General features: G+C 45.6%; 114 protein-coding genes, 6 pseudogenes and 2 riboswitches (2 of these 122 cut by a window edge). Of the genes and pseudogenes, 49 read left to right on the top strand and 71 right to left on the bottom strand.

Going from position 1 to position 115343, the window contains the following annotated elements; translation table 11 throughout:
* From LCF57_RS20665 to LCF57_RS20650, 4 genes are all read right to left on the bottom strand, one after another.
* Positions 1–310: the 5' end (the start) of a DUF2339 domain-containing protein gene (locus tag LCF57_RS20665; protein WP_226002371.1), read on the bottom strand. It extends 2243 nt beyond the left edge of the window; 310 of the gene's 2553 nt are visible here — the first part of the coding sequence; the start codon lies at positions 308–310; its stop codon lies beyond the left edge, outside the window.
* Positions 311–555: 245 nt separating this feature from the next.
* Positions 556–915, bottom strand: coding sequence for a hypothetical protein (locus LCF57_RS20660; protein WP_226002370.1), 360 nt, complete (start codon positions 913–915; stop codon positions 556–558).
* Between the two features lie 784 nt (positions 916–1699).
* Positions 1700–1879, bottom strand: coding sequence for an aspartyl-phosphate phosphatase Spo0E family protein (locus LCF57_RS20655; protein ID WP_226002369.1), 180 nt, complete (start codon positions 1877–1879; stop codon positions 1700–1702).
* 229 nt (positions 1880–2108) lie between these two features.
* Positions 2109–3491, bottom strand: a complete 1383-nt coding sequence (locus tag LCF57_RS20650) for a helix-turn-helix domain-containing protein (RefSeq protein WP_226002368.1) — start codon at positions 3489–3491, stop codon at positions 2109–2111.
* A gap of 214 nt (positions 3492–3705) precedes the next feature.
* On the opposite strand from LCF57_RS20650, the gene LCF57_RS20645 reads away from it, so the two are divergent.
* Positions 3706–4152: an AbrB/MazE/SpoVT family DNA-binding domain-containing protein gene (locus LCF57_RS20645; protein WP_226002367.1), complete on the top strand. Its 447-nt coding sequence runs from the start codon at positions 3706–3708 to the stop codon at positions 4150–4152.
* Between the two features lie 296 nt (positions 4153–4448).
* On the top strand, positions 4449–5726 hold the full coding sequence (gene serS / locus LCF57_RS20640) for a serine--tRNA ligase (protein WP_226002366.1): 1278 nt from the start codon (positions 4449–4451) through the stop codon (positions 5724–5726).
* Between the two features lie 66 nt (positions 5727–5792).
* Here serS and hmpA read toward each other — a convergent pair whose 3' ends face one another.
* A complete protein-coding gene (gene hmpA / locus LCF57_RS20635) occupies positions 5793–7022 on the bottom strand; it encodes an NO-inducible flavohemoprotein (protein ID WP_226002365.1) in 1230 nt (409 codons plus the stop codon).
* Positions 7023–7383: 361 nt separating this feature from the next.
* Between hmpA and LCF57_RS20630 the strand changes: the two genes are divergently transcribed.
* A complete protein-coding gene (locus LCF57_RS20630; RefSeq protein WP_226002364.1) occupies positions 7384–8925 on the top strand; it encodes a family 43 glycosylhydrolase in 1542 nt (513 codons plus the stop codon).
* Positions 8926–9022: 97 nt separating this feature from the next.
* Here LCF57_RS20630 and LCF57_RS20625 read toward each other — a convergent pair whose 3' ends face one another.
* The 7 genes from LCF57_RS20625 to LCF57_RS20595 all read right to left on the bottom strand — a co-directional run bounded on the left by LCF57_RS20625 (position 9023) and on the right by LCF57_RS20595 (position 16491).
* A complete protein-coding gene (locus tag LCF57_RS20625) occupies positions 9023–9733 on the bottom strand; it encodes a GntR family transcriptional regulator (protein ID WP_226002363.1) in 711 nt (236 codons plus the stop codon).
* A 209-nt stretch (positions 9734–9942) separates the two neighbouring features.
* Positions 9943–11367, bottom strand: coding sequence for a glycoside hydrolase family 1 protein (locus tag LCF57_RS20620; RefSeq protein ID WP_318840739.1), 1425 nt, complete (start codon positions 11365–11367; stop codon positions 9943–9945).
* A gap of 60 nt (positions 11368–11427) precedes the next feature.
* On the bottom strand, positions 11428–12756 hold the full coding sequence (celB, locus tag LCF57_RS20615; RefSeq protein ID WP_226002362.1) for a PTS cellobiose transporter subunit IIC: 1329 nt from the start codon (positions 12754–12756) through the stop codon (positions 11428–11430).
* An 82-nt stretch (positions 12757–12838) separates the two neighbouring features.
* Complete coding sequence (locus tag LCF57_RS20610) at positions 12839–13171, bottom strand: PTS lactose/cellobiose transporter subunit IIA (RefSeq protein ID WP_226002361.1); 333 nt, start codon at positions 13169–13171, stop codon at positions 12839–12841.
* Positions 13164–13481, bottom strand: coding sequence for a PTS sugar transporter subunit IIB (locus tag LCF57_RS20605; RefSeq protein ID WP_013312603.1), 318 nt, complete (start codon positions 13479–13481; stop codon positions 13164–13166). Before LCF57_RS20605 ends, LCF57_RS20610 begins: the two co-directional genes overlap by 8 nt.
* 364 nt (positions 13482–13845) lie before the next feature.
* Positions 13846–15300, bottom strand: a complete 1455-nt coding sequence (gtfA, locus tag LCF57_RS20600; RefSeq protein WP_226002360.1) for a sucrose phosphorylase — start codon at positions 15298–15300, stop codon at positions 13846–13848.
* A gap of 207 nt (positions 15301–15507) precedes the next feature.
* Positions 15508–16491 carry a LacI family DNA-binding transcriptional regulator gene (locus LCF57_RS20595; RefSeq protein WP_226002359.1) on the bottom strand — a complete coding sequence of 328 codons (984 nt, stop codon included), beginning with the start codon at positions 16489–16491 and terminating at the stop codon, positions 15508–15510.
* A 147-nt stretch (positions 16492–16638) separates the two neighbouring features.
* On the opposite strand from LCF57_RS20595, the pseudogene LCF57_RS20590 reads away from it, so the two are divergent.
* Positions 16639–17082, top strand: a pseudogene (locus LCF57_RS20590) (IS1595 family transposase); the annotation flags it as partial.
* 15 nt (positions 17083–17097) lie between these two features.
* Positions 17098–17184: pseudogene (locus LCF57_RS20585) on the top strand (IS6 family transposase); the annotation flags it as partial.
* Positions 17185–17298: 114 nt separating this feature from the next.
* Here the strand turns inward: LCF57_RS20585 and LCF57_RS20580 are convergent.
* The 5 genes and pseudogenes from LCF57_RS20580 to LCF57_RS20560 all read right to left on the bottom strand — a co-directional run bounded on the left by LCF57_RS20580 (position 17299) and on the right by LCF57_RS20560 (position 21742).
* Positions 17299–18618, bottom strand: coding sequence for an amino acid permease (locus LCF57_RS20580; protein ID WP_226002358.1), 1320 nt, complete (start codon positions 18616–18618; stop codon positions 17299–17301).
* A gap of 292 nt (positions 18619–18910) precedes the next feature.
* Positions 18911–19800: pseudogene (gene sdaAA / locus LCF57_RS20575) on the bottom strand (L-serine ammonia-lyase, iron-sulfur-dependent, subunit alpha).
* A 22-nt stretch (positions 19801–19822) separates the two neighbouring features.
* Entirely contained in the window at positions 19823–20521 is a 699-nt protein-coding gene (locus tag LCF57_RS20570; protein ID WP_226002357.1) for a serine dehydratase beta chain, read from the bottom strand.
* Positions 20522–20624: 103 nt separating this feature from the next.
* Positions 20625–21004: pseudogene (locus LCF57_RS20565) on the bottom strand (PTS sugar transporter subunit IIC); the annotation flags it as partial.
* Positions 21005–21067: 63 nt separating this feature from the next.
* A complete protein-coding gene (locus LCF57_RS20560) occupies positions 21068–21742 on the bottom strand; it encodes a transcriptional regulator (protein ID WP_226002356.1) in 675 nt (224 codons plus the stop codon).
* A gap of 246 nt (positions 21743–21988) precedes the next feature.
* Between LCF57_RS20560 and LCF57_RS20555 the strand changes: the two genes are divergently transcribed.
* Both LCF57_RS20555 and LCF57_RS20550 read left to right on the top strand, forming a co-directional pair.
* The gene (locus tag LCF57_RS20555; RefSeq protein ID WP_226002608.1) at positions 21989–22219 is read left to right on the top strand and encodes a hypothetical protein; all 231 of its coding nucleotides are present in this window, start codon (positions 21989–21991) and stop codon (positions 22217–22219) included.
* 46 nt (positions 22220–22265) lie between these two features.
* A pseudogene (locus LCF57_RS20550) lies at positions 22266–22451 on the top strand (transposase); the annotation flags it as partial.
* A 135-nt stretch (positions 22452–22586) separates the two neighbouring features.
* On the opposite strand, the gene LCF57_RS20545 reads toward LCF57_RS20550, so the two are convergent.
* A complete protein-coding gene (locus LCF57_RS20545; protein ID WP_226002355.1) occupies positions 22587–22904 on the bottom strand; it encodes a hypothetical protein in 318 nt (105 codons plus the stop codon).
* 355 nt (positions 22905–23259) lie between these two features.
* Here LCF57_RS20545 and LCF57_RS20540 point away from each other — a divergent pair, with 355 nt between their 5' ends.
* Positions 23260–24378: a WG repeat-containing protein gene (locus tag LCF57_RS20540; RefSeq protein ID WP_226002354.1), complete on the top strand. Its 1119-nt coding sequence runs from the start codon at positions 23260–23262 to the stop codon at positions 24376–24378.
* A 67-nt stretch (positions 24379–24445) separates the two neighbouring features.
* Here the strand turns inward: LCF57_RS20540 and LCF57_RS20535 are convergent, their stop codons facing one another.
* Entirely contained in the window at positions 24446–24883 is a 438-nt protein-coding gene (locus LCF57_RS20535) for a hypothetical protein (RefSeq protein ID WP_226002353.1), read from the bottom strand.
* A 322-nt stretch (positions 24884–25205) separates the two neighbouring features.
* On the opposite strand from LCF57_RS20535, the gene LCF57_RS20530 reads away from it, so the two are divergent.
* Complete coding sequence (locus tag LCF57_RS20530) at positions 25206–25358, top strand: hypothetical protein (RefSeq protein ID WP_318840738.1); 153 nt, start codon at positions 25206–25208, stop codon at positions 25356–25358.
* Positions 25359–25480: 122 nt separating this feature from the next.
* Positions 25481–25657: pseudogene (locus LCF57_RS20525) on the top strand (Spo0E family sporulation regulatory protein-aspartic acid phosphatase); the annotation flags it as partial.
* A 683-nt stretch (positions 25658–26340) separates the two neighbouring features.
* On the opposite strand, the gene LCF57_RS20520 reads toward LCF57_RS20525, so the two are convergent.
* From LCF57_RS20520 to LCF57_RS20510, 3 genes are read right to left on the bottom strand one after another with little or no spacing between them, the layout of a single operon-like run.
* Positions 26341–26493, bottom strand: a complete 153-nt coding sequence (locus tag LCF57_RS20520; protein ID WP_226002352.1) for a hypothetical protein — start codon at positions 26491–26493, stop codon at positions 26341–26343.
* A gap of 12 nt (positions 26494–26505) precedes the next feature.
* Positions 26506–27072: a hypothetical protein gene (locus tag LCF57_RS20515; RefSeq protein WP_226002351.1), complete on the bottom strand. Its 567-nt coding sequence runs from the start codon at positions 27070–27072 to the stop codon at positions 26506–26508.
* A gap of 13 nt (positions 27073–27085) precedes the next feature.
* Entirely contained in the window at positions 27086–28597 is a 1512-nt protein-coding gene (locus LCF57_RS20510; RefSeq protein ID WP_226002350.1) for a DUF4153 domain-containing protein, read from the bottom strand.
* 146 nt (positions 28598–28743) lie between these two features.
* Between LCF57_RS20510 and LCF57_RS20505 the strand changes: the two genes are divergently transcribed.
* The gene (locus LCF57_RS20505) at positions 28744–30483 is read left to right on the top strand and encodes an ABC transporter substrate-binding protein (RefSeq protein ID WP_226002349.1); all 1740 of its coding nucleotides are present in this window, start codon (positions 28744–28746) and stop codon (positions 30481–30483) included.
* Between the two features lie 210 nt (positions 30484–30693).
* Here the strand turns inward: LCF57_RS20505 and LCF57_RS20500 are convergent, their stop codons facing one another.
* Entirely contained in the window at positions 30694–32094 is a 1401-nt protein-coding gene (locus tag LCF57_RS20500) for a transcriptional regulator (protein ID WP_264083724.1), read from the bottom strand.
* Between the two features lie 213 nt (positions 32095–32307).
* Between LCF57_RS20500 and LCF57_RS20495 the strand changes: the two genes are divergently transcribed.
* Entirely contained in the window at positions 32308–32553 is a 246-nt protein-coding gene (locus LCF57_RS20495) for a DUF6953 family protein (protein WP_025717036.1), read from the top strand.
* A 35-nt stretch (positions 32554–32588) separates the two neighbouring features.
* On the opposite strand, the gene LCF57_RS20490 is transcribed toward LCF57_RS20495, so the two are convergent.
* Entirely contained in the window at positions 32589–33554 is a 966-nt protein-coding gene (locus LCF57_RS20490) for a helix-turn-helix transcriptional regulator (RefSeq protein ID WP_226002347.1), read from the bottom strand.
* A gap of 111 nt (positions 33555–33665) precedes the next feature.
* Between LCF57_RS20490 and LCF57_RS20485 the strand changes: the two genes are divergently transcribed.
* Positions 33666–34607, top strand: a complete 942-nt coding sequence (locus LCF57_RS20485) for a Gfo/Idh/MocA family protein (protein ID WP_226002346.1) — start codon at positions 33666–33668, stop codon at positions 34605–34607.
* Positions 34608–34649: 42 nt separating this feature from the next.
* On the opposite strand, the gene LCF57_RS20480 is transcribed toward LCF57_RS20485, so the two are convergent.
* From LCF57_RS20480 to LCF57_RS20415, 14 genes are all read right to left on the bottom strand, one after another.
* Positions 34650–35666, bottom strand: a complete 1017-nt coding sequence (locus tag LCF57_RS20480; protein ID WP_226002345.1) for an asparaginase — start codon at positions 35664–35666, stop codon at positions 34650–34652.
* Between the two features lie 343 nt (positions 35667–36009).
* On the bottom strand, positions 36010–36777 hold the full coding sequence (locus LCF57_RS20475) for an amino acid ABC transporter ATP-binding protein (RefSeq protein WP_226002344.1): 768 nt from the start codon (positions 36775–36777) through the stop codon (positions 36010–36012).
* A gap of 4 nt (positions 36778–36781) precedes the next feature.
* Complete coding sequence (locus LCF57_RS20470) at positions 36782–37498, bottom strand: amino acid ABC transporter permease (RefSeq protein ID WP_044646437.1); 717 nt, start codon at positions 37496–37498, stop codon at positions 36782–36784.
* Positions 37499–37528: 30 nt separating this feature from the next.
* A complete protein-coding gene (locus tag LCF57_RS20465) occupies positions 37529–38338 on the bottom strand; it encodes a transporter substrate-binding domain-containing protein (RefSeq protein ID WP_226002343.1) in 810 nt (269 codons plus the stop codon).
* A 140-nt stretch (positions 38339–38478) separates the two neighbouring features.
* Positions 38479–39288, bottom strand: coding sequence for a nickel import ATP-binding protein NikE (gene nikE, locus LCF57_RS20460; protein ID WP_226002342.1), 810 nt, complete (start codon positions 39286–39288; stop codon positions 38479–38481).
* Positions 39289–39324: 36 nt separating this feature from the next.
* Entirely contained in the window at positions 39325–40155 is an 831-nt protein-coding gene (nikD, locus tag LCF57_RS20455) for a nickel import ATP-binding protein NikD (RefSeq protein WP_226002341.1), read from the bottom strand.
* A gap of 19 nt (positions 40156–40174) precedes the next feature.
* Positions 40175–41005 (bottom strand): nickel ABC transporter permease subunit NikC, encoded by an 831-nt coding sequence (gene nikC / locus LCF57_RS20450; protein ID WP_226002598.1) that lies wholly within the window; start codon positions 41003–41005, stop codon positions 40175–40177.
* A complete protein-coding gene (nikB, locus tag LCF57_RS20445) occupies positions 41005–41949 on the bottom strand; it encodes a nickel ABC transporter permease subunit NikB (RefSeq protein WP_226002340.1) in 945 nt (314 codons plus the stop codon). The genes nikC and nikB (LCF57_RS20445) overlap by 1 nt, the downstream gene beginning before the upstream one ends.
* Before the next feature lie 45 nt (positions 41950–41994).
* Positions 41995–43620 carry a nickel ABC transporter substrate-binding protein gene (nikA, locus tag LCF57_RS20440; RefSeq protein ID WP_226002339.1) on the bottom strand — a complete coding sequence of 542 codons (1626 nt, stop codon included), beginning with the start codon at positions 43618–43620 and terminating at the stop codon, positions 41995–41997.
* 142 nt (positions 43621–43762) lie between these two features.
* Positions 43763–44542, bottom strand: coding sequence for an ABC transporter ATP-binding protein (locus LCF57_RS20435; RefSeq protein WP_226002338.1), 780 nt, complete (start codon positions 44540–44542; stop codon positions 43763–43765).
* Entirely contained in the window at positions 44539–45495 is a 957-nt protein-coding gene (locus tag LCF57_RS20430; protein WP_226002597.1) for an ABC transporter ATP-binding protein, read from the bottom strand. The genes LCF57_RS20435 and LCF57_RS20430 overlap by 4 nt, the downstream gene beginning before the upstream one ends.
* 17 nt (positions 45496–45512) lie before the next feature.
* Positions 45513–46328 carry an ABC transporter permease gene (locus LCF57_RS20425; RefSeq protein ID WP_226002337.1) on the bottom strand — a complete coding sequence of 272 codons (816 nt, stop codon included), beginning with the start codon at positions 46326–46328 and terminating at the stop codon, positions 45513–45515.
* 15 nt (positions 46329–46343) lie between these two features.
* Positions 46344–47273 (bottom strand): nickel ABC transporter permease, encoded by a 930-nt coding sequence (gene nikB, locus LCF57_RS20420; protein ID WP_226002336.1) that lies wholly within the window; start codon positions 47271–47273, stop codon positions 46344–46346.
* A 15-nt stretch (positions 47274–47288) separates the two neighbouring features.
* Positions 47289–48869 (bottom strand): ABC transporter substrate-binding protein, encoded by a 1581-nt coding sequence (locus tag LCF57_RS20415; RefSeq protein WP_226002335.1) that lies wholly within the window; start codon positions 48867–48869, stop codon positions 47289–47291.
* Between the two features lie 201 nt (positions 48870–49070).
* A riboswitch (cobalamin riboswitch) is annotated at positions 49071–49272 on the bottom strand.
* Positions 49273–49811: 539 nt separating this feature from the next.
* Here LCF57_RS20415 and LCF57_RS20410 point away from each other — a divergent pair.
* From LCF57_RS20410 to LCF57_RS20395, 4 genes are all read left to right on the top strand, one after another.
* Positions 49812–50246, top strand: a complete 435-nt coding sequence (locus LCF57_RS20410; RefSeq protein ID WP_226002334.1) for a hypothetical protein — start codon at positions 49812–49814, stop codon at positions 50244–50246.
* A gap of 2 nt (positions 50247–50248) precedes the next feature.
* On the top strand, positions 50249–50413 hold the full coding sequence (locus LCF57_RS20405) for a hypothetical protein (protein ID WP_226002333.1): 165 nt from the start codon (positions 50249–50251) through the stop codon (positions 50411–50413).
* Positions 50414–50674: 261 nt separating this feature from the next.
* Positions 50675–51415, top strand: coding sequence for a hypothetical protein (locus tag LCF57_RS20400; RefSeq protein ID WP_226002332.1), 741 nt, complete (start codon positions 50675–50677; stop codon positions 51413–51415).
* A gap of 20 nt (positions 51416–51435) precedes the next feature.
* The gene (locus LCF57_RS20395; RefSeq protein ID WP_226002331.1) at positions 51436–51741 is read left to right on the top strand and encodes a hypothetical protein; all 306 of its coding nucleotides are present in this window, start codon (positions 51436–51438) and stop codon (positions 51739–51741) included.
* Between the two features lie 78 nt (positions 51742–51819).
* Here the strand turns inward: LCF57_RS20395 and LCF57_RS20390 are convergent, their stop codons facing one another.
* Positions 51820–53127, bottom strand: coding sequence for a nucleobase:cation symporter-2 family protein (locus LCF57_RS20390; RefSeq protein WP_226002330.1), 1308 nt, complete (start codon positions 53125–53127; stop codon positions 51820–51822).
* Positions 53121–53738 carry a xanthine phosphoribosyltransferase gene (locus LCF57_RS20385; protein ID WP_226002329.1) on the bottom strand — a complete coding sequence of 206 codons (618 nt, stop codon included), beginning with the start codon at positions 53736–53738 and terminating at the stop codon, positions 53121–53123. The genes LCF57_RS20390 and LCF57_RS20385 overlap by 7 nt, the downstream gene beginning before the upstream one ends.
* Positions 53739–53897: 159 nt before the next feature.
* A riboswitch (purine riboswitch) is annotated at positions 53898–54001 on the bottom strand.
* 327 nt (positions 54002–54328) lie between these two features.
* Between LCF57_RS20385 and rhaB the strand changes: the two genes are divergently transcribed.
* The 5 genes from rhaB to LCF57_RS20360 all read left to right on the top strand — a co-directional run bounded on the left by rhaB (position 54329) and on the right by LCF57_RS20360 (position 61507).
* Entirely contained in the window at positions 54329–55807 is a 1479-nt protein-coding gene (gene rhaB / locus LCF57_RS20380; RefSeq protein ID WP_226002328.1) for a rhamnulokinase, read from the top strand.
* Between the two features lie 15 nt (positions 55808–55822).
* The gene (gene rhaA, locus LCF57_RS20375; protein ID WP_226002327.1) at positions 55823–57079 is read left to right on the top strand and encodes an L-rhamnose isomerase; all 1257 of its coding nucleotides are present in this window, start codon (positions 55823–55825) and stop codon (positions 57077–57079) included.
* Between the two features lie 53 nt (positions 57080–57132).
* A complete protein-coding gene (gene rhaD, locus LCF57_RS20370; RefSeq protein WP_226002326.1) occupies positions 57133–57978 on the top strand; it encodes a rhamnulose-1-phosphate aldolase in 846 nt (281 codons plus the stop codon).
* A gap of 230 nt (positions 57979–58208) precedes the next feature.
* Positions 58209–59102 carry an AraC family transcriptional regulator gene (locus LCF57_RS20365; RefSeq protein WP_226002325.1) on the top strand — a complete coding sequence of 298 codons (894 nt, stop codon included), beginning with the start codon at positions 58209–58211 and terminating at the stop codon, positions 59100–59102.
* A gap of 158 nt (positions 59103–59260) precedes the next feature.
* A complete protein-coding gene (locus LCF57_RS20360) occupies positions 59261–61507 on the top strand; it encodes a GDYXXLXY domain-containing protein (RefSeq protein WP_226002596.1) in 2247 nt (748 codons plus the stop codon).
* Positions 61508–61794: 287 nt separating this feature from the next.
* Here LCF57_RS20360 and LCF57_RS20355 read toward each other — a convergent pair whose 3' ends face one another.
* Positions 61795–62196: a VOC family protein gene (locus tag LCF57_RS20355; protein ID WP_226002324.1), complete on the bottom strand. Its 402-nt coding sequence runs from the start codon at positions 62194–62196 to the stop codon at positions 61795–61797.
* A 164-nt stretch (positions 62197–62360) separates the two neighbouring features.
* Positions 62361–63308, bottom strand: coding sequence for a homocysteine S-methyltransferase (gene mmuM / locus LCF57_RS20350; protein WP_226002323.1), 948 nt, complete (start codon positions 63306–63308; stop codon positions 62361–62363).
* 275 nt (positions 63309–63583) lie between these two features.
* Here mmuM and LCF57_RS20345 point away from each other — a divergent pair, with 275 nt between their 5' ends.
* Together LCF57_RS20345 and LCF57_RS20340 are read left to right on the top strand one after the other, a co-directional pair.
* Entirely contained in the window at positions 63584–64639 is a 1056-nt protein-coding gene (locus LCF57_RS20345; RefSeq protein ID WP_226002322.1) for an AEC family transporter, read from the top strand.
* 17 nt (positions 64640–64656) lie between these two features.
* A complete protein-coding gene (locus LCF57_RS20340; protein WP_226002321.1) occupies positions 64657–65676 on the top strand; it encodes a 2-hydroxyacid dehydrogenase in 1020 nt (339 codons plus the stop codon).
* 52 nt (positions 65677–65728) lie between these two features.
* Here the strand turns inward: LCF57_RS20340 and LCF57_RS20335 are convergent, their stop codons facing one another.
* Together LCF57_RS20335 and LCF57_RS20330 are read right to left on the bottom strand one after the other, a co-directional pair.
* Positions 65729–66454: a response regulator gene (locus tag LCF57_RS20335; RefSeq protein ID WP_226002320.1), complete on the bottom strand. Its 726-nt coding sequence runs from the start codon at positions 66452–66454 to the stop codon at positions 65729–65731.
* Positions 66451–68037, bottom strand: coding sequence for an ATP-binding protein (locus LCF57_RS20330; RefSeq protein WP_226002319.1), 1587 nt, complete (start codon positions 68035–68037; stop codon positions 66451–66453). Before LCF57_RS20330 ends, LCF57_RS20335 begins: the two co-directional genes overlap by 4 nt.
* Before the next feature lie 290 nt (positions 68038–68327).
* Between LCF57_RS20330 and LCF57_RS20325 the strand changes: the two genes are divergently transcribed.
* Positions 68328–68510, top strand: coding sequence for a DUF2524 domain-containing protein (locus tag LCF57_RS20325; RefSeq protein WP_226002318.1), 183 nt, complete (start codon positions 68328–68330; stop codon positions 68508–68510).
* A gap of 97 nt (positions 68511–68607) precedes the next feature.
* Here LCF57_RS20325 and LCF57_RS20320 read toward each other — a convergent pair whose 3' ends face one another.
* The 3 genes from LCF57_RS20320 to rlmN all read right to left on the bottom strand — a co-directional run bounded on the left by LCF57_RS20320 (position 68608) and on the right by rlmN (position 71460).
* Positions 68608–69540 (bottom strand): dihydroorotate dehydrogenase, encoded by a 933-nt coding sequence (locus tag LCF57_RS20320; protein WP_152379891.1) that lies wholly within the window; start codon positions 69538–69540, stop codon positions 68608–68610.
* Entirely contained in the window at positions 69521–70222 is a 702-nt protein-coding gene (locus LCF57_RS20315) for a dihydroorotate dehydrogenase electron transfer subunit (protein WP_226002317.1), read from the bottom strand. Before LCF57_RS20315 ends, LCF57_RS20320 begins: the two co-directional genes overlap by 20 nt.
* A gap of 140 nt (positions 70223–70362) precedes the next feature.
* Positions 70363–71460, bottom strand: coding sequence for a 23S rRNA (adenine(2503)-C(2))-methyltransferase RlmN (gene rlmN, locus LCF57_RS20310; protein ID WP_226002316.1), 1098 nt, complete (start codon positions 71458–71460; stop codon positions 70363–70365).
* A gap of 253 nt (positions 71461–71713) precedes the next feature.
* Here rlmN and LCF57_RS20305 point away from each other — a divergent pair, with 253 nt between their 5' ends.
* A complete protein-coding gene (locus tag LCF57_RS20305; protein WP_226002315.1) occupies positions 71714–72577 on the top strand; it encodes an AraC family transcriptional regulator in 864 nt (287 codons plus the stop codon).
* Between the two features lie 56 nt (positions 72578–72633).
* Here the strand turns inward: LCF57_RS20305 and LCF57_RS20300 are convergent, their stop codons facing one another.
* Complete coding sequence (locus LCF57_RS20300; protein WP_226002314.1) at positions 72634–73530, bottom strand: LysR family transcriptional regulator; 897 nt, start codon at positions 73528–73530, stop codon at positions 72634–72636.
* A 107-nt stretch (positions 73531–73637) separates the two neighbouring features.
* Between LCF57_RS20300 and LCF57_RS20295 the strand changes: the two genes are divergently transcribed.
* Positions 73638–74378 (top strand): SDR family NAD(P)-dependent oxidoreductase, encoded by a 741-nt coding sequence (locus LCF57_RS20295; protein ID WP_226002313.1) that lies wholly within the window; start codon positions 73638–73640, stop codon positions 74376–74378.
* A gap of 365 nt (positions 74379–74743) precedes the next feature.
* On the opposite strand, the gene LCF57_RS20290 is transcribed toward LCF57_RS20295, so the two are convergent.
* The gene (locus LCF57_RS20290) at positions 74744–75094 is read right to left on the bottom strand and encodes a winged helix-turn-helix transcriptional regulator (RefSeq protein ID WP_025716524.1); all 351 of its coding nucleotides are present in this window, start codon (positions 75092–75094) and stop codon (positions 74744–74746) included.
* Positions 75095–75305: 211 nt separating this feature from the next.
* On the opposite strand from LCF57_RS20290, the gene LCF57_RS20285 reads away from it, so the two are divergent.
* The gene (locus LCF57_RS20285; protein WP_025716523.1) at positions 75306–75857 is read left to right on the top strand and encodes an NAD(P)H-dependent oxidoreductase; all 552 of its coding nucleotides are present in this window, start codon (positions 75306–75308) and stop codon (positions 75855–75857) included.
* A gap of 30 nt (positions 75858–75887) precedes the next feature.
* Complete coding sequence (locus tag LCF57_RS20280; protein ID WP_226002312.1) at positions 75888–76598, top strand: SDR family oxidoreductase; 711 nt, start codon at positions 75888–75890, stop codon at positions 76596–76598.
* A 96-nt stretch (positions 76599–76694) separates the two neighbouring features.
* On the opposite strand, the gene LCF57_RS20275 is transcribed toward LCF57_RS20280, so the two are convergent.
* The gene (locus LCF57_RS20275; RefSeq protein ID WP_226002311.1) at positions 76695–77441 is read right to left on the bottom strand and encodes a YheC/YheD family protein; all 747 of its coding nucleotides are present in this window, start codon (positions 77439–77441) and stop codon (positions 76695–76697) included.
* Positions 77442–77707: 266 nt separating this feature from the next.
* Here LCF57_RS20275 and LCF57_RS20270 point away from each other — a divergent pair, with 266 nt between their 5' ends.
* From LCF57_RS20270 to LCF57_RS20255, 4 genes are all read left to right on the top strand, one after another.
* Positions 77708–78253 carry a glutathione peroxidase gene (locus LCF57_RS20270; RefSeq protein WP_226002310.1) on the top strand — a complete coding sequence of 182 codons (546 nt, stop codon included), beginning with the start codon at positions 77708–77710 and terminating at the stop codon, positions 78251–78253.
* 133 nt (positions 78254–78386) lie between these two features.
* Positions 78387–78965 (top strand): TetR/AcrR family transcriptional regulator, encoded by a 579-nt coding sequence (locus tag LCF57_RS20265; protein WP_226002309.1) that lies wholly within the window; start codon positions 78387–78389, stop codon positions 78963–78965.
* 29 nt (positions 78966–78994) lie between these two features.
* On the top strand, positions 78995–79735 hold the full coding sequence (locus LCF57_RS20260) for an SDR family oxidoreductase (protein WP_226002308.1): 741 nt from the start codon (positions 78995–78997) through the stop codon (positions 79733–79735).
* A gap of 58 nt (positions 79736–79793) precedes the next feature.
* Entirely contained in the window at positions 79794–80330 is a 537-nt protein-coding gene (locus LCF57_RS20255) for a Crp/Fnr family transcriptional regulator (RefSeq protein ID WP_226002307.1), read from the top strand.
* Here LCF57_RS20255 and LCF57_RS20250 read toward each other — a convergent pair.
* From LCF57_RS20250 to LCF57_RS20210, 9 genes are all read right to left on the bottom strand, one after another.
* The gene (locus LCF57_RS20250) at positions 80263–80784 is read right to left on the bottom strand and encodes a DinB family protein (RefSeq protein ID WP_226002306.1); all 522 of its coding nucleotides are present in this window, start codon (positions 80782–80784) and stop codon (positions 80263–80265) included. The two genes, LCF57_RS20255 and LCF57_RS20250, sit on opposite strands and share 68 nt — an antisense overlap.
* Before the next feature lie 66 nt (positions 80785–80850).
* Positions 80851–81795, bottom strand: coding sequence for a helix-turn-helix transcriptional regulator (locus LCF57_RS20245; protein ID WP_226002305.1), 945 nt, complete (start codon positions 81793–81795; stop codon positions 80851–80853).
* A gap of 112 nt (positions 81796–81907) precedes the next feature.
* Positions 81908–82264, bottom strand: coding sequence for a nucleotide excision repair endonuclease (locus LCF57_RS20240; protein WP_226002304.1), 357 nt, complete (start codon positions 82262–82264; stop codon positions 81908–81910).
* A gap of 220 nt (positions 82265–82484) precedes the next feature.
* The gene (locus LCF57_RS20235; protein ID WP_226002303.1) at positions 82485–83225 is read right to left on the bottom strand and encodes a YheC/YheD family protein; all 741 of its coding nucleotides are present in this window, start codon (positions 83223–83225) and stop codon (positions 82485–82487) included.
* A 15-nt stretch (positions 83226–83240) separates the two neighbouring features.
* The gene (locus LCF57_RS20230) at positions 83241–84353 is read right to left on the bottom strand and encodes a 2-aminoethylphosphonate aminotransferase (protein ID WP_226002302.1); all 1113 of its coding nucleotides are present in this window, start codon (positions 84351–84353) and stop codon (positions 83241–83243) included.
* A complete protein-coding gene (aepY, locus tag LCF57_RS20225) occupies positions 84350–85510 on the bottom strand; it encodes a phosphonopyruvate decarboxylase (protein WP_226002301.1) in 1161 nt (386 codons plus the stop codon). Before aepY ends, LCF57_RS20230 begins: the two co-directional genes overlap by 4 nt.
* Positions 85510–86409 carry a phosphoenolpyruvate mutase gene (aepX, locus tag LCF57_RS20220; protein ID WP_226002300.1) on the bottom strand — a complete coding sequence of 300 codons (900 nt, stop codon included), beginning with the start codon at positions 86407–86409 and terminating at the stop codon, positions 85510–85512. The genes aepY and aepX overlap by 1 nt, the downstream gene beginning before the upstream one ends.
* A 41-nt stretch (positions 86410–86450) precedes the next feature.
* Positions 86451–87179 carry a YheC/YheD family protein gene (locus LCF57_RS20215; RefSeq protein WP_226002299.1) on the bottom strand — a complete coding sequence of 243 codons (729 nt, stop codon included), beginning with the start codon at positions 87177–87179 and terminating at the stop codon, positions 86451–86453.
* 327 nt (positions 87180–87506) lie between these two features.
* Positions 87507–88100, bottom strand: a complete 594-nt coding sequence (locus LCF57_RS20210) for a hypothetical protein (protein ID WP_226002298.1) — start codon at positions 88098–88100, stop codon at positions 87507–87509.
* Between the two features lie 188 nt (positions 88101–88288).
* Between LCF57_RS20210 and LCF57_RS20205 the strand changes: the two genes are divergently transcribed.
* Both LCF57_RS20205 and LCF57_RS20200 read left to right on the top strand, forming a co-directional pair.
* Positions 88289–89488 (top strand): glycosyl hydrolase family 28-related protein, encoded by a 1200-nt coding sequence (locus tag LCF57_RS20205; protein WP_226002297.1) that lies wholly within the window; start codon positions 88289–88291, stop codon positions 89486–89488.
* 109 nt (positions 89489–89597) lie between these two features.
* On the top strand, positions 89598–90221 hold the full coding sequence (locus tag LCF57_RS20200) for an acetate uptake transporter (protein WP_226002296.1): 624 nt from the start codon (positions 89598–89600) through the stop codon (positions 90219–90221).
* A 78-nt stretch (positions 90222–90299) separates the two neighbouring features.
* Here LCF57_RS20200 and LCF57_RS20195 read toward each other — a convergent pair whose 3' ends face one another.
* Positions 90300–91286, bottom strand: coding sequence for an aldo/keto reductase (locus LCF57_RS20195; RefSeq protein WP_226002295.1), 987 nt, complete (start codon positions 91284–91286; stop codon positions 90300–90302).
* A gap of 459 nt (positions 91287–91745) precedes the next feature.
* Positions 91746–92375, bottom strand: coding sequence for a YfbR-like 5'-deoxynucleotidase (locus LCF57_RS20190; protein ID WP_226002294.1), 630 nt, complete (start codon positions 92373–92375; stop codon positions 91746–91748).
* A gap of 162 nt (positions 92376–92537) precedes the next feature.
* Here LCF57_RS20190 and LCF57_RS20185 point away from each other — a divergent pair, with 162 nt between their 5' ends.
* The 4 genes from LCF57_RS20185 to LCF57_RS20170 all read left to right on the top strand — a co-directional run bounded on the left by LCF57_RS20185 (position 92538) and on the right by LCF57_RS20170 (position 97024).
* Positions 92538–93233, top strand: coding sequence for a response regulator transcription factor (locus LCF57_RS20185; protein WP_226002293.1), 696 nt, complete (start codon positions 92538–92540; stop codon positions 93231–93233).
* The gene (locus tag LCF57_RS20180; protein WP_226002292.1) at positions 93226–94230 is read left to right on the top strand and encodes a sensor histidine kinase; all 1005 of its coding nucleotides are present in this window, start codon (positions 93226–93228) and stop codon (positions 94228–94230) included. The genes LCF57_RS20185 and LCF57_RS20180 overlap by 8 nt, the downstream gene beginning before the upstream one ends.
* A 102-nt stretch (positions 94231–94332) precedes the next feature.
* Entirely contained in the window at positions 94333–95094 is a 762-nt protein-coding gene (locus LCF57_RS20175; protein ID WP_226002291.1) for an ABC transporter ATP-binding protein, read from the top strand.
* Positions 95084–97024, top strand: a complete 1941-nt coding sequence (locus LCF57_RS20170; RefSeq protein ID WP_226002290.1) for an ABC transporter permease — start codon at positions 95084–95086, stop codon at positions 97022–97024. The genes LCF57_RS20175 and LCF57_RS20170 overlap by 11 nt, the downstream gene beginning before the upstream one ends.
* 10 nt (positions 97025–97034) lie before the next feature.
* On the opposite strand, the gene LCF57_RS20165 is transcribed toward LCF57_RS20170, so the two are convergent.
* Positions 97035–97280, bottom strand: coding sequence for a hypothetical protein (locus LCF57_RS20165; protein ID WP_226002289.1), 246 nt, complete (start codon positions 97278–97280; stop codon positions 97035–97037).
* Positions 97281–97320: 40 nt separating this feature from the next.
* Here LCF57_RS20165 and LCF57_RS20160 point away from each other — a divergent pair, with 40 nt between their 5' ends.
* A complete protein-coding gene (locus tag LCF57_RS20160) occupies positions 97321–97605 on the top strand; it encodes a hypothetical protein (RefSeq protein ID WP_226002288.1) in 285 nt (94 codons plus the stop codon).
* 62 nt (positions 97606–97667) lie between these two features.
* Here LCF57_RS20160 and LCF57_RS20155 read toward each other — a convergent pair whose 3' ends face one another.
* Complete coding sequence (locus tag LCF57_RS20155) at positions 97668–98642, bottom strand: aldo/keto reductase family protein (RefSeq protein WP_226002287.1); 975 nt, start codon at positions 98640–98642, stop codon at positions 97668–97670.
* A 296-nt stretch (positions 98643–98938) separates the two neighbouring features.
* Positions 98939–99898, bottom strand: coding sequence for a radical SAM protein (locus LCF57_RS20150; protein ID WP_226002286.1), 960 nt, complete (start codon positions 99896–99898; stop codon positions 98939–98941).
* Positions 99899–100140: 242 nt separating this feature from the next.
* Between LCF57_RS20150 and LCF57_RS20145 the strand changes: the two genes are divergently transcribed.
* The 5 genes from LCF57_RS20145 (at position 100141) to LCF57_RS28305 (ending at position 104086) form a co-directional block, all read left to right on the top strand.
* Positions 100141–100587, top strand: coding sequence for a MarR family winged helix-turn-helix transcriptional regulator (locus LCF57_RS20145; RefSeq protein WP_226002595.1), 447 nt, complete (start codon positions 100141–100143; stop codon positions 100585–100587).
* 68 nt (positions 100588–100655) lie between these two features.
* Positions 100656–101468, top strand: a complete 813-nt coding sequence (locus LCF57_RS20140) for an NAD(P)H-binding protein (RefSeq protein ID WP_226002285.1) — start codon at positions 100656–100658, stop codon at positions 101466–101468.
* A gap of 99 nt (positions 101469–101567) precedes the next feature.
* Positions 101568–102044, top strand: coding sequence for a DsrE/DsrF/DrsH-like family protein (locus LCF57_RS20135; protein WP_025716490.1), 477 nt, complete (start codon positions 101568–101570; stop codon positions 102042–102044).
* Between the two features lie 133 nt (positions 102045–102177).
* Entirely contained in the window at positions 102178–103686 is a 1509-nt protein-coding gene (locus tag LCF57_RS20130; RefSeq protein WP_226002284.1) for an aminotransferase class V-fold PLP-dependent enzyme, read from the top strand.
* A 109-nt stretch (positions 103687–103795) separates the two neighbouring features.
* Positions 103796–104086, top strand: coding sequence for a hypothetical protein (locus LCF57_RS28305; protein WP_413232212.1), 291 nt, complete (start codon positions 103796–103798; stop codon positions 104084–104086).
* A 339-nt stretch (positions 104087–104425) separates the two neighbouring features.
* Here LCF57_RS28305 and LCF57_RS20120 read toward each other — a convergent pair whose 3' ends face one another.
* The gene (locus LCF57_RS20120) at positions 104426–105478 is read right to left on the bottom strand and encodes an LLM class flavin-dependent oxidoreductase (protein ID WP_226002283.1); all 1053 of its coding nucleotides are present in this window, start codon (positions 105476–105478) and stop codon (positions 104426–104428) included.
* 240 nt (positions 105479–105718) lie between these two features.
* On the opposite strand from LCF57_RS20120, the gene LCF57_RS20115 reads away from it, so the two are divergent.
* The gene (locus LCF57_RS20115; RefSeq protein WP_226002282.1) at positions 105719–106474 is read left to right on the top strand and encodes an AIM24 family protein; all 756 of its coding nucleotides are present in this window, start codon (positions 105719–105721) and stop codon (positions 106472–106474) included.
* A 44-nt stretch (positions 106475–106518) separates the two neighbouring features.
* On the opposite strand, the gene LCF57_RS20110 is transcribed toward LCF57_RS20115, so the two are convergent.
* From LCF57_RS20110 to LCF57_RS20100, 3 genes are all read right to left on the bottom strand, one after another.
* Complete coding sequence (locus LCF57_RS20110; protein WP_025716484.1) at positions 106519–106860, bottom strand: zinc ribbon domain-containing protein YjdM; 342 nt, start codon at positions 106858–106860, stop codon at positions 106519–106521.
* A 252-nt stretch (positions 106861–107112) separates the two neighbouring features.
* Complete coding sequence (locus LCF57_RS20105) at positions 107113–107979, bottom strand: SDR family oxidoreductase (protein ID WP_226002281.1); 867 nt, start codon at positions 107977–107979, stop codon at positions 107113–107115.
* A 114-nt stretch (positions 107980–108093) separates the two neighbouring features.
* Positions 108094–108636, bottom strand: a complete 543-nt coding sequence (locus tag LCF57_RS20100; RefSeq protein ID WP_226002280.1) for a hypothetical protein — start codon at positions 108634–108636, stop codon at positions 108094–108096.
* A 97-nt stretch (positions 108637–108733) separates the two neighbouring features.
* On the opposite strand from LCF57_RS20100, the gene LCF57_RS20095 reads away from it, so the two are divergent.
* Positions 108734–109648 (top strand): phosphatidate cytidylyltransferase, encoded by a 915-nt coding sequence (locus LCF57_RS20095; RefSeq protein ID WP_226002279.1) that lies wholly within the window; start codon positions 108734–108736, stop codon positions 109646–109648.
* A gap of 161 nt (positions 109649–109809) precedes the next feature.
* Here LCF57_RS20095 and LCF57_RS20090 read toward each other — a convergent pair whose 3' ends face one another.
* Positions 109810–111189 carry a PLP-dependent aminotransferase family protein gene (locus LCF57_RS20090; protein WP_226002278.1) on the bottom strand — a complete coding sequence of 460 codons (1380 nt, stop codon included), beginning with the start codon at positions 111187–111189 and terminating at the stop codon, positions 109810–109812.
* A gap of 110 nt (positions 111190–111299) precedes the next feature.
* Here LCF57_RS20090 and LCF57_RS20085 point away from each other — a divergent pair, with 110 nt between their 5' ends.
* A complete protein-coding gene (locus LCF57_RS20085; RefSeq protein WP_226002277.1) occupies positions 111300–112202 on the top strand; it encodes a DMT family transporter in 903 nt (300 codons plus the stop codon).
* A 41-nt stretch (positions 112203–112243) separates the two neighbouring features.
* The gene (locus LCF57_RS20080) at positions 112244–112747 is read left to right on the top strand and encodes a GNAT family N-acetyltransferase (RefSeq protein WP_226002276.1); all 504 of its coding nucleotides are present in this window, start codon (positions 112244–112246) and stop codon (positions 112745–112747) included.
* 88 nt (positions 112748–112835) lie between these two features.
* Here the strand turns inward: LCF57_RS20080 and LCF57_RS20075 are convergent, their stop codons facing one another.
* The gene (locus LCF57_RS20075) at positions 112836–114800 is read right to left on the bottom strand and encodes a PTS fructose transporter subunit IIABC (RefSeq protein ID WP_226002275.1); all 1965 of its coding nucleotides are present in this window, start codon (positions 114798–114800) and stop codon (positions 112836–112838) included.
* Positions 114801–114971: 171 nt separating this feature from the next.
* On the bottom strand, positions 114972–115343 hold the end of the coding sequence (locus LCF57_RS20070) for a BglG family transcription antiterminator (RefSeq protein ID WP_226002274.1). 1581 nt of this gene lie beyond the right edge of the window; only the last 372 of its 1953 coding nucleotides appear in the window; its start codon lies beyond the right edge, outside the window; the stop codon is at positions 114972–114974.

Raw genomic sequence — 115343 nt, 5'->3', positions numbered from 1 at the left:
GCCCCTCTGTTGTTTTGGATGCAAAATAGGTCTCCAGCTTTTCACGGGAAATGCGGATCATATTCGCCTTTTCACTCAGCATTTGCTCCGTTAGCGAAGTGCGCAGCTTCCCATTCTCCTGCTCAATATGTCGTACTCGCTCTTCCAATTGAATACAGCGAGCCTGATATTCCTCAAATTTTTGTCGCAGTACCTCATTCTCCAGAATGACATCCGAGGCTTCATAGTCCGCAATTAAGGTTTGATACTCCTTGAGCAGCTTGTTCTGTTCCTGGCGAATCGTATGTAAACGATCTTTAAAATCCTCCATGTTCTCCTCCATCGCTGTTCATTTTGGTAATCATTACATTTTACATGAAATTAAAAAGGCATTATAGAGACCATAGCCCACTTTGAACAGCGAAATGAGGATTTTAATTCAATATTATTCCAATATAGCCTACCTTTTTTCCTTCACAAACATGAAATATGGATTTAGAAAAATTGACTAGAACGTTTCACTCGTAAACAGAATAAAAAAGGAACGCCAATCTAATGAACGTTCCATACAAACCTTTAGTTTTTTATATCCTTTTTTTCGTAGATGAAATTTCTTAAAATGACCTGCTTTGTCTTAGCTGTTAATTCTTCTCCATCATTGTCCAAATTTGCAACCTGATCGCTTGGGTACTTGTTTGGAACCTTAACTGGATAAAAATCTCCGTGCTCAGTTAACAGGATGTGGGGTTGTTTAGATTGAGCTAGATGTTCTAGTTCTTTCTTTCTCTCTGGTGAGAGGCAGTCAGAGTCGTCTGTAGTCTTAACCCGGGTTTTGGTTTCATTGGCAAAAGTTTGATTTTGTATGACGGATATTACCCCTCCGACAACAACAGCTAGACCTAAAACAACAACAATTGTTCTGAGTCGCTTGTTCACATCGAATCCTCCCTTCTAAAATAAGTATTACATAGTTTTTCAATTTTCCTTTTGACACATTTTTGTTAGGAGCTGATCGAATTAAACGCTGTCTATTGATTTTAAAAACTTTCTTTTCAAATAATCGGCCCTCCACCACGCTGAAATTTTAACGATTAGATTTTTGTAGGTGAAACATGGCTTTATCAAAAGATTGCAACACGGCTTCTGTTTTATTGGGTTCGGTCACCCATGGTGCTGGTTGGAGTTCTTGAGACTTATCAGTGAACCAATCACATCAACCTAATATCAAAAAATGCCCCCAATGGGGACCACCTACTGGAGCAATTCACTTGTTATCTTCTTCCTTGATATAAGTAGCGTCATATTGAATGATCGCTTTAGTTTTATCAGTAGTCTTTGAACCATCATACACTACTTCATCTTGACTGAATTTCTCTTCACTTTGAAGTGTTTTTACAAACAATCCATCCTTTGTTGATATCTTATCTGGATGATACAGTCTCTCTAGTACATCAGCTGGAGGAACTGGCTCTTAAGTTATGAATAGTCAATAGACGTGACCAATCCCGCAGCATTTTATACATAAATTTTTAATTAATGATAACTATTTTAATGATGATTCTATCACATGTTTATATTTTTCCATGATTGGAAATTACATTTTATGACATGTTAATGTATTTTTCTCTTAAAAAAGCCATTATATAGAATGATGATATTAGTTAGATGAGAGGAGGAATAGTTTTGCATAAAATGGCTCTGAAAGTATGATGTTGTCAGGTTACACCAGTTGGGTCTGCTTCTTGGTATGAAACATACGGTTGTACTGATTAATCAGTTCATCCAAGAACATAGACTGCTCCAGCACACAGGCATGTCCGAAACCATACTCTTCGTACAGATCATGCAATCGTTGCCGGGCATCTTCCAACTGTTGGTTTAACGTTTCATCTGTATTCATAGCATATCCCCTCCTAATGAATCTCATTTTAGGTTGGAATGTGGAAATATGGATCGCTATTTTAGCAATCAAAAATCAGCATAATATAACAAAAAAAGACCAGCGTCTAGGCTGGTCAATGTTAATAAATTAGTTCTCAGATTAAGTTGTATCAACGTGGTATTGTGGTTTGGGTGTGTCAAAGGTTGGATCTTTAGCCTGAACTGGTAGTAAAAGTTCTCGTAAAAAACTAGTTGTTATCAAGAGCAAAGCCATCTTTTTGATCAATTTCTTTCCACATTTCCTGAAGTTTTTTTCCTGTTTCAAGGACAGCATTCACACCAAAACGCTCAAATAATCGTGCACAGTTTGAAATAATCAGTTGATTATTAATTGAAAGAGATTTTTCCCAAGCGACTAAAAGGCACTCGAAGCCATAAGAGTACCTGCCCTTATTCAGACTATAGTTAGCCATCTTGTACCAAAACCGTGCATACTGCTGTGGCAAATATTGTTGCCTAATGTCAGCAGGGGACGGCTCCTGATACGCCGTAATTTGAGATTCAAAGCGCCGAAGGATATGATCCACATCAATATGATAGCGATTGGCTGCTTCAATGACGTTTAAGAGTTCGTTGAAAATATATTTTTCGCCTGCCATATACTCTACATAATTCGGCAGGACACTCACATCTCCCGACATCAGCTTGTTCACATAAGTATTAATTTTCGCCCAATGCTGAAATAGACCCAGCCAATGGAGCGTGTCCGGGTCACTTTCCTTGACCCAGCTTAGATCAGCATAGCCTTGAAGGTGTACTAATGCCCGCTCATGATCTCCCTTCGCATCACAGGCATTAGCACACATCATTTCGGCGTAAGCTATGTATACAAAAAGCGGCCTGCTTAGCTTCTTTTGTGGTTCTTTTTCCTTACGCTCAGAGTTATGAACCATGTCATAGTATATTCTCCCTAGTCGTCCCATTTGCTTTGCATACTTATATACCATGTCCCACTGGCTCAATGCTCTGTACACATTCGCCAAATCTTTCAGCGCATCCAGTTGATCGACTTCATGCAAACGATGGACAAACGATTCGAATTTGGCCGCTGCGTCGGAATTGAGATTCTGATCCCTTCCTATCGCAATAGTGAACAAGCGATAGTGGCAGAGTGCAAGTCGTTCCGAATGCTGCTGTTTTTCGCCCTCGGCGACGTTTTCATAAAGATAAGCCGCCGCTTCCCGATAACCTTGTTCAAAGCAATTCTCGGCTAACTCAAAGAGGTGAGGAAGATAACCCGGATTATCCAGCAGCACACTTACTACTTTTTTCAAACAGTCTACACGCTGAAACTGCACGCATCGATACAAGAATGGACTAATTCTTCGCCAGTTTAGCGGCGCATCTATAGTGCATTCTTCAACATATCTTTCATAGAAATGGTCTGTTGGTAAATTCATTCCTAACGTAATACGATCCAATTGGTGCACCGAAATGGAGCGATTGCCTGTTACAATGCCGCTTACTGTACCCGGATTCATGCCAGCAATGTGTCCAAACTCGGTCATGCTCAAGCCTTCTTGCTTTAGGTATCTTTCTAATTCTGCTCTAATCGTAGGTGTGATTTCCATGAATAAACCACCCTTTCAGCGTGAACTATAATACGATACAAATTTTTTAAAAAAATATATTTTGGAAACTTATAATATGATTATAATTTTGACTACTCCTGATAATACCATCTTTTGGAACAACAATAAATACTTCTATTTAATTGCTTTTTATCTTGGTAATAGGAGGTATTTGCAATGCTCGATGCAGGAGATGCAGAAGGAGGATATCATCATGAAGAATACAGGGATGACTCGTTCTTTAGATTCGTTAGGCCGAATCGTTATTCCTATAGAAATGCGGATGTCTATGGGTATTGATGCCTGTGATCCTTTAGAATTTTATATGGATATTGAAACCGGTTTTTTGAGTATGCGAAAGTATATCGGAGTCGCCTGTAAATTATGCAATGCTGTCGAAGATCTGACCTATTTTAGAAATTCACTTATATGTAAAGACTGTATGCAAGAGCTAAAAGGAAATATAGGCGTCAGTCACGCTCCTCCTCCAGTGGTTAAGAAACCTGCATACAAAAGAAAGAGAGTAAACCAATCCTCACGAGAATTAGTCGAACGCCTAAGAAAAATGGTGCATGAACATCCCCATGCCAAGCAGGGCGAATATGCAAAATGGCTTGGCGTGTCACAAGGCCGTATATCCCAGCTTAAAAAGTTGTTATAGCTTGATTGCCCTGCCGAAAATCTGTATACTTAAAAAAAAGCAAACGATACTATGCCTGTGAAGAGCATCCAACTCGGAGGCGTTTACGCCAAGGATCATACGTTAGCGTACGATATGGCAATATGTTCCTAAGTAAGCCGGACCCGCCCGTTACAGCGGAGCAAAGTGGATTGGAGAGCGATGACATCTGTCATGCTGTCCGGTCAATTTGGGTGGCACCGCGAGATCAAAGCGCTCCTCGTCCCATGTGGATGAGGGCGCTTTTTGTATTTTTATCCGAAAGGGAGTGCGGTGTCATGTTGGACATCAAATGGATCAGAGAGCATCAGGAAGAGGTTCAGACAGCAGCAGACAACAAAGGAATGCAAGTATCGGTGGCAGAGCTGCTGACCTTGGATGATCGGAGAAAGCAGCTGCTTCAAGAAGTAGAACAGCTGCGTCAGACACGTAATCAGTGCAGTCAAGATATTGGGGCGCTGATTCATGCCGGAAAGAGTGAGCAGGCAGAGGAAGCGAAGCAGCAGGTCAAAGAAATTAACGGTCAGCTAGAACGTCTGGAAACCCCGCAACAGGAAGTCGAGGAGCAGTTTCAGCAGCTCTTGCTTCTGATGCCTAATATCGTATCGCCCGATACGCCACGGGGCAGATCGGATGAAAACAATGTAGAACTGGAACGGATCGGAACAGTACCTGACTTCGGATTTGAACCGAAGGATCATATGGCACTCGGCCAGCTTCACAGCCTGATCGACGTTCCCCGAGGCGTCAAAACAGCCGGAACCCGGAATTACTACCTGACGGGAGCAGGGGTTGCATTGCACCGGGCTGTGCAGCAGCTTGCAGTAGATCTGCTGACTGAACGGGGATTCCAGCTGCTGGACGTTCCGCTAATGGTACGCTCGGAGGCAATGCGTAGCACCGGCTTTTTCCCACTTGGGCTGGATCAGACCTACCGCATCGCAGGGGAGGATCAATGGCTTGTGGGTACTTCGGAGGTCCCGCTCGTCGCGTATTACAGCGGTGAAATCGTAGATGTCACGGACCCGATCCGGCTGGCGGCTGTATCGGTATGCTTCCGCAATGAGGTCGGCTCAGCCGGAAGAGATGTGCACGGACTGTATCGTGTACACCAGTTTGCCAAGGTGGAGCAGGTAGTGCTCTGCGAAGCTAGTCTGGACGCTTCGGAGCAGATGTTTCAGGAGATTACACGCAATGCGGAAGACCTGCTGCAACTACTGGAGCTGCCCTACCGCAAAATGGCGGTGTGTACAGGTGATATGGCGCAAAAAACCTACAAACAGGTAGATATTGAGACATGGATGCCGAGTCGACAGGCTTACGGCGAGACACATTCGTCTTCCCAACTGCTTGATTTTCAGGCGCGCCGTTCCAACATCCGTTACCGCAATACGGACGGCAAGCTGCAATATTGTTACACGCTCAACAATACAGCGGTCGCTTCGCCCCGGATTTTGATCCCGCTGCTGGAGAATCATCAGCAGGAGGACGGCTCGATCCGTATTCCAGAGGCTTTACGTCGGTATATGCCGCAGCATATGGAATTTTTGCAATAAACAACTAGACACAATTGTGATCATCAAAAAAGACGAAGGAAAGTTTCCTTCGTCTTTTTTGATGTCTTACTGTGCTTCTGCTTCCCACGCACTGGCAGGGCCAAAAAATTCATAGTGGATATCCGCAGCAGGGATATTCCACTCCTTCAACAGGCCATACACCGATTGCATAAATGCTTCAGGACCGCAAAAGTAATATTGGGCGTTCTTGTCCGGCACAACCGATTGCAGCCAGGCCAGATCCAGGCGACCTTCCTTGTGAAAGGCCTGTGCCAGCCGATCCTGCTCCGTTGGTCTGCTGTAACACCATCGAACTGCGGCCTGTGCATGTGTGGCGACCAGCTTTTCCACCTCATTACGCAGAGCATGGTTATCCCCACTGACTGCTGCGTGGACAAAGGTGACGGGCCGATCCGGAGCAGATTCCACCAAGAAAGCCAGCATGCTGACCATCGGGGTTAGCCCGACTCCACCACTAATTAACACGACAGGTCTGCGATCTGTCCGATCCAGCGTAAAATCGCCAGCTGGTGCAGATAACTGCAACACATCACCCTCCTGCACCTGCTCATGCAGATACATAGACACTTTACCCGCCGGACGGGACCCTACGGCATCCTCGCGTTTTACGGATATCCGGTAGTGAGGCCGGCCCGGTGCATCCGAAAGGCTGTATTGACGGATGTGGGTATTATGTTCACCTGGAATCTGCATCTTTAGGCTGATATATTGCCCAGGCTCGAATGCAGGCAGCGCCTGTCCATCCTGCGGCACCAGATAGAAGGAAGTAATTTGGTCACTTTCCTTAACCTTTTTCTGCACAACAAAGCTCTTAAAGTCTGACCATCCTCCCTGCTGCTGCTCCGCATTCTTATACATGTCTGCTTCCACGTCTATAAATACATTAGCGATCACACCATAGGCTTCGGCCCATGCGGCGATGATTTCGTCTGTAGCCGCATCTCCCAGCACGTCCTTGATCGCAGCGAGCAGATATTTTCCGACGATAGGATAATGCTCAGGCTTAATTCCCAAACTGCGATGCTTATGTGCAATCTGCCGCACCACCGGAAGGATTTCCTCCAGACGATCAATGTGCTGTGCAGCCGCATATACAGCATTGGCCAGCGCCCCCTGCTGACGTCCTTGCTTCTGGTTCGCGTGATTGAATATATTCAACAGCTCGGGATGAGCCTCGAACATCATTTGGTAAAAGCGCTTGGTGATCGTAGTTCCATGAACCTCCAAAACAGGTACAGTTGACTTTATCGTTGCAATGGTTTGCTCACTCAGCATTTTTGTATCCCTCTTCTCTCCAAAATAAGATGAACAAAAGAGTGTTTCAACATATGCACCCCATTGTTAACCCTCCATTTACAACCCAGTATACCCACATAAAGTAACCGTTAATGTGATTGCAGTCACTTTAAATTTGAATAATTCAAACATGTCAATGACAAAACGCACAATTGCAAAGACTGAACAGTACCTATTTAGACGTGGATGTGAATTTTGTATAGTCAGAACTTGGTTCACCATTATAAGACTTCAATTTATTCCACTTGTAAACGCTTCCAATTAGGATAGAATCGAAGTTGAGGCACGGGACAAGCCGTTCCAGCCCATCCTATCCGTATTAAGGGAGGCAGATGATGTCGTGAAGTGGATTAGCAGCAGCAAATGGTTAGGTGCATGGTTTTGTATCATACTCGCAGTGGCAGGTACAGGTCTTCAACCCGATGCAGCACATGCCAATACGACAGACGTGACTCATGCAACCTACGGGAATGAAGCGATTCAAGCACTGAATGGTTTGGACGCTACCCATGCAGAACGTTCCCTGAACGCAACCGCCAGCACAGCCATTACTAACGGAACGGATTGGAAAGACACCGCGGGTAATCCGATTCAGGCCAACAGCGGCAATATTTTAAAAGTAGGCTCCACTTATTATTGGTACGGCGAGCATGCCGAGAACTGGAAATTTGAAAAAGTGAACGTATATACCTCAACCGATCTGAAAAATTGGTCCTTCCGCAGCACTATTCTCAGCAAGGATTCCGCCCCTGAGCTAAATTCCAGCAAAATCGAGCGTCCCAAAGTCATTTACAACCAAACAACTGGAAAGTACGTGCTATGGGCGCATTATGAGAATGGCACAGACTATTCACTTGGTCGCGTAGCTGTGGCTACCAGCGATACACCCGACGGCAATTTTGTCTATCAAGGCAGCTTCCGCCCGCTGAATTACGAGTCCCGTGATATGACGGTGTTCACAGATACCGACGGCAGCGGCTACCTCATTACAGCTTCCCGTAAAAATGGCGGGGCCAACGATACAATGGCGATCTTCAAGCTGACAGCCGACTATACGGGCGTACAATCGTTTGTAGGCTGGGTTTTCGAGAATGGCTACCGTGAAGCCCCTGCTGTTGTGAAAAAGAACAACACCTACTACCTGTTCACCTCGCAAGCATCCGGCTGGTATCCGAATCAGGGAGCCTATGCAACCGCCAGCTCCATGACTGGAAGCTGGTCTGCTCTGTCGCCCTTCGGTGACCCGGCAGCTTACGGTTCGCAAATTCACTCCATCGCTACCATTACAGGCAGCGCAGGAACCAGCTATATCTATATGGGCGACCGCTGGAATCCGCTCAATCTGAGCGACCACAAATTCATTTGGTTGCCGCTGACTTTGAATGACTCCAATAAAACAGCAACCCTGAACTGGTACAGTAGTTGGGATCTGAATGCAGCAACAGGCACGGTCATCCTGCCGTCCCTTGTGAATCACGCGCAAGGCAAAGCAGCGACTGCCAGCTCAGTCGCATCCGCTTCTCCAGCTTCACTGGCGAACGACGGCAACGCCCAAACCTCGTGGAAAGCTGCATCTGCATCCTGGCCCGCTTGGTGGCAGGTCGATTTGGGCAGTAGCAAAACCATTAACGAAGTGGATATTTCATGGTTTATGTACAAAGGATCGGAAGCGTATTACAAATATAAAATTGAATACAGCACGGATGGAGTTAACTACTCCACCATTGACCGCACCACAAATACCGCGTATGGCTTCACCAGTGACAAAGTCAATTATCAAGCCCGTTACGTGCGAATCCATCTCGTCAATGCGGTGTTATTTAATAATCCGAACAACTGGTATACCCCAACGGTGCATGAGGTCAGGTTACTTGGTCATTAATTCGTTCCATGAAAAAGAACATGGCAGGAAAGCACCTACATAAAGGAGGCTTCTTCTGCCATGTTTTCTTTTTACCATCCGCTTCGTACACACTCGCTCAACGCATCCGGTTCACTGTGGTAAACACAAATTTGTCGTACCGATGCCGCGAGAATGAGTATTCAAATGGTATACCCGTATCCAGATAACCCACCTGCTCAATTTCCAAGATTGGATCATCCGCTGCACAGTCCAAATGCTCCCGATCCAGTTCTGTCGACTTGGACGCGCGAATTGTACGATGTGAACCGACAATATTAAGGCCCAGCTCCTCCTTGATATGTTTGTACACCGAGCCGTACAGCACCTCCTCGGTAATACCGCTAATCAGCTTCGTGGGCATGTACGTGCGCTCGATAACATATGGCTCGCCTTCCACAATACGTAGGCGGATCACATGATATACAGGAGAATTGGCATCAATAAACAGATGAGTCGCTACTTCCTCGGATGGAAATTGAACGTCAAAGGCGACGATTTTATTTTTGATCTCTTTCCCGCGCAGTACGTTGGTTAACCCCAGCATTTCATTTACGACGACGTTAACAGGACCATTATGAACCGATTTGACGATAAAGGTTCCGTGTCCTCTTTTACGATTCAGCAACCCGTCCATCACCAATGTATCCAATGCCCTCTTAATCGTCATCCGACTTACACGAAACTCTCTTGCCAGTGAGATCTCATCGGGAATCGGGTCATCACTGCTATAGGTCTTATTCATAATACGCTCTTTGACCTCTTGTGCAATCCGCTCGTATTTGTTCATCTGTCTACCACCTGTACTAAAAATTGTTTTATGTCAGCATTTTACCAAAACATCGGTAGTGCTGGTTCTTTTTATTCTGCAGGCGGGACGTTAAGGTATTACGGTATAAGTAAGTATACCGAACATTATACTTTCTCACCAGCGGTATACAGCATCGCTTTATTTCAGTGATGAAGAAAAAAAGGCGGCCCAGAGGACCACCTACCACCTTAGAATCCGTTATTTTCGATCACCTGTTTGAACCAGTGTCCACTCTGTTTAACGGATCTTTTCCCTTCGTTCTGAAGATCGACAGACACGAAGCCATAGCGATTTTTATAAGCGTTCGTCCAGGACCAGTTGTCCATAAACGTCCATAAGTGATAGCCTTTCACGTTGGAGCCTTCCGAGATGGCCCGTTGAACCCATTTTAAATGCTCACGGATAAAGTCAATGCGATATTCATCATGGATCATGCCCTGTGCATCCCTGAATTTTTCCTCACCTTGAACGCCCATTCCGTTTTCTGAGATGAAGCATTCAATGTTGCCATAATTTTGTCTGACATTGGTCAGAATATCGTAAATTCCCTTCTCGTAGATCTCCCAGCCCCGCATTTCATTCATCTTGCGACCAGGCATGACATAATAGTCGAAGAAACGTTCTGGCACAAAAGGCGCATCCGGGTTCGGCAGACTTTCGCGGGCCTTGACTCTGCGTGGCTGATAATAGTTAATGCCCAGCAGGTCAACCGTGCCCTTGCATATAATCTCCCGATCTCCGTCTTCCATGCTTGGTACAAATCCCTCTTGGCGTAACAGCTCCACGAGCAAAGGATTAAATTCTCCCGTCACAGATGGGTCTAAAAAGGAACGGTTAAAGAACGCATCGCATATTTCAGCAGCCTGCACGTCTGCCGGGTGCTGACTACGCGGATAGGTTGGCGTCAGGTTCAAAATAATACCTATTTTGCCCTTATAGCCTCCTTCTCTGTAAGCCTTAATGGCACTGGCGCTCGATAACAGGGTATGATATCCCACCTGTACAGCTTTACCGAAATCCACTTCATTCGGATAGTGGAAATCGTACAGATAGCCGCCTTCCACCGGGACAATGGGCTCATTATGTGTAAACCATTTGGCTACACGATCCGCGAATAGCTCAAAGCAAGTGTTAGCGTAATCCACATAAGCTTCGACTGTCTCCCGGTTTACCCAGCCTCCTTTTTCTTGTAAAGCCATCGGCAAATCAAAATGATACAGATTGACGAATGGCTCAATATCCGCCTGCCGCAATTCTTCAATGACGGCGTTATAGAATTGAACCGCCTGCTGGTTTATAGCACCTCTTCCCGCCGGAAACAGACGCGACCAGGAGATGGAAAACCGGAAAGAGTTGTGACCAAGCTCTTTCATGAGTGCAATATCTTCTTTGTAACGGGTATAGAAACGGGATGTGTCGGCAGGACCAACCCCGTCATAGAAACGGTTCGGCTCCTGCTCAAACCAATAATCCCAAATGTTTGGTCCTTTGCCGTCTCCCTCCACGGTTCCTTCTGTCTGGGTAGCCGAAGCTGACGAACCCCACCAGAAGTCGGATGGAAAACGGTATTGAATGGCTTGCTGCTCTATATCTTTCAGTTCGGTATGATTCACAGCTCTCTACTCCTCTCTCTTTTGCAATGAACAAGCCGCTAATCCAGCAGCTTATTCACCTTACATTCCAACAGTTTGATCCTTACCTGCAATGGCTGCTTGGCTAAGCTCCTCTTCCTGCTCTTTACGAACGTTCATCCGGTCAATAATTTTCAGGAATGGGAACCAGATGACAAAGACGACAGCCATATTAAACAGCTGCAGCACGCCACCCATCAGAGAACCCGTAGCCATCATTCCGCTAAAGAACAACGGCATCGTCCAAGGAACCTGTATCCCGTTGGGCGGCGGCACAATCCCGGTGGACATGGCAAAGTAAGTAATCAGCGTAACGATCATTGGAGCAATGACCCATGGGACAAAAATAAGCGGATTCATCACAATCGGCAAACCGAATATGACGGGTTCGTTGACATTAAACAGCCCCGGTCCAAGGGCCAGCTTACTGACCTGCTTCAATTGCTTGCTCTTCAGGAAGATCAGAATCGAAAGCACAACAGCCAGTGTCATACCTGTACCACCGATACCTACGGTATAAATATCCACAAACTGCTTGGTGATAATATGCGGCAGTTCCGCTCCTTTGGAGTACGCTTCATAGTTTTCAAGTGCCAGCGTATTCCAGATTGGGTCCATGACCGAGTTGATAATAATTTGACCATGCAGCCCAAAGAACCATAAAAGTTGAACAAAGAATATAGCAATCAATGTAGGTATAATGCCACTGCCCAAATGCACCAGTGGTGCCTGTACGGCATGATAAATCAGATCATGCAGGTTATTATGAAGGGTCAGTGTAACCACAACGTTAATGATCAAAAATATGCCCAATGTGATACATGCCGGAAGCAAAGCGGCAAACGATTTGGCGACTGCCGGCGGAACGCCTGGAGGCATTTTAATGACGAAATTCCGCTGTGTCACCTTTCGATATATCTCAGCCGCGATAAAAGCGACGATCATACCGAGGAACATGCCTTTGGCCCCGATCCGGTCAACCGGAATGACACCGGCAATCGTGGCACCGCTTTCTTGTGTCAATAGAAACGGGGTTAGCATCAAGAAGCTGGCCAACGCGATCATGCCGCCGAATATGGGCTCGACCTTATAACTTCGAGACAGATAATAGCCAATCCCGACGACCACGAATAAGGTCATGATGTTCAGTGTGGCATTAGGCGCAATACTCAGCAAATTGTTAAAAGTCGTATAATTGCCGTCGCCCATCCACCCTTTTAGAAACGGCAGATTGATAATAACAACGATAATGGAGCCAAAAACCGTTAATGGAAATGACAGCATAAATGCATCACGCAGTACTGTAAGATAGCGGTTGTTGTTCAGTTTACCGGCAATAGGTATCAGTATCCGGCTTAATTTTTCAAACAAAGCCTATTCCTCCCCGCGAAGTAACTTGCATCAAATGGTTGCAAGCATTTCATGTCCCAAATTCACACACTTACAGGTCCAGCTATAAACTTCTGGATTTGAACAGCTCCAGCAGCTCTTGGACCAAATCCTTCATGGTAGCCGTGGACATCAGATGATCCTCGGCATGCATCAGAAGGAGCGAGAAAGGAGTTTGGGTTCCTCCGGCTTCCTTCTTGACCATTTGAAAATGGATATCATGTGCAGCACGCAAATCCTGCTTTGCCTGCTTGAGTAGTTCGTCCGCACCTTCTACATTCTCATTCCGGTATTCGGTCAGCGCCTGAATCACTTTACTGCGAGCGCTTCCACTATGAAGAATAAGTTGGAAACTAATTTGCTCTTCCGTCAGTTCAGCTATATTGACTTTATCCATTTTTACGTTCCACCAGCTTCACAGCCTGCTCATAGGCTTTCTTACCGTCAACCATTCCGTATGCCATCATGTCAATCACTTCGACATGAATACCATATTGGGCTGCTTCCTTTTCCAGTTGTCCTTTAAGAAAACTCATTTGTGGGCCAATCAATACCGCGTCAGCCTTCGCCATGTCTTCTGCCGCCTGATCTTGACCTACTGCCCAAATTTCAGCCTCGTCTCCAATAGACTTGGCATAATCCTGCATCTTGGTAACCAGCAAACTTGTAGACATACCTGAGCTACACGCCAGTAAAATTTTCTTCATGATTGTTCCTTCCCTTCAAGGTCTGATTGGATGCTAACTACTAGAAAACGTTTACAGCGTAATTATAAATCCGCTTTTCGTATTTGTCTATACATTTAATTTATATGTATAGACTTTTTTAAAAAATGACACATTTTATTTTTTTCCTCAAAATTAACGCTTTCATTTCTTCTCTTTAATCTCTCAATAAACATTCGCATGTTCAAAAAGCTGGAGGGCATCACGCCCGGGGATTATCGTAAAAAGAAAAGCCGCCCGCCACAGGGAATAGACTGTGGGCGGGCGGCTGAATAACCGTGCATGATATTATATTCTGTTACGCTCTTGGAATCTTGTGCTCTTCGAATCCGATGGGTCCTGTCAGTTAAACGTCTGTCAGACGCACAAGAGATCCATTTTCCAGATCTACATAATCAACTGTAAATGCATGAGTCCGCACGTTGGCTTTCAGAAGGGCGCGATAGCTCCCTTTTTCCCATTGTATTTCCAACTGATCGGGATTTCCAGCTTCTACGATTTTAATTTCACCATCAAAAGCTGGATAGGAATTGCGGAATTCCATTAACTTAAATAACCGCTTCAAAACCGGTCTTTCCAGGTTTTCAATGACTTCCTCTTGGGAATAGTAATGCCGGTTAATGTTACGGCCTACCTTCGTTTCTTCCAATAGGTCGATGTCATTTTCACCTGCCAGCAGCCCTACATAATAGACTTGAGGGATACCCGGTGCAAAAAACTGAATGGCTCTTGCCAGTATATAGGCATCATCGTTGTTGCCGAGTGCTGAATAGTACGTACAGTTGAGCTGATAGATATCCAGGTTATTATAGGCAGCCGTATTGTATACCCTTTTAATATTAGCTCCCTTGGAGAACAAATGATCTTTAGTCTCTTCGATCTCTTCATCTGTCATTAAACCCTTGGCATCCACCACTCCAATTCCATCATGAGTATCCAGCGTAGTAAATTGCTTTCTCGGACAGATGTTCAGCCAGTGCGTGAGACGCTCACTATTACCGCTATACAGTGTGTGCAGCACCAGCATAGGTAGGGCAAAATCGTAAACCCAATGATCCTTTTCGGCAAGCTTCAACTGAATGGAATAATGCTCATGAATCTCCGGCAGGACATCGACGCCGTAAGGCTTCAATATCTCCTGTGCTCCACCAAGCATGTCCCAAATTTCAGGCTCCACGAAGAAACAATTGGTTCCTCTTTTTTTGGTAGCATATGCAAAAGCATCGAGTCGGATGATGGAAGCACCCTTTTCAGCCAGACGAACCAGGTTTTCTCTGACAAATTGCTGGGTCACATCCGAGTCCAGATTAAGATCCACCTGTTCCTCATCAAAGGTACACCATACCTTTTCCGTCGTACCATCCTTAAACTCGATATCAATATAAGGCGCACGTGGCTTTCTTTTATAAATCAAATCCACTTCTTCCTGAGTGGGCGCTCCATTAGGCCAGAAATTTTTGTACCGGATAAACAAGTCGGCGTACGGCGAAGCGTCTTTATGTTGGATAAAATCCTGAAAATACTCCGAGCTGCGAGAGATATGATTAATCATAAAATCAAACATAAGGTAGAAATCTTGAGACAGCCGTTCAATATCTTCCCAGTCACCAAAGGGTGCGTCAACCGTCTCATAGGTCATCGGAGCAAAGCCGCGGTCTGCCGAAGACGGATAGAAAGGAAGCAAATGAACGCCGCCGATGACATGTTTAAAATGACTGCTTAGCAGTTCCCCCAGCTCTTTCAGATTCTTTCCCATACTGTCCGCATAAGTGATAAGCATAATTTCATTTTTAATTGGCATGATGGTTCATCCCCTGTTCTCCCTCTGTGGGATATAATATTGAATATGTTACTGTCCCCTGATGTGAAATTCACAACACGAGTAAAGCGTTTTCAAAAACGTTCTTTAATGATTTATATTATATACCAAAGGTTTGACATGTCAAACGATTGACACACAATATATAAAAGACCGTTACTCCATACAAAGTAAGGAAACGGTCTTTATTTATGTTGTATGCCCAAGGATCAAATGGACCGGGAGCAGCGGATTTAGATCCCCCGAATAGTCCTGGTTATTTATTTGTTTGTTCAAAATCCCCACAGCTTGCCGAGCCATGAGCTCAATAGGCTGTCGAATAGTGGTTAACTGTGGCATAAAAGCTTGGGCCGTCTCTGTCCCGTCATACCCAACGACTTTCAAGGTTTCCGGTACACGTCTGCCTGTCTTTAAAGCTTCAAAATAAACGTTTGCCGCCAAGATATCATCACTCGCAAAAATACCATCCACATCCGGATGCTCACTAAAAATCTGGTGAATGATTTGTTTATATAATTCTTGGTCAAAAGACCTTGGAACTTCGTAAACAATGGATTCAAGCCCGTGGTTCTCCATCGTTTTTTGGTAGGCTTCCAAGCGCAAACGTGTATCGGTTTGCAGCATGTACGGCCCATTGATATGAACTATTTTTTGACAGCCTTTATGAATTAAATGTTCCGTTGCCAACTTCCCACCCAAATAATTATCCGAAGAGACGACAACCGCATTTTCAGAAATATACTGGTCAATGGAGACAATGGGGAATGAAGAGTTTACTCGCTCAAATACGCCCCTGTTATGACTACCGACAATAATTCCATCTACTTGGTTCCGTAGCAGCATCCTCAAATAATTCGCTTCCTTCTCTGCACTTTTCAAACTGTTGCACAGAAAAACCTTATACCCCAGCTCCTCACAAGCAAGCTCAATATGAAATATTAACTCCGCATAAAAAGGGTTACTCACCGTTGGAAAAATCAGTCCTACAATGTTGCTTTGTTTGGATAACAGCGATCTGGCCATTTCGTTCGGTACATAATTCAGCTCTTCCATAGCGTTATATACTAAAGAGCGTGTCTTTTCACTGATATATCCCCTGTTATTCATGACTCTGGAAACCGTCGTTGGGGAAACACCCGCACGCTTTGCTACATCTTCTAGTTTTGGTTTCAATGGATTGGCCTCCGTAAACATCAGAAAATTCTAGATTATTTTATAATTCTCAAATATTCATATATCATAATTCTAACGAAAGTTTGAAAATGTCTCCACTTAATTATTTTATATAGACATCTTCAATGACTTTTTGGACAGCCCCCGGGAACGATCATGCATAAATCGCATACACCGCGGCTGACTTGGTTTTGGGCCACCTTTTTGGTCGCCCACGACAAGCGTGGTCGCGGAACCGATCAAACTCCTGTGCTTGTGGGCGTTTCGCTGAACAAACAGGGCGCAACGATTCAGCAGCGACGCTTACCGTTCCTATAACGCGCTCGCGAAAGAATACGATCAGCAGCCACTTAAGTTCAGCGTCAAAGAAAATCCCGATCATCTCAAGTGGCTTCATACGATGATCTCTAACGCCAAAGCGTTTATCGGCGGTACGTTTCACGGTTTGGCTCCTAAGCATTTGCAGGCCTATCTGGACGAGTTTTGCTTTCGTACCAACCACAGGCTAGTTTGAAGGACAACTGTTCAATCGTCTTTTACTCGCTTGCGTAAGCTACAGAAACCATTACGTACCATAAATTTACAAATTGACCACTTGCGGATTAAGCTAAAAAAGAGATTGCTGGAATAGAAGTTATGCATATGATCAAAAAAGGACAAACTCTCCAAGGTGAGAAGTCTGTCCAAAAGTAGATATATCTTATCCATGATCTCTTTGGTTTAACAACATAAAATTCAATTCCGCTAGGAATCTTCCGTTCTTTTTTCATATCCCACTATTTTTGAACTAGAACCAACAATAGTGAATTAGAATAATGACTTAATACTTGCTAGGACAGTAAGTATACCTATAACAATGACAAATACATTGCTCACTTTCCCTTTGTATTTAGCTAGTACTGGTACTTTACGGATCGCATACATTGGCAATAGACATAAGATAGCAGCAACTAACGGACCGCTAAGGGCATCAATGAGTCCAAGAATACTTGGATTTGCATAAGCAACATACCAGCATGTTAATACGACAAAAGCAAGGATCATTGTCTTAACTGTTTTTTCTTCTATATTTTTTCCGCGTGTTTTACTGAACTTGATAACCATGTCACGCATTACCTCATATGCTCCTATATAATGGCCAAGGAAGGACTTTGTTATGGCCATAAAAGCAATGATAGGAGCTGCAATAGTGATTAGAGGCGAATTAAGCTCATTAGCAAGATATGATAGGATTGACAAGTTCTCTTTTTTTGCCATTATAAGATCATTTGGGGTCAAACTCAAGCTACTGCTCCAAACAAAGAACATAACAACAGCGAATGTCATGATATAACAAACTTTTTGTATTTGAGCACATTTGGCATCAGTAGCTTCTATTCCATAGGTAGCTCTCTGTTTCATAACAAATGACGAAATAAGAGGAGAATGATTAAACGAGAATACTATAATTGGTAGTATCATCCATATCGTTCCGAAATATCCCGTTCCTGTTGAAGCCGTAGAAACACTTGAAAAACTAAGCATTGACGTATTCCACTGTGGAATCAAAGATATTGCGATAAAAAGTAGAGAAGCTATGAAAGGATATACTAGCATGCTCATTATCTTTACAGTGATATCTTGACCAAAATTTAGTATAGCTATAAGACCGAGTACTAATACAAGCGATAAAATGGCCCTTGGAGGCTCCTTCATGTGCAATTGATTCACGATAAAACTACTTGCAGTATTTGTAAGTGCAACCGAATACATCAGCACGATAGTATAAATTGAGACGAAATATACTATGTTAAAAATTATACCTGCCTTATTTCCGAAATACTCTCTTATTGTACCTGTAATCCCCTCATCAGCAGAATTAGAAGCGTATATCATTTTAGCAAGCGCCCTATGTGAGTAATACATAACAGGATATGCAAGTATGGTAATTAGCAGTAATGATAATAAACCACCTGAACCTGCATTAATAGGTAAAAAGAGTACTCCTGCTCCAATTGCTGTTCCAAAAAGGCTCAATGCCCAGGTAGTATCTTGTTTATGCCACTTTTTAGGGTCTGGATATTTCTCATTTTTTACTTCAGTATTTTCAGCTTGAAATTCTATTTTTTTTGCAGTATTCCCATTCATATAATAATTCCTCCTTGTACCCTATCTTACGCTCTTTTAAGGCTTAGGAAAATAGACCATTCTTGAAAAATGAATTGCTTACAAGGTGCGCCACATTGCGTGTCCTTCTTCTAAGTTGATCATAATCGAAAAATTCGCTAGGCATCAACCCGATGGAATTGTTAGCGTTTACAAATCATTTTGATTGTATAATGGTATATTTTAGTGATGATGGCTCACAATATACAGACATCCTTAGGAGAACAATAGAGAATAGAATTGTTAACTATTTCTGAATATTTCTAATAACTGTTTATTCCTTTAATTGTTTCTCTCCAAAAATTTACTTTTAATGGCAATTCCTGTAGGTGTGGCCGCAATTCCGCCTAAACCTGTCTCTCTTAATTCGCGAGGCATCTGTCTTCCAACTCTATACATCGCTTCAATAACTTCGTCAGCATTGATGATATTGTTTACGCCGGCTAATGCGATGTCCGCTGCTACTAAAGCATTTGCCGTTCCAACGGCGTTTCTCTTTACACAAGGAATTTCTACCAAACCAGCGACTGGATCACAAACTAAACCGAGTAAATTTTGTAATGCGGTTGAGAAAGCTTCAGAAGATTGCTGTGGCGTTCCTCCGGCAGCTTCTACCGCTGACGCAGCCGCCATTGCTGAGGCACTGCCTACTTCAGCTTGACATCCTCCGTACGCTCCGGAGATACAAGCATTATTTGCGACTATCATTCCAAATAAAGATGAAGTGAATAGAAAATGGACCATATCTTCATGACTTAACTGCAACGTATCTTTAATACTAAATAGGACTCCCGGGATCGTCCCACTCGCACCTGCTGTTGGAGTTGCACAAATAGCCCCTAATGAAGCATTTACCTCATTAACACCGATAGCACTTTGAACCCCTGACACCATCAAATCTCCAGAAAGAGTTTTTCCATTTTCTCGATATTTTTTTATTTTAACAGCATCACCTCCGGTTAAACCGGTCGGAGAAAATACCCCGTCGCCCTCGATACTATTATTTATGGAATTTTCCATAGCCGCTAAATTTTTTTCCATTTTACTCCAAACTTCTTCATAAGAGGCTTTAGTTTGTTCGATTTCCTGTTCGATTGCTAATTCATAAATTGGCTTTTGCCTTTTATTAGCTGCATCTACAATTTCTTTTATGGTCATATACATATTTAATCACCTCTTAATGTAACTAAAGGATAATGATATTAGCTATGCTGCTTAAACTTCCCAATTCCTTCTGAACATCACCAGGCAATAGCGAATCCAAAGCGAATGCATATAAATATTTTCCGTTTTCTTCTAAACTATGAAAGTTGTTAATTTCCACATCATATTGTTTAAAGATCCTGCGTAAGACAAATTTAAAGTCAGCTCTTTCGGAAATCGCAATAATAACTGGCAATGGCCCCTGCAGATCTATGCTAAATCCGTCAATTTCAACATGTTTGACTTCAATTAATCCGCCGCCGACCGAAATGCCCATCGTTCTAATACTTCGACTTTCATCCTCTAAATATACGTCTGCCGTATTTGGATGACCAGTAGGACTATCACCTGCTTTTTCAATAAAGGTAATGTCAATTTCTTTAGATTCTGCTATTTTAATAGCGTCTGGTACTTTGCTGTCATCGGCAGCAAATCCTAATATCCCAGCAATAATTGCAAAATCAGTTCCGTGTCCTTTATGGGTTTCAGCAAATGACTCATAATAGCTTACCACTACTTTTCTTGGAATACCTTGAAATAATTTACTGGCAACTGTTCCAATAGCTAAAGCACCTGCAGTATGTGAACTTGAAGGACCTATCATTACCGGCCCAATCACATCAAAACAACTTTTGTATTTAACAACCTCTTTTTCTTTAATAGGTATTACATTCATGTTCATATAAGCACCCCCATAATTTATTATTCCTCAACTTTCAAAGCTTCTTACGGTTTATTTGACAGTTGGTTTAGCTTTCCAGTAACCATCTTGAAGGTTCTGGGAATCCTGCCGGCATTTTCTTCTCGATATACTTTACCAGGAACGCCACTAGATACCCGGCGACAAAACCGGGCAGCATGCCCATTCCGGCACAAGCGGCTCCCATCATCAGGGAATATACGGGTGAAACGCCCACGGCCAACGTAACGAGGGCGCGGCAGCAACTCCACCCATACTGCCTGCGGCGTCACCGATTTCGCCTAAGAACGGGATTTCGACCAGATCTCCGCCGACATACTTCTGGAAGGCTTCTACCAGGAAGGCGGCGCATGCGGCACCAGCAAGGGCGCCCATAGCCTTCATGCCTTTTGGAGCTTTGTAGCTGAATAATGTAAAGAAGAAGAGAACTAAAAGCAGCAACGCCATTCCTTGAATAGTTTGCATGAGCAATTTCCTCCCTAAACTATCGATTCATGTATGCGCTTTCTTTTTTTGTTGATTAGAAAATTAGTCTTCCCCTTGATTGTTGTTATAATTTCTTAAATGCAAGTAAACCGTGTGCTTTGATATCTTAAGCGCATTGGAAACGATAGCCACGGAATCGCGCATTTGAAAGACGCCGCGTTCTAAGAGCAGCCTGATAATTTCTTTATTCCGATTATGATGCGGGATCTCTTGGGAATCGTCGACCTCGTGAATCGTCGTTTCTATGGTGTTCTTCAGCAGATCCTCCACTGAGTTAGCGAAATTCTCTTTCACATTGTTTTCAGGGGATAGGAGTTGATTCGGCGAAAAGATGTTAAGAAAGTTTGACAGGGAACCGTCAAGATTCATGTTGATGCACAACAAAGCGATAATTTTATTATCCTTACCCCGAATAGCGATGGTGCTGGACTTCATTAGCTGGCCGTTCTTGCCGCGGGTGAAGTAGCTTTTGGATTGTTTAGCGCCTGAATTCTCAAGCTCCTTAAGCATACGTAAGGCCAAGTCGGTAATAGGAGCGCCTATCTTTCTTCCGGAGTGGTGACCGTTGGCGATTACGACTGCGGACTGATTATAATCGTGCAAGCTGTGCAGAACGACTTCGCATTCCGGTCCTAAGTAGTCCGCAATGCCATAGACCAGAGCTTCATAAGACTTTATAATCAGGTGATCCTCGTCTGTAAAAGATAAGTATGACATCGTATAAGGATTACCTCCCTCCTTGGATAATAACCTGAAAGTTGAGTTAATCAAATTTAGTTAACTCAATCAACTCGTCGTAATTGTATACAAAAAAGTTGATTCCTGCAAGAGGCTTCACAACACTGTCAATATCTTTTTATCTTTCCTGCAAAAAGCCTTGGGAACCCCTAAACTTATATATTCTTTAATGTCAAAAAAACAAGACATACAGCTCATGCCATATGCCCTGTTCTCAGCCGCTTGATGCGGCTGCGGGTTTACCGCGTTGTAGTATGGCTGATTCACCGGCTGATTGTAGGCTCCGTATCCGCCGCTGAACTGCATGGATTGCATGGGCTGCTCAAGCTGTCTCCAAATTTGCAAAAAGTTGGCGATTCATCTGTCATTCGGGATATCACCTGCCAGTTGGGGACACCGCAGTGTCGTTCCAAGCAACGTCATCGTGTGGTGATGTTTCGGGTACTACCAGAGTGAGGACTGCGAGGGATGCCCGCTCAAACCTTCTTGTACCAAGACGGCCGGCAACCGCAAAATCCAGATCAGTCTACCGTACTTCCAGTATAAACAGAAGATGAGGGCAACACTGTCCAGTGAAGAAGGATACCGCTTGGCGGTTCAGCCTATGCACGAGCCGGAAAGTGTATTTGGACAGCTGAACAACAACCGGGGATTCCGGCGATTCCTGCTCGCGGCCTTGCGAAAGTAAGCCAGGAGGTCGGGTGGCTTTCCTTGCCCACAATCTGCTGAAAAAGCATAAAGTGGACGAAAAAAACAACCGAACCCGACAAGGATGACCTCCTTGCCCGGTTCGGTTCTCGATTTTTCATTTAGGAGACTGTCCTTATGTAATGAAAAAGCTGCTTTTGAGACAGCCCCTCTCTGTTTTGGTTAGTTCATTAACGATGTTTTCTTCACTAAGCGCTTGGATATTGTTTTTCGATAATAAATCAGTCTTTACTTCTATATTAGAATTTGGCCCTGATACTAGCAACGAACCATGGGGCTGGACCGCAGCCGTAAACACGTATGCCTTTCCCTTTTGTGGCAGGAAGTCATCATTATATAAAAGATATGTGCTCTTATCTTCACTCAGGCCCCCGGATTTTTGAATAAGAATGGAAACATCTTTCTGTAGGTCACCTTTTACATTATCAAGCACTTTAATCGAATAATTTGTATATGGACTTGTCACTTCTCTAGTTCCATCTTTCGTTTCTATGGTGGGGCTATCTACATTATATCAAATGAAGCATGTAAATAACTGGTCGGTTTCTCGCCAGACTTCGTTATATTCTTGTCTACCGTATGACTTGAACAACCAGAAGCCAGCATTGTAATCATAGTGAAAAGTGACAAGAAAATAAAATTTTTCTTCATGTTAATTATCATTGGCTGAACCTCCGTTTTCCTCTTCCTTCATCCAAAAAAAATTAGAAAAATATAGAATTTCAAGAAACATTCTTACATATTTTTCGTCTATATTATGGTAAATCAACTTGCAAAGGAGCTTATACATGTTAAAAAAATTCGGTTTAGCTATATTGATTCTATGTACCAGCGTTACCGTTTCGGGAACGGGGTTGGCTGCTCCCAGCAGTGCAACAGCCATTGAAGTTTCTAAAACACCGCTGGATTACAACGTTGCTCGGCCCCTAAGCGATGGTGCTTTTCATGATGGCTTATTAGCCGCTGAAACATCCGCTGGAAATCTTGTGTTTTACAATACCAAAGGGGAAAAGGCTTTCTCTCTCCCCGCCGAGCTGAAACCTATTGGTGATTTTCATGAGCAGCGGGCCGTTGTGAAAAATACAAAAACCAATCTCTATGGGTATATTAATACCAAAGGGACACTGGTCATTCCTTGCCAATATACCGAAGCTAATTCGTTTAGCGAAGGAAAGGCCAAGATCACCATAGCCTCAACCAAAGAAAATGTCCTCATTGATCGTACAGGAACAATCCTTATTCCATTGAAAGAAAACTATGGATCAGAATATCTATTTACGGACGGCCTGGCGCTTGCCTACGCCCCTAATACAGGCAAGATCGGTTTTGTTAATGCTTCCGGTCAATTAGCGATCCCCTATAAATACAAATATAGTCGGAGTTTTTCGGATGGCTTGGCTATTGTTCAGAATAGCAAAGGACTGTACGGATATATAAATACCACAGGAAAGGAAGTTATTCCTCTTCAATATAAATCTGGAGGAGACTTTTCGGAGGGGCTGGCTCCTGTACAAAATGCCCAAGGAAAATGGGGCTTCATCAATAAACAGGGAAAAGTCGTTATTCCCTTTAAATTTACCGATGCGCAGGATTTCAGTGAAGGCTTGGCGAGTGTGAAAAATGCGAAAAATGAGGTCGGCTTTATTGATAAAAGCGGAACTTTGGTCATTAAATATCAACAAAAATATGACATCACGTTCCCATTCAAGGAAGGCTTGGCTTTAGTGGGTAAACAGGCACATTCATCGGTCTCAGACGGAAAATTCGGTTACATCAATCGTCAAGGCCAATTGCTGACCAAGCTTGAGTATAAGGCGGAATCCTCCTCCTTCTCCAATGGCTATGCTGTTGCTTTTATCAAGCCAGGTAAAGCGTTCATTGTATCCAAACATTCCGTTTCAAACTAAAAAGACGACCCCGGAAGCAGACGAATGGATCTCCCTCCGGGGTCAATACGTTATTTCCTTGGAATCATTAGTCGTGTGTGTAGAATTTTACTCCAGGCAGATCTGCCGCCACCCACGAGTAGTTAATCGTATTGCTATTGTAATTTTTGGTTCCCGCCTGAGCAATTTGTACCTCTTTTAAAATCGTGATCGATGACCCCTTCGGTCTGACAACGACGACGTGGCCATGCCCTTCCTCTTTTCTGATCCCGATGGTAGGATATCCGAGATTCGCTCTTTTTTGGGCATTCTGAAAGGTTACGGAGTACCATCCCTGCGTATTGTTATTGGATAAAGCATCCGCCATTTGATTGGCTAAGCCACTCGGTAAGTCAGCCGACATAGCTGACATCACATCCTGAGCAAAAATATTACACTTTGTTCCACCTACAGGTGAATACTTTTTGTTCGTTTCTACCCTAAAACCGTCAATTACGGATGCGTAAGTGCTTGCACTTCTAGCCATTGAAATTCCCCCTGAATATAAGTTGTAGAGAAAATGATGGAGTCGCTTGAACATCTGAATGGCTCCACATTCAATGATGTTGTCCTCAATTCCTCTCAACTATTAGAGTGATTTCGGGCTTCATTTAACAACGTAATATATGAAAAGCAATCCAATATACAAAAAAGTAATTAGTTGAAAAGTATATATCATTTATCCATAATATGGTATAATATCTTTCGGAATGGCCTTATATTTTAGCATCGGATTGTCCCAAGAAATATCCTTATAGATAGCTATCTAACGGAATACATAAAATGTTATGTTAAAGGGGTTGTTACACTTGGAACCTACAACCACGATACGCGCAGAACTGGAAAACTTCATGAAACAGAACGAGTTAAACATTACCCAGTTTGGTCTGGTGGCAGACATAAACCCAGGCACAGTAAGCGGGATCGTAACGGGCAACGTACACTTTCCGTTCAGCAGTTAGATCAAATTACAGCTCCTAAAGCTGGTTTTTTAATTTTTAGAATAGATATCCTCATGCACTTTCACTTTTCCCATAAATACACATGGCATCCTAAAATAAGTATCACCTAAGGAGGGTGTATGATGGGAAGTGAAGAAACTTTGCAACAACGATTGGAGAAAAATCGACAGCGGCTCTATGATTTGCAAGCGAAATATGGACTAGAGCATATCTATGTACTCCGTCAATCTATGGTCTTGGACGAGCTGATCAATCAATATAATCGGATATACTATGCAAAATTAAAAAAGCCGATTGCTGCGAAGGCAATCGACCGGGCGAGAAACTTGTGGTGGGTCACTCGCCCTTTTATTGTAACATACATGCCAAATAATCCGACTGCCAGCTTTATCGTTTATTTTTGAGTTCATTCATACAGCGAATACAGATCCAAGCATTCTTAAAGTATGTAAGGTCCTGAAGTTCGCCACATAAAGTGCAGACTTCCCCCGTGCATTGTCGCATGATCAAACCACTCTCCGTCACCCAAAATTCCATGGCTGTATGCTTGCCAATCCCCAGACGCTTCCTTATATCTACAGGGATGACAATCCGACCTAGGCTATCTAAGTCCCTGACCAATCCTACTCGATCCAAAAGAAAACCTCCTTATTTCAAAAATATCAGTATATCAAAAATAGGCATAAATGCTTTGAATAAGGAAATATTTATCAACACATGGCGTGAACTGGAAAAAGAGCTGCGTTCGACATGGAGAAAATAAAACGCCTTGCCAGGAAAGAAGTTCCCCAGCAAAGCGCATTCGTTACTCGAATCTGATCTGACTCGGTTGTTGATCATTTTCTAAAATGATAGTGGCTTCCTTCTTATGGATTTCAAAAACATCCAGCGTCTTACTGATAGCAGATAGAATTTCATCATCCCCCGGAACGAAGCCTTACCAAAAATGGTTCCTTACCTCATCTATCGAATACTTCTCTCGTTAATCATCACTTAACTGAAGGCTTTCTTTACTGATTACGGTTGGAACGATCAGCTCAGGAGTAGCCTGCTTAGCCTGTGTACAATAGTCCGCAGCTCCCACCATCAGAGCGATGCCGATAAATAGCACGATCCAATTACGATTCCTTTTCATCATCTGTACCCCTCATTCTTCACTCCGCCCGTTCAGCCACTTGAACCAGTGGAGCAAATGACTGAACCGATACTCATGCTGGGAAGCATACGTCCATACTTCCGGCTCTTCACCGGACTCCTTCCAGACGAGCATGGAAAAGTGACCCTCCTCCTCATTGGCAACCGACAGCAGCGAAAGACGATCATCGCCGAATCGGTAAGGAGCCGATTCCACCCAGTAATTCCGCATATCGCTGATCCAGCTGCGAAATTGCTCTGTACCTGCGATCCGCAGAATTTCATCAGGCAGGAGCAGATGCTCGTCGATGTCCTTCCAGTCGCCCGCATAGCGATACCGCGCTGCCAGCAGCGGACTGAGCGGCCGGGTTTTACCAGGAGATAACATAGGCATGCTGGCGACGGGAACGACCGGACCGATGCTCTGGATCGCATAGGAGTCAGCCTCCGCCTCACTCATTCCGTAGGACAAAGCCTCCATGATAAATTGGTTCCGTCGTGTACCAAACTGATACCGATACTGTGTCATTTCATCCTGTAACTCCAATACCATCCCTTGTAATGCATCTGTTCCGATCATTCTCAAGCACCTCTCATTCCAAAATATATTCCTGCAGCTCCTGCTGCGCTCGATACTTAGCCCAATTGAACGCAGGCCAGGCCGTTTCCTCCCTTGTCATGCTCATCAAACGCCCTTGTAGGAACTCATCCATCGCTCCGTGCTCCTTACGGCTAAATTCGATCAATAACGGAATGGCATCCGCCGATAATCCACTCAAATATTCCTTATCGATCACCGATGTCGTGCGATACCGTTCGAGATTATTTTCGGCAATACGTACATCAATCCCCACATAGTTCACGACGACATAAGCCACCAGCGCAAGTACAATATAATATTTCGCCAACGTTAGCTGGCGGATATGAATGCGAACGGCTGCAATGAGCAGCAGCAAGCCCAGAAAAATCATAAACGCGTGTACCAGATAACGGGTGTACGTATAGCCGTATGCTTCTTCGTACATCACCAACCGGGTATATCCCGAATAGAGCATCACACCCGAGCAGCCAACGAGTATATACAGCAGACCGCTGTTGATTTTTTGCAATAAGCTTGAGCTGAATTCAGTCCACTTCAACACACTGATCATCAGCACAAAATTGATACCTGTTACCATAACCAGCTCCCCGAATCCCCTTCTTGCATATTCTGCATACGAGGTTCCTTCGGGTAAAGCGCCTTCCCATGCACCAAACAAATACCCAAACTGCAGCACCACAAACACAACATACACCAGATTCATGACGATCAGCACGGTAGCCGTGATCACCGGATCAAACTTGATTGCTACCGACTCGTGATAAGGTACTGTTGATGGCTGAACTTCCCTCTCTGTTTGACGTGGGGCAGACTGTACGAATCCCCACAAATAACAGAAGAAACAGAAGGTAAAAAAGCAGGTCCAGATCAGCCGCAGCATCCCACTTCCCAAGGACCACATGCCAATCCATGCAGGTATGCCGGATAATAGCTCCTCAAATATCCCATCTGCCGAAGCCAGCAGGGATACAATGATGAACAACAACGGCAAGGCGATGAGCAAACCGATGATCACTTTGCCCAATACACGCTTACGCTCATCCTTAACATTCCGAAGGGCTGCTCTCTTGAACATACGAAACGGAGTCACGATATGGCGCAGATTTTGATAAAACCAATGGCTTAACGCCTGACCGATAATGCCGGGCTCCGACCAGCCATGCTTCTTCTCTCCCAGCAGCAGCACCATATGTACACTAATCAGAGCTGGTATAGCCAGTGCATTTAGCACATATAGAACCGGGTTATCGAACAGTGCGTACGTCAATGCCAGCATGATAATGGTGACAGACAGCAAACGCCCTATCCATGAGCCCAGCTGGATGCGATCTCGATTGAAGACATACATATAGGCGTAAAACATAATGACAAAAATAGGCATAGACACGCCCAGCCCATGTCCGTAAAACAGATATTGATGAACCAACGCCAACACAATTGCGGCCGCAAAGGCGGACAAAAACGACGGTTCCGGCAAAGACGTTCCACTCATCTTGTCATGCATGGTAAATACCTCCACAAATATGCTTTATAACCCTTATTGTAGATGATAAAATAAGAAGATAAAGAGAAATTAATCGGAACAAAATTTCCTATTTTATAAAAACAGGTGCGCTTTAAACATTTATAGAGGAAACGGAGCAACTATGAATGAAACTTCACGCCCAATTTTTGCAGCTTCACTCACACACCGCTGACGATAAAGATGAGAATCATACCGTGGAGATTACGTTGGATGAGCTGGCGGCTATTTTTGACTGCACCCATCGCAACGCCTTGATGATCGTCCAGAAAATGGAGCAGCATGACTGGATTCAATGGACTCCCCGCCGAGGCCGGGGCCGCCGCTCCAGCCTGCGCTTTCTGATTCAGCCGGAAGACATTGCCGTGCAGTCCATGATGCAAGCCATTGACCGCCATGACATTAAGCGTGCGCTGGATGAAATCCGGGCCCATTCACGCTCCTCCACGATGCAGGAGCATTTGCAGGGCTGGCTGCTGAATTACTTCGGACATCACGCGGAGGTTCGCAGCGATCAGCAGCAGATCGACACGCTGCGTCTGCCTATTCGCCAGCAGCTCTATACGCTGGACCCGCTGTATTTGAACTGGCTGGCCGAGTCCTTCGTATCCAGCCACGTCTTTGATGGGCTGGCCCGCCGGGCGAATGAAAGCGGCGAGATTTTGCCCGGGCTGGCGCATGCTTGGGAGGTCGATGCCACCCGTACACAGTGGACCTTTTTCCTGCGCAAAGAAGTGCTGTTTCATAACGGCAAAATATTAACCGCTGATGACGTCGTCTATACCTTTGAGCGACTGCGTCGCGCACCGGGAAGGAGACTGTACCATTTTATCGTCCGGCAAATTCAGCACGTACAGGCACTAAGTCCGACCATGGTACGCTTCGAGCTGAAGGAGCCGAACGAGCTGTTTCTATCCTTCCTGTGTACCAGCCGGGCTGCGATTGTGCCGCGTGAGCTGAATCAGGCGGGTGAGGCCGCCTTTGGCATCCGCCCTGTCGGTACAGGGGCGTTCAAGGTCACGGAGATGAATGAAAGCCTCTGCACCCTGGAGGCTTTTGCACCTTATTTTCAAGGCCGGGCTCATCTCGATCGAGTGGAAATCGTACAGCTCCCGTGGGCAGCCAAGCTGGAATCGTCGGATATGGAGGACACCGCTTCTTCTTTTCATATCATCCACAATCCCATATCGGCGGGAGGTACAGATGCCGCATGGAGCCAAATTCACTCAGCGGCCTCGGTATGCAAATTTATTACATGCAACACTCATAAGGATGGGCCGCTACGCAATCCGGACGTGCGCGCCCGAATCGTAGCATGCCTGGAGCAGCGCAGCCTTCCTCCCGAAGAGGTGGGGGCGCCTGACGATGCATATGAACCGCTGGCGGCGTTGCAAATTGCCACCATTCCCGAGTATAGAGCGGATGCAGACCGGGTCGCGGCCCAGCTCGAAGCCTGGGGGTATACCTGTAACATCGTAGCTGCATCCATGAATGAGTTTAAAAGCTCATCGATTCGCATGGAGTCGGATCTAATCATCTTCTCTCTATTTCGCGATCGTGATGAGCAATTGCGCTTGTTTGATCTGTATCTCAATGTGTCCGGCCATGTGGAGCCGCATAGCCGCGTCGATATCGAAAGACTACTGCGTGAAATTGCACGCGAGGCCGATCATACCATCAGGGCACGTCAATTTGAGCATATTGAAACACGGCTTATCCAGGAGCACCAGTTGCATATTTTATATGAAAAACCCGTTCAGACGGCCTATCTCCCCTCTGTGCGTGGCGTATCTTTTAATAGCCAGGGCTGGGTGGATCTGCGTCACGTCTGGTTTCCACCTGCTTTACCTCCATCATCCAAGCCCTGAGTCAAGCAGTCCATTCGAGTATAAAGGCACGAGCCAAAAAAGGTATCCTCTTTTTACAAGAGAATACCTTTTGGGATACCGCTATCTAGAGCTTTTCAAGCAGATGTATCAATAGATGAAAAGTTCCATCCCCCCAACCCATGACTGTGGACGTCACTAGGATCTTCCAAAGGAGGGGAAACGGGTGAAAAATTCAATAGGATAAAAACATTAAATGCGAGCAGAGAAAAAACGATCTTTTTTATCATGGATGTGCTCTACCTCTCCAAGTAAGTTTTTATACTCCTCTTTGTCCTCAGAAGAAGCAGTATGCCGATACTTTTCGAATAATCCCACACATTTGATGGTGACAGGATTACCATTCAGCATTACGGAATAAGAAAGGCTCTCCAGCAAGAATTTCATACCTTTGGTATAACGATCTTTGTTAAGATCATAACAAGCCATCTCTGCCAAAAATCGTGCATAGAGATCTGCTGACATTTGCTCTGTATAGGTGCCTAACTTGACATGCTGATCTGCCAATGCCTCAATTTGTTTTTCAAAACGCTGCAGTACATGATCGACATTAAAATCATAACGGTTGGCCGCCACAAGAATTTTATGCAACCCTACCAGAATTTCGCCTTCGTTTTTCTCCAAATAGTCTACATACTGTGGAATTACATCCAGGCTGCCGGACATCAACTGATAGAGATACCCGTTGGCCTCAGCCCAGTTGCTACAAAGGGCCTTCAAACGACGTGCTTCTTCCGCATCCTCTTTTACCCAACTCAAATCCGAGTACAAGGATACATATTCCAGCGCCTTCTGATAATCCCCACGCTCATCACATACCCCGGCGCGCAGCACATATGAGTATACAATATACATAAACAAAGGACCCTTGGGTTCCTTGCCACGCTCTGATCTTCTGGTATTTCCGTATTTTTGTTCGTATTGCACCTTGGCTTTTTGACACATTTTTTCAGCTAACCATTCTACTTTATCCCAACGTCGCAAGGAGGCATTGGTATTAGCCAAGTCTCTTAAGGCATCCAGCTGGTCTGCTTCACCCAGTCGGTCCACAAAGCTTTCAAAGTGTGTGGCCGCCCATAAATTTTCGTCCTGATCATCACCAATGGCAATCGTAAATAACCGATACTGGCAAAGAGCCAGACGCTCGGAATGTTGGTATTTCTCACTTTCTGAGACATTTTTATAGATAATGGCCGCAGCCTCATACTTGCCTTTTCCGAATAACTCTTCTGCCGTCTCAAATAAAGCCGGGGCGTAAATGAGATAGTCCATCATAAACTCCACGACCTGCTTGATACAATCCAGCTTGTTCAGCTCTGCACAGCGATGCAAAAATGGACGAACCCGTCGCCAATTCGGTGCTGTATTCCGTATAAACTCATCAATGTATAACTCATAGAGGCTTCCTTCTTCTAGCCCCATGCCTGCCCCAATCCGATCCAACAGGAGCATCGCGATCGGCCGATTACCGTTAATGATGGCACTGATCGTCCCTGCATTAATACCTGTGTTCTCCCCAAACTTGCTAATCGTAATTCCTTCTCGTCTAATATACTGCTCCAGCTCTGCGCGAATTGTGGTTGTTTCCTTCAAATCAGGCACCCCCAGGGATTACTTGCATGTTTCAATACAAAAAAAGAAAATTCCCGTGAATATTCCCTTAATTATACAAAAGAAAGCCCACTTCGCCAACTGTCTGGGTGAATTTATTTCAAAAATTTCAATAATTCTCCGAATTGCCGTATACTACGGGAGGTGAGCTGAACGGCTGCACTCAATCGGTATGCAGGAAAGGATACGAGAAAAATGGACAATTCCCCTACAACAGAACAACAAATTGCACAATGGATGGTTGCGCAGATCCGTGAAGTGGGCACTCTGAAACAGGAAGATGCGATTGCATATGTACGCTCTGCGTATGGAGAGCAGTATGTGTTTATAAGCGAGCATGGTCATGAATCTCTGGAAAAAGAAATCAAAAAAGCATTTCGCAAGCTTCATGGCGGCAGAATAGCCTGGGATCGTGATGGATTCCTCTGGGCCTGGACTTAACAAGCAAAAGCATCTGCCCGTGGGCAGGTGTTTTTCTAAATTCTTGCATATAGCTTTTGGAGTCGGCTGATTTGTTCCTTCACAAACTGTCGGAGTGCCGCAGGCTCCATAATTTCACCTCGGCCGATCCAATCCATAGCATCGCGGCAAGCCGCTTCATAGCTATACATATTGACCGTCAGATCTAAATAGCCCTCTGCCTGCACGGACTGGATGATTTCCAGCCTGTTTGCTATGATTCCAGCTTGCGTCTTATTGGTTCGGACCACCACCGGATAGTATTCCTTCTCTGTACAAAGCTCCTTAAACTTGGTTTCTTGCTTTATCCAATGCTCCTCCAGCGAAAAATCCACAGGAACCTCAAAGACTTCCCCAGACGGCTGGACCTCCATGATGCGCTCACACTTGAAGGTCCGAATCTCCTGTCCGGTCTCACAGAAGGCAATGAGATACCAATCACCCTTTTTTACCACAAGTCCATAGGGATGTACATGGCGAGAAGAATAGGCTCCGTCGGCTTTTCGATATTGAATGATTATTTTATGAGAACCCCACACCGCAGCTCTCACGGCCTCCAGACTGGGAATGGCTACACGTTCCGTCCACCAGGGCGTATCATCAAAATAAAACCGTGCTTTGGCCTTGCGAATATCCGATTGATAGGGATCTGGCATGGTCTGTTCCAGCTTAAGCAGCGCATTTTTTAATTTTAGGCCCGATTCGGTGGGTCCGCCCGTATAAATGCCCATGCCTGTTAAATAAAGCTGAATCACATCTCCGCCGTTCAACTGCTTCAGGTTGGCTGTATAGCCCTCCATCAAGTAAATTCCGCCCTTCGGGCCGGATGTGGTAACGATCGGAACACCGGCTTCAGCCAAAAGATCGATATCTCTGTAAATCGAGCGTACCGAGGTTTCCAGTGCCATTGCCAATTCCTTGGCCTTCATTCTCCCTCTAGATTCGATACATAATAAAATCGCGATTAAACGATGCAGTCTCACAATCATACCTCCACAATAGATGGTTACCCGAATTGAAAAGATGATGCAAAGATTGTTGACACCCTGTTGGCAGCAATAGGTGTGTATCATAGAAGTAAAGGGGTGTAATGGATGATGAATATTGGAATTTTGGGGACGGGATTCGGCGCGTATCATGCGTCACTTTTAAACAACCATCCCAAGGTGAACAGACTCGTTGTATTCGGAAGGAACGAAACCAAGCTGCAAAAGCTGAGAGAGGAGCTGAACGTAGAAGTCACACAAAATATAGAAGATATTTTGCTGGATTCAGACGTGGATATCGTCGATCTGTGCCTGCCCTCCCACCTGCATAAGTCATATGCCATTGATGCACTGAAGCACGGAAAGCATGTGTTTTGTGAAACGCCGGTTTGCTTTGATCTCGAAGATGCTCTGCTTATGCAACAAGCTGAAAAGCAATATGGTAAAAAGATTCTGGTCAACCAGTTCATTAAGTTTGATCCTGCCTATACCTATCTATACGAGGCTCATCGTCAGCAAAAGTACGGGAAGCTTATTTCCTTGTCCTTGAAAAGGGAAACGCCTCCCTTGTGGGGCGATCTTGGACTAAGCTCCATCCCTACTCAGTTCATGATTCATGAACTGGATTTATTCACATGGCTGCTGAGCCCCTGTGACCCATGCACGGTCTGGGGTACAGAGGTTGCCCACCCTGAACAGGCGCAGGTTCGGGCTTATTTTCAGCAGCAGGATACGTTCACAGAAGTTATTGCCTCTTCCCATATGCCGGCGAGCTATCCATTCACGGTAGCCTATGAAGCTTACTTTGAAAAGGCCAAGCTGGTATTCCATGAAAGCGGCGAAAATGATCTTATGCCTACTGCATTATATGAGTATACCGCATCAGGGCAGCAAAAAACCAACCTCGAATCCGCCAATCCGTACGAAAAAAGTCTGGATCATGCCCTTGAATGCTTTGACGGACACGCGGAATGCCTGATTCCACTGGAACAAGCCATTCAATCGCTGGAAATGGCTATTAAGATTAAGCATAGATTAGAGCAACATTAGCGTTAACCCGATGTCTCCAGCAGCTACGGTGGTCAACCTCCCTTACAGGGAGGTTGTGTCCGTAGGCAAGGAAACTTCGTCCACATAGTTCGTTGCCATAATCTTGGCTACCCCTGCGGGGTCGGTGGTCTGGCCTAACGCCCACATCATTTTTGTTACAAGTGCCTCTGTCGTCATGTCATACCCTGGAATAACACCCTTCTCCAGTACCTTCTGCCCAACCTCATAAATCGTCAGATCCCCGCCCTCATAGGGACATTGAGTAGTCACAACAATACTCATACCGTCCTTCATCAATTCCTCGATTTTGCTGATCAGGCTTCTTTCCTTGAAGGGGACGCCGCCCATACCAAAGCCCTCAATGACGATACCTTTATAGCCCAAGCTCTGAATGGCATCAAAAATCGCCGGATTCGTACCTGGAATCAGCCTGAGCAAAAATACCTCCGCAGCATACCCGTCATTATAAGGGTGGCGAGCGGTCCCGCGATTAGCAAATACGCCATCCGTATAGACCACCTTGCCGTTCTCCACGAGTCCAATGTATGGATAGTTAATACTCTCAAAGGCGTTATAGCTGCGTGTTCTGATTTTGGAGCTGCGGCTGCCGTTAATAATTTTGCCGTTAAATACGACAAAAACCCCTGCCACCTCGCCACATGCGGTCAGGAATGAGTCGATTACATTTTTTTTGGAATCGCTGTGCTCGGCCAAAATGGACACCTGTGAACCTGTCACAACGACGGGCTTGTCTACGGTTCCCAGCATGAAGCTCAAGGCAGAAGCCGTATAAGCCATCGTATCCGTGCCATGTGCAATGACGATACCATCGTATTGATCGAGGGAATGGTGTACCATCCGGGCGATGGAAGCCCAATCCTCCGGTTGTGTATTAGTGCTATCGATGCTCATCAGATTGTGGGCATCAATGTCGCAAATTTCCTTGAGCTCCGGAATTTCCGCCAGGATATTCTCAGCCGATTGGGTCGGAGTCAGGCCGTTTTCCTGGTAGGAGGAAGAAATCGTCCCACCTGTGTTGATGAACAAAACCTTTTTCATGTGCCAATGTTCCTTCCCGATTACATCTTCACTTTATTGTTCTTAGAATTTATCATGAATAAGTGTGATAAGCTACTTTGCTATGGAAAAGAATTATTGAAGAATGGTGCATTCATGAATCTGGAGCAGCAGTCTGGCGTGCCTATAGATGACACGCCAAAAAAAGCACGCTAGACCCATCGCAGGTTTACCTTTTCTCCTGCGATGGGTCTAGCGTGCCTTTTATGCTAAGGAAGCTTATTCTAAGGACACTTGATCTAAAGACAATGGCCTCTTGAGCGTTGCGCCTCCCATGTAATAATGGACTGGGGAACCTTGTTCTATCTACCTATTCCACGTCATTTTACGGAGTTACCGGTTGCTCCTGTAGTGTTCTTTGTCCCAACGCTTTGCCCAGGAACTGCCGTGTCCGTTCTTCCTTCGGATTAGTGAAAAATGGCTCCACCGGACCCTGCTCCACGATGACGCCATGCTCCATCAGCACGACTCGATCCGCTACATCCCTCGCAAAACCAAGCTCATGCGTAACAATAATCATCGTATTGCCTTCACTTGCTACTTTTTGAATGACTGACAGCACTTCATCCACCAGTTCAGGGTCGAGTGAGGAAGTCGGTTCGTCGAACAACAGCACTTGCGGATTCAGCGCCAAAGCCCTGGCAATGGCAACACGCTGCTGCTGTCCACCCGAAAGCTGGGCAGGATAGTAGTTCATGCGGTCCTTTAATCCGACCTTTTCCAAAATCCCTTCACTGATCTCCCTCGCCTGCTTGCGATCCAGCCTTTTTACACTGGTTAGACCGATCATCACATTATGGAGTGCATTCAAGTTTTTAAACAGCTGATATTGCTGAAATACCATCGCCGTTGCCATACGCAGTCCGAGAATATCCTTTTTACCCGCCTTGGTCGCATCTACCTTTATACCGTCAATTTCAATGATGCCGCTGGTCGGCTGCTCCAAGAAATTAATGCTGCGCAGCAGCGTGGACTTCCCCGATCCGCTCGGGCCCAGGATCACCACAACTTCTCCCTTGCCTACGGTCAGGTCTATACCCTTCAACACGTGATGCTGCCCAAAATGCTTATGGATTTGATGAAGTTGAATCATACCCTTACTCACTTCTTTCGTAAATTCGAATCCGCTTCTCCAGCACGACAAGCCCGCGTTCAATAATGATGCACACCAGCCAATAGATCAGAGACACCGCAACATACACCTCAAAGAAAGCCAGCGCCCGTGCGCCCATAATCTTGGCCTGTCCCATCATATCGACGACACCAATCATAAAAATAAACGACGTATCCTTCACTGTACTGATCAGCGTGTTCCCCAAATTGGGCAAAGCCACCGTCAACGCTTGTGGCAGTACGATTTTGAGCATAATCTGCGTCTGACTCATCCCGATGGAATTGGCAGCCTCAAACTGCCCCCGATCCACTGAATGAATGGCCGCCCGAAACGTCTCCGATAGATACCCCCCGAGGTTCAACGAAAATGACAGCAACGCGAACAGCTCGGGTGGAATCACGTAGACATTGAATTGCTGCAAGAACCCATATTCGCTCTGAAAATAATACAGGAACTTGGGTATTCCATAATATACGAGGAACAGCTGCACGATAAGCGGCGTTCCCCGGATGTAAGAGACATACAGCGTAGACAATTGCGCCAAAACAGGCACCTTGTATATCCGAATTAAGGCCGTCGCCAACCCGATGATTGAACCCAGCAGCATGGACAATAACGCAATCCATAGTGTTACGGGGAGATACTCTACAATCTGGGGAAGGCTTTTTAGCATATAATCAAGGTCAAACAGCTTTTCCATAGGTACCCCACTTTACCCTTTACATTGTTGTTACTGAGGAATAAATTCTCCGCCTGTCCATTGTTCAGACAGCTTTTTCAGCGTTCCGTCCGTTTTTAGCTCTTTAATGATCGGATCGATCTTAGCTTTCAGCTCTTCACCCTGCTTATCCTTTTTGAACACCAGGTTAATGTTGTCACTTTGCACCGGATCGCCCGCAGCTTCCACCTGCAAGCCTTCCTTCTTAATCGTTGCCGCCACCATAACCGGATCATTCACATAAGCGTCCACCCGGCCGTTTTGCACGTCCTGCAGGTTGTCGGATGAAGTGCCTGTATCATTGTATTTCAAAATGATTTTGTTGCCGTTCTTCGCATTGTACTGCTCCAGCAATTGAGTGTACGAATCTCCTACGGAAGCAGCCACCTTCTTGCCTTCCAAATCCTTGAGGGAATGAATATCGGTTCTGCCTTTTTTCACAACAATGATTGATTGCGCCTGAAAGTAGGATTCATCCGAGAACAGGTATTTTTGCTCTCGCTCGGGATTTTTGGCAACTTCGTCTGCGACCACCTGAATTTTGTTCGAATCCAGTGCAAGGAATATAGCATCCCAGCCCGAAGGTACAAACTCAAACTTGTAGCCGTCCAGCTTCTTGTCGATTTCCTTGATGACATCCACATCGTATCCGGTCAGTTCATTTTTGTCATTCACAAAAGCAAATGGCGGGTAGTCATTTTGTGTACCGACATAGATCACCTTATCCCCCGATGCCGCTTCCTTTGAGGAACATCCACTCAAAGCTCCGGTCAGTAATACAAGAGATAGGCCAAGCGCTGCAACAAAAGCAGATTTCTTCATATGTGATGTCCCTTCTTAATCCAAGTGATTTACTATGATTTTATATTATAGCGGGTTATTCAAATAATACAACAGATAAATTTGACTTCAATTACTTATCCATATGTTGCACAAAAAAAAGGACCCTTACGGGTCAACTGTCATTCATGAAGTGGAAGACGGTCTGCTGGATGCTCCGGCAAAATGGACGAGATCAACCGTTGCACAGCCGGATGAGCGGATTCAAAGACCCGGTCCTTATCATCACAGCGCTCGATCAATTTCCCCTGCTCCATCACAGCAATGCCATCACTGACGGCGTAAGCCGCCCGAATATCATGTGTGATGAACAGATACGACAATCCAAACGAGGATTTCAGCTCTCCCAGTAGGGATAAAATATGCATCTGGTGAACCATATCCAGGCTGCTGACGGACTCATCCAGTACGATTAGCTTGGGCTTGAGGGCAATGGCCCGTGCGATGTTGATTCGCTGCAATTGTCCGCCGCTGAATTGATGCGGAAGTTTATTCCGGTCCTCCGGCTTGAGACCGACCCGCTCCAGCAGGTTCTCAACCCTTCTTCTTTGTTCCTGCACTGATAGCCGTTCGTAATTGTCCAGAGGCTCTCCGATAATCTGTCCAGCGGTCATCCGGGGATTTACAGCAGAATAGCAGTCCTGAAATACGACCTGCATATCCCGTCTAAGCCTCCTGCGGGCTCGTGTGCTTCCATTATAAATGTCCTGACCCTGAAACAGTACTTGGCCTTCCTGGGGCTTCTCCAGCCCCAGAATGACCTTACCCAGCGTACTTTTTCCCGCTCCGCTGGTTCCAAGCAAGCCTAGGCAAAATCCGCTCTCTATTGTAAGCGAAACGCCAGCCAGTACAGGGGGGCGTAGTTCGGAGCGGCCCAACCATTTGCGCCTTCCATAGCTATGAGTTACTTCCTTTACTTGTAGCACGCGCATTCGCTCCCCTTTTGAAAGTGTAACCGTCCACAGTGACTAACCGCCTGGCTGATTCATGCCCCGCAAGGACAATTTGGGCCTGGCATGCAGCAGCATTTTCGTATATTCATGCTGAGGCTGATCGAACAGCCGATGAACCTCCGCCTGCTCGACGATACATCCCTGCTGCATGACAGCTACTTCATCTGCCATTTGGGAAATGACCCCCAGATCATGTGAGATCAGCAAAATGGAAGTGCCGTATTCCGTACGCAAGCGATCCAGCTCTCTCAACACTTGGAGCTGATTAACCACATCAAGCGCCGTTGTCGGTTCATCCGCAATCACCACCGCTGGCCGCAGGCACATGGATATGGCAATCATGACGCGTTGCAGCATTCCCCCGCTGAGCTGAAAGGGATATCGCTTCATCAGCTTGGCCGGTTCGGGCAGATTCATGTTTTCCAAAGCCGTTATGGCAAGATCGCGGGCCTGTCGTGTGGTCAATTCAGTATGAGTGCGGATGGTTTCCATAAACTGAGCCCCTATCGTATACACTGGCGTAAAGGCACTCATCGGGTTTTGCATAATCAGCGCGATTTCCTTGCCACGAATACGCCGCATTTCCTCGGCAGCTATTCCGTTCAGCTCACGCCCGTTCAGACGGATACTGCCTTTCACGTCCATCGTCTGGCGATCCAGCAACTGGAGTAGCGCGTTACAGGTCACCGTTTTGCCGCTTCCACTCTCGCCGACAAGACCCAGTACTTGTCCCCTTTTCAGCTCAAAATGGATCGGCTCAAGCAGAGGTACTGTCCCCGCACCGGATTTGAGCTTCACCTGCAAGCCGCGGACCTCCAGCACCTTCGACTTCGCCCCGTCATCCATCGTTATTCTCACTCCTGTTTTACTGACGTTTGGAAATTCCGTACCGGTCGGACAAGGCCTCTCCCAATATATTGAAGGCCATGACGACTACCAGAATCATGACGCCCGGATAGATCATTAATTCCGGATGACTGCGGATGTATCCTGTTCCCTCATGAATCATCGCTCCCCATTCGGGAGTTGGCGGCTGGATGCCCAGACCGAGGAAAGACAGCGCAGAAATATCCATGATCGCCCAGCCCATCTCCAGCGTACCCATGACCACAATCGGCCGCAGCACATTCGGAATGATATGCCTCCGGATAATGGCTCCTGAGGAGGAGCCGCTAATCCTGGCGGCCGCTATAAAATTCCGCTCTTTTAGACTAACGACCATATTGCGGCACATTCGGGCATAATACACCCACTGCACCATCATCAAGGCAAGCAGCACCTGCATAAGACCCGGCCCAAAAATACCAACAATCCCCAGCACGAGCACCAGATTCGGAAACGCCATAATCCCTTCGCAAAACCGCATTAGCACACTATCGACCCAGCCGCCCAAATAACCTGCAACCGACCCGATCACGACTCCGATGCCAAGGGACGACAGGAAAATTAATGTCGCAAAGCCAAGCGAAATCCGTGCTCCATACAGCAGCCGGGACAGATTGTCCCGACCCAAATGATCGGTTCCCAGCCAATATTCCTTAGAAGGTCCTTCCAGCTTATGCAGTAAATTGACTTTTACCGGATCATGGGGAGCCAGCCATGGGGCCAGTGCCATCATTATAAAAAGAATCAATAGCACGACAGAGCAGACCACGATCACCTTTTGACCCTTGAACATCGTACGCAACCTTATCATCACTGCTCTGCTCGTCCCTTCGTTGAAATTCGGGGGTCCATATACAAATGCACCAGATCAACGAGCAAATTGCATACGATGAACAGGCATGCCGCCAAAAACACATAGCATTGTATGACGGGAATATCCCGGTTAAAAATCGCTTCCACAAAATATCGGCCAAAACCGGGCCATGAAAACACCTGCTCCACAATAATCGTTCCGGTCAGCAGCTTGCCCAGATTCATGCCCATACCCGTAATCAGTGGGGCAATGGCAATTTTGAGCACATGCTTGAGCATAATTATACGTTCACGAATGCCTCTGGTTCTGGCATACTGCACATACGTTTCCTGAAGCTGCTCCAATACACTGGAACGCAGCAAGCGCGTATATAGAGCAATCAGAACCAACGATAGGGTCAACGTGGGGAGCACCAAATGCTGCCACGTCCCCCGCCCCTCTACAGGCAGCCAATCCAGTCGAACGGAGAAAAAGAAAATCAACAGATATCCCAGCCAGAATTGAGGAATAGACGCTCCAACATATGAAATTCCTCGACTGAGCATGTCGATCCAGCCATTTTTACGTATCGCCGCCAGTACGCCCAGCGGGATACTCACCACGATGGATAGCGCCATGCTGCTCAAGGCCAGCTCGACAGTGGCAGGTAGCCGAACCTTCACCTCATCCCACACCGGCTTGTTTGTCAGGTACGAAGTACCAAAATCCAGCCGACTGATTCTTTGCAGCGTCTGCATATACTGTGTCAGCAAAGGCTGATCCAGTCCGAATTCATGCCGCTTCTGCTCCAGAATTTCCGGAGTCGGGTAGATGTGGGCTGCTGTCAAATAGGCCTCGGCTGGATCAACTGGTGAAATATGAATGAGTGCAAAGGTAACGAGAGTGGCAAAGAGAACAATAGGAATGGCCGCTATCATTCGTTTCCCAATATAGCTGATCATAAGTCGTCCTCCTATCCTGTAAACGAAGCTACCCTTCGGTTTCAACTACTTCCCGATTTCAATCCCACCAAACGGATTTTCATCCCGATTGGCCGGGAATACAAAGTCCGTAATCTTTTTCTGGTATACCGCGGTTTTCTTAATATATGAAATAGGCACAATGGCAGACTGCTCCTGAAGCGTCTTCAGAATCGAAGCATACAGCTCTTGACGCTTGGTTTCATCTGTCGATGAGAGCGCCTCGTGTACTTGCTGATCCAGTTTCTTCTTCATCGGAAGGGCGCTCAGCGTCTCTGCAATCCCGAAGCTCTTCTTGGCAATGACGTTAATAAAGGAATGCGGATCATAAGGCGCACCATAGTTGTACCAGAAGTACAGATCAAACTGGTTGGATCTAAGCCGCTTGATTTGAACCGTCAGCTCCAGCCCGGTGAGGTTCACTTTGACACCCAGTTCTCCCCATTCCGCCTGAATGGTTTCAGCCATCGCCTTCTGGATCGGATCAGTTTTATCAAAAATCAGTTCAAAGTCCAGTTGTTGACCATCCTTCTCCCGTACCGTGCCGCCTGCGGGCAGCTTCCAGCCTGCGTCATCCAGCAGCGCTTTGGATTTTTCCACATCATAGTCAACAGGCTGTAAGTCCACATTCGTATACGGATAGTTTTTCGATAAAACCGTATCCGCTTTTTCCTCTAGCCCTGAGGTCACACCTTCCACCATCGCCTGCTTATTGAAGCCATGTTGCAGTGCCAAACGTACGCGGAGGTCTGCCAGTTTGGGATTGGACGAATTGAGCAGCAGACTTCTTGTACCGACAGGCTCGGACAACTTGGTAACGTACTTATCCGTGTCGCGAAGCTGCTTGAAAGCATCAAGACTAATAACACCCTCTCCATAAATCAGATCCAGATCGCCTTTCTCAAAAGCCAGCACACGTGTTTCGCCATCGGGGATGATTTTTACGGTGATTTTATCGACTTTCGGTGCAGTGCCCCAATAATTTGGATTACGCTTAAAGGTTGCATATTCATCTTGCTTGTATTCATCCAGCATCCAAGGCCCTGTACCTACGGGTTTCTTGATGCCTTTGGACGTATCTCCGTCATCCGGGAAGCCGGCTTCACCCAAAAAACGGAACGGACGAACAACGGACAAGTCCTGAAGCACCGGATAATACGGCTCCTTGAGCGTCATTCGGAAGGTGCTGTCATCTACGGCTTCCGTTTTATCGAGAACGCCTACCACACCAAGCCAGCTATGGGTTTTCTCATTTTTCATGACAGCGTCAAAGTTCTTTTTGACAATAGCAGCGTCAAATGGCGTTCCATCTGAAAATTTCACACCTTTGCGAAGCTTGAACGTATATGTTTTGCCGTCCTTGGAAATGGTCCAGGATTCAGCCAAAGCAGGCTCCAGCTTGCCTCCTTGCTTGTAACTGACTAACGGCTCATAAATCATGGATTGTGCAATAAGTTGGGAAGGATTGTATACGTGAGGATTCATTGTACCAATGTCACGCGGCCACGATAGCGTGATTGACTTTTCATTGGCAGCTCCGTCAGTTGAGGTGGATGCAGGCGTATCCCCCTGCTTCGCGCAACCTAAAATAACGGATAATAAGAGGATTGCCACCAGCATAAGGGTGGCATTCTTGCGGTGTCGAACGGACATCAATGTATTTCCCCTTTTCTATATATGTGATAATGATTATCATAATCATATTTAGAATAGGTATCACATCCCATTTTGTCAACAATATTCGACAAAGAAAGCTCTTATTTATTTTAAATTTGTAAAATACAAGATGTATGGCTCAATCCGTCAAAGTTTGAAACAAGGCACGCGTGTATTCATGCCGTAATAGTTCTTTATCCCAATCCTTGAATACCTCCATGATCTCCCCCTGATACATGACGGCAATCCGATCACAAAACGTACGGGTGGATTGAAGATCATGGGTGATGAAGAGGTAGGATAGCTGACGCTCTACCTGCGCTCTTTTGAGCATTTCCAGCACAGAAGACTGCGTTGTCGTATCGAGATTGGCGACGGATTCATCGAACAAGATAATTTCCGGCTCCACCGCCAGCGCACGAGCGATGCATACCCGTTGTTTTTGTCCGCCGCTTAGCTGCGATGGGTATTTCTCCAGGCTGTCAGGCTCCAAGCCTACTGATTCCAGCAGGGATAGGCAGGTATCCAGCGCTTGCGCCTTTCGCTCAGGAAAATAGTTGCGGATCGGCTCCAGCAAAATATCTCGAATGGTCATACGGGGATGCAGCGAGGAAGATGAGTCCTGAGCGACCAACTGGATTCGCTTGTACAGATGAATATCCTTCATCCTCCCAGTATGAATGGGCTGATGATCCAGCCAAATCTCTCCCGAGGTCAATGTTTCCAGCCCCAGAATACATTGTGCCAGCGTACTTTTGCCGCTTCCGCTCTCGCCAACCAGTCCAAGGCATTCTCCCCGTTGCAGCTCCAGGCTCACCTGCTTCACAGCGGTCTGCTCGCTAGCTTGCTGGTTAAGCAGGACTTTTCTCCGTTTGCGGACCGGATAAGCCTTGGTCACTTGTTTCAATTCCAGTATCATTCGTGCATCCTTCCTTCCGGGCTCATCTCCAGCACACGATCTGCCACACGGCTCATGCCCTGACGGTCATGAGAAATTAACAAAATGGTGAGATTGAAGTCCTCTCTCAGCTGTTGGAGCAATGCCAGAACCTTGTCCCGATTGATGACATCCAGTGCTGTAGTAGGCTCGTCGGCAATAAAAAGGCGCGGACCCGAGCTTAACATGGCTGCCAGCAGTACTCTTTGGCACATTCCCCCACTTAGTTCAAACGGATACGACGACAAAATACGCTCCGGGTCTGCAAACCCGACCTTGCTGAGCAGCGCATACAGATAAGCTTCCTGCGATTGCGTCGCGCGACCTCCGGCCATCTCAGCTACGCGGCTTATCATCTGCCTCATGCGCGACAGCATGCCCTGTAGGACAGCTTGCCGCGGGGCAGCGAAAGCTGGGGCAGCATCAGCCTGTCCCAGCTCCTTCTGTTCATGCGGCAGCTGGCGCCGCCCATGCAGCCTTAAGGTATCCGTCAACTGTGTTCGGACGGTACGAATCGGGTTCAACCCGCTCAGCGATTGTTGAATGAGCAGCGCAATATCCTCGCGGCGCAGCCTTTGCCAGCGCCGTTCATGGAACGGGACGATGTCTTCCCCGTTATAGTAAATATGCCCTTGCGTAACACCGATCCCCGGCTCCAGCATGCCTGCGATTGCGTGTGCAGTCAGACTCTTGCCGCACCCGCTCGGTCCGGTCAGAGCCACAATTTCGCCCGGATAGACGGAAAAGCTCACATCTCGCAGCAGCGGTTGATGGCCACTGTTCCGCGTTGTTTCCCCGTTTGCTTCCGATTTTCTGCTTGCATCCGAACCTGTCCAAACGGCTGTTCCTGTACCTATATGGCCTATCTCCAAATGTTCCACGTGTAACAGCGGCTTGCGCCCGTCCACTCGCTCTATCGTATCGCTCCGACTCATGTCTGTCTGATCCTCCACTATTTCACCGCCCCCTTTTCCGAAAAGCGGTCACCCAGCAACTGACACGCAAGCACAAACAGCATAATCGCCAAGCCCGGGAAAATCATGACATGCGGTGCCACCTGAAAATATGAAGTTGCATCATGCAGCATCACACCCCACTCTGGCTTGGGGGGCTGTACACCCAATCCAAGAAAGGAAAGCCCGGCGATCATCAGTACCACGCGCCCGATATCCCATACCGCATAAACAAACAACTGCGGCAACACTTGCGGCAATACATAACATCTCAGGATTCGTACGTGTGAATTGCCGGATAGACGGGCATATCGCACATAGTCCTCCTGACAGGCTTTTTGAACCAGACTGCGGATATAGCGGACATAGCCGGCCCACCGTACCGCAATAATAGCCAAGGTCATGTTAACAAAACTCGGGCCCAAAATCCCCACAATCGCCACCGTCAAAATAATATCTGGAAAAGCCAGTACGCCGTCGATTCCTCGCATGATCAGCTGATCCACACGCCCACGTACATAACCAATGAGCAAGCCTATCGGCAGACTGACACTCAGCGTAGCTACAGTAATTGCGCACGCGATTAACACACTCGTCCGAATTCCGTAAATTAGCCGTGACAGTACATCCCGCCCTAGATGATCCGTACCAAAAGGATATTCCCGGCTCGGTGAGGCTAGACGATTCAGAAGGTCCACATTCAGAGGATCATGAGGAGCAACCCATGGAGCCAGCACACCGAGCAAGACGATCAAGCCAAACAGCACACCGCCTGTCAGCAAGCTTCCTTTAGAGGAAAACCGTTTCCTTTTCATTTCCAGCTTCCTCCCCTAACGCAAACGCAGCCTCGGATCTATCGCCGTCTGGACCACATCTACCAAACACTGAACACCTACAATTAAAAATGCAGCAAAAATAACATATCCTTGAATCACCGGGTAATCCCGCTGCGTAATCGCATCTATAAAATACTTGCCCAAACCCGGCCATGAAAAAATCGTCTCTACGATAACATTACCTGCAAGCATAAATGACAGATTTGTACCTAACAGCGTAATAATGGGCAGAATGGCATGCTTAAATACCTCAAAAAACAGAATATGCGTACGGGAGAAGCCTCTAGCCTTCGCCGCTTTTACAAAATTCCGATCGCCCAGCTCCAGCATTTGCGCACGCAGCACACGAGCTTGTACGGCCCCCAAGCCTCCACCAAGGGTCAGGGCTGGCAGCACTAGATGTGTCCAGTCCTCCCGGCCCATGGATGGAAGCCAGCCCAGACAAACGGAAAACAAATAGATCAACAGAAAGCCAAGCCAAAAGGAAGGAATGGACGAGCCCAGCAGAGCCAAAAGTCTGCTCAGACGATCCAGCGGGCCGCTGGACTTTACCGAGGCGGCCAGTCCCATCCCCAGAGTCAGCACGGTCATAACGGAAAAGCCCGCCGAAGCCAGCTCCACAGTGGCAGGCAGTCTGTTCCACAGTTCGGCCAGCACCGACTCCTTGGATACATACGAGGTGCCCCAATGCCCTGTGAACACATCCCGCAGCCAGTTCACATACTGAATATGAAGCGGCTCGTTCAAGCCCAACTCCTTCCGCAGCGCCGTCAACGCCTCCTCAGAGGCAGGTACATTATGTGCGGTAAGCAAAATGGTAGCAGGGTCCCCCGGGGCTAGTCTCATCAGTACAAAAGTCACCGTGGAGACGGCGAATACAATGATGACCAGCTGCGCCGCACGTTCCAGAATAAAACGAATCATAGGATGCACAGCCCGTTATTTCGCAATATCGGATTGCGCTGTAATATAGTAGTATTCAATCGGATGGGGCGTAAAGCCCTGCACCCCTTTTTTCACACCAAATACATTGTCAGGATGCACAATGAACGACTGCGGCAAATCCGTATTAATGATATCTAACGCTTGCAGTGTCTCCGTATTGCGCTCTGCTGTATTTTTCGCCAGCTTCAGCTTGCCAAGGATGTTCTCCAGCGGTTTGGAGACATATCGGCTCACGTTAGCTTCGCTTTTCGAGGAATAAAAGGTATCCATAAAATATTGCGGCTCCCCTGTATGGGCCGTCAGCATGCTGTACATGGCAAAATCCCAATCGTTTTTGGTTAACGCCTCGTCGATATTTTCCACCTTGCGAATCTTGACCTGGATACCCTCTTTCAGCAATTGGCTCTGAATGACCTCAGCCATCACAGATAGCTCCGGACGCTGAGGAAAGGTCAGCAGCGTAACCTCGAACGGCTTGCCTTGCTTGGTCCATATACCTTGGGCGTCCTTTTGCCAGCCATCCTTCGTCAGCAATTGCTCCGGCGTTCCGTCCAACGCTTTACGCTCGACCTTCCCGAAGGGAAGAATGCTCGAAAATGGACTGCTTGCCTCCGTGCCAAAGCCCCTCATGACCGCACTCACAATCGATGCGCGTGGAATCAGACTATCCACGACCTTGCGGTTCGCTGCATCCTTGAACACAGGCGACTCCATATTGTACACGATCATATGGGTACGCAAGGAAGGAGCCGACAGCACCTGCAGCTTGTCGTTTTTTTTCAAGACCTCCGCGTTATCCACCGGAATATCCGTCGCTACATCCACCTCGCCGGATTGCAGCGCCATCAGGCGCGAATTGCCATCCGTAATGAACTTCATTGTCGCTTCAGCCAGCCGGGCCTTCTCTCCCCAATATCCATCATAGCGTTCCACGACCAAGGATTGATCCTTGTTGAATGCTTTGATTTTAAAAGCACCGGTCATCGCAGGATAACTCTGCTCATCTTTCATAGATGCCACGTCCAGCACAATCGTTGACGGATCAGCCAGATTGGACACCAGTGCTGCGTTCGGCTGGTTTGTCGTAATTTTCAGTGCCAACGGGCCGCTTACGTCAATGGACTTCACATCCAGTAAATCCTTTGCCAGATGGCTTTTTTCAATAGAGCGGAGCAGGGAAGCCTTTACACTTGCTGCATCCATACGCTTTCCATCGTGAAAAGTAACCTTATCCTGCAAGCTGAACGTCCAGACAGTAGGACTGTCCTGCTTCCATCCTCTCGCCAACCAAGCCACAGGCTCCAGCTTTTCATTCAGACGAACAAGCGTCTCACCTGCACCGGATCGCATGACATCCCAGCTATTATCTCCGTGCGGGTCAACGCCAGACGGTTTCCAAGTGTACGCCATCACCAGCTTTTTATCCGCTGCGTTCTGTTGGATGGGTGTCTGCCCGTTCTTGGTAGAGCCGGCCGTTTGATCGGATGTGGAGCATGCTGCCATAGCCATTACGGCCATAAGCAGCATCAATCCCGTACCTATGAACCGTGAACGTCTTTTACGATTGCTTATCATTTTATTGATCCCCTCCATCTTGTAATTTCATCTATATCTAACGCGAAAAAAGCATCCCCGACCGCATGATCAGCAGTCAGAAATGCTTTCATTATAAAATGCCAAAGCTCACCCTCAGCCCCTCTAAAAAAGGGGGATCGGTCGGTTTCAGACATTCCGTATGCAGCACGCCTAACCACCTCCCCAGCATCCCGTGGGTCCGACAGTGATGTTAAAACAGGCAGGTCTCCTGACTTCAGGCGTATCTTTCAGGCCTTCCCGGTTCGTCACAGTTCCAGTGGCTGTTCTGAAAGCTCCAGCAGTACCCTGCTGATGCCTGTATACAGTGGCGGGTCCGTGTCGGAATGTACCGAACTTCCCTTTTAAGCGAACACGTACAGCAACCACTACGAGGTCTCAACAAAACCCTGTAAGTGGAAAGTATAGTTCACACCTGTTTTCTTCCTTTATTCCTTTATATTACGATTTAGGACTATCTTATTTTGTTGCTACAGGCTTGTCAACAAATGCAGCGTAATATTTTAAATTTTAATGATACGATGAGAATCAAGGCTGTGGATCACCACCACGGCGCGCTGCATAACTGAATGTTAGTGCAAACGAAATCCACCGTTAGGCCCCAACCTAATTACGCGGTGGGTTTTCGCTTGTTCCGAAATTTTTACACCTGTCTCTTCCTACCACTCTAGCAATTCCTTCCAGTAGATTATCAAGCCCCTAATATTCATTTGAGAAATACCTTCAACTTCTTGGCTCTTGCTAAACTATCAATTCCAACGTCACAAGGCTATCAATAAATGTCGTATATATCCAACTAATGGGTTATTGCTAATACAAATACAGATAAATATATTCATATATTCCATAAAAAGGTTGAAAATGTTGATAGACTTGTTTATGCTATTTTACGGATTTACAATTTTTTTCAAGGAGGCGCTTTGTATGAAAGTAAAGTTTCTACCACAAGCTTTTCTAGCTGCAACGTTAGTCATCTCTTGGGGAGTCGCCAGTCCAGCAATCTCCCATGCTGAGAAAGGGGGAAAAATCCCTGACAAAATGTTAGCGGGTACCATCATCCAATATGATGAGAACAATAACATGGTTGTATTGGAAAAAGGAACTCCGGTACCTGAACAGCAAAAATCTAAAGCTGCTATTGCCCCACTGACTGCTGAACAACAGGTTGAGCTAGAAAAAGAAAAACAAGAGGATAAAGAGATCGAAGAAGCAACCAAATCACTGCCGGTATATCATATTGATAACCCTGACCCTCAGCCTGGTTTAAAAGTAATTTATGACGGCGAAGGTTTTATCAAAGATATTATCTTGCCTGATCAAAAGGAAATCAACTGGGACTTATACATATGGAGATCATGATAATGAAATTAAAATTCGCGGAACATCTGATGGCTATGTTCGAGGCACAGGGAGAGGAACAAACTTCACAGACACGTATGGGGAAAATTCCAATAGACTCGAAAAAGGTGACTGTGCAACAAAAGGAGCCATTGATAGCCCCAAGTTTGGGACACAAATTCGGGTAAGGAATTATGATAATAATACCGTAGCTAATTTTTATAAAGCTGATAATGGGAGTCTTCCAGATGCAGTCATTGATATTTGGAAAACGGGTGTAGAGAAGTTAGGTTTAGAATGGCATTCGTACGTCTCATTTTCAGCAAGATATTCCTATGATTTTTAATATCTTTATACCAAAAAAGGATAGGATCTCGCGTCCTATCCTTTCCCTTTTCGTTATCATATTCAGTTTGATTCATCACCTATCTCAGAAAGGATGCTTCGTTTTGAGAACAAGCAGCTACAAATTCTTCAGATTCTTTATACTTTCCCTGCTCGTGCCAGCTTTATTGTCATCCTGCTCTCCCTCTTCTACCCCACCAACAGAATCATCTGTACCCATAAATGAAAAAGTAGCGGCGCCCGGAAAAGGCCAATATCTATCCATGACTTATACAGAATATGTGAACGGGAAAAATGCAGATCAAGGCATGGTTATGCGAGTTATGACATACGACCTAAACAGTAAAAAATTGACCAAGCTGGCCGATGTTCCTTATACCTCTCAATACCCGCTTTCTGTAGTGTCCTTGCCTGATCACAAAATCTATTATTCTGCCGATGTTGATGACAAGGGAGACCAATTATTTTCGTACGACTTGAATACCAAAAAAACCGAACAGCTTACCGATAATTTGTTTGCCATCAATGATATCGTACCAACTACTCCGGATGGCTCCCTCGTTCTAGTTGCGGTAAAAAAAGGAGAGCGGACACTTAAAACTATCTTCTACAATAAAACAGCGCATGCCATGAAATTTATGCATGATGAAAACCAAGATGAACAAACTTGGTCTATAGCCTATAATTCAGCAAAAAAACAATTTACAATTCACAGTATTCGGAGAGGGAGCGAGAGAAACAAAGTGACATCTCAGACCGAACACAGACCATTATGGTCCCCCCGGACAACAAGGTTACAGAAATCAATAGCGTCACCAAACAAGAGCGTTCTATCATCACACTGAAAAAAGAGAAAATATCTTCAATGTCCAGCAGTAATGATAAGCTGCTCCTCGTAACTACCAATTTAATTAATTCCGGCAAAATTGAGTATAGTCTGATTGATATTGCAACAGGTAAACGCACCAAAATAAAGTTGCCCTTTTTATCCCGCCAATTTGTCTATATGTCCCCGGACGGCAAGGGGGTCTATTATTTGGGCAGCACTTCTCAGAAAAATCAGGAAGAAGGACGCGGCGTATACTATTATGACTTCACATCGAAAATTCAAACCCCCATTTTCATACAAGAAGAGGGTTTTATCAATAACTTCATGCTGCTGAACAAGTAATCATTCTGTTGAACTATGCCAAAAAGCCGGAAAGAAGCTTACGCTTTCTCTCCGGCTTTCTTTATCTGATTCCAATCCTTAAACCTTCTGCGGAACCTCCGCCACAGTTACACCCTTGACTGACTTCCCCTGTTTTCTCGTCAAAACGATGTTCAGGACAATGGCCGTAATCGAGCCGGATACGATGCCGTTTTGCAGCAGCATCTTAGCAAAGCTCGGCAATTGGTCGAACATTTGCGGTAGAACGGCAGAGCCAAGGCCCACGGCAATGCTGCACGCCGCAATCAGCAGATTGCTTTCCTTCCGCAGGTCTACTTCGGACAAAATGGACATGCCGGATACAGCTACCGAACCGAACATGACGATCATCGCACCGCCCAGCACAGCGTTAGGAATCACTGTCGTCAAGGCAGCTAGCTTAGGCAACAAACCAAGAACAACCATGATGCCCCCTGCTGCAAAAATAACGTTACGCGATTTGACGCGAGTCAGCGAGATCAGACCGACATTTTGTGAAAAAGCTGTGTAAGGGAAAGCATTAAAAATACCGCCCAGCATAACCGCAAGTCCTTCGGAACGTAGTCCATTGACGATTTGCTTCTGCTCCACCTTTTGATCAATCGCCTTGCCTACTGCCAGATAAACGCCCGTAGATTCAACCATGCTGACAATATTAACGATAATCATCGTACATACTGCCATAATGCTAAACTCCGGCTTGCCAAAATAAAATGGCTGTGCGACACTCACCCATGAGGCATCCGCCACGGGAGCAAAATGTACCATTCCCATCGCATAAGCAACCACAGTACCCGCAAACAGACCGATGAGCACAGAAATCGAGCGTAAAAAGCCCTTGGCCACTCGATTTACAAGCAGAATAACCAGTAATGTAATCAACGCCAGCAGCAAATTACGCGGCTGTCCAAAATCTGCGCTACCCTGTCCACCAGCTACATTATTCATCGCTACCGGAATGAGGGACAGACCGATAATGGTAACAACCGAGCCGGTAACCACGGTTGGGAAAAAGCGTAGCAGCTTGCCATACAGCGGTGCCGCAAGCACCACGAATATACCGGACAATATAATGGCCCCATACGCGGTCGCCAAATTCGAGGTCGAGGCAATTGCGATCAGCGGTCCTACCGCCGTAAACGTACAGCCTAAGATGACCGGTAATCTGCTGCCGAAAAACCGTGTGCCCATGATCTGTAACAACGTGGCAATTCCACAGGTGAACAGATCGGCGGCTACCAGATATGCCATTTGGGCTGGCGTCAGGTGCAATGCTCCTCCTACAATCAAAGGTACGGCAATCGCTCCGGCGTACATCGCCATGACATGCTGGAAGCCCAGTGCAAATAACTTTTGTTTGCTTAACATCCCACATTCTCCTTAACGGGAGGAATTACCACGCCAGCTTCCTCTATAAAATGAACCTCGCCTGGTGCCATGGAAGCGATACGTGCAAGAGAGCGAACAGCAATCCCTCTTTGCTCCAATAGTCCACGGCCTTCCTGAAAGCTCTTTTCAATGACGCAGCCAACCCCGGCCAGCTCCGCTCCTGCTTCCTTCACAATATCCGTAAGCCCAACCAAGGCTGCACCAGTAGCCAGAAAATCATCCACGATTAGTACATGGTCGCTGGCATCCAGATATTTTCGGGAAATACTCACCTGATAGGTTTCCTGCCGTGTGAACGAATGAACCTCAGCGAAGTATACCTGCTCATTCAGCGTGATGGCCTTCTTTTTCTTTCCATAAATGAACGGGACACCCAAGGCAATGGCTGTAGCCATGGCAAATTGAATACCACTTGCTTCAATCGTAAGCACCTTGGTAATCGGGGCGCTGCCGAACAGGCGTGCGAATTCCTTACCAATGTCCAGTGCCAATGCTGTATCCACCTGATGATTCAAAAATGAATCTACCTTTAATACGGTGTCAGATAAAATCTGTCCTTCTTGACGAATACGTTCCTCCAAAGCTTTCATTACGCCGATATCGCTCCTTCTGTAATTGAAAATAGAATAAAACCTGCCAAAAACCAAAAAAGGACAGGCTCCCTTGAGTTGTTTCTCAAGTGAAGCCTGTCCTTGGGGTTATCGTCCCTTGACGGATTGGGGTACAAATAATTGTCCGCATTCATCCGAAGCCGATGCGCTACCACTCATAGTCGGATGATTACAGTGGTCATCCGGTAGAAACTTTTGGGCCGTATCCCCAATATTATACGAGTCATATGAAATTGATATCTTGTATACTACACCCTCTGGCTGGCGGTTTCAAGACTATTTTTCACACAGACGACGGCACCTGAAGAACCTTCCACAATTTGAAAATCGGCAAATCGTATCACCCTCTGTTTAAGTACATAAATGGTAGAAAACAGATATTAAAAAACAAAAAGACACACAAAACAACATGTAATTTTATTTATAATTTTAAAAACAAAAATAAAACCAAAAAATAAACTTCCGTTTCTGTTGACTACACAGATAAACGGAAGTAGTATGGAATTAGTTAAGAAATAAAAGGCAGACTTTCAGACTGCCGGGATTTTACCCATGCAAGGAGATTGGATATGAATAATTATCTTGCTGTTGATATTGGAGCTTCAAGCGGAAGGCTCGTGAGTGCAACTCTACAAGGTGACCAGCTTCACTTGCAAGAGCTTCATCGGTTCAACAACTCCTTTACCGAAAAGGACGGACATGATTACTGGAATATCGACGTTCTGCTGGATGAGATTATTCAGGGCTTGCAAAAAGCTAAACAGAACGGAATTCATTCCTGTACGCTCGGTATTGATACATGGGCTGTAGATTACGTGCTGCTTGATAAGAGAGGTAACCGCATTCATGACGTATACGCTTACCGTGATGCACGCACCCTTCATGCGCCCGACAGGCTGCACCAGCTCATCAGTCGAGAGACTGTATATGAAAAAACAGGCATTCAGGAGCTCAACTTTAATACGCTGTATCAACTGTTCGTCCATGATCGGGAACAGCTTGCCCAGGCGGATAAAATATTGATGGTTCCTGATTATCTGTACTACCGCCTGACAGGCATCATGGTCAATGAAATGACGAATGCATCCACGATGCAGCTTCTCAACGTGAACACCGGCGAGTTTGATGAAGACCTGCTGTCCCTGCTCCAGCTTCGGCGCGATCAATTTTCGGAGCTGGCTGAACCTGGGCGGGTTCTGGGTTCTCTTTTGCCGGAGCTTGTTCAAAAGTACGATCTTCCAGACTGCCAAATCATTCTTGTGCCTACGCACGATACCGCATCGGCTGTTGCAGGGGTTCCATCACAGCGGGAAGAATCATGGGCTTATATAAGCAGCGGAACATGGTCACTACTGGGAATGGAGCGAGCCGAGGCCTTAAATACCCAGGCAGCCATGCAGGCGAACTACACTAATGAGTGGGGTGCCTACGGTACGTACCGTTTTTTGAAAAATATTATGGGATTGTGGATGATTCAGGAGGTGAGAAGAGAAGGTGGCTCCGCGCATAGCTTTGCCGAATTGGCCCAACTGGCTTCAGCAGAGACACCGTTTGCCAGTCTTGTCCTCTGCAACCAGTCCTCATTCTTAAATCCGGATAGTATGATCCTTGAGATTCAGCGATTCTGCGAAGAAACGGGGCAGCCCATCCCCCGGACGCCGGGTGCGCTCGCCCGCTGTATTTTTGACAGTCTGGCCTTAAGCTACCGGGATGCCTTACATGAACTACAACGTTTAACAGACGAAACGGTTGCCAAATTGCACATTGTCGGTGGGGGCAGCAACAACGAATTACTATGCCAGCTAACAGCCGATCTTTTGGAAATTGAGGTTCAGGCAGGTCCTCCTGAATCTACAGCTATCGGTAATATTATCGTGCAATTAATCAGCTCCGGTGTCCTTGAAGACCTCAAAGCTGCTGGCAGAGTCATTGCCCAATCCTTCCCGACTCGCCTCTATAAGCCGCAAGTGTTGGAAGGCTCGAAAGATCTGCTGGATCGCTGGGAACACCTTAAGAGACAAACCATGTCCACTACTCAAATATCTTAATAAAGGAGTAAAGCCATGAACGAAGCCATTGAAGCCAGTTATAACGAAGCGAAAAAGCTGTATGCCCGCCACGGTATCCAGGTGGATGACATTTTACGCAAGCTTTCAGAGATCAAAATATCCTTACACTGCTGGCAGGGAGACGATGTGCAGGGGTTCCTGTTCAAAGACAAACAGCTTAGTGGAGGAATTGCCGTAACGGGCAGTTACCCGGGCAGAGCAGGAACCCCGGATGAGTTGCGTCAGGATTTGGAAAAAGCCCTATCGCTCATTCCAGGTCAGCATAAGGTTAATCTACATGCCATCTATGCGGATACGACAGAACAGGTGGATCTGGATCAACTGGAGCCACGCCATTTTCAGAACTGGGTAGATTGGGCCAAACAGCAAGGGCTTGGGCTTGATTTTAATCCAACCCTCTTCTCCCATCCCAAAGCGGAGGACGGCTTTACACTGAGCCACAAGGACCCGGAAATTCGTGATTTCTGGATCACACACTGCAAAAAATCACGCAGAATTGCCGAGTATTTTGGAAAAGAACTCGGTCAGCCATGTGTTACAAATCACTGGATGCCGGATGGTTATAAGGATACCCCGGTTGACCGCCTGGCTCCAAGAGAACGTCTGCGCGATGCACTGGACGAAATTTTCAGCGAGGAAATCAGCGAGCAATACAACATTGATGCGGTTGAAAGCAAGCTGTTCGGCATCGGCTCAGAAAGCTATGTCGTCGGCTCACATGAATTTTATATGGGCTACGCCCTGACACGCGGTAAATCTATCTGTCTTGATGCCGGCCACTTCCATCCAACGGAAGTCATTTCGAACAAACTGTCGTCCGTGCTCATGTTCACCGATCAATTATTGCTTCACGTCAGCAGACCGGTTCGTTGGGACAGCGACCATGTCGTGACGATGGATGACGAATTGCTCGACATTGCCCGTGAGCTGGTTCGCGGAGAACTGCTTTCCCGAACCCATATCGGCCTTGATTTCTTTGATGGCAGCATCAACCATGTGGCAGCATGGGTCATCGGAACACGCAATACGATCAAAGCGCTGCTTCGCGCCATGCTGGAACCGATTGAGGAGCTAAAAAAGGCGGAGGAGGAAAGAGACTTCACTACTCGTCTTGCCTTGGTCGAGGAATTTAAATCGTATCCGTTCGGTGCCGTCTGGGATTACTATTGCGCTCAAAACGGTGTCCCCGTTCGTGAGGAATGGCTGGCCGAAGTTAAAAACTATGAACAACAGGAACTGCTAAAACGGTAATTACCGCATGTATACGCTTGTATGTCTAAATCATCCAAAGGGAGAGATCATCCATGACTACTGTACTGGAGAATCAAAAAGAACGAAAATCGGGGCTCGATATCCCATTCGTCCGCGAGATGGCGGAAATTACGCAAAACATGTGGAAATTCGGCTGGGATGAGCGTAACGGAGGCAATGTCAGCTATATTCTGGATGAAGCAGAGGTTGCAAAATATATGGATATCCATCATGTTATTCGTACGATCAAACCTGCTTTTCCTGTGCATGAGCTGGCAGGCAAATATTTTATCGTCACCGGATCAGGTAAATATTTCAAAAATGTTCTTGCCGATCCCGAAGCAAATCTGGGTGTCCTTCGTGTCTCCCAGGATGGTAAACAGTTGGAACTCTTGTGGGGCCTCAAACATGACGCGGTTCCTACCAGCGAATTGCCTTCGCATTTTATGAGTCACATTGAGCGCTTGAAGGTTGATCCTAACCATCGTGTCGTGATTCATAACCATGCGACCCATGTCATTGCGATGACATTCATTCATAGCTTGGATGAAAACCAGTTCACCAAAACGCTGTGGGAAATGTGTACCGAATGCATCGTGGTCTTTCCGGATGGTATCGGTGTGATTCCTTGGATGGTGCCGGGTTCCAGTGAAATTGGCCGCGAAACGGCAAAAAAAATGAAGGATCATCACGCTGTATTATGGCCTCATCACGGCATTTTCGGAACAGGCAGCTCCATTGATGAAGCGTTTGGCCTGATTGAAACGATTGAAAAGGCAGCACAAATTTATATGCTCATTGCTCACCATGATATTCAGCAACGAATTACGGATCAGGAATTGGCCGATCTGGCCAAAGCCTTTAACGTCACTCCAAAAAAGGGAATTCTGAACGTATAAACATAGGCTACATGTATAGCTCAACTATAAAAGCTCCACGGCTTGTCTTCACCAGGCCACGGAGCTTTTGTTATGCATATCGGGCCATCACCTTTTATGCTGATGGCATATAGAGCTCTTTTTTGATTTAATAACCCTTAATTCCAATGAATTAACTTGTAATTGTACTTTCCTTTATATACAATAAACTCAAAATCCCCTTATCTCCACCAAAGGAGAGGTGACGAGTTATGAAAAAAGTAAAAAATGGAGATCACTTCGACATCGTGGAAGACCACTACTTCACAGCTACCGAACTGGAAAAATCTAGTGCCATATGGCCAGTCCGACTCGGGATGGATATTTCAAAAACCAGCTGTCATGTGGGTCCTAAGGCTGTGCCCTATTTTTATTTCATTTTTGTGCTTGATGGTCAGGCAGAGTTTATTTATAAGCAGAAGAAGTACCGTGTCCAAAAGTCCGATTTATTCTGCTTCTTTCCGCATCTTGCCCATGAATATTACACGGATCGGGAGCACCCGTTGCAAAAGGTATGGATTGCCTTTGAGGGACCCAAATCCCTGGCGCTATTGGAGCGAATCGGGATTAAGCCTTCTGCTCCTTTTATGGCTAACGCGGTAAACAAGGAAATTCTCGAGCTTATCTTCCACCTGTTTTCCATCGTACATGACAGCAACAGACAGGGCAGCGATCTAGCCCGCTTGATTACACTGCATCAGATTTTCGAGGAGCTGTCCCGGAACAAGTCTGACGTGCTTCGCAGCCTGGTATGCTCCGATTATTGGCTCCAGCAGGGGAAAGATTACATTGATATGCATTACTGTGATCGCATTACAATTGAACAAATTGCCGAGCATGTAGGGGTGGATCGTGCGCATTTTTCACGTAAATTCCATTCTACCTTCCTTATCTCCCCAGCCAAGTATTTGCAAAACCTCAAGATTGACCAAGCGAAAAGATTACTGGAGAAGACGACTTACAACTTGTCGATCATTGCCCAATCCATCGGTTACACCGATATGTCCACCTTTTCCAAGGCATTTAAGAAAACAGCAGGAATCCCGCCACGTGAGTATCGCTTCCGGCATCAATCCCGGCAAGAGATTCGTACCGCCAACGCTTAACTGGAGTCCTGCACCGATACAGGAGAATAACCGAAGGAGAACAACCGTATGTCGGTGGCTCTCCTTTTTTTTATGACCTGCTCCTAATTCGCACTTGGTTCTCAGCCCTTTCAACGCTATAATAGGCATCAAACCAACAGGAAAGGTACGTGAACTTAATGCTGCGATTCAATGCGATCCGTACGGGCTATCTGCTGGGCATCTCACTGGTACTGGCCGCGATCATTTATTTCTTTGCCTCTAATTGGGGAGGACTGGATCGGACGGTCAAAATTGTGCTGGCTGCTGCGCTTATTGTTCTGTTCTATGGCTTGTCCTTTGTATTTGCACGTCTACGTGCCATTCCCGGTCAACAAGTTTTTCTGTCCAATGTATTTCTGGTGGCTGGCTGTATTGCCTTTGGCGTTTCTGTGGCGTTGCTCGGTCAAATTTATAATTCCCACGCGGACAGTTACGGGTTGTTTTTGATTTGGTCCGTCCCGGCTCTGCTGCTTAGCTGGATTACCCGTTACAATCCTTTTTATGTGCTGCCCTATGTCCTGATCCACCTCGGCTTGTGGCTTTATTTCTACCCTACGATGCAAGGCGCATCTTATAGCGAGCTGGAATCACTGTCCATAGCAGGGGTGTTCGCCCTGGTCAATCTCGGGTTGTTTCTATTCACGTTCCTCCGTCGTCTAAGCTCTACACCGTTAAAATTTATAAGCTTTATCGTTTTCCACATAGCCTTGCTGACCATGACTAACTCTTTTGCATTTGACGAATATGGGCTTGTCATGAATATACCGTGTATCGCTGTGATTGCTATTGGATTTTATGTATTTATTAAGATTCGACTGAACAAAACGCTGCTAACCTTGAATGCATTGGCGGCCTCTGCCTTTGCTGTCTTTAAATTTATCGAACTGACGGAGGCCTACTTCTCTTCTTTGTTTTTTGTTTTTGGTTTAATTTTTGTGGCGCTGCTGCTGACAGGTAATGTATGGTTTTTCCGTTATTTGAATCGTTTGGGGAAAGCGTCACCGGAGGCTGAAACAGCGGTTCCCGAGGAACGCAGCAATGAATGGATCAGCAAAGCCGTATCCCGTATGATCAAGGTGGTCGGAGTGCTGATCGGCAGTATATCTCTGATCGGGCTAATTACCATTAGCGCAAATGTAAACCACACCGAATATGTACTGCTGAGCGTGTCTTTGCTGCTTATGATTTCGATGATTGTTATTCCCGACTCCAAGCTGGATTCTGTCATACGTTATACCCTGCTGACCATAAGCTATATTACAGGCTGGGCAGCCATTCTATGGTCAGATCAGTCGTTGCTTTCGGTGCTGTTTCTGATCGTTTCTATCGCAGGATGGTTTCGCTCCAGGGGGAAACGGCAGCTATTTTTCGCCTACACCTTTGTGAACCTGAATCTGGCGACCATCTTATTTCAGCAGTTTCAGGAATGGGAGCACTGGAACTGGACCTATGAGTTCATTATCTTCTCTCTTTTCCTCGTCAATGCCGTGTTATATGGAATAAGCTACTTTGTATTCAAAGCAGGTTTACGAGAGCATCTCCGGGATAGCTCGTTATTTTTCAGCTTGGTATTCCTGTTTTGGGCGACGTTTTTCGAGGATGTCATCCCACACTCTTATATGCTGATTAACATTTTTTATTTTGTTGTTGTCACAGGGATGGTCTTCGTCTTTATCCGTCTAAAACAAAAATCGGCAGCAATAACAAGTGTGGTGTTCTGGTTTATTTTTATTGGCTTCAAATACTATGACTTATTGTGGACGCTTTTGTATAAGTCGTTTACGCTGGCGCTGCTGGGCATCATTGCACTCGGCATTACCTGGTGGCTGGATCGCCGCACGCCTCATAGCGGTAAGGCAGCGTTTGAGGCGGATCATCACAGCTTTAGCTTTATGCGTTTAAGCCCGCTGCTCATCGTCATCGTTATTGTGCTGCAGCTGGGTATTATCGGCTTTCAAACCGTCAGAAGCGAAAACCTGCTTGCCACAGGTGCTTCCATTAAGCTCAAGCTGGCCCCTGTAGACCCGCGTTCCCTGCTGCAAGGCGATTACGTTATGCTGAATTACGATATTTCTACCCCACCTCCTTCTTCAAGGACACCTCTTCAGGAGGAAAATTGGAAGCGAGGCAAGGTTAAAGTCGTCCTCACGCCGGGTAGCCAAGGAGTATACACCGCTAATCGCCTGTACCAGAAGGGTGAAAAGCTTGCCAATCATGAGATTGTCTTGAACGGGCAGTGGGATGGTTCCCGCATTCAGTACGGTATTGAGAATTATTTCATTCCCGAAGGGACCGGACGTACTGTTGAACAGAACGCTCATTACGCTTATATTCGGGTCAGCCGCAATGGTGATGCATTGCTGGAACGTTTGGCGGAAAGCTGACCGGAGACCGTGGAGTTTAACGTACTATCGTGTCAAGTGGGCTGCTGTCCCGCTGTTAGACAGGCGATACGCCATTAAGCTAACCGGCAGATTAGTTCAAATATGTGTTAATAAAGATTATTTATGTAAGACCAATTAATTAATACGGGCTAACCCAGGTGACTTGTATAAGTTTAACCCACGAATTTTTCCTTCTAAGCAACAATTTTGATTTGAATTACAGATATGAGATTATAGGGGGTGTAAAAAACGCCGGTGACCTTAAGCAGGTGACCGGCGTTTTCATATTAGCGTTTCGGCATTTTGCTCTCATCCATGTACAGCAGGTTCCAGCGGTGACCGTCCAGGTCGGCAAATCCTGCGCCGTACATCCAGCCGTCAATTTCACTCGGCTTGCCAAAGATGTTTCCTCCGGCAAGCTCTACTTTTTGAATAAAGGCATCTACTTCTTCTCTGCTTTCAGCGCCAATAGAAAATATTACTTCTGCGGTATGGGAAGTATCTGCGGTTTTTGAACCTGTAAATTTCTCAAACGCCACATCCGGGAACAGCAGAATCGTTGTTTGGCCTATGGCAAGCTTGGATCTCTCGTTACCAACGCTCACCGCATGGAATCCAATCTCATTGAAAAAGGCAGTCGACCTCTCAACATCTTTGACCGGCAGGTTAATCCAGATCTCCTGTGACATGGCTGTAGCCTCCTGGAATATATTTTCGACTACTCCTACTATACTCTACTTCTGGCAGCAGAAGCGAATCTTATAAAAGAAACCGCAAGGTATGACATTCCTGTCATGCATTCTGCGGTTTCCTTAGTAAACTTATTTACTTGTCTGCTCCAGCTCGTCTCCGTTTATACATCTCTCGACCATGCCACTATTTCTTTAATATCCTGCGGCTGAGTCCGGCAACAACCGCCAATCAGACGAGCTCCCGCTTCATACCATTGGCGGGCATTCTGCCCGAACGTTTCTGCACAAGTGGTGCCGTGCCATGTTTTGGTGACCGGGTCATATTCCTCCCCCAGATTGGGGTACACCACCACAGGCTTATCCGTATGGCTGCGCATTTCATGAATAAGCAATGGAATGAATTGCGGCAAAGTGCAATTGATTCCCACAGCTGCCACCTGCTCGTGGTCATTCAGCCATTCAGCGCAAGCGGCGGCAGATTCGCCATTACTGATGTGCTGGCCGTCCTTTGCACTAAAGCTGATCCAGGCATACGTGCCGGGGAACTCCTTCAGCAATCGGGCAATGGCCTTGGCTTCGACCAGACAGGGTATCGTTTCACAAGCCAAAATATCCGCCCCCGCCTCAATGAGAGCCTTCATGCGCGGTCGATGAAACTCGACAAGCTCTTCTTCGCTCAGCTTGTAATCACCTCGATATTCTGAGCCATCCGCCAAAAACGCCCCATAGGGTCCGACAGAGGCCGCGACTAGCGGCTTGGGACGATGCTGCTGATTTGCCACATTCGTAGCTTCGGCCCAAAATTCATCCCGCGCCTGTACAGCAATCCGCACCGATGACTGAATTAGCTCTAACGCCTCATTTTCGCTCAGCCCCCGTTGAACATAGCCTTCCACGGTAGCCTGATAGCTAGCAGTAATCGCACAGTCTGCCCCAGCTTCAAAATAATCCCTGTGTACGCGCTTGATGGAATCCGGGTGCTCATGGAGTATTTTAGCTGACCATAAGCTATCATTCAGATCATGCCCATGTCGTTCCAGCTCCGTCGCCATTGCGCCATCCAGTACGATCAGCTGAAATTCGTCCAGTATATGTTGTATCGGATTCATGCGGACCCTCCTGCTCGCTTTTCTTTTTAACCCACTGATCAGGTTGGAATTAATTCTTTATATTATAGCATGTATGTTGATGAGCACCTCTCATTTTCTCATCTGATGTAACGTATAAATTTTTTAAATTAGTTTCATAAGTTAAATTAATTAGATATTGTTCTTTTTTTCACAAAGTTTTTTTACTATAAAGGTGCAAACCAACACTTTGGCCAAAAGATCAGGGAATTGCATAGTCACTTATGTGAAAAAAGGTACAAGAGAGGGTTTTATCTATGTCTTTACTAGAAATGATTACAGCGACCTTAACAGATAACAAAATTGTCAGTTCTATCGCTTCCACCGTTTTTATTATCCTTCTTGGTTTCTTTTGCCGCAAGAAGGGGATTTTTACCGCAGCAGTAGGAAAGCTGTTATCCAAGGTGGTTCTAACCGTGGCTCTACCAGCACTAGCCTTTAATTCTTTCATGCAGGATATTAATCCTACAATGTTAAAACAAGGCATGAATGTTTTAATATGGGGGGTTCTAATTTATATTATTCTCATCTTTGTTTCAAAACCTTTCTTCCTGAGCTACGACAAGGATAAACAAGATGTTTTACGGGTGCTAACCATTTTCGGTTCTACTACTTTTTTCGGAATTCCCATTGTCGGGGCCATTTACGGCCCTACCGGAGTGATGTACAGTTCCATTTTTAATATAGGCTACCGCATTTTCTTATACTCCTATGGCTATATCAAAATGAGCGGCTTAAAAATGGAGCTTAAAAATCTCAAAACCATGTTTTTGAATCCGATCGTTATCGCCACTTTTCTAGGCTTGTTTGTTTGGTTGTTTCAGGGTTACTTGCCACAAATGAGCGTAGCTACAGAGGATGGGGCCATTCAGCAGTTCGCTTTTCTAAGAATTGATCAAACCGCTGTCTGGTTGTTCAAGCCCATGACCTACCTTGCTGGACTAGCTTCTCCATTAGCCTGGTTATCGATTGGCTCGACATTGGGTGAGATCAGCTTCAAGTCGGCAGCTACTGACAAGACTTCATGGTATTACAGCATCGTTAAAGTGTGGCTTGTACCCATTGTTAACATCGTTTTGCTGGCTTTGTTGACAGTATCTCATATTCTGTCGGTCGATTCTGTCGCTTTATCTACTATTGTCATTATGATGGCTACTCCTACAGCTACCGTAGCCGCAGCCTATGCGATCAGTTTTGACAAGGAAGCCGTTCTGACTTCCAATGCATCGCTTCTTTCTACTATAACTTCTGTCGTCATGATTCCGGTTTGGATCATTACGCTAAATATCATTGATAAAATTGGCATTTTCTAAATCAGGGGGAAAACAACATGTTAAAAATCATTTGCTATGGTGTCCGTTCTTATGAACAACAATACTTCCATGACCTCAATAAATATAACTTCCAACTCACACTGGTAGAAGATCTGTTGACCTCCAGCAATGCAGAATTGGCACAGCATCACGATGCCGTTTTGTTAAGAGGGAACTGCGCTGCGAATCGAGAGAATCTCACAAAATTCAAGGAGTATGGCATTCAATATGTTTTCACCAGAACGGTCGGAATTAACCACATTGATTTGGATGCCTGCAGTGAATTCGGAATGAAGGTCGCACGCGTGCCTTCCTACTCTCCGAATGCCATCGCGGAGCTATCCTTAACTCTGGCTATGATGCTGTTCCGTCACACGGCTTATATGACTACCAAAAGCTCGTTCAAAAATTTTATTGTGGACGAGCATACATTCAGCAAAGAGATCCATAACTGTAAGGTTGGGATTATTGGGGTCGGTCGTATTGGTCTGACGGAAGCCAAATTGTTTAAAGGATTAGGAGCTTCTGTTATAGGTTATGATGTGTACCAATCCGACGCAGCCAAGGAAGTCATTCCATTCACAACCTTAGATGAACTACTGGCAGAGAGTGATATCGTCAGTGTGCACGTTCCTTATCTGCCGGGACAGAATGACAAGATGATTAACGCCAGCTTTTTAAAAAAAATGAAAAAGAGATCTATTCTCATCAATACTTCACGTGGAGAATTACAAGATAACCAAGCCGTTTTGGACGCTTTGATCAGCAATCATCTGGAAGGTTTCGCTACGGATGTCTTCCCTAAAGAAGACGAATTATTTTTCAGAGCATTTGATCCATGGCAAATGCTCCCTGATCCAACGATCCAGAAGCTGCTGGAGCTGTATCCAAGAGTTTTGGTAACGCCTCATGCCGGCTCGAATACCGTTACGGCGTTATCCAACATGATTGAAACCAGCTACGACAACTTCCATGATATACTTACAACCCAATCTTCGGACAATTTGGTCACACTACCTGTTCTTTCTATGAAATAATTAGGAAGCTCAGCATTATCGTTTCACAAAATAAGAACCGCTATTTCCAGAATTACAATGGAAATGGCGGTTCTTTTAAATTAGGATTCAACTGATACAGCATTAGCGGTCTGCCAACCTTGTGATATTCTATGGATTCAATCAAGAAGCCATCGTCCACCAGGAACTGAATATATTTTTTCACCGTAATACGGGACAAGTCCACTTCTCTGGCCAGGGTTTCGACGGAAAATGGACCGTCCAGCTCTTGAATGCTCTTCAGTATCGTGGTCATGGTCAGCTTGGACAGATTTTTGGGAAGATTTTTGGATAGGTTTTCAGCAGGTTCCTTCTTCTCCATACCCGCATGCTCTTCTTTATTAAAATAATGATCAATGACAGCTTGATTAATTCCGGTCCCTTCCTCCATCACTGTGGCCAAACGCTGGATTTTCTCAACAGCCAGCTTAAAGCGTTCGAATGTAAAAGGTTTAATTAAATAGTCCGCAACTCCATAAAAAACAGCTTCCTTCACCGTTTGAATATCTTTTGCAGCCGTAATTAAAATAACCGAAGCATGATATTGATGCTCCTGCATATGTGATAACAAAGTTAGTCCGCTTTTTCCAGGTAAATAAACGTCCAGCAATACCAGATCCGGTGTCCATTTTTGAAGACAATCCTGTGCTTTCTTAACGGTATCCGCCTTACATACCACATCCAAATTGTCCATGCGCTCAATGAACTGTTGGTTTAGCTCAGCAACCATGGGATCATCCTCAACAATCAGAACCTTCATTCATTTGTCACCTCCAATGTACAGGGCAACTCTACATATATACTTGTTCCCAGACCCGGTTGGCTGTCAAGCTCAATGATTCCCTGATGATTTTCAACCATAGTTCTAACCAGATTCAAACCGTAGCCTCTGTCTTCTCCTTTGGTTGAGAAGCCATGCTCGAATATTCTTTTTTGCATCTCAAAATCAATCCCCATACCATTATCTTTCACTTTTAGAATGAATACATTTCCCTCACACTCATAGTTCAATTTCAACTCAATTTTGCCAGGCTCTTTTTTTTGTAAAATGGAGTCTATGGCGTTGTCAAAAAAATTGCCCAGTATGTGTATGACATCATGAACGATATCCTGCATCTCCACATTAGAGACATTCGAGCTTTCTTCCAGAAGAACCGAAATATTCTGTTCGCGTGCTTCGTTGATTTTACCCATAATAAAACCTGCTAATGCCGGAACTTTAATTCTCTCGGTCAAAAAGCCTACCTCATCTTGATACCGGTGATTTAGCTGCTGGATATACTGAGTGACCTCCGCATATTGTCTCATCTCAACCAGTCCAGATATCACGTGCATTTTGTTCATAAATTCATGGGTCTGTCCGCGAAGCGAGCTAATATAGTATTTTGTACCACTTAACTGGTTGCTAAGATGAATCATCTCGGATTGGTCACGCAGCGTTGCAACCGCCCCAAAAAACTCATTTTCAATATATATAGGGGTTACTGTCGCAATGACTTCTATACCATTCACATAAAATGAGCGATCCTTGATTTTCTTCTTATCATCAAACACTTTCTTGAAGAGCACATTATAAAAGTTGGCATCCAGCTGCTCTCCAATCGGGGCTTCCATGTCTTGGCCTGCCAGTTGATACTTGGCCTGAGCTTCTTTGTTCATGAGCATAATCTTCTTGTCAGCCGAAATGGCTATAATTCCTTCAGCGACCTCATTCTCAATAATTTCTTTTTCGCGTAAGCGTGTTGCTATCTCTTGCGGCTCAAGCCCAAATAAAATCGTTTTGATTTTTTGCGCCAGAATGATCGCGCCCAGAACTCCACTAAAGAGTCCAAGCATTAGTCCTCCAAAAATAGTATACTGCGCCTGCATCAAATCATGATTTAGAGTTCTCATGGTCAGTCCTACACATACAATGCCAATGACCTCATGCTGTTGATTAAATATTGGCGTAAAATATCGGTAGCCTTTGCCCAAAATACCTATATTTTCAGAAAAATGTCCCTGACCGGATAGCGCTCTTCTGGCATCATTCAGATCAGAAAACGGTTTGCCAACCATCGTTTCATCTGGATGGGATAGCCGAATTAAATCACGGTTCAGAATGACAACAAAATCCACATTAACGTTATTCATTACTCCAAGCGAATAGTCCTGAATCTGCTTCACAGGGACCCCCTGCTCAACATTACGAATAACATCGTTGTCACTGGCAATCACCTTGGCGATACCCGAAAGCTTTTCCTTCGTATTATCAAAATGCTTGTTAATCACAAAATTACGAATGAGAAGTAAGGATATAATTAAGGAAATAATGATAACTAAAACAACCAAAATAATAATCATAAATTGTAGCGAAACTTTGAATTGTCGTCTCGGTTTCGACTTCCCTTTGAACCTCAACCCCATCACCTAGCTTCTTTCTCAAGCTCTTCATTGGGAAGAAGAGCATGTCTTCTGTCCTATAATTCCTTGATATTCGACAACGTTTGACAATTTCCTTCTTAATCTGCAAGCTCTAAGAGCTCCAATGACAACAAACGTAGCCTCTATTTGAAATAAAACCATATGCTGAATAAGGAAGAATCAATTCTCCATAATAAGGACGTATACCTAACGAAATGGAGGACAATCAGATGATTCAGAATCTCGAAAGTAATTACAACTGCGCCAATGCAGGGCAGGATCTTCATCAGCTCAAGCAGGAACTCGCTGCGCTTCAGGAACAAGGTGCCCACGACCAAGCTTCCAAGGAAGCCATTCATCGGCTGGAAAATCAAATTTCGTTCATCTTGAACAAGTGCGATATTAACCACTAGTTGAGCTTGACTCTTTCGGTATAATAAAATACAAAACCGGCTTGCCTTAGAAGACAAGCCGGTTTTGTACGCTTAAGTTTTGCAAACAGGTACGAAATTACAAGATTCCCCGTATCTCATCCAACGACTGCACCTTTTCCTGCTGCATCCATTGTTCAAGTCCGTATACTAGCTCGGCCCCTGCATGCAAATGGACAAAATTATACGTTCCCACCTGAATGGCAGCGGCCCCTGCCATAATGAATTCAATAATATCCTCCACCGAACTGATGCCACCCATGCCGATTACCGGAATTGACACCGCCTGCGCCACCTGATGAACCATGCGCAAAGCAATTGGCTTGATTGCCGGGCCGGAAAGACCCGCATACGTGTTGGCGAAGACACTCCGACGACGACGTATATCAATTTTCATCGCAGAAAATGTATTGATCAGCGAAACACCATCTGCGCCTTCTTCTTCGCACATAACCGCCATCTGTGTGATGTTTTCTGCATTGGGAGACAGCTTGACGACCAGCGGGAGCGCCGTTACGTTACGCACCTGCCGCACAACGTCCCGCGCGACCTCCGTCTGGATACCGAATTGCATCCCGCCCTGCTTGACATTGGGACATGAAATGTTCAATTCCAGCATATCAACGCCCCTGCGATTCATCGTGCGGCGTTTTTGCGCATTTTCCGTAATCATAGCTACGGCCTGAACGTATTCCTCCAGGTTGGAGCCGCCTACGTTGGCAATAACAGCCGTGTTCCAGCGAGTCATGTCATCCAGCTCATCCTTCAAAAAGGCGGCAACCCCCGGATTCTCCAGCCCCACACTATTGAGCATACCGGATGCAGTCTCATGTATTCGTGATCCCGTATTACCAGCCTTCGGATGAAGGGTCAGTCCCTTGCCGACGATGCCGCCCAATAATTCAGGAGAATAAAATTCTGCATATTCACGCCCGAAGCCAAACGTGCCGGAAGCCATAATGATCGGGTTCTTGAATGGTACACCCGCAATATTACACGCCATGGAGATCATCAAACTCCACCTCCTCCACCGGGAATACAGGCCCTTCCTTACATACCCTACGATTACCCTCACGGGTACGCATTGTGCAGCCCAGACATGCGCCAATACCACAGGCCATGTGTCTTTCTGTTGAAATATATAAACGCGACGATGTCCCCTCCGTTTTCATCGCGAGCGCTTGCAGCATTGGCGTCGGCCCGCAGGAAAACATATTCACATAGAGAGCCGGATCGACCTGTTCAATGATACTTCCTCCAACCTTGACTTGCACAGATTCCGCCACAGCTTCAAATGCCTCAACCCCGAAGGCTTGCTGTGCAAACCCCAGATAAACGTGCGCATGCGGGTAATGCTTCGCAGCCAGCAGCAATGGGGCCGTCCCCATTCCACCGCCAACTAAAGCCAAGCTTCCCTCTACCTGCGGAAAACCATTGCCGAACGGTCCTTCCAGTTGAATCTCCTGACCCGGCTGTAGCTGGGAAAACAAGCTTGTCCCCTCTCCAACAACCCGGTATAAAAAAGAAATATGATCTTCCCCGATATCATAAATGCTAATAGGTCTGGGTAGCAGTGGATAATTCATTCCGCTGCGCAGCATGTAAAACTGCCCCATTTTTCCTTTAAAGGTCCCCTCAATTTTCATCACATAGATGCCCGGAACAAGTGCCACATTCGAAATTACGTTAGCCATATAACCCCTCCACTAACCACTCACTATAACGTAAAAACAGCAACTGTTACGTGACTATTTTCACAATTCCAGATGATGTTTTGTCCTCTGGTCTGTGATACAAAAAAAGCGTACTCCTGTAAGAGAGTACGCCTGTAGATTTAACTAATGGCTTCGCGTTCCGAATTGCGACTGCCTTGGGCATCCTTGCGAATCTGCTTGCTGCGCAGCTGTCCGCAGGCCGCGTCAATGTCGGTCCCATGTTCCAGCCGGACGCTACAGCTAATGCCCTGCTTTTTCAATACATCATAGAAGCCTGTAATGGATTCCGACTCGCTCCGCTGATATTGGCTATGCTCATCCACTGGATTGTAAGGAATCAGGTTCACGTTCGCCAGATTGCGACGATGGCCAACCAGCTCAGCCAGCTCCAGCGCATGCTCCTTACCATCATTAACACCCTTCAGCAAAATGTATTCCAGCGTGATTCGACGATTCGTTTTATCCAGATAATAATCAATCGCCTGCATGAGCTTTTCAATCGGAATCGCCCGGTTGATCTTCATAATGCGGGTACGAATCTCGTTATTCGGCGCATGGAGTGAAATCGCCAAATTGACATGCAGATCGGAATCTGCAAATTCAATAATTTTATCGGCAAGGCCACTTGTGGACACGGTAATATGCCGAGGGCCAATCGCCAGTCCCTTATGATCCTTAATGACCCGAATGAAATCGGACAGGTTCACAAAGTTATCAAACGGCTCGCCAATCCCCATCACAACAACGTGAGTGACCCGGTCGCCCGGACGTTCTTTGTCCAGATACAGCTGCACCTTCATAATTTGCTCTACAATTTCACCGCTGGACAGGTCACGACTTTTCTTCAACAGTCCGCTCGCACAGAAGCTGCATCCAATGTTACAGCCCACCTGCGTCGTCACACATACAGACAGTCCAAACTTATGCCGCATCAATACAGTCTCTATTAAATTACCATCCTGTAGCCTGAACAAAAACTTGACTGTCCCGTCCGCCGACTGCTGCTTCACATGTTCCTCCAACGTTTCAATAGAAAAATGCTCTTCCAGCAGGCGAACGCAGCTCTCATGAACCTCCGTCATCGCTGCAAAATCAGTAATCCGTTTCCGGTACAATGCGTCCCATACCTGCAACGCACGAGATTTCTTATGTCCATGCTCCATGAGCCATGCTGTCAATTGGTCTAGCGTTAATCCATAAATGGATTCTTTTTTCATGTTCGATCCTCTTTTCAAAGCATTAAAATTCGTATTTCTATATATAAACCCTAGCCATCACGACTCGTCTCAACTATCATTGCATCATAGCATGTTTGAGCGCTCTGCGCTATTCAAACACTTCTTCTATTGTCCCAAATTTTAATTATGAACACAAGGGGCAGGCTGTTGGTATCCTGTTCAACAAAAGCACGTAAAGACAGGATTACGGACACCGCCAATGATATGATTACAACCAAAGAAGGTGATGTGATTGGAATGGTTGCTTCGGATCAAGAACGCGCTCGATCTGATGGAAGAGAGAATGCAGCAGCCCCTCGATATCGATGAAATTGCAAAGGCGGCTTATTCGTCCCCCTTTCACTTTCAGCGAATGTTCTATATGCTGACCGGCGTCACGGTAGCAGAATATGTGCGCAAACGTCGATTGACCCTAGCTGCTCAGGAGTTGAGTCTTTCTACCACCAAAGTATTGGATGTTGCGTTCAAATACGGATATGATTCCCCCGAATCTTTTTCTAAAGCGTTCCGAAAGGTACACGGTATATCTCCCTCTGAGGCGAGAAGCCCAGGGGTTAACCTGAAAGCCTTTCCACGCATCACCTTCCATCTATCGTTGAAGGGAGACCAGGAAATGGATTACAAAATTGTAGAGAAAGCGGCCTTTACGGTCATTGGCAAGTCTATTCAAGTTACCACTAAAAACGGTGAAAATTTTCGGGAAATCCCGAAATTCTGGGACCAGCTTAACGCAGATGGCACATCAGATCGGATTCATGGCTTGGGAACAGGAGATGATATACTCGGTATATGTCTGGACATGAAGCATGGGGAGGAGACATTTAACTACCTGATTGCCGCAGAAGGCAGTGAGGACGTAGCAGCTTCTAACGGACTAGAAGCCAGAACCATTCCGGCTGCAACCTGGGCCGTATTTACATCCATCGGCCCTATGCCTCACTCGATCCAAAAGGTATGGCAAAGAATTTTCCAGGAATGGTTCCCTGCCAGCAATTATGAGCATTCAGGCGGCCCCGAGCTGGAAGTCTATACCATGGGGGATTGCCGTGCAGAGGATTACCGATGTGAAGTATGGATTCCGATTATGAAAAAGTAACAAACGAACCGACTGTGTATCGCAGTCGGTTTAATCCATTTATGCCCTACCCTGGCTTAATGCACCGGGGATAGCTCCCCAAGCTCCTGCTTCAACACGGAATACAGCCTTGCACATGCCAGCTTTAGCGGAGCCTCTGTTGCTTTACACAGAAGGCCGAAGGTCATATCGATCAGGCTGCCGCTTAATTCCCTCACCGCTGTTCCTACCGGGACAGGACTGACCAGAATTTGCGGCACAAGAGCAATACCTAATTCGCTTTCCACATAAGCTTTCAGAGCGGTCATGCTGCCAATTTCCATCGTATCTAACGTGGTTATTCCATATTCCTTCATGACCATTTCAAGCTTGCGACGATAAGGACAGATGGTTGACGTAATAAGCAAGCGATGTCCCTGCAAATCTGCTGGTCCAATGCATTGCTTTTCTGCAAGGGGATGATGCTCAGGCATCAAAACCACAAAATTCTCCTTAAACAAAGGTTCAAAATATAGTTCTGTGCCCAAATCCGGTGCGGAGCATAACGCGACATCCATATCCCCTTTAAGAATACGCTCGCTTAGCGTGGGTGTATTCCCAAACTCAACAGATATACGAATGTTCGGGTAATTCGATAAGAACCGTTTTAGAATCCTCGGTAGTCGGTAGCTGGCGGTTGGTTCGGTCACACCTATACGAATATGACCTGCGGTTCCCATTTGCAGCTCCTCCATGTTCTTCTGCAATTGCTCCATGTCCTGTACAATATGCAGGCTCTGCTCATACAACAGCCTGCCCGCTTCGGTTAGTTTTATTTTCTTGCCCCGTTCAATCAGTTGAACTCCCATATCGGCTTCAAGCTTCTGCATTTGCATCGTCACTGTAGATTGTGCATAATTCATTTCTTCCGCTGCACGAATAAAACTACCGTACTTCACAATCATTTGAAATGTTTTTAGCGTTTTGGTATCCACATGCATACTCCTCATATGAATTCAATTTTATTGAATCATCTGTTCGATTAATTCAATTATACAGAATTAAATACATACTCTACAATGATAAATAAGGAGTGATGAAGATGGATTTACAACAAACAATAGCACTGGTTACGGGCGGAGGTACAGGGATTGGGAGAGCCATTTGTCTGGCGTTGGCACATCGAAAGGCCACGGTAATCGTCAACTACTCGCGCTCTAAACAGGAGGCCGAGGAAACGGTGCGTATGATCCTTGAACAAGGTGGACATGCTGTCGCATTACAGGCGGATGTTTCCCAGGACAAGGAAGTCCGAAACATGGTCGATCAAATTGTTCAGCAATTTGGAACAGTAGATGTACTCGTGAATAACGCCAGTATTACAAAGCATATTCCTATGGATGATCTGGAAGCAGCCACTGAGGAAGTTTGGGATGCACTTTTGGATGTAAATGTAAAAGGCATGTTTTACTGTGCCAGGGCCGTAGCTCCTTTTATGAAAAAAAGCAAACGAGGCGCTATTGTCAATTTGGGAAGTATCGCGGGACAAACAGGATTGGGCTCATCACTGCCTTATGCCGTATCCAAAGCAGCCGTTCATGGACTGACGAAATCGTTAGCACAGGCTTTGGCACCGGATATTCGGGTCAATTGCATCGTGCCTGGATCGGTAGCGACAAGATGGTGGGCAGGCAGGGAAGAACAAATGAAACAGTTGGCTCCTCATTTGCTTCTACAGCGCATTTCCACACCTGATGATATCGCCAGCATGGTGTGTTCTGCCTTGGAGCAGGAAGCCATGACAGGCCAGATTATTACGGTAGACAGCGGACAAACGCTGTAATAAAAATAAAACCGCCTTCCCACAAGAAGGCGGTTAGTAATGCTATTACACTCCGTCATTGACTCCGTTTAAGCTTACAGGTTTCGCAAACAAGCGCCCCATAATTAAGAGTTGTAGAGGGAAAGCAAACATAAAATTCTTCTTTTTTAGTTGTTGGCACTCCCTCATCATCCCCTCTGTTTACCTTCGCTATTATATAAATAGTCGAAACCCTCACATAAGTGAACAGTTTGTGAACACTCTAGTCAGCGCTTTCTTTTTCAGCGTAAAACAAATAGGCATCGTCCATTCAACGATACCCTGGAATGTTGCGGTCACCATTTGTTTTTAGAGCAACAAGAACTTTATGCCTCGTTGGTATTCCCTCAATGATCTGCTTTTAAATCTAAGCCAAATCTCTTCAGCTCAATAAAAATACCCTCCAGTCGCTTCCCTTTTTCTGTTAACGAATATTCAACACGCGGGGGAACCTCGGGATAAACCTTTCTCTCCAACAGACCATTATCTTCAAGCTCCTTCAGGCGTAGAGAAAGCGTTTTGGGACTAATCCCCTTCATGGATTTCAAAAGCTGGCTAAATCGCAATGTTCCTTCGATAAGAAGGTCACGAATGATTAAAAAGGTCCATTTCGTTCCAATTAAATCAAGCGTCTGGGCAATAGGGCATGGCTCGCCTGGTATCCCTTTGGTTAACTCAATTGGCTCTTGAACGTGCATAGGAACCATCCTCCCAAAAATATCTGCTAAACCCAATAGTACCACAATAATTCCTTTAGGGAAACTATATGAATTAAATAACACTACTTCCCTAAATGAATTTAATACATATACAATATCAATGTAGCAAAGAACACTTTCTCTAACATGAGGAGGTGATTAGCCGTTGGGAACAGGGCAACAAAAACAGTAGGGAAAAGGAGATGGAGCAATGAAAAATATACTCATCATTAATGGTCATCAAAAGTATGATGCGGCCGAAGGAAAATTGAACCAAACATTGATGGACAATATGGTGCGGCTCTTAAGTAAAGAAAACAACATCAAAACAACGACTATTCAAAACGGCTATACGATTAGCGAGGAACACGAAAAGTTCCTATGGGCGGATGTGGTCATCTATCAAACGCCTATCTATTGGTTCAGTGTTCCAGGATTATTGAAGACTTATATGGATGAAGTTTACGCTTACGGTGTATTCTTCACGGGTGCTCGTGAATATGGAAACGGCGGCTTGTTAACCGACAAAAAATATATGTTCTCAACGACCTGGAATGCCCCGGAAAAAGCCTTTAATGATCCAGCTCGCTTTTTTAATGGCGATAGCTTGGAAGGAGCACTCCGTCATTTGCATTCTGCACATACATTTCTCGGCATGAAGCCTCTAAAGAGCTTTGCATGCTATGACGTCGTTAAAAACCCGAATATCCCCCAATTTATTACTAACCTTGATACACATCTACAAGCCGTATTCAATGATTAATACATTCAGCTAACATAGGAGGTTATTGAATTGAAAGATCAAAAAATTGTGATTATTGGTGGAAGCTCTGGTATTGGTTTAGAGACAGCCAAGCAAGTTATTTCGCTGGGTGCGGAAGTGGTTATCGCCAGCCGTTCGGAAGATAAATTGCACAAGGCCAAAGAAATGCTGGGCCCACGGGCTGCAGCGTATGTGCTCGATACAACAGATGAGCAGCAGGTAAAGTCCTTTTTTGAACAAGTCGACAAATATGATCATTTGGTCATTAGCGCAGCAGAAACATCCGGTGGATCATTTCTCCAGTTGGAAACGGATCAAGCGCGCAAGCTATTCGAGAACAAGTTTTGGGGCCAATATTATGCAGCTAAATATGGAGCACCCAAGCTTTCAGCCAAGGGGTCCATTACCTTATTTTCGGGTGTGGTGGCATACAAACCGATGATTGGGTCCTCAGCGCTTGGTGCTGTTAATGCAGCCGTTTCGAATCTGGGTCAAACCTTGGCGCTGGAGCTTGCTCCGATCCGCGTGAATATCGTCTCACCTGGCATAATTGATACACCTTCCCGCAGCAAAATGCCTGAAAATGCACGTAATCAGTTCTATGATACGGTGGCAAATAAGCTCCCTGTAAAACGAGTGGGGCATGCGGAGGATGTTGCACAAGGCGTACTTTATTTAATCCAAAATCATTTTGTGACCGGAACCGTTCTCCATGTGGATGGAGGACACTCTCTAACATAAACGCTTTGCTAAAAATCATGTCCGTCTAGAGCACAGATTGAACTTAACAAATGGAGAACGCTCCCGCGCCTTTGCTTGGGCGTCCTCCTTCTTATCTCACCAATGAGTTTTATCCCAACGCTGAATCCGACGTTTGTTTCTCAAAATAGTGCGAATCATCTTATGATTGGGGAGCTGCTTGAACAACTTATGTCCGGGATGCGGATTGGCCTCGATAATCCAGATTTGACCACTCTTCTCAATAGCAAGATCAATACCCAGCTCGCGAAACGGATGATTTTTATCTATCGTGTCGGCAACCATTTTAGAAAGTTCAACGATCTGGTCCAGTGTCTCTTTCATTTTCGTTCTGTCATGTTTAAAGACCTTTAAAAGCACTTTGGACAACGGTGCCGCATGTCCTCCTTTGCGGTAATTGGTAACCACTCTTTGGGGTGCGGCAACACGGCCAGTTATTCCTGAAATGATCCATTCCGACTCCGGCTTCTGCATATATACCCTGGCATCAAAAATCGAACCTTTGTATTTCGCTAACCGAAGTCCTTGCTGTACCAAATAACGGCGATGAGGCTTCCGATAGGTTCTGATCGCTTTTCTCATCTCGTGGGATCTGACAATTCTTCGACTGGAGCCGCAACGAATCTCATACCTTCTCCCCAGCTTTTTAGCCCGTATAATACCAGTTCCCCCGCTTCCAAAATTAGGCTTAATGAAAACCGTCCGATGTTCATCCAGCATGCGCAAAGTCCTTGCATTGCTAATCCAACGGGTTTCCGGCAAATGAGAACTTAAAACGGGATGTTGTCGCATTTCCTTATATTGAATCATCTTTCCAATGGGCACGAGTATCCCTCTATTCTGTGGGTTTTTGCACGCATTACATGAATATGCATCCATAATCTACCTTGGGAACGGCGGATGCCACAGTTTGCTATGAAAGAGGCAAACTCCTCCTATCCTACCTTTTTGATTCAAGAGAGATGCCCAATGTGTGCATTACACGGCGCAATTATTGCGTTTAACTATAAACCCGATTCCGTTTATATATTAGACCAATATCACCTTCAGATATATGATGTATTTAAAATACCGTGAGGAGGAATATTAACATGTCCATTTATAATTTCCAGGCAACCTCAATTTACGGGGAACCGGTTGAATTCTCAGAGTATAGGGGAAAAGTTCTCCTCATCGTAAATACAGCCAGCAAATGCAGCTTCTCCAGCCAATTTGCTGATCTGCAAAAGCTCTACGAAAGTCAGAGGGGACAAGGCTTTGAAATTCTTGCGTTTCCATGTAATCAATTCAATGAAAAAGAGCCGGGAAGCCACTCGGAATTGCAGGAAATCTACCAAAATGAACATGGCGTAACGTTCCCACTATTTGAGAAAACGGATGTAAGAGGTCCTTCTTCTCTTTCCTTATTTCAATATCTGACGCAGCAGGCACCATTCCATGGCTTCAATCGCCAAAGCAAGGAAGGCCAATTCATGGATAGCTTTCTTCGGGATAAGCATCCGGATATCTACGCTGACGACGGGATCAAGTGGAATTTCTCCAAATTCCTGATTGATCGTGATGGTCGTGTAAGAGAAAGGTTTGAAGTAACGACAGAGCTCTCTGCCATAGAAGCTGTCATCCAATCACTGTTATAGCTTCTCTGCTGTCTCCTTTAAATATGTTCAGAAAAGAGTATCAAGTGACAAATATTATTTTTTGTCATTCGATACTCTTTGTGTTATCCTGATTGCAAGGAGGTGAATTACACGGCAAATAAGTCGTGTCTCTATGGAAAAGATCTCAGATGTGTTAACTAAGGAACAGATTCTTAGCGCGACAGAAGAAACGCTCAGGCGTTTTGGTATAGCTAAAACCTCCGTGACCGATGTGGCTAAAGTATTAGGTGTGAGTCATGGCACCATCTACCGACATTTTAATAGCAAAGCTGAACTTCTCGAAGGTGTGACCGAAAAATGGCTGAATGAAAAGATTATCGCTCCACTGTCGAAGGTGTGCCTGGATTCATCCTTAACAGGCGTAGCCCTTTTAAAACGATATTTACAGACTTTGGTCGAACTCAAGCATTACTACGCCCGTGATGACGAGGAGATGTTCCGGATGTATACCCGAGTCACCGAGCAAGCGGCTGATTTAATCGAACAGCATATAGACCATATTGTTGGGCAACTCGTTGATATCATTACACGGGAGGGCATCACATCGGATCAGCCCACTCAACTGGCTCGTACTCTTTTTTATGCTACAGCCCGTTTTCATCACCCTGCTCATGCTTACGAATGGAAGAATCCTAAAATAGAACAAGAGTTTTTGGATGTGTGGGCGCTTTTGGAAAATGGAATCTCTTAAAAAATATATGGAAGGTAGGTTGAATACTTATGAAACATTTGGACGGAAAAATAGCGATTGTCACCGGATCATCAAGAGGAATTGGACGTGTCATTGCAGAGCAACTGGCGGAACTGGGCGCCCATGTAGTTATTAATTATGCCAGCAGCCCGGATAAAGCCCAACAGGTCGTAGAAGGTATTATACAAAAAGGCGGCAAAGCTATCGCGCTCCACGCCGATCTGGGCAAGATAAGTGATATTGAAGCATTATTTACGAATACCATTGCTGAATTTGGCAGATTGGATATTCTAGTTAACAATGCCGGACTGATGATTACCAAGCCGCTTGCAGACGTGACAGAAGCCGATTTTGACAAACAGTTTGCACTGAATGTAAAAGGCACCTTCTTTGCTTGCCAGCAGGCGATGAAGCATATGGAGAACCACGGAAGAATTGTAAACCTGTCCACGTCCGTAATTGGACAAATGTTCCCGGCCTACAGCGTATACGCAGGTACTAAAGGTGCCGTTGAACAATTTACCCGCCAGCTTGCGAAAGAGTTCGGAAATAAATATATTACGATTAATGCGGTGGCTCCCGGCCCTGTAAATACCGAGCTTTTTCAAGAAGGGAAAACCGCGCAGCAAATCGAAGGTATGAAAAAGCTGAATGCGTTCGGCCGTCTAGGTGAACCCGAGGATATTGCAGATGTGATTGAGTTTCTGGTCAGCGCCAAATCACAATGGGTTACCGGGCAGACGATCCGCGTCAACGGGGGATTTATCTAAAAAACTGAAATCGAATGATGCAAAATGCAGGTACATGGAATGGAGGCTGCACACGTTCATGATATTACACAAAGGTGAAACCCTATTTCGACAAGGGGAATCCGGCCCTCTGTATCGGCTAAAGAGTGGCTTGTTAAAAATCATCCGAGTCCACGAGGATGGCTCGCAAATTTTAGTCAACGTTATTGTGCCCGATGAAATCATCCCGCATCACTCCCTAATCAGCCCCAATCCGTATTATGGTACAGCGATCACACTGGTATCCTGTGAGATTGAGGTTCTGTCACAAAAGGAATGGTATCAATCGCTAGAGCAGGACCCGACACAATGCCAGGCTATCGCTTTGCAGCTACAAGACAAACTGCGCATGATGCAGCAACGGATCGACCAGCTCACTGAAGTTTCGCCTGCTGAAAAGCTTCGGAAACTTCAGAACTGGTTCCACTCCTATATTGCACCCGCCACATTAACGGACGTGCTGACACAAGAGGAAATCGGACAATTCATCGGGCTGCGCCGGGAGACGATTAACCGGCTATTGCGTGCTTCAAACGCTCCTTCTGCAAGAGATGATGCCGATAATGCATCTCGATAAGCATAAACCACTCCCTGGCATTCAACGCACCAAATCTGGGATGAGCGATGGTACACCCTTCTGACGATTTACGGAGAACAGGTTCAACCTCTCTCATTTGGCGGACCACGGCCTGTAATCCCTCCACAATGTCTTCTTTACTCGTCGGTTGCGGAGGAGTGTACTGCGGAGATGGTGGGACCTGGATACGCACTGGCGGAAAACCTCCCAGATCAAAAACGGCTGTGCCCGCCTCCGTTTTAGCCCCCATCTCACCATTTGGCTTTAGGCAAAGCTCGATATTTTTAAGCTGCATATGAAGGGCAGAATTCACCAAGTGAAGGTACATTTGCCCAAGTGACCATTCACCCTCCTGCGGTGTATACTGCAATTGCTCCAAGCTAAAGCCGTCCAATTCATGGAGATAGTGTTGTACCGTTTCTTCAAAACGCTGTAAAGTTTCAGTTGTATTCATATACTTAAATACACCCCTTTTCATCAAGTAGCTTTACTATACACAAATGCTACTGACAGCAGTATGTCAGTAGCATTTCAACATTTTTTCGACTTCTGCACGTACTCGCTCCCGAAGGGTCTCAGGCTCCAGAACGACCATATCCGCACCCCATCCGAGTATCCATTGCAGTAATTCCTCCGGCTGCCTCACGCGAAAGAGTACATGCAATCCATCTGCACGCTCCTCCATGGTCTCCATGTAAAAATTGCTCGCTTCCCTCACTTTATCTGCGATATGTGGATGGGCTAATATACGAACATACACATGACGGTCATCGACTTGCTTGTAATCCTGTAAATTAAAATCGACAGGGAGCTGAAACCTGTCCTCCAGCACGGTCAGCTCGTCCATACGGGACAAGCGGAAGTGGCGAAGCTGCTGCCGTAATTCACATTGCCCCATCAAAACCCACGAACCATGAAACAATACAAGACCGTAGGGTGCAACTACACGCACACTTTGACGATTCCCATCGGCCTCTGGCATTCTTTTGGAGTAGCCGAAGCGTACCTTTTGTTTTTCCAATATAGCGAGACGCAGCGTTTCCAGATAGGTTTTTTCTCTGGGATCTACTCCTTTACCCCCTGCGAACAGCCTGATGGTGGTACGCACCCGCGAAACCTCCCTGCGAATGCTCTCCGGTAAAATAGCTTCGATCTTCCGTCGGGAAGATTGCGCCTTGCTGCCGTATTCTGTATCAAATTTCTGCTCGACAAAATCTGTTCCTATCAGCAACGCTACGGCCTCTTCCACGTTAAAGCTCACTGGCGGCAGGAAGTAGCCCTCCATTAAGGAATATCCGATGCCTGATGCTCCCACAATCGGTACACCCGATTCGCTTAAAGCCTGTATATCCCGATAGATGGTTCTTACACTCGTTTCAAATATAGCCGCCAAATCCTCTGCCCGTAAAATATGCTTGCGTTGCAGCTCTAGCACAATCGCTAGCAAACGGTCTGTTTTATTCATACCAGGGAACCCCCTCTGGAGGAATCTACATGTACTAATAATAAAAGAGCAATAAGGGCAGTACAACTACTGCAGCTTATTGCTCTTTTATATTGCATACCGGGTCACTCCATTACTTGAAAAACACTTTTTCGACGTTATACTTGGCCTTTTGTGAATTGATGATGTAGGTTTCATAAATTTCTCGTTCTACCGCATCTTCCACAATACAAACCTCGATAATCACCACTTCATTCCGATACGCTTTCATCGGCGATACCGTATCTTCAAAATGCTTTTTAATTCTTTGTCTCAGCTTTCTTGCTTTACCAACGAACAGCAATTCCTCCTGCGCGTTATAGAACATAAAGATACCAGCCTTGTCTCTAGGGATCAGGTGAAAATCTGTAAACCCGTAAATATGGCTGAGCTCAGGGTTAACCTGCTTGGTAATCGTAATGTCCGGGGTGGGAATCGTTATATTGATCATTGTGTCACTTCCTCATTGTATATAGGTGTACATACTATCACAAATATGAAGGTAACACCATTGAAGATCATCAAAGGGACGGACCAACGATGACAAATAACCCAGGCAGATACCGATGGACATAAAAAAAGATGACCCTGATGAATACACAGAGCCACCTCTTGATTGTCTATAGCCTCTTTCGTAATCTGTTCACGAGATAAGGTACAGTCATTTTGTATCAACCGTTTTGGTAATCCGTAATGCGGTGATACATCGTTTTATCCTTCAGCTTACGGAAATGGGATCTTGCCGGAAAAAGATTAGCTTCAATAATCCCGATACGTCCTTTTCGGTCTATTCCAATGTCCAGTCCATATATACGGTGCCCAGGGAAAAAAGTGCTTAATCTCTTCGCGGAACGGATGGAAACACGATCAATATGGGACTCTAATGCACTGGCAGACAGGTGTCGAATGGAAGATTGTCGAATGCCGGATTTAAAATGGTATAATGTTCCCTTACTCCGTGTATTGTTGGAAACAAAATAGCCTTTGCCTGCAACTTTGATAACCTTGCCTGTGACTACCCATACAGATGAGTTAATTCTCCGTTGAATGATGACTCTCATATCAAAAGGGCGTTTGTTGATGGTCGGACGGGTAATTCTGCGTTGAACCATATAACTGGCGTTCCCGATTTTTCTTCTAATATAATGATACGTATTGGTTCTGCCCTGTACTAAAACTCTTTTATTCTCGTAGTGTACGATGTACTTATGGTTTCCTACCCAGGAGACCTGAAAGATCCCCCGGCCACGACTCCCCCACACCGGTTTTACGATAACATGCCCATACTTGGAGAGAAGTTTCGAAAAATTATACCTATCCAGGAGCTTTGTTTCGGGAACGTAAGACCTCAGAGACGCATGCCTTCTCAATAACAAATATTTATACCACTTATCCTTTGTCGCTGATGCCATGGGACTCCACCTTTCTCATCCGCATTTTATGCTACTGAGATAGCGTTCAAGCAATTCCAAAAATAACTCCATTTCCTTATACGTGATATCACCTATATTGGCAATTCGGAACGTATTTAGTTTCTCAAGTTTGCCGGGATAGATCATAATGCCCTTGCTGTAAAAATAATCATGCATAGATTGAAAATCATAACCTGCACAATGAGGCTCAAGAATGGAAGTAATGATTTTGGAGTGATGCTCCTCGGGAATGATATAGGTTAGACCTAAGCGGGTTAACCCGTTAATTAAGGTTTTCCAGGATGTCGCGTACCTCTCGTACCTTTTATCCACCCCTTCTTGCTTTAATTCCTCAATCGCTTGCCTAAGCGCATATAAGGTTTGGACTGGAGGTGTAAACCGCATCTGTCCATGTTCCACAAAATAGTTGTATTGAGCATACAAATTCAAATAATAGCTTCTTGGCTTCTGGCCTTTCAAATGCTCCAATTTGCTTTTTTCGGCGATCACAAACGAAACCCCGGCCATTCCCTGTAAGTTTTTGTTGGAGCTTGCCGCCAGGTAGGCAATATTCATTTCCTTTAATTGAATTGGAATGGCCGCAAATGAGCTCATGGCATCCACGATCATGTCGATTTGATACCTTTTGCATAATTCTCCGATATCCTTCACCTTGTTAAGCAGGCCAGTTGTCGTCTCGTGATGAACGACGGCCAGATGGGAGACGGTGCGTTCAGAAGATTGGATATACCTCTCTAATTCAGTCAAATCAATAGCATCATCGGGAGGACTTTTGAATTCAAAATATTCCACTCCATAAACCTTCGCTATCTCGCACATCCGTTTTCCATAGGCTCCATTGCTGACAATGATCACCGCATCGTGATTCGGCACCGAACTGATGATGGACTCCACCGCTGCAGTACCCGACCCGCCAAACAATACGGTCGCATAATGATCCGGGTCTCCGACCAGCCGGGTAAGCTCTGTAGAAATATACTCCATGATTTGGCCAAACTCGGCTTCACGAGGACAAATATCCGGAACCACCTGTGACCATTTCACGCTTTCTGTAGTCGTTGCCGGACCAGGGGTAAGCAAAATGTTTTTCTTGACGGGAGAACTCATGAACCGCCCACTTCCTTGTCCTTCAAAGGACTGTTATGAATAAATCGCTGCAGACGTTCTTTTACTTCATGAGGCTTCATATGCGGACGAGCAAGCTGATCCTTGGAATACCTGGATATTTTCAGGTACAAAAACGTAAGTCCTTTATCCACTTTCCATTCTTGTAAACAGGCCCTCAGTTCCTCGAGACTGTGAACATGAATCGACTTTGTATACCCGCAGGAAGCGGCAATGTCTATGAAATCGACATTATGGGATACCGTACTCTGCCCGCCTGTTGATTCATGAGCGTTATTATCGAGCAGAATATGAACCATATTGGCTGGATGATAATAGCCGTTGGTTGCCAGGCTCCCCATACGCATCAACAGAGATCCGTCTCCGTCAATCACGACGATATCTTTGCTTGGTTGGCTCAGAGCCAAACCAAGCCCCAAGGAACCGATGCATCCCATAGAACCTACCATGTACAGGTTGTTAGCCGCATCTTCAATTTCATACAGCTCACGCCCGGTTTTACCAGTTGTTGCGAGCTGTATGGTATCATCGTCTTTGATGGAGTTAATCGCAGATAATGCATCATACCGTGTAGGCATTTGATGGTCCGCATGACCATGCTGTCGGATCTGATTTAAATGAATGGAGGTTTGCAGTTTTTGCAATGGCTCTTTGTCGAACGTCCCTTTCTTAACAACAAAAAAGAACGAGCGACGCCGGGCAATTTGCTCATTAGCCTGGATCAGCTGATTTCTGGCCTCTTCTAAATCCTTGGAGAGATATTGCCATTCCACATTCATCACATCCAGCATTTGCGTTGTAATCCGGCCCATCAGTTCATGCTGAGGTTCGTCAGGTATCCCCGGTTCTCCGCGCAGGCTGACAAATCCAAGCAGCGGAATATGAAAAGGGTAATTAAGAGAGGTCAATGGCGAAATAGCGTTGGTCAGCCCTGAATTTTGCATAAGGACTACCGACTTCTTCCCACCTATATAAGCTCCAGATGCAATGGCGACCGCATCCCCTTCGTTAGCCGCTGCAACATAATCACATTCGTTTATCGCATAATTGATCAAGCTTTTCAAGAAAGAGCATGGAACACCGCTGAAAAAGGTAAAACCTAATTTTTTCAGCTCTTCTCCTAACAATTTCGTGTCCATTATACGTGCTCACCCGAATCCGGTTCTGACGATGGGAGGTATTTACGTTCCGCAGCGTGCAGCTCCTCGACCCCTTGAAGCCGGAATACTTCTTCGAGGGTTGCAACGCTCTTTTCGATATGGACAAGGCTTTCATCCCGATAAATTCGGTCAGATAATTGTTTCATGGCTCGGATGGATGCTCTCAAATTATGGTTTGCCCAAATCACAAGGCTGATCCCCATCTCCTGAAACCTGACGGTTGGGGTTGTATAGTATTTGGTAGGCACGATCACTACCGGCAATCTTCCGGCCCATTCCTTCATGAACGCTTCAATCTCTGAGGCATCCGATCTTTTGCTGTGTATAAATATGGCATCGGCTCCTGCCTTCCGGTAGGCCTCCGCCCTCTGCAGCGCCTCTTTAAGCCCTTTCCCGGTAATAAATGCCTCTACTCTGGCCACCACCGTAAAATCCGCGTCCGTTTGTGTATCCTTCATCGCTTTAATTTTCCCGGAAAACTCCTCGATATCAGCCAAAGTCTGCTCTTGACCGTTGATGAAAGAATTCGTTTTGGGGAACCGCTTATCTTCGATGCAAACCCCTGCAATATGACGCTGCTCCAGTTTCTTCACCAGCCGCCTTGCATTATTGAAGTTGCCGTACCCCGTATCTCCGTCCAGCAAAATCGGGATGGAGGTAGCATCACTCATGAATTCCAAAACATCCAACACCTGCGTCCATGAGGCCTCATTGCTGTCCCTTACTCCCATCGCTGCAGAGATGGATAACCCGCTGGCCCAAATTCCTTTAAACCCCGCCTCCTCCACAATTCTGGCTGACAGACCATTATGGGCTTCCATGATAAACTCCAGTGTTTGAGAATGGACCAAATCTCTAAGCTGCTTTGTTTTTTTCATTGAAGCTTCTCCTTCTCCCCTAAAAATAACGTGCAAGGAATCTACTTCCAAATAATACTCTTGTTTCTCATGATCGTGTTGATCATAGTAGGATCGGAAAGCTGAGTAAACAGCATATGTCCGGGGTGTGAATTGGCCTCTATAATCCAAATATGGCCTTTTTTATCTATGGCAATATCGACCCCCAATTCGCGAACCGGATGCCGTTTATTAATCGTTTTGGCAATGATGACGGATAGCTTGGAGATTCTATGATAATAGGCATCTGCTTTCGTACGGTTGTGCTTAAAAAGGCTGAAAAGAGCTCGATGCAAAGATACTGCATGCCCTCCTTTAAGATAATTGGTAACATACTTATGAGGTGCCGCGACACGGGCGGCCGCGCCGGAAATTACCCATCTCCTCCCTGGTTTCTGTAAGTATATCCTGGTGTCAAAAATCGACCCGTGATACTTAGCTAACCGAAGCCCTTTCTGTACTAAATACATGTGTCTAGATTTCTGGTATGACTTAATTGCCTTTAAAACAAAACGAGATCCAACAACCCTTCGGCTTGAGCCCCTACGAACCTCATATCCTTTTTTCAATCTCTTGACCCGGATGATCCCGCTGCCACCACTTCCATGATTGGGCTTTATGAAGACCGATGAATAGGTATTCAGCATCCGCGAGGTCCTTGAATCCGTAAACCAGTGGGTTTCAGGTAAATGCGGACGCAAAACGGGATGTTGCAGCATTTCTTTATGCTTTTTCATTTTTCCAATGGGCACTAGTCATCCCTCTTATCTTTTTGGATTTTTGCGCATACCGTATGCATATGCATCCAGTCCTCCTCCTGCGTGGGCCGCTGCCTCTGTTAGAAACGAAGATATATGTCACAAACTGCATGTCCCAGCTGTTATAAATATGAATACCCCAAGGAGATGGCCTTTCAGACAGGCTCGGGTCCGGGCTATAGAAAATAGACTGTCGCCAAATAACAAAAGATCCGCAACCTCTTTCGGTAGCGGATCTTTTATTTCCAACCATCGCTGGTGACACAGCCTGCTAACGTGCCAGGTGATTTATGACTCATGGCCGAATGGCTGCTTGTCTAATTATCGGCCCCCCGGGACAGGCTTCGTCGTTTTCCCCACGCTTTTTTCCAGTACCCAAACAAGAACCCCCACTGTAAGACTGGCGATGACCGCCATGATCGCGGACCCGCCAGCATGTAGCAGCAACACGGGAACCCACAGCAGTCCGAGTGAACGATGCACGGTCCGCATCCACTTGTTACGAACTTTATTAATAAAGAAGCCATATCCGGCGAGCGCCAGCAAAATGGCAAAGCTCGCAAGCCCGCTGTAAGTTTTGTGATCTTGAAGCTTGGTAATCAAAAAATAGACACCGTGAACGACAACCAGGATTAAGGTCGCCCAACCCAGCAATTTATGCATGGAATGCAACAACTTCCCGGCCTTTCTAACCAACACCGATGGCGATCTCAACTTCTTCTTAAACCAGAACCAAGAGAAAGCGGCCGCCCCAAGGAACACAGAGATAGTCCCCAACGTCTTGAGTATTTCCCCGTTGCCTCCATGCCCCTCCCCGCCGGAAACTGAAGACATGTAGTAATAGTAGATTACGAACAAAGCTGCTACTATAACTGCAATCATTGCCGGAATCCAAACGGTCTTTTTCGTTTTCATTCGTTATACATCCTCCCCAGGAAAATTGCCTTGATTGTACCCGGCCAAGATGAAAACAAGCTTAAAGCTAGCTGAAAGTATACCTTTTAATAAATATAAAAACACTTGAAATAATACCCATTTTGACCGAAAATATAAAGGGTAATTCTGTAATTAATTCAACTATTTTGTTAAGGAGAGTGTGTAATATGCCAAACATCTTTAATCGGAAGGTCAGGCTTAACTTGTTGCTCATAGCTATCATTGCGTTTGTTATTCAAGGTTCTACAGGTAACATCCATGTGGCCCAAGCGGCTGACAATGTAATTAATGCTACGGACTTTGGAGTTAAAGCCAACTCAAACACCTCACAGTCAAAGGAAATCCAAAATGCGTTAAAGTATTTTTATGACCAGGGAATGGAAGGAACCGTCTATTTCCCAAAAGGCACGTACTTGGTTGACGAATCTATTCGTTTATATGCCGGGGTTAGTCTGAACGGTGACGGAATGGGCAAAACGATTTTCAAAAAGATAGGGCCTAAAAGCCAATACGTCATTGGGAATCCGATTCTACGAAACAATTCTGACCGACTAGACGTGAAGTTATCTAATCTCACCATTGACGCAGACCGTGCGAATCGTGAAGCCCGTGGCGAAAGTCAGGTAGGTGGTATGATTATAGATGTGGCCGTCTCGCACCTCACGCTGGATCGCGTGGAAATTCGCGATACCACGATTGGAGCCCTTCTTCGCAGAACGAGAGATTCAGAGATTACCAACAGCCGCTTTGACCGGAATAATGGACATGCCATTGCCACCGGACACGAAAGCTTTCCGGCAGGTGAGTTCCGTAACGTCAAAATTACGAATAACCAGATTACCAATTCGGGCGGCGGCAGTGGAATCAATCTGTCACGTGCAACCTACACGACGGTCACCGGCAACCAAATTATCAACAAGACCCATCAATCTGACGGCTATGCAGGCATTCGCATCCCTAATAATGGGGCCAACAATACCGTTAACAATAATGTAATTGAAAATTACCCGCGCGGAATCTTTGTACTGACTGGAGCAACAGGCAACAATGTATACGAAAACACCGTAAAAAATGCATCTCTGCAAGGACTTCTGGTCCAATCGGATGGCAATACCTTCACAGACAATGAATTTATCCAAACCAATTCTTCACTTAATCCTGACGCAATCATTCGCCTTGCTAACGCAAACAACAATAAAATTATTGGTAACGAAATGACCACGTACTCTGGATTCTCCAACATAGGAATACGTGTCACCGATTCCAACTCCAATGAAATTAAGGACAACATCACAGATACTTCAGGCAAATCAGTCAGTATTGAGGGTGGGAGTAATAATGTGAATACAGGCAACCGCAATCGGTAGGAGAATTATGTACTATGCGAGTACGTCCGTTTCCGTTACAATATGTCAGTGTGATTCTGGCATCGGCAGAATAACGCGTACTTGAATATTTGGGGGCTTGTATTTTTTCATGCAAAACGAATCTCATTCTAACGTAAAAATCATAACGGCCGATCCGAGTGCGATCGGTCTGTTTGGCTTGGCTATTGTAACGCTTGTGGCTTCATCCCAAAAGCTTGGCCTTACTGAGGGCTTAAGCTTTATCATCCCTTGGGCTATTTTCCTCGGTGCCTTCGCACAGCTGTTTGCCTGCATTCAGGATGCAAAGCATAACAACACCTTTGGCATGACGGCATTTGGTGCTTATGCCTTCTTCTGGTTAGCCGTAGCCAGTAGCTGGATGATTAAAATGGGCGTGTTCGGATCAGAGCTGGCATCTGCTGTAGATGGCAAGCAGCTCGGTTTTGCCTTTGCGGGTTATCTTATTTTCACGCTATTCATGACCATTGGCGCCATGGAGACGCATAAGGTCCTATTCTTTATCTTTGTCCTGATTGATTTTCTATTCCTAGGTCTTAGCTTCGATGCATTCGGCGTTGCTCCAGAGGTGTTCCATACCCTCGCAGCTTATGCTGAAATGGGGATTGGTCTGCTTTCATTGTACGGTACAGGAGCCGCAGTTCTGAATGCCCATTTTGGCCATACGTTCCTGCCTGTAGGACGTCCCTTCGGTATTTTTAAACCACGCCCTTAGCTGAATATGTAAGCCCCGCAAAGCCGCCTTTCGCGCCGATCCGCGTTAAGGACGGCTTTTTGGGTTATAAAGTTGGATTTATTCGGCTTGCCAATTCGGCATCCGCTCTGCTGCATAACGCAGGCCAGCTGCCATTCCTTTGGGAATGATCTCATTAATATTTTCCATTTCCTCCGCGGATAAAGCGATATCGACTGCCCCAGCGTTTTCTTCCAAATAAGCAACCCGCTTGGTTCCTGGAATCGGTACTATGCCCTCTTGTGCCAGTAGCCATGCCAAGGCCAGTTGAGAAGGCTTAACCCCTTTGTGAGCAGCGAGGTCCTTAATATGCTGCACGAGATCAAGATTCTTCTGGAAATTCTCAGGCTGAAAGCGTGGCACGGTGCGACGGAAATCATCTTCTGCAAAATCATCAAACTTCTGAATTTGCCCGCTCAAAAAGCCGCGTCCCAGCGGACTATACGCTACAAATTCAATGCCCAGCTCCTGGCAGGTAGGTATAACCTCATCTTCCGCTTCGCGACTCCATAAGGAGTATTCTGTTTGCAGAGCCGTGATCGGGTGAACCTTGTGAGCACGCCGAATGAGTGCAGGAGAAGCTTCGGACAGCCCCAAATAGCGGACTTTTCCCGCCTGAACCAAGTCACTCATTGCGCCAACCGTTTCCTCGATAGGTACATTCGGGTCGACCCGGTGCTGGTAGTACAAATCAATGACATCTACTCCCAGTCTTTGCAGGCTGCGGTCACATGCCTCTTTTACATATTCGGGGCGACCGCTGACACCCAGAAATCCTCCATCCTCTCCGCGCATAATGGAGAATTTGGTAGCCAATACCACCTCATCCCGGTGGCTCCGCAGGACTTGACTGATTAGTTTCTCATTTTTTCCCATACCATAAACATCGGCTGTATCCCAGAAGTTGATTCCCAGCTCCAGCGCACGATGAAGCGTTTTGATCGACTCCTGATCATTCAACTCGCCATAATATTCAGACATTCCCATGCAGCCCAGACCCAGTGCGGATACTTGAAGGTCACTTTTACCCAGTTGTTTCTTTTTCATTTCAATCACTCCTGTATCAAAATAATAGTCATCGGCCTTTCTGAATCACCATCACGTTACACCCAGTATGTTACTACTTAAAGTTAACTTGAAGTCAAGCGGTATCGCGGAACACGCTATATCAAATATTTTTAAGAAAATTTGATATCTGGGTTGTAAGAGGCGCGTGTAAATTTCCTATATATATGAGAAACGAATTATCGAGCGAAATTCGGTTTCAAAATTATCACCAGGAGGTTAGGAGCAATATTCAGCCACTAAAACGAATTTCCCGAATCCTTTTTCGGAATAAGTAACAAAGATCTCCCTCGGGAACCAGCTAAAAAAAGCAATAAGGGCAGTTTAATTGCTACCCTTATTGCTTTTTTTCATACGACGGCTCCTTTATTCACTCAAAAAACGAATCATTATGTATGAACAGAAGCGCTTCTGTAGCTTCTGGACGGTAGGAAAATACATTTACAATGCTAATGCTTCTTCCGTAATTTTTTTAATATCAATGGATGAAGGCGTTTCTTCCTTTACCATATCCGGCAGGATATTTTCCAAAAAATAATCCACGCATTTTAATCGGATGTTTTTAATTTTCACAAGCGCATTACGATACATCACTATAAATTCTTTTTCGGTATTTCCCCGCTGAAGCTCAGCGAATGCCTCGTACACCTGATCCATTTTATCCGCCACTTCAAGGATTAAGCCTTCTACAGAATCATCTTTACCTTCTCGTAACTGTTTGCGGAAAATGGCTTTGAAATCCTCGGGAATATTCTCTTCAATAAAATAATCAATCATACCTTCTTCGACCTGCTGGATTAATAATCGGAGTTCCTTAGAGGAATGCTTAACAGGCGTTTTAATGTCTCCAATAAAAATCTCCCCGTAATCGTGGCTGCTTGTAATCTCGTAAAGCTTTTTCCAGTCAATGCTTACACCGTTTCTCTCTTCAATATCAGCCAGCGTTTTGGCATACTGCACCACTTTCCATGAATGAGCAGATACGCTGTGTTCTTCAAACTTAAATTTGCCTGGACAACGAATAATTCTTTCGAGCTCATTCAGTGATCGAAAATACGTGTGAATTCCCATCATTGCATCCATCCTTTAAAATATATGAGATCATAGATATCAACCAACTATAAACCTCAACTATTAACAGCAGATTATCGCAATATCAAGTTGAATCTTCACATATAGCACTTACACAAATTTTGCTATACTCTTTATAAAAAGTAAAAAGTGGTGAAACCGTTGTTCAAAATCTTACTAATTGAAGATGATGAAACTTTGTTCCATGAAATGAAAGATCGGCTAACTCAATGGGCCTATGATGTATATGGTATCCAAGACTTTAGTAAAGTCATTCAGGAATTCTCAGCCATCAAGCCTGATCTGGTCGTGATTGATATTCAATTGCCGAAATTTGATGGATTTCATTGGTGTCGAATGATTCGATCCCACTCGAATGTCCCCATTCTTTTTTTATCATCCCGTGATCATCCTACCGATATGGTCATGTCCATGCAGCTTGGAGCTGATGATTTTATCCAAAAACCATTCCATTTTGATGTCCTCATTGCAAAATTACAGGCGACTCTTCGCCGCGTATATAATTACAATACAGAGCCTGTTTCCCTGAAAACATGGTGTGGAGCCACAGTGGATTATGAAAAAAATATCGTGGCCAATGAGGCTGGCTCTATCGAATTAACCAAGAACGAAATTTTCATTTTAAAGCTGCTCATTGAGCAAAAAAATAAAATTGTCGCCCGGGAGGAGCTCATTAAAAACCTATGGGATGATGAACGTTTTGTCAGCGACAATACCTTAACAGTCAACTTGAATCGTCTGCGAAAAAAACTGGACGAGCTGGATTTGGGACATTTCATTGAAACAAAAGTGGGGCAAGGGTACATGGCTACAGAAGAGGTCCCGGGCTATGATTAAAAAATACCTTATGGAAAGAATGAGCTGGATTCTGCTAGTTGTTTGCCAGCAATTACTTATCCTTCTCATCGCTTACGTGGATACGGCAATCCCGTTGATGCCGGTTCTATATATCGTCTTCTTATCGATGATGGTTTTCTTGTTTTTTTTAATCATCCGCTATCCCAAGGAAACCAAATTCTATAGAACACTGGAGGAATGGGAAAGCCCGCTTGAACTAACCGGGATGGGTGAACCGGAAAGTCCGTTTGAACAAATTGTTGAACAAAAAATCAGCAAACAGACCGAGCGGCTACAACAGATCATTTCGCAAAACCAATTGACCCTGGAGCACGAAAAGGATGAGCTACTATCGTGGATTCATGAGGTGAAAACGCCTTTGACTGCCATGCATCTGATGATTGAGCGACTGGAAGACAAAGCGCTTAAGGCTCAGCTAACGTATGAATGGCTACGCATTCACTTACTGCTGGACCAGCAGCTCCACCAAAAGCGCATATCTTTTATTGAAAATGATTTGTATGTAGAACAAGTGGATCTAAAATCTCTCGTTTATAAAGAGATCAAAACCCTGCAATCCTGGTGCATTCAAAAAGGGATTGGCTTTGACATCCAGCTTAAGCAAATGGAAGTTCTCAGTGATGCCAAGTGGCTGGCTTTTATCATCAGGCAGCTCTTAACCAATGCCATCAAATATAGCGATGCCAGTGATGTTATCATTCACAGCTATGAGCAAAATGATCGCATACGGCTGGAGGTTCAAGACTTTGGTCGCGGCATTGATCCGAAGGATATCCCCCGCATTTTCGACAAAGGCTTTACATCCACGACCCAACATTCTGATCATACTTCCACGGGTATGGGGTTATATTTAACGAAAAAGGCGGCAAAGCCCCTGCTCATACATATCGATGTCCACTCCAAACCGGGCGCTGGTACAACCTTTACTTTAATCTTCCCCAAGCGAAACGATTTCGTCAGTATGATGAGCATGTGACAGAGATGTCACATGCTTCTATGTATTGTTCGCTCAATCAAAGGAAAAACAACGTCCCTATTTTTATAATAAAGCTACAAGAACAATAAGGAGTGCGTCAAAATGAACATATTGGAAGCACATAAAATTCATAAAAGCTATGGCAATAAGTTAAATATGCAAGAGGTATTAAAGGGAATTGATATCCTGATTGAAGAAGGTGAATTTGTCAGTATTATGGGGGCCTCTGGTTCAGGAAAAACTACACTGTTGAATGTCCTGTCCTCCATTGATCAGGTGAGCCAAGGGTCCATTAAAATCAATGACATCGAAATGACGAAAATGAAGGAAAAACAACTGGCTGAATTCCGCAAAAAGCATTTAGGTTTTATTTTTCAAGAGTATAATCTGCTGGATACGCTAACCGTAAAAGAAAACATCCTTCTCCCCTTATCCATCACCAGAACACCTAAAAAAGAAGCCAACCGAAGATTTCAGGAGGTGGCTACAGAGCTGGGGATTTATGAGCTAAAAGATAAGTATCCCAATGAAATTTCGGGCGGACAAAAACAACGTACATCTGCGGCTAGAGCGTTTATTCATGAGCCCAGTATTATTTTTGCCGATGAGCCTACAGGTGCGCTGGATTCCAAATCGGCTTCGGATTTATTAAACAAGCTGGGCCAGTTAAACCAGAAGCGCAAGGCAACCATTATTATGGTCACGCATGATCCTGTCGCTGCCAGCCATTGCAGTCGGGTCATTTTTATTAAGGATGGACACATGTACACGCAGCTTCATAAAGGTGGGCAGGAAAGACAAAGCTTCTTTCAGGATATCATGAAAACCCAAGCGGTCTTAGGCGGGGTCCAATATGAACATTAATCAACTTATCCTAAAGAACTTGAAAAAAAACCTGAAAAATTATTACCTGTATGTCTTTGCTCTCATTTTCAGTGTTGCGCTCTATTTCGCTTTTGTCACATTACAATACGATCCCTCTATGGACGAAGTGAAGGGCTCTGTTAAAGGTGCAGCTTCCATACGTGCAGCCTCCGTCCTGCTGGTCGCCATTGTCTGCATTTTCCTTTTATATGCTAATAATATTTTTATCAAAAGACGCAGCAAAGAAATTGGCCTGTTTCAATTAATCGGAATGACCAAAAATAAAATCTTTCGCATCCTGAGTGCAGAGAATTTAATTTTATATTTCAGTTCCTTATTTATCGGCATAGTGGTTGGATTTTCATTTTCCAAATTAGTGATCATGATCTTATTTAAAACGACCGGCATCGATGCGATTGCCACTCTGTATTTCTCTAACCAGGCGCTTGTTCAAACACTCGTCGTATTTTGTATCATCTACCTTTTGATTATGATGATGAATTATACCTTTATTAAAAAACAGAGCATTTTGTCTTTGTTCAGGGTCACTTCAACAACCGAAGGGAAAATCAAGAAAATATCCATCTATGAAATGATCATAGGGATCTTTGGAATATCACTCATTGCACTAGGATATTATGTCTCTTCCAAATTGTTTGGTGGAGACTTTACATCCATGAATGAATTGTTTATGGCTATGCTTTTTATTCTAGGCTCAGTCATCATCGGAACACTTCTTTTTTATAAAGGATCTATTCGCTTTATTTCAAATATCATTAGAAAAAGTAAAGGCGGTTATTTAAACATCAATGAGGTGCTGTCTCTCTCATCCATTATGTTCCGCATGAAATCCAATGCTTTGTTATTGACCATTATTACGACAGTATCGGCACTTGCCATCGGCTTACTCTCCTTGAGCTATATCGCCTACTATTCAGCAGACAAAGCAGCTGAAGACAATGTGCCTACTCATTTTGCGCTGACGAATATACCAGATGCGGAGAAGTTCAAAAAGATACTGCTTGAGCATGATATAAAATACCGTGAAAAGAAAATTGAAGTCATTCAAGTCAGTGTGAACACCGCGCAAATCATGGAGACTCCTTTGGAAGGACTAAATATCAGTGGGAATTCCATGACGTTGCCTGTCATAAGCGATCAATCCGTGGAAGGGACGGATGTATCTCCAGATCAAACCATTTTAACGGGCTATAATGATCTGCTGCAGAAATTCATGTCCTTGAAAAGCTCAGGTCCATTGGATTTACAGGGGAATAAAGAAGTCATTCACCAACAGTATTTGGGACTAAAAAAGGAGTATGTGACTCCCTACTATTTTACAGCCGGAGGACTTCCCACTGCGATTGTAGACGAGGCTGTATTTGAGCGGCTAAAGAAGGATATCAATCCTGCAATTCAAAAGAAATCGTCTTTATACATCGGAATTGATATGATTCATGAAGAGCAAATCCAAGCAGCCGATCGCCTCTTTAAAGCCGCCCATTTTAGTGATCAACAAACATCACGCCTGGAAATGAGCAGCAATCAGAAAATGCATATGGGCATCATTATGTTTATTGTCGGCTTTTTAGGACTGACCTTTCTTATTACATCGGGCTGTATCCTATACTTTAAGCAAATGGATGAAAGCGAAGACGAAAAAGCGAATTATACCGTGTTAAGAAAGCTGGGGTTCACACAGGGTGACCTGCTCAGAGGTATTCAAATTAAACAAATCTTTAACTTTGGCATCCCCTTAGTCATTGGCCTTTCGCACAGCTATTTCGCTGTCCAATCAGGCTGGTTCCTGTTTGGAACAGAAGTTTGGATGCCTATGATCCTCGTTATGGTATTATACACTGCCTTATACTCCATTTTCGGGATACTATCCATCCTGTATTATAAAAAGGTAATTAAATCAGCATTATAATCGGCAAAAGTCAAAAAAGTCCCAGGCGAAAGCACTGGGGCTTTTCCATATATTTGAGCATTTTCGTGCCTACGTGTACAATAAAATGACTATCGTCGTTACCCCAAGGGGGAGAGCTTATTTTATTATTACTCATCAATGGCATCAGCATCTTAGCCAATATTGTACTCGGTTCATCTGTAGGCGTGGCTATTTTCATAGGAATCGTTTTTTTCCTGATTGGCTTACCGGAGTTTAAAAAATCGCCAAAGCTCACGAAAGAGGCTGTCAAAGATATCACCTATATTTTTGCGACCTTGTCGATTCTTCTTGTATTTGTAATCATCGTTTCCTTGAACATCTACGCTTCAGGTGACCTGTTTCTTGCAGGTCCGCTAACACCGCAAATGAAGCTTCTCTTGGGGCAAAAGGTATTGATGCTGGGATTGCTGGAAGGCTTATGGGCTGTCATCAGCCTAAAATGGCTGCTGCCCATCTTTTTTGATCCGCTGGACCTCAGTAAGAAGCAAATCCTTGTTTTAGTGAGCGGAATTGTATTTAGTGTGGTTTCAGGTATTTATGCCATGCTTGAAGCAAGTTAAAAAGAGCCTCGCCCTTCTCTGTCACAAACAGGAGGAGCGAGGCTTTTGGGTTGATGCCTAGCTTACCGCAAAGGCTCAAATCCCTTTACGTGCTTCAGAATCTGCTCAATTTCATTGCATATCTCCGGTTGAAGTGTCACCTCGACCGCTTTCACATTTTCCTCGATTTGTGCCGGTTTAGTGGCCCCGATGAGCGCAGCGCTAATACCTGGTTCTTTTAAAATCCAGGCAAGCGCCAGTTGCGACAGGGTGATCCCCAGATCCTTTGCCAGCTTATCCAGCTCCTGGACACAGTCTAGAACGGTATCGTTCATATAGCTGCTGATGACATGATTGACGGAGGCATCAGCCCCGCGGCTACCCGTCGGTATAGGTTGTCCCGGCTTATATTTACCCGTCAGTATACCTTGGGCTAAAGGTGAAAATACAATTTGTCCAATCCCCAACTGTCCGGATACAGGGAGCACCTCATGTTCGATATAACGCTCGAACATATTATAGATGGGTTGATTGGCAATCAGCGGCCGCAGATTCAATCTTTTCCCAATGCCATAGGCATCCGTGAGCTGAGCAGCGCTCCATTCACTAACCGCAGCATACAGGATCTTGCCTTGAGCCTGAAGGTCATCAAGCGCCCGCAACGTCTCTTCCAAAGGAGTGTCCTGATCATACCGATGACAGAAGTAAATGTCGATATAATCGGTGCCAAGACGTCGAAGACTCGCCTCGCATTGCTCCATAATGTGCTTGCGTGACAGTCCCCTGTCATTGGGGCCGGAATCCATAGGGAAGAAAACCTTGGTAGAAAGCACATAGCTCTCTCTTCGATAAGGCTTCAAGGCGGCCCCCATAGCCTTCTCGCCTTCACCCCGATTATACGCGTTCGCGGCATCAAAGAAATTGATCCCCAGCTCAACCGCTTTGGCAATACAGGCATGAGCTGCTTCCTGCTCGGCGGCTGTACCGTACGTTAACCAACTACCGAGACCGATTTCACTAATTTTAAGACCGCTGCTGCCTACATTTCTATATTTCATATCTATTCCTTCTTTCATAAGAAGATAACATGTATCTATTCATAACATGTAAACCCTTTCATTAAAACATTGTAAATGCTGATAAAATATAGTCAACAAGTATATAATAAAAAAGAGCAAGGATGCGGTAACATCCCTGCTCTTTAGCAACAGCCGCTTTTAAGGGCGGTTGGCTGTGGTTTAGATCAGAGAAGATAGACCGTTTACCTTGTCCGAGGGCGGTCTATCTCTTTTTGTTTTGGTTCAATGCAATAACAATTGTGACGATTAATCCGATTACTTACATCTTTCCTCTCTCAGAGCCCATTCGGGAAAAGCGCATCATAGGCAGGACAAGGCAGTTTGTCGAGAAACTCCTGAAGCGGCTTAGGTCTATGAGTGTAGATATCTTTTAAGGACGTTCCATTATAAATATTGCCGATGACCACAGGATGGCATAGCTCACAGATCAGGATATCACCGTTTCCATGAAGATGAAGCTGCTTTTTACCATCAACACAGTTGGAAAAATAAACGCCCGGCTGCTCCTTGAAGCCCAGCGCTTCTGCAAAACGGTCCATGCAGGTGAAATACAGCACGGTATCGTTCTTTTTATGGGCAATCAGGTCATGAACGGAACGGACGAGTGCTTCTTTGGTGGAAATAGCGTTCCAGTTCGTATGATCCATCTCGATGCTATTTTGGATTTCATGGATGCGCACACCGAGCTCGTATACCATCTCGCTGATGGCTTGCATGTTGTTTTGCGTCTCCGCAAACAGCAAAGTCTCCAGCACCGTTTCCAGTTTGGCTTCGGTACATAACCGAATGTTCTGAACAATTTTATCATACATGCGAGGGTGAACATGATAATAGGCTGAATATTTTTCGGCGTCCGTGAAGTTAAAGGAGATATGAATGTTGGACAGCCCTGCATCACGCAGTCTCTCAATTCGCTCAGGACTGAGCAGGCTAGCATTGGTATTGAGCTGGGTAGCGATTCCCTTGCTCGAACAGTGAGCCACAATGTCCAGACAGTCCTCATACTTTAAGGTCACTTCTCCCCCGGATAGTCGCACACGTTTTAACGTTGGAATGTCATCTATAATACCAATGACCTCCTTGCTGCTAATGCATTGTCCGTCGTTTCGCTGATATGCGCAGCAATAATCACACTTGAAGTTGCAATTGGAGGTGACCCCGACTTCCAGTCCCTCCAGCTCGTAGATGCCCGGCTTTTCCAGTTCAAGTGCTTTATATTTGTTCTCTATACTCACTTTCTCATGATCCTCCCGATCTCAGGCTTGTGTCTTGAATTCCCTTGAAATTATACAGAATGGGAGTGGTTTGTAGATATGACATTGGTAACGGTGCGGTCCAAACAGATAAAACAGCGGGTAGCGACCTTGGAATGCGTTTAATCAGATTTATAGCGCATAAAAATGTAATTTGACAAGTACTGTGAACTTTAGTAAATTGAAACTAGTTAAGCACTTAACTATAACATGGTGGTGATCTTATAAAAGACCTTCAGGATTACGTACTTGATTTGCCGCTGCATTCTCTGGTTTTCTTTTCACTGGTGGAAACGACAGCCGGATTAGTTGATGTCTCAGAAAAATACTGGCATTCCAAAGGAACCAATGGAGCCAGAATTCGAATTTTGGTTGAAATCTTGAAGGAAGGAGGCACAATTCTTCCATCTGTGCTCGCCCAAAGAATCGGCGTCACCAAATCGAATATTAGCCTGCTGCTTAGCCCGCTGGAAAACGAAGGATTCATTCGCCGGGAACGTCATCCCAAAGACGGCAGAAAATCGGTGATTTCTATAACAAGCGAAGGGCAAAGCCTCCTGCTGCGTAATTTACCCGAAAACCGGCAGAGGATTACGGAAAAAATGCAGGTGTTGAATGATCAGGAATTGAAGCAGCTCCTTTCCCTGCTCAACAAATTAAAGAGAACGTAGTACAGTTCTTTTACGCATTTGGTTAAGTTCTTAACTAAAATTTTGTTTGTATAAAGGGATGGTATTCAATGTCGATTGTTATTACGGGAGCAAATGGTAAATTGGGGAGCTTAATCATACAACAGCTCCTTCAAAAGGTCTCGCCTCATGAAATTATCGCTTGTGTTCGCCACCTTGAAACCGGAAAACACTATGAGGAACAGGAAATTACAGTCCGGTTTGGTGACTACGATCAACCCGATTCACTTGAGCAAGCATTCGTGGGAGCTACCCAACTGCTGTTGATTTCAAGTTCACATCTCGACGATACGATTCGTATCCGCCAACATACTCATATCATAGAAGCGGCCAAAAAATGTAAAGTGGAACACCTTTTATATACTAGCTTTGCCTTTCCTGAGGCCGGCTCTATTCCCCTCTCCTATCTACATTTGGCTACAGAACATGCCATTCGTAACACCGGAATTCCTTATACTTTTCTACGGAATGCATTGTATACCGATTTTGTCGAAACACTCGATCTGAATGCCGCCATAGTAAAGGGCAAACTCGATATCTACCCTGGGGAATGGAAGTTTAACACCGTTACGCGTTGGGATCTTGCCAGAGGAATCGCAGCAGTGCTGTCCGAGCCAGGCCATAGGATCAAGAAATATGAGTTCACTGCTTCAAGTCCCTGGACCTTTTCAGATTTGACAGCAGCTTTGTCCGAGCTTACAGGCAGATCCGTCTCCCTCCGTCAGGACCCCCAAATCAAAAATTGGATATTCGGGTTCTTGAGCAAAATAGATACGCGCTCCACGTCGGATGATTTGGAACAGCTGATCGGTGGACCGCTCACTTCACTGAAAGAAAGCATCCGGCCCTTTATCTCCATATGAGAAAGCAACGCTACAATTGTGATCAATATGTGAACTGAGCATAGTTCTCATTTCCAAATCCATACTGAATATATCTGTTGGTAATGGAGGCGGAAGATTGTGGACAAAAGAATGAATCTGCTTATGTTTAGCGGCGATTACGATAAGGCGATGGCTGGACTGATTCTGGCAAATACAGCTCGTGAGCTGGATGTAGAGGTTACCATGTTTTTTGCGTTCTGGGGGTTATTTCTGGTTCGTGATCCCGAGAAGATGACGCTTGAGGACAAAACGATATACGAAAAAATCATGGGCTGGATGACTCCAAAAGGACCCGAGGAGCTTCCTTTGTCCAAAATGAATTTTAGCGGTCTGGGCAAGCTGATGCTGACGGAAATGATCGAAGATAATGAAGCCCCAAAGCTGATTCACTTTTTGAAGGGGGCACGGAAAAAGAACGTTAAATTTTATGCCTGTAAGCTATCGGTAGATATTATGGGTTTTAAACCGGAAGAGTTTATACCTGAACTGGAAATTATCGAGGCCAAAACATATCTAAAAGATGCACTCGAATCCGATATGCAGCTGTTTATCTGAGATACATTCATGCCTTGTCCGCCTATGGACGAGGCTTTTATTTTTGACTAAATGATGACACTCGCTATTTTCTTTAACCTATTCAGGCCTACCTACGTACCCTAAGAAAACAGAACGACTTGGGAGGCGCCGTATGCTCATGGCTCGAATTGGAAGCAGTAATTGTAGGTATCAGCCTTCTAACGAGGCTTATTTTCAAAGGTATCGTGAACGTACAATCGGATATCACCAGACCTTTGAATCTCCGTATGGACAAAAAAAGCTGATTTATGCGGATTGGGCAGCCAGCGGCCGTCTGTATGGGCCCATCGAGTGGAAAATAGCTAATGATTTGGGCCCTTTTGTGGCGAACACGCATACGGAGTCTAATTTGACAGGCACCCTGATGACCCAAGCCTATGAAGAGGCGAAACGAATCATTAAGAACCATGTTCATGCCAGCGAACACGATATCATTATGTTTGCCGGGTCTGGTATGACCGGTGCGGTGAATAAACTCCAACGGTTGTTAGGATTGAGAATACATGAGAAATTAAAGCACCTCTATCCAATCGCTGAAAAAGAACGTCCCGTTATTTTTGTTACGCATATGGAGCATCACTCCAATCATATCTCCTGGGCGGAAACCATCGGGGACGTCGTATGTATCCCGCCGGGTCCCGGCGGAATCGTCGATCCAGCTCATCTCGAACGGCTGCTGTTTCAATTCCGGCATCGGCCTGTCAAGATTGGCGCTTTTACAGCCTGCTCCAATGTTACAGGTTTTGAAGCACCTATTTACCAGCTATCCCGCAAAATGCATGAGTATGGCGGCGTTTGTTTTATTGATTTCTCTGCAAGCGCCCCTTACACCGAGATCAACATGCATCCCCTGGAACCCCTTGAGAAGCTGGACGGAATTGTATTTTCACCGCACAAATTTCTTGGTGGTCCCGGTACAAGCGGCGTTTTAATTATGGATTCGAGACTATGCTTTAATTATGCTCCGGATCAGCCTGGGGGCGGTACGGTAAACTGGACCAATCCTTGGGGTGGGTATGAGTATAAAGATAACATCGAAGCACGCGAGGACGGAGGTACCCCTCCTTTTCTTCAGGCCATTCGAACGGCGCTCTGCATTCAACTAAAAGAACAGATGGGTCAAAGCCGCATGTTGGAGCGCGAAAAGGAGTTAACGTCATTATTGCTAAAAGGCTTGAGCACCATACCAGGCCTGCACATTTTGGGTGGAAGCAGCCGAGATCGGCTGGGAATCGTTTCTTTCGTTGTCGACCATATTCACTATAACCTGATTGTAAAATTACTGAATGATCGGTTTGGAATTCAGGTCCGGGGCGGCTGCTCTTGTGCAGGGACCTACGGACACTATTTGCTGGGCATCGATCAACAAACCTCTACTCAAATGACAAGCCTAATCCATGCGGGAGATTTATCGCAAAAACCGGGCTGGGTGCGCCTGTCCCTCCATCCCATGATGACGAATCAGGAAGTCTCCTATCTCACATCCTCCATACGAGCAATTCTAGAAAATATCATGACCTGGCAAAAAGATTATACCTATCAACCAGACACGAACGAATGGCGATCTATAAATGAATATAAAAAAATAGACATCCACAAATGGTTCAATTTTAGCGATTAAGAGACTCCTGTCCATTTCCTTCTTGCAAAATTTTCATAGGATACACTGTAAGATTACTATATGAGGAAAGAAGTGACGACAATGGGCCTCAGTTTTCACAACAGCACTAATGCAGCTATCTTTGTGGTCTATGCCTACCCGGACTTCAGCTGTAGTCCTGTTAACTACTCTAAAGCAGGCTGGTTCCGTGTTAACCCAGGTCAGACCATTCAGGTCTGGAGTGGCTTCGCAGGCGGTAACACGTTCTTCTATTATGGGGAGGATGATTTTGGACGCGAATGGCGGGGATCATACTTCACTCAAGTTCCCGAAAATGCCTTCGATTGGTGCTGGGATACAGGCTGTACCACTTGTAGAAACGTGGGGCTGCGGAGAATTACAGTTGGCCCGTTCGTCTTGAACTACACTATCAGCTTTATAACGAGCAGCAGTCAAAGAAAACCTGCATCATCCACTCTCCGCATGACACTGCCTTCAAAAGCAACACAAGAAAAGCCTATTTTACGCAGAGTACCTGCAACACCCAAGAGACTAAAACAAGGAAAAGCTTTATTGCAGAAACGTATCGCGCATAAAAAACGGACTAAATAAATAATTAGGCATTTCGCAAAACAGGCTATCTAAGCCAAACTAAGAGTTGTCTTTTCATCTCGTATATACAGATTATTTTAGAACCAAAAAAGGAGCGACCTCCCCCATGGTCTGCTCCTTTCTCTTTTGTCTATTGTGGTAAATCCGCTTATTTACTCTCGGATTCCCACTTGGATATCTCCTCGCGCACCTGTGGCGCTACCTCTGTTCCCAGCAGCTCAATAGCTCTCATGACATCTTCATGCGGCATCGTACCGACAGGCACGTGGAGCAGAAAACGTGTAATGCCTACCTGTTTACGCAGGTGGATGATTTTCTTAGCAACTGTATCGGGATCGCCTACATACAACGCTCCTTCAAAGCTGCGTGCGGCATCGAAGCTGGAACGGGTGTAAGGCCCCCAGCCACGCTCACGCCCAAGGACGTTCATGCTTTGCTGGGTGGGAGGGAAAAACTTTTCCGCTGCAAGCTCGGTGCTTTCCGCGATAAAACCATGCGAGTGGGATGCAACCGGAAGCAGCGATACGTCATGGCCTGCGTGCTTAGCTGCCTTTTTGTACAACTCCACCAATGGCGCAAATTGCTCAGGACTACCTCCAATAATAGCCAGCACCAACGGCAATCCGAGCAATCCGGCACGGACTACGGATTCCTGGTTGCCCCCGCTGCCAATCCATACGGGCAACGGATTTTGGACCGGACGTGGGTACACGCCCAAATTGTTGATTGCAGGCCGATGTCCGCCTTTCCAGGTCACTTTTTCGGATTCGCGTATTTTCAATAACAGTTCCAGCTTTTCATCAAACAACTCATCATAGTTATCCAATTCATATCCAAACAGCGGAAACGATTCAATAAAAGAACCCCGCCCTGCCATAATCTCAGCCCGTCCATTCGAGATGCCGTCCAGTGTAGCAAAATCCTGAAATACCCGCACTGGATCATCCGATGATAGCACCGTGACCGCACTGGTTAACCGAATTCGCTGTGTCTGTGCCGCCGCCGCAGCCAGTATAACAGCCGGAGCAGATGCCGCATAATCTTTTCGATGATGCTCCCCTACGCCGTACACATCCAGCCCTACCCGATCTGCAAGCACAATCTCCTCGACAACTTCACGTATTCGTTGTGCGTGGCTGATGACCTCACCCGTTTGGGGATCCGGCGTTGTTTCTACAAACGTGCTTATACCTATCTCCACTGGTCCTACCCCCTATTTTCATGTCTTGTTCTTATCCAGCGGCTTGCAAAGCAAACCATTTTAAAAGTGGATATCTTTATATTGAACCTTTTTTGTTTCTTTTTCAAGCTTTCCTTTTCTGGGTCTGGATCAGTCAGGAGAGCGTCCATATTCGCCGCAGGAAACGAAGTCTCTTTGTCGAATATTTTAAGAGGATTCCCATCCCTACAACATGAATACAACAAGGAGGCGCTTACATTTATGGCTTTTGTCATTAATAACTTAAAGGATAACAGCAATGTTGCCATCACTGACCAACTCGGTGGATTTACGGTACTGGAATACATAACAGATTTGAGCTGCACCTCGGTTGCGGCTGCGAAAGACAGTTACTATATGAGTAAAAGTAACATGCGCCGCAAACAGCTCATGATCGAAATCAACAATAGCGAAATCATGATGAAGGCGGGGGCCATGCAATATACTGTGGGTAGCATGGAAATGACTACCGGCGTAAAAAGCGTAGGAGGCTTAATGCGTAACTTGGTGTCCGGTGCTGTGACGGGGACAGGTGCCATTAAACCTCACTACAAAGGCACAGGAACCATTATGCTGGAGCCTACTTATCAATATATCTGGCTTATTGATGTCGATAATGATGACATTGCCATCGAAGACGGCCTGTTTTTAGCTTGTGATGCCACGCTGAACATATCCGTCGTTGCGCGTAGTAATCTTTCCTCTGCCGCATTAGGTGGAGAAGGATTATTTAACCTAAGCGCCCGGGGAAAAGGAGTTCTGGCACTACAAGCGCCGATCCCTTCCGAAGAAGCAGTCATCATAGAATTGCAAAATGATATCCTGAAGGTGGATGGCAACTTTGCCCTCATGTGGTCCAATACCTTACAGTTCACCGTCGAAAAATCTGGAAAAACCAAAATGGGCTCCGCCGCTTCCGGCGAAGGGCTGGTTAATGTGTACAGGGGAACAGGGACCGTATGGCTGGCACCGCTATAACATCTATATGAGCATGGAGCGTTGGAAATCCACCCTCTTACATTTTAATTCTTTTTTACGAATTCCGACTTTAACTTCATCGCTCCAAAACCATCAATTTTGCAATCAATATCGTGATCGCCGTCCACTAGGCGGATATTCTTCACTTTGGTACCAATTTTCAAGACAGATGAGCTTCCTTTAACCTTCAGGTCTTTAATGACGGTTACAGAGTCACCATCCTGCAGAACGTTACCATTCGCATCTCTGACGACTTTCACATCTTCGTTGCTTACAGTTTCTGACTCGGAAGACCACTCATGAGCGCATTCTGGGCAAATAAAAAGACTGCGATCCTCGTAAGTGTATTCTGAATTACATTCAGGGCAATTTGGCAAATTAGACATAATTTTATGTACTCCATTCATTTTTATTTCTATTACTGTGCTAGCTTTCTTATGTAAACCCAAGCCTTCCTTGGAGTTCCATACAAGTATATTGGATAATCTGCTGCGATTCCACTCATGGAGGCAATTAGGTCTCTGAAAATTCCTGGGGAGTGAGCATGTAACTAAAACGGATGCTGACCTTTTAAGGCAGCATCCGTTTTTTATCATAAGCAGTATCTTATGTTGAAATTGTACTCTACGGCGCGTATATTATGCCTTTGTTTGCTTTATCAGTTCACTAATTCCCTGGCTAAGCGGCGTAAGGGGGCGTTGCAACAGCTTCTCAAAATCGTTGCTTACAACATCCAAGGCTCCTTCGCGAATTGCTTGTTGAATTCCGACCACAATCGGGATTGCACCTTCTGGCACTCCCGCACCGAGCATAATATCAGCATACGCAGCATCGTCCACTTGCTGTACAGGAACGTCCTTGCCCAGAACATCAGCAAGTATCGCCGCGAACTCTTCCTGGGTAATCGGCTTACCGGAGAGCTCGTATATTGTATTCTCATGCCCTTCACCAGACAAAACGGTTGCAGCCGCCTGCGCATAGTCGGCACGGGTGGCCCAACCTACTTTACCGGACCCTGCCGAGGTTAGCCAAGGAGCCCCCGCGAGTACGGATTGGATCGTGCCTGCTTCATTCTCAAGATACCAATTATTACGCAAGAAGGAATAAGGGATACCGGACTCCCGAATAAACTCCTCCGTTATACGATGTACGGGTGCTAGGAACAGAGTGCTGTCAGCGGCATTGGCAGCGCTGGTATAAGCGATGAAGCCTACTCCCGCGCGTACAGCAGCATCAACAGCGGCCTTATGCTGGCGGATTCTGGTATCATTATCTCCATCTGCGGATATCATCAGCAGTCGTTCTACTCCAGCAAACGCTTGATCCAGCGTTTCTGGTTTATCAAAGTCTCCATGACGAACGTCAACGCCACGAGCACGTAAGCTCTCTGCTTTTTCCGGATTTCTTACGCTAACAATAAGATCTTTTGCCGGAACGGATGTAAGTAACGTATCTACCACGATGGAACCCAGTTGCCCTGTTGCTCCTGTTAATGCGATTTTCATATGAAACCTCCATTCAGATTTTATTTACTTTTCTACATTTACTTTTCTATAGTAACTAAAAATATGATGGATGTCTAATTTAGAGCCTAAAGGTGCTTGAGCGACGTGCTATTCTCAGGATTGAGGCTCATACTCGCTCAATTTACCTTCGTAGATTAAATGGAATCGGTCACTTTGTCGAAAATCGTCTGGGGTAATGAGTGCGGGTAGCTTATTCCATATCTTTATGCCGGATCGCTGTAGGATTTCCGCTACGAATTGCGAACAAAAGTAGGAATTACTGAACTCAACGGGCTCTTTTAAGGCAACGCCGATCAAGCCTAGAAGGTTATACAAATATTTTTGACGACTTCTGATAAAAACATGTAAAACCCGCTTCATTTTTTCGACTTCACGGTCGGTTACTTGAAGCTCGTAGATGACACATGTTGTATTCGGAAATCTGCTGTATGTACCTGTCTTAATATCTTCTTTCACGAAACCACCATCCAGAGGGTTATTGGGGGTCTTTCTCCCAAAGCTGTATAATTCCGAAAGTTCCCGGTTAAAGGAGATGGAGGCGTGATTGTATGGCGCTCTCGTATAGCTTTTTATGACTCTCGTAAGAAACGTTCCTGTATTCGTAAGCAAGATAAAGACCGATTGATCAGCAACCATTTACGAAATTTCTCCTTATCAAGTTTGGATTATTCCTTCATAATAACATAGGAACCCTATAATGGACTCCTACCTCGCGATAAGTTGGTGATTGGCAATGGACAGCTCGCTATTAACGTTAATCCTTATTTTCACAGCCTTATTGGCTATCCAATTGATTTATGTTGTGATCGTCAAGACACAGCCCAACAAAGACTATGCAGCCATCGGACTTCGGATCAAGACGTGGTGGGGTATGTTCTTTATCTTTTGCCTGGCAACTCTCTTCAATCCGATTGTTTCACTGCTTTCCTTGATGGCACTCACTTTCTTTGCGCTGAAAGAATATTTCTCCATGATCAGATCCAGAAAAGCCGACCGCAGATTGTTTCTATGGGCGTATTTGGCGATTCCTGTACAGTTTTATTGGATTTATATCGGGTGGTACGGGATGTTTATTGTCTTTATCCCTATCTATGTATTTTTGCTGCTGCCACTTCCGCGATTGATCAACAAAGGAACGGTCGGTTTTCTGCGCAGTGTCAGCTCGACCCAATGGGGACTGATGCTGATGGTTTTCGGACTTAGTCACCTGGCCTATTTTCAGTTTGCTACGCCGCAATATGGGGCGAAACTTGTGCTCTTTCTAGTGGTGCTGACGCAGCTCAATGATGTCGTACACTACCTGGCATCACTCTATTTCGGAAAGCGGAAAATCGTCCCGACCTCCAACCCCAATTTAACTTGGGAAGGCTTTGCATTCGCTTTTCCCGTAACCATAGGGGCTTCCTATCTGATCTATCCATACTTGACGCCGTTTGACCTGAAATTTGGACTCATTTTCGGCATACTCATCAGTTTGAGCGGTTTCTTCGGCAGCTTAACGGTTTCCGTGCTGAAGCGAGATTTACTAATCGGCGATGACGAAAAGTTTGATGCTTTGAAAAAAAGCTACTTAAGCCGGGTAGATAGCTTGACCTACACCTCGCCCGTTTTTTTTCACGTGATTCGTTATTTCTTTGACTTTATGTAGCAGTGCTCATCGTTTTCACTTTAGTTAACCGGGGTAAGTACTACTGTACTTGGTACGCTTGGCCCAATCCTCACATGAATAGATAATTTATAATAACGATATTATATTATGAAAAGAGCAGTCTATCCCAACTTATAGGGTAGACTGCTTTTCATATCCGTTCATATGTGCCGTTGCAGGGCATTCCTGATCCGGCTGACCCCTTCACGAATTTCGCTTTCATTCAGATGCCCATAGCCCATTAGCAGTCGGTTCCCTTCCAGCTGTACTGCAAATACATTTTCGCTACGGAGACATTCAGGCAGATTCTCTGGGAGCGAAAATTGGAACTCTGCTACCAAATGTAAACCAGCCGACCGACCACATACCCGGAATTGCCCGGTAAAATGCTGCTCCAGACTATCAAGCAGGACTTGACGCCGCTTGGCGTACACTTTCTTCATTTTATGTACATGTTGATGAAGGAGTCGCTTCCCGATATACCGGCTCAGCACTATTTGCTCCAGGCTCGCCGTCTGGTAATCTGCCAGTTGCTTTAACCGGATAAAATCAGCAACATGTGACGGAGGAAGGACAATGTAGCCGATCCGCAGGGCCGGAAACAAAGTTTTGCTAAACGTACCGACGTATAGCACCCGTTCCGGGTCCAGACTCTGCAAAGAGTGGACGGGCGCTCCATCATACCGGAACTCACTATCATAATCATCCTCGAGCAGCAGGCAACCTGTCCGGGCGGCATACTGGATGAGCTCGATCCGCCTTTGGATGGGCAGGATGCCCCCCAGCGGGAACTGGTGCGAGGGCGTCAGATATGCAAGCTTAGGGTGCTTTTTTTGCGGCAGATACGCTGTTATAACTCCAGAATCATCCACAGGCATGCTCCGCAGTGTTGCTCCTGTAGCCGACAGAATGCTTTTTAAGTCTTCATTGGTCGGTTCCTCTACCAAGACTTCATCCCCCGCTGACAGCAGCAGACGGGTGACAAGCTGAATGGCTTGTACTGCTCCACTCGTAACCACAATATGCTCCGGCCTGGCTTGTACTCCTCTGGTGTAAGCCAGATAGCTAGCCAGCTCCCTTCGCAGCTCGGGTTCTCCAGCAGGGTCGCCATAACCCAGTGCGAGATCGGGAGCTTCTTTGCATACACTTTGAAGCAAGTCAGCCCATGATTTGCGCGGGAACAATTCTAACGCAGGAAGCCCCGTCCGGAAGGAGATCACCGGCACTTCATCTGGGTATTGAATACTCGATGCAGACGAAGGAACCTCGATAGGCGGTGTGGATACATAACCTGGAAGAGCGGCTCCTTCGGCTACATAGGTGCCTGAACCCGGGTGTGCAGAGGCTAAACCTTCTGCCAGCAGCATTTCATATGCTTCGAGAATAACATTCCGGGATACGTTTAATTGTGATGCCAACAACCGGGTCGAAGGGAGCCTATATCCTGCGTGCAGTTCTCCAGCTAAAATACGGTCCCGGATGGTCTGGTACACCTGACGCAGCATCGGAACTGACGCACTCTTGTCGATAGATAGCCACATACGCTGTCCTCCTCAAGCGGTACTGTCAAAAATCTCTTCAACTGGATCTACGAGGACCCCATTTCTATTGTTACAGTATATATCAATATCTGTACAAGAGGTGAACTGGAATGAACAAAGCAACCATTTTGACTTACATGGAATTAGTGATCGCAACCGTCATTGTCGGCAGTTCTGTGGTGGCCGGTAAACTGGTTGTGATGCGGCTGCCTGTTTTTTTATCGCAATCAGCCAGTCTGGCCGTTGCCCTTCTGTTCTTGGTACCTATTGTGTTAGTCAGGCACAAAAATTCTCTAAGGATCAGCAAGCGGGATGCCTTAATCCTGTTCATTCAGGCCCTGATCGGCATGTTTCTCTTCCGTGTGCTGATGCTATACGGGCTGGCCTATGCCTCTGCTTCCGAAAGCGGAATTCTGACAAGCTTGACCCCAGCTATCGTTGCCCTTCTTTCGTATGTGCTGCTGAGAGAGAAGATTACGCTGCGCCCCGGACTCGGGATCGCCTGTTCACTGCTTGGCGTTTTGGCCCTGCAATTCCCCCACATATCGGCGCTCTGGTTGAATACTCCCCATGCTACCTCATTTATTGGCATGCTGCTTATTTTGTCTGCCGTGTTCGGGGAAGCGGCGCTGACGGTATTACGCAAGATGCTATCCAGCCATGTCTCTTCCCTGCTTGGAACGATGTATATAACGCTCTTTTCTTTTCTCATGTTTCTAGCTTGTTCCTTTGGGGAGGCACGACGGTTCAACTTCAATCACGTTGGTGCAGGGGAGATTGGACTCGTCTTATATTACGGTATCTTTGTTACAGCATTAGCCTACATTTTATGGTTCCGGGGCGTGTCAAGGGTACCCGCCAGTACGGCAGCGGTATATACTGGGTGTATTCCGGTTAGTACATTGCTGTTGTCCTACATCATCCTCCGGGAACCTTTTTTATTTACTCATCTGGCAGGTGCAGGGTTTGTCTTCCTTGGCATCATGCTCATTTCACGCGGTGAACGCCGCTGACTTACGGTAGGGGGCTTTCGCCAAGATTGCTACATATCCTTTTGTTAACCAAGGAGGGAATAAATGAACAGCATGGCTATCAAACACGCTATACGCTGAAATATTACAGCGGCACCCTGTCTTCTGCACCGCCTGACACGCTCTCATCATTGTACACCTTTAAGAAAATTACCTTTGATGATGTCGAGGCTTTTCGTAAGACACTCACCAATTGTCACATCCATTGGCAAAGTGATACACCCTATTACGCCGCCAGCACACAGGAAGCTTTTCTCGGCATCTACGGTGAGAATCAAACCTGCCTCGGCACGGTGGCTATGAGTCCGCAGGGTAAAATCAACTTTCTTTGGGTCGATCCCAAGCATCGCAGCCAAGGATTGGGATACGCCCTTATCCATAAAGCGGCTGAAACCCAAAAAATTGAGAAGGTGCACATTAGCCTGTCTGACAATGACTCTCTTGAACGTTTTATGCAAAAAGCAGGTCTTGTAAAAGACACCCTTGAACAATACGAAATGTATATGCCACTTTCTCTAATAAAATAGTAATGTGCATTTATACTCCCCCATCTGGACAAAAAAGAGGCTCCCAACTAACTTAGGGAGCCTCTTCTTCAAGTTCTTAGTGCATCCATTAATGCACCTGATCCAGCAATTGATATGCTTCTTCCTTGGTTGTAACCGCCAGAAGGGCTTCTCTGAAATGATCGTCCATCAGCTTACGGGACAACATTTGCAGCACCTTCAGATGCGCGTTTTCCTTACTATTGCGTGGCACAGCAATCATGAAGATCAGCTTCGCCTCACTACCATCCAAACTTTTCCAGTCAACACCGCTCCGCTTGATGCCGAAAACCACACTTGGCTTCAGAACAGCTTCCGATTTGCCATGTGGGATGGCAATATTCATTCCGATACCTGTGGAGCTTTCTTTCTCTCGGTCCAATATGGCCTGTTTAAAGTCATTGGCAGAGCTTACAGCTCCGGTTCTCTCAAGCGCCCCGATCATTTCATCAATCACAGCATCCTGCGTTATTCCTTCCAGATCGAGGTTAATCAGATCCATCGTTACAATATCCGTCAGCTTTTCAATGTGGACAGCTTGTTCAGAATCTGCTGACCCGTTATTGATAATGGCTGTTGAAGCCGATAGCTCCGCAGCAGAATTTCCAGTCATTTCATCTCCAGAAGCAGTCGGCTCAACAGTTGTAATATCTTTCTTTAGCAAACTCACCATGACAACCGATATGGCTGCGCCAACAATAACGGCGATGAAGAACATAACCACATTGTCGACTGCACCAAGCACGGCTACAATCGGACCACCATGAGCTACCTTATCTCCCACATTTCCCAACATTGCGATGACTGAACCGACCATTGATCCAACCATGATACTAGGAATTACACGCAGTGGATCTTGCGCCGCGAACGGAATCGCACCTTCGGTAATACCGAAGAGACCCATAGTAAAGGTTGCTTTTCCTGCTTCACGTTCCGCCGGTGCAAATTTACGTTTGTTGATCATCGCGGCAAGTCCCATCGAAATCGGCGGGATACAAATTGCAACGGCGATTGGACCCATAATTCCGTAATTCCCTTCCCCGATCATAGCCGAGCCAAATAAGAATGCGACTTTATTGACTGGTCCGCCCATATCAAAGGAGATCATTGCCCCTAAAATCAGCGCCAGCAGAATCGAACTTGTACCTTGCATACCTGCGAGCCAGCCTGTTAAAGCCTCAAACAATTGTGCGACTGGAGAACCGATCACAAAAACAAAGATTAATCCTACAATCAAGGATGACAATACCGGAATAATAATAATAGGCATAATCGGCTGTAACGCTCGGCCAACCTTAATCTTCCGAATCCCAAGTGCAACATAACCGGCGAGGAAACCGGCAATAATTCCGCCGATAAATCCGGCTCCCGCCTCACTTCCATAAAAGCTGCCGTTCGCAGCAATAAATCCGCCAATCATACCTGGTGCAAGCCCCGGTCTATCCGCAATGCTCATCGCGATGAATCCGGCGAGAATCGGTACCATAAAGGTAAACGAAGCCGAGCCGATATTCTGAATCACCTTCCAAAATGAACCGTCCGGTATAACCAAGCCGCCTGGAGTCTTCTCGCCGCCAATCGTCAGCGCAATGGCAATAAGCAAGCCCCCGATGACGATGAAGGGTACCATGTAGGATACTCCATTCATCAAATGGCGGTAGATTGGGTTTTGTTTCGGTTTTTTCTCATCTCCACTACCTTCGGCAGAACGTGACTGTGCCTGATACACAGGCACATCCCCCTTGATCACCCGCTGGATCAATTCTTCCGGACGGCGGATGCCATCCTGTACACCTACGACCAGCAGCTTTTTACCGACGAATCGGTCCTTCACCACCGTTTTATCTGCTGCAATAATAATTCCGTCCGCTTCACGGATCTCCTGCTCAGTTAATTGGTTTTCCACTCCGATGGAGCCTTGTGTCTCGACCTTTATCTCGATCCCCAGCTTCGCTCCCGCCTTTTGCAGATTCTCAGCCGCCATATACGTATGTGCAATTCCGTTAGGACATGAGGTAATCGCCAATATTTTCATAGCTGTTCATTCCCCTCTCTCTAATGTTTCCGCTTACATTCATAGTATAAACGCCACTTCTGCTGTTATCGGACGAACTTTCTACCGGAACTTTCGGAAAAACTGATTTATACCGACAAAAAACAGGACTTGTCTGTAAGTCCTGTTCCAGATCTCAGCTTTTCACTTTATTTATCCCTTTAGCTTCCCTAATAATGTCATCGCATCGGTCTCCTTAGACAATGCATGGACCAAAGCCGGCTGCTCGCTGATCAAGGATAATTCTTTAAACAACTGCCGCATCTCTTCACGCCCATCCTGTTTAACCGCAAGCAGGAATACAAGCTCTACTTTCTCGGTTCCCCAGGTGAGTGGCTGCTTTAAGGTAGCGATTACAATGGAGGACTGTCTTATCCACTCAGAGCCGCCGTGCGGGATGGCAATACCTCCCCCGATTGTCGTAGCCGACATTTTTTCTCGCGCCAGTACACTTTCCACATAGCCTGTCTCCACATAGCCTTTATCCTCCAGTATTTGCGCCAGCTTGCAAATTAATTGTTCCGG

It is taken from the genome of Paenibacillus sp. BJ-4, from assembly GCF_020404765.1.
GTDB lineage: Bacteria > Bacillota > Bacilli > Paenibacillales > Paenibacillaceae > Paenibacillus.
This window is presented reverse-complemented; position numbering and strand designations above follow the sequence as displayed.

Excerpts from the sequence above, each read along its gene's own strand:
- LCF57_RS20255 (WP_226002307.1), top strand. The coding sequence starts at position 79,794 with ATGATATTACACAAAGGTGAAACCCTATTTCGACAAGGGGAATCCGGC.
- LCF57_RS20205 (WP_226002297.1), top strand. The coding sequence starts at position 88,289 with ATGCCAAACATCTTTAATCGGAAGGTCAGGCTTAACTTGTTGCTCATA.
- LCF57_RS20485 (WP_226002346.1), top strand. The coding sequence starts at position 33,666 with ATGATGAATATTGGAATTTTGGGGACGGGATTCGGCGCGTATCATGCG.
- LCF57_RS20410 (WP_226002334.1), top strand. The coding sequence starts at position 49,812 with ATGAAAGTAAAGTTTCTACCACAAGCTTTTCTAGCTGCAACGTTAGTC.
- gtfA (WP_226002360.1), bottom strand. The coding sequence starts at position 15,300 with ATGCCAATTAAAAATGAAATTATGCTTATCACTTATGCGGACAGTATG.
- LCF57_RS20610 (WP_226002361.1), bottom strand. The coding sequence starts at position 13,171 with ATGGATAAAGTCAATATAGCTGAACTGACGGAAGAGCAAATTAGTTTC.
- LCF57_RS20470 (WP_044646437.1), bottom strand. The coding sequence starts at position 37,498 with ATGGAAAAGCTGTTTGACCTTGATTATATGCTAAAAAGCCTTCCCCAG.
- LCF57_RS20535 (WP_226002353.1), bottom strand. The coding sequence starts at position 24,883 with ATGGCTAGAAGTGCAAGCACTTACGCATCCGTAATTGACGGTTTTAGG.
- aepX (WP_226002300.1), bottom strand. The coding sequence starts at position 86,409 with ATGAAAAAAACAAAGCAGCTTAGAGATTTGGTCCATTCTCAAACACTG.
- LCF57_RS20340 (WP_226002321.1), top strand. The coding sequence starts at position 64,657 with ATGTTAAAAATCATTTGCTATGGTGTCCGTTCTTATGAACAACAATAC.
- LCF57_RS20210 (WP_226002298.1), bottom strand. The coding sequence starts at position 88,100 with ATGAAAACGAAAAAGACCGTTTGGATTCCGGCAATGATTGCAGTTATA.
- LCF57_RS20580 (WP_226002358.1), bottom strand. The coding sequence starts at position 18,618 with ATGAATGGGAATACTGCAAAAAAAATAGAATTTCAAGCTGAAAATACT.
- LCF57_RS20315 (WP_226002317.1), bottom strand. The coding sequence starts at position 70,222 with ATGGCTAACGTAATTTCGAATGTGGCACTTGTTCCGGGCATCTATGTG.
- nikB (WP_226002340.1), bottom strand. The coding sequence starts at position 41,949 with ATGATCAGCTATATTGGGAAACGAATGATAGCGGCCATTCCTATTGTT.
- LCF57_RS20085 (WP_226002277.1), top strand. The coding sequence starts at position 111,300 with ATGAACAAAGCAACCATTTTGACTTACATGGAATTAGTGATCGCAACC.
- LCF57_RS20480 (WP_226002345.1), bottom strand. The coding sequence starts at position 35,666 with ATGAAAAAGGTTTTGTTCATCAACACAGGTGGGACGATTTCTTCCTCC.
- nikE (WP_226002342.1), bottom strand. The coding sequence starts at position 39,288 with ATGCGCGTGCTACAAGTAAAGGAAGTAACTCATAGCTATGGAAGGCGC.
- LCF57_RS20415 (WP_226002335.1), bottom strand. The coding sequence starts at position 48,869 with ATGATAAGCAATCGTAAAAGACGTTCACGGTTCATAGGTACGGGATTG.
- LCF57_RS20295 (WP_226002313.1), top strand. The coding sequence starts at position 73,638 with ATGGATTTACAACAAACAATAGCACTGGTTACGGGCGGAGGTACAGGG.
- LCF57_RS20190 (WP_226002294.1), bottom strand. The coding sequence starts at position 92,375 with ATGGGAATTCACACGTATTTTCGATCACTGAATGAGCTCGAAAGAATT.
- LCF57_RS20395 (WP_226002331.1), top strand. The coding sequence starts at position 51,436 with ATGTCCAGCAGTAATGATAAGCTGCTCCTCGTAACTACCAATTTAATT.
- LCF57_RS20495 (WP_025717036.1), top strand. The coding sequence starts at position 32,308 with ATGGACAATTCCCCTACAACAGAACAACAAATTGCACAATGGATGGTT.
- LCF57_RS20180 (WP_226002292.1), top strand. The coding sequence starts at position 93,226 with ATGATTAAAAAATACCTTATGGAAAGAATGAGCTGGATTCTGCTAGTT.
- LCF57_RS20175 (WP_226002291.1), top strand. The coding sequence starts at position 94,333 with ATGAACATATTGGAAGCACATAAAATTCATAAAAGCTATGGCAATAAG.
- rhaD (WP_226002326.1), top strand. The coding sequence starts at position 57,133 with ATGACTACTGTACTGGAGAATCAAAAAGAACGAAAATCGGGGCTCGAT.
- LCF57_RS20365 (WP_226002325.1), top strand. The coding sequence starts at position 58,209 with ATGAAAAAAGTAAAAAATGGAGATCACTTCGACATCGTGGAAGACCAC.
- LCF57_RS20435 (WP_226002338.1), bottom strand. The coding sequence starts at position 44,542 with ATGATACTGGAATTGAAACAAGTGACCAAGGCTTATCCGGTCCGCAAA.
- LCF57_RS20110 (WP_025716484.1), bottom strand. The coding sequence starts at position 106,860 with ATGTCTAATTTGCCAAATTGCCCTGAATGTAATTCAGAATACACTTAC.
- LCF57_RS20115 (WP_226002282.1), top strand. The coding sequence starts at position 105,719 with ATGGCTTTTGTCATTAATAACTTAAAGGATAACAGCAATGTTGCCATC.
- LCF57_RS20195 (WP_226002295.1), bottom strand. The coding sequence starts at position 91,286 with ATGAAAAAGAAACAACTGGGTAAAAGTGACCTTCAAGTATCCGCACTG.
- LCF57_RS20155 (WP_226002287.1), bottom strand. The coding sequence starts at position 98,642 with ATGAAATATAGAAATGTAGGCAGCAGCGGTCTTAAAATTAGTGAAATC.
- LCF57_RS20360 (WP_226002596.1), top strand. The coding sequence starts at position 59,261 with ATGCTGCGATTCAATGCGATCCGTACGGGCTATCTGCTGGGCATCTCA.
- LCF57_RS20320 (WP_152379891.1), bottom strand. The coding sequence starts at position 69,540 with ATGATCTCCATGGCGTGTAATATTGCGGGTGTACCATTCAAGAACCCG.
- LCF57_RS20540 (WP_226002354.1), top strand. The coding sequence starts at position 23,260 with ATGTTAAAAAAATTCGGTTTAGCTATATTGATTCTATGTACCAGCGTT.
- LCF57_RS20265 (WP_226002309.1), top strand. The coding sequence starts at position 78,387 with ATGGAAAAGATCTCAGATGTGTTAACTAAGGAACAGATTCTTAGCGCG.
- mmuM (WP_226002323.1), bottom strand. The coding sequence starts at position 63,308 with ATGAATCCGATACAACATATACTGGACGAATTTCAGCTGATCGTACTG.
- nikA (WP_226002339.1), bottom strand. The coding sequence starts at position 43,620 with ATGTCCGTTCGACACCGCAAGAATGCCACCCTTATGCTGGTGGCAATC.
- LCF57_RS20475 (WP_226002344.1), bottom strand. The coding sequence starts at position 36,777 with ATGATTCAACTTCATCAAATCCATAAGCATTTTGGGCAGCATCACGTG.
- LCF57_RS20230 (WP_226002302.1), bottom strand. The coding sequence starts at position 84,353 with ATGAGTTCTCCCGTCAAGAAAAACATTTTGCTTACCCCTGGTCCGGCA.
- nikC (WP_226002598.1), bottom strand. The coding sequence starts at position 41,005 with ATGATAAGGTTGCGTACGATGTTCAAGGGTCAAAAGGTGATCGTGGTC.
- LCF57_RS20655 (WP_226002369.1), bottom strand. The coding sequence starts at position 1,879 with ATGAATACAGATGAAACGTTAAACCAACAGTTGGAAGATGCCCGGCAA.
- LCF57_RS20075 (WP_226002275.1), bottom strand. The coding sequence starts at position 114,800 with ATGAAAATATTGGCGATTACCTCATGTCCTAACGGAATTGCACATACG.
- LCF57_RS20130 (WP_226002284.1), top strand. The coding sequence starts at position 102,178 with ATGCTCATGGCTCGAATTGGAAGCAGTAATTGTAGGTATCAGCCTTCT.
- LCF57_RS20650 (WP_226002368.1), bottom strand. The coding sequence starts at position 3,491 with ATGGAAATCACACCTACGATTAGAGCAGAATTAGAAAGATACCTAAAG.
- LCF57_RS20570 (WP_226002357.1), bottom strand. The coding sequence starts at position 20,521 with ATGAACATGAATGTAATACCTATTAAAGAAAAAGAGGTTGTTAAATAC.
- LCF57_RS20250 (WP_226002306.1), bottom strand. The coding sequence starts at position 80,784 with ATGAATACAACTGAAACTTTACAGCGTTTTGAAGAAACGGTACAACAC.
- LCF57_RS20625 (WP_226002363.1), bottom strand. The coding sequence starts at position 9,733 with ATGAACAAATACGAGCGGATTGCACAAGAGGTCAAAGAGCGTATTATG.
- LCF57_RS20520 (WP_226002352.1), bottom strand. The coding sequence starts at position 26,493 with ATGAAAAGGAATCGTAATTGGATCGTGCTATTTATCGGCATCGCTCTG.
- LCF57_RS20325 (WP_226002318.1), top strand. The coding sequence starts at position 68,328 with ATGATTCAGAATCTCGAAAGTAATTACAACTGCGCCAATGCAGGGCAG.
- LCF57_RS20335 (WP_226002320.1), bottom strand. The coding sequence starts at position 66,454 with ATGAAGGTTCTGATTGTTGAGGATGATCCCATGGTTGCTGAGCTAAAC.
- LCF57_RS20385 (WP_226002329.1), bottom strand. The coding sequence starts at position 53,738 with ATGAAAGCTTTGGAGGAACGTATTCGTCAAGAAGGACAGATTTTATCT.
- LCF57_RS20240 (WP_226002304.1), bottom strand. The coding sequence starts at position 82,264 with ATGATCAATATAACGATTCCCACCCCGGACATTACGATTACCAAGCAG.
- LCF57_RS20170 (WP_226002290.1), top strand. The coding sequence starts at position 95,084 with ATGAACATTAATCAACTTATCCTAAAGAACTTGAAAAAAAACCTGAAA.
- LCF57_RS28305 (WP_413232212.1), top strand. The coding sequence starts at position 103,796 with ATGCAGCTATCTTTGTGGTCTATGCCTACCCGGACTTCAGCTGTAGTC.
- serS (WP_226002366.1), top strand. The coding sequence starts at position 4,449 with ATGTTGGACATCAAATGGATCAGAGAGCATCAGGAAGAGGTTCAGACA.
- LCF57_RS20390 (WP_226002330.1), bottom strand. The coding sequence starts at position 53,127 with ATGTTAAGCAAACAAAAGTTATTTGCACTGGGCTTCCAGCATGTCATG.
- nikB (WP_226002336.1), bottom strand. The coding sequence starts at position 47,273 with ATGATTCGTTTTATTCTGGAACGTGCGGCGCAGCTGGTCATCATTGTA.
- LCF57_RS20505 (WP_226002349.1), top strand. The coding sequence starts at position 28,744 with ATGAAACTTCACGCCCAATTTTTGCAGCTTCACTCACACACCGCTGAC.
- LCF57_RS20425 (WP_226002337.1), bottom strand. The coding sequence starts at position 46,328 with ATGAAAAGGAAACGGTTTTCCTCTAAAGGAAGCTTGCTGACAGGCGGT.
- rhaA (WP_226002327.1), top strand. The coding sequence starts at position 55,823 with ATGAACGAAGCCATTGAAGCCAGTTATAACGAAGCGAAAAAGCTGTAT.
- LCF57_RS20555 (WP_226002608.1), top strand. The coding sequence starts at position 21,989 with ATGCGGCTGCGGGTTTACCGCGTTGTAGTATGGCTGATTCACCGGCTG.
- LCF57_RS20405 (WP_226002333.1), top strand. The coding sequence starts at position 50,249 with ATGAAATTAAAATTCGCGGAACATCTGATGGCTATGTTCGAGGCACAG.
- LCF57_RS20515 (WP_226002351.1), bottom strand. The coding sequence starts at position 27,072 with ATGATCGGAACAGATGCATTACAAGGGATGGTATTGGAGTTACAGGAT.
- LCF57_RS20465 (WP_226002343.1), bottom strand. The coding sequence starts at position 38,338 with ATGAAGAAATCTGCTTTTGTTGCAGCGCTTGGCCTATCTCTTGTATTA.
- LCF57_RS20510 (WP_226002350.1), bottom strand. The coding sequence starts at position 28,597 with ATGCATGACAAGATGAGTGGAACGTCTTTGCCGGAACCGTCGTTTTTG.
- LCF57_RS20290 (WP_025716524.1), bottom strand. The coding sequence starts at position 75,094 with ATGCACGTTCAAGAGCCAATTGAGTTAACCAAAGGGATACCAGGCGAG.
- hmpA (WP_226002365.1), bottom strand. The coding sequence starts at position 7,022 with ATGCTGAGTGAGCAAACCATTGCAACGATAAAGTCAACTGTACCTGTT.
- rhaB (WP_226002328.1), top strand. The coding sequence starts at position 54,329 with ATGAATAATTATCTTGCTGTTGATATTGGAGCTTCAAGCGGAAGGCTC.
- nikD (WP_226002341.1), bottom strand. The coding sequence starts at position 40,155 with ATGGATGACGGGGCGAAGTCGAAGGTGCTGGAGGTCCGCGGCTTGCAG.
- aepY (WP_226002301.1), bottom strand. The coding sequence starts at position 85,510 with ATGGACACGAAATTGTTAGGAGAAGAGCTGAAAAAATTAGGTTTTACC.
- LCF57_RS20355 (WP_226002324.1), bottom strand. The coding sequence starts at position 62,196 with ATGTCACAGGAGATCTGGATTAACCTGCCGGTCAAAGATGTTGAGAGG.
- LCF57_RS20270 (WP_226002310.1), top strand. The coding sequence starts at position 77,708 with ATGTCCATTTATAATTTCCAGGCAACCTCAATTTACGGGGAACCGGTT.
- LCF57_RS20090 (WP_226002278.1), bottom strand. The coding sequence starts at position 111,189 with ATGTGGCTATCTATCGACAAGAGTGCGTCAGTTCCGATGCTGCGTCAG.
- LCF57_RS20330 (WP_226002319.1), bottom strand. The coding sequence starts at position 68,037 with ATGATTATTATTTTGGTTGTTTTAGTTATCATTATTTCCTTAATTATA.
- LCF57_RS20200 (WP_226002296.1), top strand. The coding sequence starts at position 89,598 with ATGCAAAACGAATCTCATTCTAACGTAAAAATCATAACGGCCGATCCG.
- LCF57_RS20285 (WP_025716523.1), top strand. The coding sequence starts at position 75,306 with ATGAAAAATATACTCATCATTAATGGTCATCAAAAGTATGATGCGGCC.
- LCF57_RS20245 (WP_226002305.1), bottom strand. The coding sequence starts at position 81,795 with ATGAATAAAACAGACCGTTTGCTAGCGATTGTGCTAGAGCTGCAACGC.
- LCF57_RS20105 (WP_226002281.1), bottom strand. The coding sequence starts at position 107,979 with ATGAAAATCGCATTAACAGGAGCAACAGGGCAACTGGGTTCCATCGTG.
- LCF57_RS20345 (WP_226002322.1), top strand. The coding sequence starts at position 63,584 with ATGTCTTTACTAGAAATGATTACAGCGACCTTAACAGATAACAAAATT.
- LCF57_RS20140 (WP_226002285.1), top strand. The coding sequence starts at position 100,656 with ATGTCGATTGTTATTACGGGAGCAAATGGTAAATTGGGGAGCTTAATC.
- LCF57_RS20605 (WP_013312603.1), bottom strand. The coding sequence starts at position 13,481 with ATGAAGAAAATTTTACTGGCGTGTAGCTCAGGTATGTCTACAAGTTTG.
- LCF57_RS20095 (WP_226002279.1), top strand. The coding sequence starts at position 108,734 with ATGGACAGCTCGCTATTAACGTTAATCCTTATTTTCACAGCCTTATTG.
- LCF57_RS20560 (WP_226002356.1), bottom strand. The coding sequence starts at position 21,742 with ATGTCATACTTATCTTTTACAGACGAGGATCACCTGATTATAAAGTCT.
- LCF57_RS20235 (WP_226002303.1), bottom strand. The coding sequence starts at position 83,225 with ATGGCATCAGCGACAAAGGATAAGTGGTATAAATATTTGTTATTGAGA.
- LCF57_RS20100 (WP_226002280.1), bottom strand. The coding sequence starts at position 108,636 with ATGGTTGCTGATCAATCGGTCTTTATCTTGCTTACGAATACAGGAACG.
- rlmN (WP_226002316.1), bottom strand. The coding sequence starts at position 71,460 with ATGAAAAAAGAATCCATTTATGGATTAACGCTAGACCAATTGACAGCA.
- LCF57_RS20430 (WP_226002597.1), bottom strand. The coding sequence starts at position 45,495 with ATGAGTCGGAGCGATACGATAGAGCGAGTGGACGGGCGCAAGCCGCTG.
- LCF57_RS20645 (WP_226002367.1), top strand. The coding sequence starts at position 3,706 with ATGAAGAATACAGGGATGACTCGTTCTTTAGATTCGTTAGGCCGAATC.
- LCF57_RS20260 (WP_226002308.1), top strand. The coding sequence starts at position 78,995 with ATGAAACATTTGGACGGAAAAATAGCGATTGTCACCGGATCATCAAGA.